Origin of the sequence: Shewanella waksmanii, from assembly GCF_043643685.1 — a bacterium.
GTDB classification, from domain to species: Bacteria; Pseudomonadota; Gammaproteobacteria; order Enterobacterales; family Shewanellaceae; genus Shewanella; species Shewanella waksmanii_A.
In genome coordinates this window covers 302,930-412,555 of the sequence record NZ_JBHZSN010000004.1, presented here as the reverse complement: position 1 = coordinate 412,555, position 109,626 = coordinate 302,930, and the positions used below count along the sequence as shown (strand labels likewise).

At 44.6% G+C, this 109,626-nt stretch carries 89 protein-coding genes, 1 tRNA gene and 1 pseudogene (1 of these 91 running past the window's edge); 52 read left to right on the top strand and 39 right to left on the bottom strand.

Annotated elements, in window-relative coordinates:
* Positions 1–86: 86 nt before the first annotated feature.
* A complete protein-coding gene (locus tag ACHUFW_RS08710; protein ID WP_394202248.1) occupies positions 87–1,406 on the bottom strand; it encodes a dicarboxylate/amino acid:cation symporter in 1,320 nt (439 codons plus the stop codon).
* 217 nt (positions 1,407–1,623) lie between these two features.
* Between ACHUFW_RS08710 and ACHUFW_RS08705 the strand changes: the two genes are divergently transcribed.
* A complete protein-coding gene (locus tag ACHUFW_RS08705; protein WP_394202246.1) occupies positions 1,624–4,098 on the top strand; it encodes an Ig-like domain-containing protein in 2,475 nt (824 codons plus the stop codon).
* Between the two features lie 442 nt (positions 4,099–4,540).
* Here ACHUFW_RS08705 and astB read toward each other — a convergent pair whose 3' ends face one another.
* Complete coding sequence (gene astB / locus ACHUFW_RS08700) at positions 4,541–5,878, bottom strand: N-succinylarginine dihydrolase (protein WP_394202244.1); 1,338 nt, start codon at positions 5,876–5,878, stop codon at positions 4,541–4,543.
* 352 nt (positions 5,879–6,230) lie between these two features.
* Here astB and topA point away from each other — a divergent pair, with 352 nt between their 5' ends.
* Positions 6,231–8,897: a type I DNA topoisomerase gene (gene topA / locus ACHUFW_RS08695; protein WP_394202243.1), complete on the top strand. Its 2,667-nt coding sequence runs from the start codon at positions 6,231–6,233 to the stop codon at positions 8,895–8,897.
* A gap of 468 nt (positions 8,898–9,365) precedes the next feature.
* Here the strand turns inward: topA and ACHUFW_RS08690 are convergent, their stop codons facing one another.
* Positions 9,366–10,145: a hypothetical protein gene (locus ACHUFW_RS08690; RefSeq protein ID WP_394202241.1), complete on the bottom strand. Its 780-nt coding sequence runs from the start codon at positions 10,143–10,145 to the stop codon at positions 9,366–9,368.
* A gap of 237 nt (positions 10,146–10,382) precedes the next feature.
* Between ACHUFW_RS08690 and cysB the strand changes: the two genes are divergently transcribed.
* Positions 10,383–11,357 carry an HTH-type transcriptional regulator CysB gene (cysB, locus tag ACHUFW_RS08685; RefSeq protein ID WP_394202239.1) on the top strand — a complete coding sequence of 325 codons (975 nt, stop codon included), beginning with the start codon at positions 10,383–10,385 and terminating at the stop codon, positions 11,355–11,357.
* A gap of 83 nt (positions 11,358–11,440) precedes the next feature.
* On the opposite strand, the gene ACHUFW_RS08680 is transcribed toward cysB, so the two are convergent.
* Positions 11,441–12,817, bottom strand: a complete 1,377-nt coding sequence (locus ACHUFW_RS08680) for an L-serine ammonia-lyase (RefSeq protein ID WP_394202237.1) — start codon at positions 12,815–12,817, stop codon at positions 11,441–11,443.
* A 337-nt stretch (positions 12,818–13,154) separates the two neighbouring features.
* Between ACHUFW_RS08680 and nagZ the strand changes: the two genes are divergently transcribed.
* The 3 genes from nagZ (at position 13,155) to ACHUFW_RS08665 (ending at position 15,477) form a co-directional block, all read left to right on the top strand.
* Entirely contained in the window at positions 13,155–14,171 is a 1,017-nt protein-coding gene (gene nagZ / locus ACHUFW_RS08675; RefSeq protein ID WP_394202235.1) for a beta-N-acetylhexosaminidase, read from the top strand.
* Positions 14,172–14,239: 68 nt separating this feature from the next.
* Positions 14,240–14,779, top strand: coding sequence for an alpha/beta hydrolase YcfP (ycfP, locus tag ACHUFW_RS08670; protein WP_394202233.1), 540 nt, complete (start codon positions 14,240–14,242; stop codon positions 14,777–14,779).
* Between the two features lie 428 nt (positions 14,780–15,207).
* On the top strand, positions 15,208–15,477 hold the full coding sequence (locus tag ACHUFW_RS08665) for an acylphosphatase (protein WP_394202231.1): 270 nt from the start codon (positions 15,208–15,210) through the stop codon (positions 15,475–15,477).
* On the opposite strand, the gene ACHUFW_RS08660 is transcribed toward ACHUFW_RS08665, so the two are convergent.
* From ACHUFW_RS08660 to ACHUFW_RS08650, 3 genes are all read right to left on the bottom strand, one after another.
* Complete coding sequence (locus ACHUFW_RS08660; RefSeq protein WP_394202229.1) at positions 15,474–16,457, bottom strand: peptidoglycan binding protein CsiV; 984 nt, start codon at positions 16,455–16,457, stop codon at positions 15,474–15,476. The genes ACHUFW_RS08665 and ACHUFW_RS08660 overlap by 4 nt on opposite strands.
* 1 nt (position 16,458) lies before the next feature.
* Positions 16,459–19,932 (bottom strand): transcription-repair coupling factor, encoded by a 3,474-nt coding sequence (gene mfd, locus ACHUFW_RS08655; protein ID WP_394202227.1) that lies wholly within the window; start codon positions 19,930–19,932, stop codon positions 16,459–16,461.
* Between the two features lie 230 nt (positions 19,933–20,162).
* Positions 20,163–20,726 carry a hypothetical protein gene (locus ACHUFW_RS08650; RefSeq protein ID WP_394202226.1) on the bottom strand — a complete coding sequence of 188 codons (564 nt, stop codon included), beginning with the start codon at positions 20,724–20,726 and terminating at the stop codon, positions 20,163–20,165.
* 97 nt (positions 20,727–20,823) lie between these two features.
* Between ACHUFW_RS08650 and ACHUFW_RS08645 the strand changes: the two genes are divergently transcribed.
* From ACHUFW_RS08645 to lolE, 3 genes are read left to right on the top strand one after another with little or no spacing between them, the layout of a single operon-like run.
* Positions 20,824–22,041 (top strand): lipoprotein-releasing ABC transporter permease subunit, encoded by a 1,218-nt coding sequence (locus ACHUFW_RS08645; RefSeq protein ID WP_394202225.1) that lies wholly within the window; start codon positions 20,824–20,826, stop codon positions 22,039–22,041.
* Positions 22,042–22,052: 11 nt separating this feature from the next.
* Positions 22,053–22,742 (top strand): lipoprotein-releasing ABC transporter ATP-binding protein LolD, encoded by a 690-nt coding sequence (lolD, locus tag ACHUFW_RS08640; RefSeq protein ID WP_394202223.1) that lies wholly within the window; start codon positions 22,053–22,055, stop codon positions 22,740–22,742.
* The gene (gene lolE / locus ACHUFW_RS08635; RefSeq protein WP_394202222.1) at positions 22,739–23,986 is read left to right on the top strand and encodes a lipoprotein-releasing ABC transporter permease subunit LolE; all 1,248 of its coding nucleotides are present in this window, start codon (positions 22,739–22,741) and stop codon (positions 23,984–23,986) included. Before lolD ends, lolE begins: the two co-directional genes overlap by 4 nt.
* Positions 23,987–23,992: 6 nt before the next feature.
* Here lolE and ACHUFW_RS08630 read toward each other — a convergent pair whose 3' ends face one another.
* Both ACHUFW_RS08630 and ACHUFW_RS08625 read right to left on the bottom strand, forming a co-directional pair.
* Positions 23,993–25,858, bottom strand: a complete 1,866-nt coding sequence (locus ACHUFW_RS08630; RefSeq protein ID WP_394202220.1) for a GGDEF domain-containing protein — start codon at positions 25,856–25,858, stop codon at positions 23,993–23,995.
* A 243-nt stretch (positions 25,859–26,101) separates the two neighbouring features.
* Positions 26,102–26,605 carry a DUF2062 domain-containing protein gene (locus tag ACHUFW_RS08625; RefSeq protein WP_394202219.1) on the bottom strand — a complete coding sequence of 168 codons (504 nt, stop codon included), beginning with the start codon at positions 26,603–26,605 and terminating at the stop codon, positions 26,102–26,104.
* Between ACHUFW_RS08625 and ACHUFW_RS08620 the strand changes: the two genes are divergently transcribed.
* From ACHUFW_RS08620 to ACHUFW_RS08600, 5 genes are all read left to right on the top strand, one after another.
* Entirely contained in the window at positions 26,577–29,006 is a 2,430-nt protein-coding gene (locus tag ACHUFW_RS08620; protein ID WP_394202217.1) for a DNA internalization-related competence protein ComEC/Rec2, read from the top strand. The genes ACHUFW_RS08625 and ACHUFW_RS08620 overlap by 29 nt on opposite strands.
* Positions 29,007–29,040: 34 nt before the next feature.
* Complete coding sequence (gene msbA / locus ACHUFW_RS08615) at positions 29,041–30,858, top strand: lipid A export permease/ATP-binding protein MsbA (protein WP_394202216.1); 1,818 nt, start codon at positions 29,041–29,043, stop codon at positions 30,856–30,858.
* Positions 30,858–31,883 carry a tetraacyldisaccharide 4'-kinase gene (gene lpxK / locus ACHUFW_RS08610; RefSeq protein ID WP_394202215.1) on the top strand — a complete coding sequence of 342 codons (1,026 nt, stop codon included), beginning with the start codon at positions 30,858–30,860 and terminating at the stop codon, positions 31,881–31,883. Before msbA ends, lpxK begins: the two co-directional genes overlap by 1 nt.
* Positions 31,870–32,049, top strand: a complete 180-nt coding sequence (locus ACHUFW_RS08605; RefSeq protein ID WP_394202214.1) for a Trm112 family protein — start codon at positions 31,870–31,872, stop codon at positions 32,047–32,049. The genes lpxK and ACHUFW_RS08605 overlap by 14 nt, the downstream gene beginning before the upstream one ends.
* 297 nt (positions 32,050–32,346) lie before the next feature.
* Entirely contained in the window at positions 32,347–33,060 is a 714-nt protein-coding gene (locus ACHUFW_RS08600; protein WP_394202212.1) for a BUD32 family EKC/KEOPS complex subunit, read from the top strand.
* Positions 33,061–33,163: 103 nt separating this feature from the next.
* Here the strand turns inward: ACHUFW_RS08600 and ACHUFW_RS08595 are convergent, their stop codons facing one another.
* The 5 genes from ACHUFW_RS08595 to ACHUFW_RS08575 all read right to left on the bottom strand — a co-directional run bounded on the left by ACHUFW_RS08595 (position 33,164) and on the right by ACHUFW_RS08575 (position 43,730).
* Positions 33,164–34,045: an MBL fold metallo-hydrolase gene (locus ACHUFW_RS08595; protein WP_394202210.1), complete on the bottom strand. Its 882-nt coding sequence runs from the start codon at positions 34,043–34,045 to the stop codon at positions 33,164–33,166.
* Between the two features lie 118 nt (positions 34,046–34,163).
* Positions 34,164–37,229, bottom strand: a complete 3,066-nt coding sequence (locus tag ACHUFW_RS08590; RefSeq protein ID WP_394202208.1) for an efflux RND transporter permease subunit — start codon at positions 37,227–37,229, stop codon at positions 34,164–34,166.
* Positions 37,226–40,477, bottom strand: coding sequence for an efflux RND transporter permease subunit (locus ACHUFW_RS08585; protein WP_394202206.1), 3,252 nt, complete (start codon positions 40,475–40,477; stop codon positions 37,226–37,228). The genes ACHUFW_RS08590 and ACHUFW_RS08585 overlap by 4 nt, the downstream gene beginning before the upstream one ends.
* Positions 40,478–40,490: 13 nt before the next feature.
* Positions 40,491–41,555, bottom strand: coding sequence for an efflux RND transporter periplasmic adaptor subunit (locus ACHUFW_RS08580; protein WP_394202204.1), 1,065 nt, complete (start codon positions 41,553–41,555; stop codon positions 40,491–40,493).
* Between the two features lie 888 nt (positions 41,556–42,443).
* Positions 42,444–43,730, bottom strand: coding sequence for a citrate synthase (locus ACHUFW_RS08575; RefSeq protein WP_394202202.1), 1,287 nt, complete (start codon positions 43,728–43,730; stop codon positions 42,444–42,446).
* 412 nt (positions 43,731–44,142) lie between these two features.
* Between ACHUFW_RS08575 and sdhC the strand changes: the two genes are divergently transcribed.
* From sdhC to sucD, 8 genes are all read left to right on the top strand, one after another.
* Positions 44,143–44,538, top strand: a complete 396-nt coding sequence (gene sdhC, locus ACHUFW_RS08570) for a succinate dehydrogenase cytochrome b556 subunit (protein ID WP_394202200.1) — start codon at positions 44,143–44,145, stop codon at positions 44,536–44,538.
* The gene (sdhD, locus tag ACHUFW_RS08565; protein WP_394202198.1) at positions 44,532–44,879 is read left to right on the top strand and encodes a succinate dehydrogenase, hydrophobic membrane anchor protein; all 348 of its coding nucleotides are present in this window, start codon (positions 44,532–44,534) and stop codon (positions 44,877–44,879) included. Before sdhC ends, sdhD begins: the two co-directional genes overlap by 7 nt.
* Positions 44,880–46,646 (top strand): succinate dehydrogenase flavoprotein subunit, encoded by a 1,767-nt coding sequence (gene sdhA, locus ACHUFW_RS08560; protein WP_394202196.1) that lies wholly within the window; start codon positions 44,880–44,882, stop codon positions 46,644–46,646. It begins immediately after the preceding gene.
* 10 nt (positions 46,647–46,656) lie between these two features.
* On the top strand, positions 46,657–47,364 hold the full coding sequence (locus ACHUFW_RS08555) for a succinate dehydrogenase iron-sulfur subunit (RefSeq protein WP_394202195.1): 708 nt from the start codon (positions 46,657–46,659) through the stop codon (positions 47,362–47,364).
* Positions 47,365–47,611: 247 nt separating this feature from the next.
* Positions 47,612–50,431, top strand: coding sequence for a 2-oxoglutarate dehydrogenase E1 component (gene sucA / locus ACHUFW_RS08550; protein WP_394202193.1), 2,820 nt, complete (start codon positions 47,612–47,614; stop codon positions 50,429–50,431).
* Between the two features lie 32 nt (positions 50,432–50,463).
* A complete protein-coding gene (gene odhB / locus ACHUFW_RS08545; protein WP_394202192.1) occupies positions 50,464–51,654 on the top strand; it encodes a 2-oxoglutarate dehydrogenase complex dihydrolipoyllysine-residue succinyltransferase in 1,191 nt (396 codons plus the stop codon).
* A gap of 101 nt (positions 51,655–51,755) precedes the next feature.
* Positions 51,756–52,922, top strand: a complete 1,167-nt coding sequence (gene sucC / locus ACHUFW_RS08540; RefSeq protein WP_394202190.1) for an ADP-forming succinate--CoA ligase subunit beta — start codon at positions 51,756–51,758, stop codon at positions 52,920–52,922.
* Positions 52,922–53,794 carry a succinate--CoA ligase subunit alpha gene (gene sucD, locus ACHUFW_RS08535; protein WP_394202188.1) on the top strand — a complete coding sequence of 291 codons (873 nt, stop codon included), beginning with the start codon at positions 52,922–52,924 and terminating at the stop codon, positions 53,792–53,794. The genes sucC and sucD overlap by 1 nt, the downstream gene beginning before the upstream one ends.
* Positions 53,795–53,849: 55 nt before the next feature.
* On the opposite strand, the gene ACHUFW_RS08530 is transcribed toward sucD, so the two are convergent.
* Positions 53,850–55,490, bottom strand: a complete 1,641-nt coding sequence (locus ACHUFW_RS08530) for an FMN-binding glutamate synthase family protein (protein ID WP_394202186.1) — start codon at positions 55,488–55,490, stop codon at positions 53,850–53,852.
* Between the two features lie 149 nt (positions 55,491–55,639).
* Here ACHUFW_RS08530 and ACHUFW_RS08525 point away from each other — a divergent pair, with 149 nt between their 5' ends.
* Positions 55,640–56,143, top strand: a complete 504-nt coding sequence (locus tag ACHUFW_RS08525) for a GNAT family N-acetyltransferase (protein ID WP_394202185.1) — start codon at positions 55,640–55,642, stop codon at positions 56,141–56,143.
* 95 nt (positions 56,144–56,238) lie between these two features.
* Here ACHUFW_RS08525 and fur read toward each other — a convergent pair whose 3' ends face one another.
* Positions 56,239–56,670: a ferric iron uptake transcriptional regulator gene (gene fur / locus ACHUFW_RS08520; protein ID WP_394202183.1), complete on the bottom strand. Its 432-nt coding sequence runs from the start codon at positions 56,668–56,670 to the stop codon at positions 56,239–56,241.
* Positions 56,671–56,958: 288 nt separating this feature from the next.
* Here fur and cobB point away from each other — a divergent pair, with 288 nt between their 5' ends.
* The 12 genes and pseudogenes from cobB to ACHUFW_RS08460 all read left to right on the top strand — a co-directional run bounded on the left by cobB (position 56,959) and on the right by ACHUFW_RS08460 (position 69,740).
* The gene (gene cobB / locus ACHUFW_RS08515) at positions 56,959–57,702 is read left to right on the top strand and encodes a Sir2 family NAD+-dependent deacetylase (RefSeq protein WP_394202181.1); all 744 of its coding nucleotides are present in this window, start codon (positions 56,959–56,961) and stop codon (positions 57,700–57,702) included.
* Positions 57,703–58,167, top strand: coding sequence for an ATP-binding protein (locus ACHUFW_RS08510; RefSeq protein ID WP_394202179.1), 465 nt, complete (start codon positions 57,703–57,705; stop codon positions 58,165–58,167).
* Between the two features lie 469 nt (positions 58,168–58,636).
* Positions 58,637–59,308 carry a Type 1 glutamine amidotransferase-like domain-containing protein gene (locus ACHUFW_RS08505; RefSeq protein WP_394202177.1) on the top strand — a complete coding sequence of 224 codons (672 nt, stop codon included), beginning with the start codon at positions 58,637–58,639 and terminating at the stop codon, positions 59,306–59,308.
* Positions 59,309–59,613: 305 nt separating this feature from the next.
* Positions 59,614–60,804 carry an acetyl-CoA C-acyltransferase gene (locus ACHUFW_RS08500; protein ID WP_394202175.1) on the top strand — a complete coding sequence of 397 codons (1,191 nt, stop codon included), beginning with the start codon at positions 59,614–59,616 and terminating at the stop codon, positions 60,802–60,804.
* A gap of 154 nt (positions 60,805–60,958) precedes the next feature.
* Positions 60,959–62,464 (top strand): CoA-acylating methylmalonate-semialdehyde dehydrogenase, encoded by a 1,506-nt coding sequence (locus ACHUFW_RS08495; RefSeq protein ID WP_394202173.1) that lies wholly within the window; start codon positions 60,959–60,961, stop codon positions 62,462–62,464.
* Positions 62,465–62,584: 120 nt separating this feature from the next.
* Complete coding sequence (locus ACHUFW_RS08490) at positions 62,585–63,742, top strand: acyl-CoA dehydrogenase family protein (protein ID WP_394202172.1); 1,158 nt, start codon at positions 62,585–62,587, stop codon at positions 63,740–63,742.
* 15 nt (positions 63,743–63,757) lie between these two features.
* Entirely contained in the window at positions 63,758–64,531 is a 774-nt protein-coding gene (locus tag ACHUFW_RS08485; RefSeq protein ID WP_394202170.1) for an enoyl-CoA hydratase, read from the top strand.
* A complete protein-coding gene (locus tag ACHUFW_RS08480) occupies positions 64,531–65,655 on the top strand; it encodes an enoyl-CoA hydratase/isomerase family protein (protein ID WP_394202168.1) in 1,125 nt (374 codons plus the stop codon). Before ACHUFW_RS08485 ends, ACHUFW_RS08480 begins: the two co-directional genes overlap by 1 nt.
* A gap of 34 nt (positions 65,656–65,689) precedes the next feature.
* A complete protein-coding gene (gene mmsB / locus ACHUFW_RS08475) occupies positions 65,690–66,589 on the top strand; it encodes a 3-hydroxyisobutyrate dehydrogenase (RefSeq protein WP_394202167.1) in 900 nt (299 codons plus the stop codon).
* Positions 66,590–66,593: 4 nt separating this feature from the next.
* A complete protein-coding gene (locus ACHUFW_RS08470; RefSeq protein ID WP_394202165.1) occupies positions 66,594–67,352 on the top strand; it encodes an SDR family oxidoreductase in 759 nt (252 codons plus the stop codon).
* Between the two features lie 144 nt (positions 67,353–67,496).
* Positions 67,497–67,730 carry a hypothetical protein gene (locus ACHUFW_RS08465; protein WP_394202163.1) on the top strand — a complete coding sequence of 78 codons (234 nt, stop codon included), beginning with the start codon at positions 67,497–67,499 and terminating at the stop codon, positions 67,728–67,730.
* Positions 67,727–69,740 (top strand): annotated as a pseudogene (locus ACHUFW_RS08460) (S9 family peptidase). Before ACHUFW_RS08465 ends, ACHUFW_RS08460 begins: the two are co-directional and overlap by 4 nt.
* An 85-nt stretch (positions 69,741–69,825) precedes the next feature.
* On the opposite strand, the gene cueR reads toward ACHUFW_RS08460, so the two are convergent.
* The gene (gene cueR / locus ACHUFW_RS08455; protein WP_394202161.1) at positions 69,826–70,224 is read right to left on the bottom strand and encodes a Cu(I)-responsive transcriptional regulator; all 399 of its coding nucleotides are present in this window, start codon (positions 70,222–70,224) and stop codon (positions 69,826–69,828) included.
* Between the two features lie 110 nt (positions 70,225–70,334).
* Here cueR and ACHUFW_RS08450 point away from each other — a divergent pair, with 110 nt between their 5' ends.
* The gene (locus tag ACHUFW_RS08450) at positions 70,335–72,566 is read left to right on the top strand and encodes a heavy metal translocating P-type ATPase (RefSeq protein ID WP_394202160.1); all 2,232 of its coding nucleotides are present in this window, start codon (positions 70,335–70,337) and stop codon (positions 72,564–72,566) included.
* A gap of 281 nt (positions 72,567–72,847) precedes the next feature.
* Complete coding sequence (locus tag ACHUFW_RS08445) at positions 72,848–74,443, top strand: ABC-F family ATPase (RefSeq protein WP_394202158.1); 1,596 nt, start codon at positions 72,848–72,850, stop codon at positions 74,441–74,443.
* Positions 74,444–74,604: 161 nt separating this feature from the next.
* Here the strand turns inward: ACHUFW_RS08445 and ACHUFW_RS08440 are convergent, their stop codons facing one another.
* A complete protein-coding gene (locus tag ACHUFW_RS08440; RefSeq protein ID WP_394202157.1) occupies positions 74,605–75,195 on the bottom strand; it encodes a carboxymuconolactone decarboxylase family protein in 591 nt (196 codons plus the stop codon).
* A gap of 110 nt (positions 75,196–75,305) precedes the next feature.
* Between ACHUFW_RS08440 and ACHUFW_RS08435 the strand changes: the two genes are divergently transcribed.
* Entirely contained in the window at positions 75,306–75,902 is a 597-nt protein-coding gene (locus tag ACHUFW_RS08435) for a MarR family winged helix-turn-helix transcriptional regulator (RefSeq protein ID WP_394202156.1), read from the top strand.
* Positions 75,903–75,905: 3 nt separating this feature from the next.
* Here the strand turns inward: ACHUFW_RS08435 and ACHUFW_RS08430 are convergent, their stop codons facing one another.
* The 9 genes from ACHUFW_RS08430 to ACHUFW_RS08390 all read right to left on the bottom strand — a co-directional run bounded on the left by ACHUFW_RS08430 (position 75,906) and on the right by ACHUFW_RS08390 (position 82,338).
* Entirely contained in the window at positions 75,906–76,523 is a 618-nt protein-coding gene (locus tag ACHUFW_RS08430; protein WP_394202154.1) for a YceI family protein, read from the bottom strand.
* Positions 76,524–76,607: 84 nt separating this feature from the next.
* The gene (locus ACHUFW_RS08425) at positions 76,608–77,822 is read right to left on the bottom strand and encodes a DUF418 domain-containing protein (protein ID WP_394202152.1); all 1,215 of its coding nucleotides are present in this window, start codon (positions 77,820–77,822) and stop codon (positions 76,608–76,610) included.
* 280 nt (positions 77,823–78,102) lie between these two features.
* A complete protein-coding gene (locus tag ACHUFW_RS08420) occupies positions 78,103–78,888 on the bottom strand; it encodes a substrate-binding periplasmic protein (protein ID WP_394202151.1) in 786 nt (261 codons plus the stop codon).
* 19 nt (positions 78,889–78,907) lie between these two features.
* The gene (locus ACHUFW_RS08415) at positions 78,908–79,336 is read right to left on the bottom strand and encodes a hypothetical protein (RefSeq protein ID WP_394202149.1); all 429 of its coding nucleotides are present in this window, start codon (positions 79,334–79,336) and stop codon (positions 78,908–78,910) included.
* A 42-nt stretch (positions 79,337–79,378) separates the two neighbouring features.
* Positions 79,379–79,546, bottom strand: a complete 168-nt coding sequence (locus ACHUFW_RS08410) for a hypothetical protein (RefSeq protein ID WP_394202147.1) — start codon at positions 79,544–79,546, stop codon at positions 79,379–79,381.
* Positions 79,547–79,703: 157 nt separating this feature from the next.
* Positions 79,704–80,003, bottom strand: coding sequence for a DUF3088 family protein (locus tag ACHUFW_RS08405; RefSeq protein WP_394202146.1), 300 nt, complete (start codon positions 80,001–80,003; stop codon positions 79,704–79,706).
* A 143-nt stretch (positions 80,004–80,146) separates the two neighbouring features.
* Positions 80,147–80,770: a hypothetical protein gene (locus tag ACHUFW_RS08400; protein WP_394202144.1), complete on the bottom strand. Its 624-nt coding sequence runs from the start codon at positions 80,768–80,770 to the stop codon at positions 80,147–80,149.
* Between the two features lie 18 nt (positions 80,771–80,788).
* Positions 80,789–81,736, bottom strand: a complete 948-nt coding sequence (locus ACHUFW_RS08395; protein WP_394202142.1) for an alpha/beta fold hydrolase — start codon at positions 81,734–81,736, stop codon at positions 80,789–80,791.
* A 59-nt stretch (positions 81,737–81,795) separates the two neighbouring features.
* Positions 81,796–82,338, bottom strand: a complete 543-nt coding sequence (locus ACHUFW_RS08390; RefSeq protein WP_394202141.1) for a hypothetical protein — start codon at positions 82,336–82,338, stop codon at positions 81,796–81,798.
* Positions 82,339–82,766: 428 nt separating this feature from the next.
* On the opposite strand from ACHUFW_RS08390, the gene ACHUFW_RS08385 reads away from it, so the two are divergent.
* Both ACHUFW_RS08385 and ykgO read left to right on the top strand, forming a co-directional pair.
* Positions 82,767–83,024, top strand: a complete 258-nt coding sequence (locus ACHUFW_RS08385) for a type B 50S ribosomal protein L31 (RefSeq protein ID WP_394202139.1) — start codon at positions 82,767–82,769, stop codon at positions 83,022–83,024.
* Positions 83,021–83,161: a type B 50S ribosomal protein L36 gene (gene ykgO / locus ACHUFW_RS08380; RefSeq protein ID WP_394202137.1), complete on the top strand. Its 141-nt coding sequence runs from the start codon at positions 83,021–83,023 to the stop codon at positions 83,159–83,161. The genes ACHUFW_RS08385 and ykgO overlap by 4 nt, the downstream gene beginning before the upstream one ends.
* Positions 83,162–83,353: 192 nt before the next feature.
* Here the strand turns inward: ykgO and ACHUFW_RS08375 are convergent, their stop codons facing one another.
* From ACHUFW_RS08375 to ACHUFW_RS08355, 5 genes are all read right to left on the bottom strand, one after another.
* Positions 83,354–83,740 carry a hypothetical protein gene (locus ACHUFW_RS08375; RefSeq protein ID WP_394202136.1) on the bottom strand — a complete coding sequence of 129 codons (387 nt, stop codon included), beginning with the start codon at positions 83,738–83,740 and terminating at the stop codon, positions 83,354–83,356.
* Positions 83,741–83,889: 149 nt separating this feature from the next.
* Positions 83,890–84,228: an outer membrane protein assembly factor BamB family protein gene (locus ACHUFW_RS08370; protein ID WP_394202134.1), complete on the bottom strand. Its 339-nt coding sequence runs from the start codon at positions 84,226–84,228 to the stop codon at positions 83,890–83,892.
* Positions 84,229–84,534: 306 nt separating this feature from the next.
* Positions 84,535–84,611: transfer RNA gene (locus ACHUFW_RS08365), tRNA-Pro, on the bottom strand.
* 145 nt (positions 84,612–84,756) lie between these two features.
* Positions 84,757–86,535 carry a DUF3413 domain-containing protein gene (locus ACHUFW_RS08360; RefSeq protein ID WP_394202133.1) on the bottom strand — a complete coding sequence of 593 codons (1,779 nt, stop codon included), beginning with the start codon at positions 86,533–86,535 and terminating at the stop codon, positions 84,757–84,759.
* Between the two features lie 119 nt (positions 86,536–86,654).
* Positions 86,655–86,870, bottom strand: a complete 216-nt coding sequence (locus tag ACHUFW_RS08355) for a YejL family protein (protein WP_394202132.1) — start codon at positions 86,868–86,870, stop codon at positions 86,655–86,657.
* Positions 86,871–87,123: 253 nt separating this feature from the next.
* On the opposite strand from ACHUFW_RS08355, the gene yejK reads away from it, so the two are divergent.
* The 3 genes from yejK (at position 87,124) to ACHUFW_RS08340 (ending at position 90,315) form a co-directional block, all read left to right on the top strand.
* On the top strand, positions 87,124–88,155 hold the full coding sequence (gene yejK, locus ACHUFW_RS08350; RefSeq protein WP_394202130.1) for a nucleoid-associated protein YejK: 1,032 nt from the start codon (positions 87,124–87,126) through the stop codon (positions 88,153–88,155).
* 330 nt (positions 88,156–88,485) lie between these two features.
* Positions 88,486–89,367 (top strand): 6-carboxytetrahydropterin synthase, encoded by an 882-nt coding sequence (locus tag ACHUFW_RS08345; protein ID WP_394202128.1) that lies wholly within the window; start codon positions 88,486–88,488, stop codon positions 89,365–89,367.
* A 129-nt stretch (positions 89,368–89,496) separates the two neighbouring features.
* Positions 89,497–90,315 (top strand): M23 family metallopeptidase, encoded by an 819-nt coding sequence (locus tag ACHUFW_RS08340; protein ID WP_394202274.1) that lies wholly within the window; start codon positions 89,497–89,499, stop codon positions 90,313–90,315.
* Positions 90,316–90,403: 88 nt separating this feature from the next.
* Here ACHUFW_RS08340 and ACHUFW_RS08335 read toward each other — a convergent pair whose 3' ends face one another.
* A complete protein-coding gene (locus ACHUFW_RS08335) occupies positions 90,404–91,780 on the bottom strand; it encodes a leucyl aminopeptidase family protein (RefSeq protein WP_394202127.1) in 1,377 nt (458 codons plus the stop codon).
* A 77-nt stretch (positions 91,781–91,857) separates the two neighbouring features.
* Positions 91,858–92,277, bottom strand: coding sequence for a hypothetical protein (locus ACHUFW_RS08330; RefSeq protein WP_394202125.1), 420 nt, complete (start codon positions 92,275–92,277; stop codon positions 91,858–91,860).
* A gap of 265 nt (positions 92,278–92,542) precedes the next feature.
* On the opposite strand from ACHUFW_RS08330, the gene ACHUFW_RS08325 reads away from it, so the two are divergent.
* The 6 genes from ACHUFW_RS08325 (at position 92,543) to ACHUFW_RS08300 (ending at position 100,310) form a co-directional block, all read left to right on the top strand.
* A complete protein-coding gene (locus tag ACHUFW_RS08325; protein WP_394202272.1) occupies positions 92,543–93,199 on the top strand; it encodes a GntR family transcriptional regulator in 657 nt (218 codons plus the stop codon).
* Positions 93,200–93,229: 30 nt separating this feature from the next.
* Positions 93,230–94,108, top strand: coding sequence for a methylisocitrate lyase (gene prpB / locus ACHUFW_RS08320; RefSeq protein WP_394202124.1), 879 nt, complete (start codon positions 93,230–93,232; stop codon positions 94,106–94,108).
* 154 nt (positions 94,109–94,262) lie between these two features.
* Positions 94,263–95,387: a bifunctional 2-methylcitrate synthase/citrate synthase gene (prpC, locus tag ACHUFW_RS08315; protein ID WP_394202122.1), complete on the top strand. Its 1,125-nt coding sequence runs from the start codon at positions 94,263–94,265 to the stop codon at positions 95,385–95,387.
* Positions 95,388–95,454: 67 nt separating this feature from the next.
* On the top strand, positions 95,455–98,058 hold the full coding sequence (gene acnD / locus ACHUFW_RS08310) for a Fe/S-dependent 2-methylisocitrate dehydratase AcnD (protein WP_394202121.1): 2,604 nt from the start codon (positions 95,455–95,457) through the stop codon (positions 98,056–98,058).
* Entirely contained in the window at positions 98,055–99,290 is a 1,236-nt protein-coding gene (gene prpF, locus ACHUFW_RS08305) for a 2-methylaconitate cis-trans isomerase PrpF (protein WP_394202119.1), read from the top strand. The genes acnD and prpF overlap by 4 nt, the downstream gene beginning before the upstream one ends.
* Positions 99,291–99,563: 273 nt before the next feature.
* Positions 99,564–100,310, top strand: coding sequence for an ABC transporter substrate-binding protein (locus ACHUFW_RS08300; protein WP_394202118.1), 747 nt, complete (start codon positions 99,564–99,566; stop codon positions 100,308–100,310).
* Here the strand turns inward: ACHUFW_RS08300 and ACHUFW_RS08295 are convergent.
* From ACHUFW_RS08295 to ACHUFW_RS08285, 3 genes are read right to left on the bottom strand one after another with little or no spacing between them, the layout of a single operon-like run.
* Positions 100,307–101,056: a ribonuclease H1 domain-containing protein gene (locus ACHUFW_RS08295; RefSeq protein ID WP_394202117.1), complete on the bottom strand. Its 750-nt coding sequence runs from the start codon at positions 101,054–101,056 to the stop codon at positions 100,307–100,309. The two genes, ACHUFW_RS08300 and ACHUFW_RS08295, sit on opposite strands and share 4 nt — an antisense overlap.
* Positions 101,057–101,106: 50 nt before the next feature.
* Positions 101,107–101,661 (bottom strand): DUF1415 domain-containing protein, encoded by a 555-nt coding sequence (locus tag ACHUFW_RS08290; protein ID WP_394202115.1) that lies wholly within the window; start codon positions 101,659–101,661, stop codon positions 101,107–101,109.
* A gap of 20 nt (positions 101,662–101,681) precedes the next feature.
* A complete protein-coding gene (locus ACHUFW_RS08285; RefSeq protein WP_394202113.1) occupies positions 101,682–102,278 on the bottom strand; it encodes a LysE family translocator in 597 nt (198 codons plus the stop codon).
* A 379-nt stretch (positions 102,279–102,657) separates the two neighbouring features.
* On the opposite strand from ACHUFW_RS08285, the gene ACHUFW_RS08280 reads away from it, so the two are divergent.
* Together ACHUFW_RS08280 and ACHUFW_RS08275 are read left to right on the top strand one after the other, a co-directional pair.
* A complete protein-coding gene (locus tag ACHUFW_RS08280) occupies positions 102,658–105,618 on the top strand; it encodes a M9 family metallopeptidase (protein WP_394202111.1) in 2,961 nt (986 codons plus the stop codon).
* Between the two features lie 157 nt (positions 105,619–105,775).
* The gene (locus ACHUFW_RS08275) at positions 105,776–106,339 is read left to right on the top strand and encodes a DUF4136 domain-containing protein (protein WP_394202109.1); all 564 of its coding nucleotides are present in this window, start codon (positions 105,776–105,778) and stop codon (positions 106,337–106,339) included.
* 87 nt (positions 106,340–106,426) lie between these two features.
* Here the strand turns inward: ACHUFW_RS08275 and ACHUFW_RS08270 are convergent, their stop codons facing one another.
* Together ACHUFW_RS08270 and ppsR are read right to left on the bottom strand one after the other, a co-directional pair.
* Positions 106,427–107,491, bottom strand: a complete 1,065-nt coding sequence (locus tag ACHUFW_RS08270) for a 3-deoxy-7-phosphoheptulonate synthase (protein ID WP_394202107.1) — start codon at positions 107,489–107,491, stop codon at positions 106,427–106,429.
* 165 nt (positions 107,492–107,656) lie between these two features.
* Complete coding sequence (ppsR, locus tag ACHUFW_RS08265; RefSeq protein ID WP_394202106.1) at positions 107,657–108,469, bottom strand: posphoenolpyruvate synthetase regulatory kinase/phosphorylase PpsR; 813 nt, start codon at positions 108,467–108,469, stop codon at positions 107,657–107,659.
* Between the two features lie 126 nt (positions 108,470–108,595).
* Between ppsR and ppsA the strand changes: the two genes are divergently transcribed.
* On the top strand, positions 108,596–109,626 hold the start of the coding sequence (gene ppsA, locus ACHUFW_RS08260; protein WP_394202105.1) for a phosphoenolpyruvate synthase. It continues 1,339 nt past the right edge of the window; 1,031 of the gene's 2,370 nt are visible here — the first part of the coding sequence; the start codon lies at positions 108,596–108,598; the stop codon falls past the right edge of the window.

The following is a 109,626-nucleotide window of genomic DNA, read 5'->3' as shown; positions in this document are numbered from 1 at the left end:
TAAAATACAAAACGCCCGATGAAGTTCATCGAGCGTTTTAAACTGAAAAAAGTGTCAACCTATTTCAGGACTAGTCATAGGGAAAACTAGCTTTTTAGCTCAGCGTTAACTTGCTCGGTGAAGCTACCTGCTGTTTTACCCGCTTGAGTATCATTGAAGGTCGTTTCATCAAATGCACCTTCTGACTTAGCGATAACGACAGTCGCAACTGAGTCGCCGGTGACGTTAACGGCAGTGCGAACCATATCAAGCAATCTATCAACACCCATAATAAGCGCAATACCTTCGACCGGCAGACCCACTTGGTTCAATACCATTGCTAGCATGATAAGACCAACACCTGGCACACCTGCGGTTCCGATAGAGGCAAGTGTGGCAGTGACAACAACCATAGCGTAATCAGTGATGGTTAAGTCGATGCCGAACACTTGAGCGATAAATACCGTCGCAACACCTTGCATAATAGCTGTACCATCCATATTGATGGTTGCACCAAGAGGCAGGGTAAATGAAGCCACTTTATTGTCGACACCTAAACGATGCTCAGCTGTTTCAATGGTAACTGGTAAAGTCGCGTTAGAACTTGCTGTACTGAATGCAAAAAGTTGTACATCACGCATTTTGCGAACAAAAGTGAATGGGTTCAAACCTGAGAATACTTTCAGCAGCGATGGATAAACCACAAAGGCATGAATGAGTAGTACGCCAAGAACCACTAGGAAGTACTTTAATACGCTACCAAAGGTTTCAACACCTAAGGTCAGGGCAAGTTTTGCCATCAGTGCGAAAATACCATACGGTGCTAAAGACATGACCAGTGTTACGACTCGCATAATCACTTCGTTCAAGTCGCTAAACAGTGCTGCAACGCGCTTACCACGTTCACCAATATGTGAAATTGCAAAACCAAATATCACGGCAAAGATGATGATTTGCAGCATGTTGCCTTCGGTCATCGCCTGAATTGGGTTGCGAGGAACTAAGTTAATCAGTACTTCAGCTAGGCCGGGGGCTTCTTTGGCGCTAAATTCGATTTGCTCTGATGCGAGAGAGGCGTTACCAGGATGGATGAGCAGAGCCACCAAAATGGCCATGGATAGCGCGATGGCGGTAGTGAATAAGTAAAAAAGAATGGTTTTACCACCAAGGCGCCCAAGTTTAGATGGATCGCTTAATGAGCACGTTCCGCATACTAGCGAGATAAATACCAAGGGGACGACCAACATTTGTAAGCTCGAGATAAATATCGAGCCAATAACATTGAATAACCCTTCGGTAATATACTCTTCAACGAACGTACTACCTGGAAAGAGGTTTCTCAGCAGTAGGCCAAAAATAATACCGGCTGCCATACCGATAAGTATTTTACCCGTGAGGCCGAGTTTTTTTGATTGAGTTAAAGCCATTTCGCTTCCTGTTTAATTATTATGCTTTCAATTTGCACTTTAAAGCCTAGCAAGAAAAGTTAGCAGAAGAAACGGGCAAATAGTTAAAGTTTTTGGTGATTTTGCCGAATTAAATGCAATGAGTTATGGAAAAGTTATAGGAAAATTGTGTAATGTTGACCTATAAGTAATAAGCAGATGTTATTAATTTATAATCTGAGTAACAGGGAGTCTGACAATGCAGTCAGCGTTTAAAGTTTTTGTCTCATATTTTTTATTATTTTTTATTGTTGCATGTAGTGGAGGGGGAGATATATCAGATTCTGGCGGAGGGGGAACCGACCCCGCGCCAGATCCGGGAGTTAATGCTTTAAGTGTCTCAATTTCTAGTCAGTTTATTGATGCAAGCCAAGCTGCGACGGTTTCGGCGACGGTGACAAACTCACAAACCGGTGCGGTTGCAGGCGAGCTAGTAACTTTTACTTTAAATGATCAAAGTCTAGGCTCATTTAGTCCAGGAATAGGTACTGCGCTGACAGATGCGAATGGCATAGCTACCATCCTCCTTGCTACCTCTAATGTTGCTGGAGCCGGTACGGTTGAGGCTAGTATCGATGATGGTGCTAGTGGTAAGGTAGGCTTTAACATGGCAGGTGATGGGGGCGAAGTCACAGATGGTGCCGTGGTTGTGGTTACTTTAACCGATGGCAATGGCCAACCGATAGACGCGATTACCTCGCTATCGCCCGGTAAGATATCAGCAACAGTCACCGGCGTTAATAAGCCTGTTATTGTCACTTTCTCCAGTACCATAGGAGATCTTCCGATTAAAACTGCGGTTACGAATAGTGAAGGGGTAGCCAGTGTTGATATTTATGCGGGAAGTACTTTAGGAGCTGGTGAGATTACCGCAGCGTTAGGTACCGGTGAAGAAGATAAAACTGTAGTAGTGATTGGCGCCACTAATGTCGTCATGGGCAGCGGTGACCCTTTTGTAGTGGGTCAAGCTTCAGTGAGCGTCAGCCAACTACCAGCTGGTGGTACGGCTTCAATTTCTGTTATCATTCAAGATGACCAAAATAACCTGTTTACTCAGCCAGTTGATGTTAACTTTACCTCAACCTGTTCATCAAAGAGTACGCCAGAAGCTGAGATTAGCTCTCCAGTGCCATCAGTGAATGGGGTCGCAACTACGACCTACCTAGCAAAAGGTTGCGTTGGTGATGACGCCATTAATGTGACCGCTAACGCAGGTGGACTCAATCTGTCTGCAACGGCTACCTTAAGGGTGCTACCTGCTGATGTAGGTTCGATTGTTTACGTTTCAGCAGAGCCGGAAAATATCAGTATTTTAGGTACAGGTGGTGATGAGTCTTCTGTTGTTAAATTTAGGGTGCTTGATACAAACAGTAATCCAGTAAGTAATCAGTCAGTTAGTTTTGCTCTTAATACTGTTGTAGGCGGCATTTCATTAGATCCAATGAGTGCGACAACAAATAGTGAAGGCATCGCACAAACGGTTATTCGCACCGGTACGGTGGCAACCTCTGTGCGGGTTACTGCTACCGTCGATGGTTCTGATCCGGTGATCTCTAGTCAGTCTAAACAGCTTGTAATTTCAACCGGTATCCCTGATCAAGATAGTTTTTCCCTATCAGCAGAGGTGTTAAATGCCGAGGGTTGGGACATTGATGGTACTGAAGTCAAAGTCACTGCACGTTTAGCCGATGCCTTTAACAACCCAGTGCCCGATGGCACTTCAGTCGCCTTTACTACCGAAGGTGGTTCCATAGGAGATGCCTGTCAAACGGTGAATGGTGCTTGTAGTGTGGTCTGGACAAGTCAAAACACTCGTCCAGACGGCGAAACCATACTCAATGGTGACGGCACGATGGCTAGTAACCCTAGCGCTGAACTTGCCTATGATGCCACCTTAGGTATATATGGTAATGTTTATGGGCAAAAATACGGTGGCCGTGCAACGATTACAGCAACAGCTATCGGGGAAGAGTCATTTCCAGATCATAATGGTAATGGCCGTTTTGATGTTGATGAGGTTAATGCTTTCCTCACCGAGTTGAATGTTAGCGGTAAGCCATTTGACCTTGATGATGCCTACAATGATTATAATGAGGACGGCCTGTTTAATCCGCAGCAGGAGGGTGGGCAAATCGGTGGTGAACTAGAGGAGTTGGTTGACTTTAATTCTAATCAGGTGTTTGACACCAAAGACGGCCTTTACAATGGTGTACTTTGTTCTGAGCCAGCTCATAGTGCCTGTGCTGATGGCGTGAGTGATTCTAAGTCACTGTATGTTAGAGGTAGTTTAGTATTGGTAATGTCGGGCAGTACCGCTTTTGCCACTGAACGTTATGATATTACTATTGTAGATAGCTATAGCGGTCCCGCTGGAAACCAAGATGGCAGTATCGATATCTTAGGTAAAGGTGCGGGCCAGTTATCTTTTGCAATATCAGATCTGCACAACCAGCAGATGCCTGCAGGTACAAAGGTGACTTTTGTGGCTACTGCGGGATCCGTTGTCAGTACTTCTGAGTATATCTGGCCAAGCAGCAACCGTAATAGTGGTAGGCAGTTTAGTGTAACCGTCAAAGGTGAGGATGAGCCTAATAGTGGGGTACTTCTTGTGAATGTTGAAACTCCTGGTGGTACGATTACACAAGTTTTAGCTATTCCCATTAATATCAATTAAGCTTGTCGGTTAAATCAAAAAGCTCCTAGTTTGGGGCTTTTTTATTGCTTAATTTAAAAGCAATATTATTGACGATATGGAACATTGATATTGAGCACAAGAGGGAGCATTTTGAAGTTACTAATTAAAGAAGCTTTTAAGATGATATGTATTTGCTAATGAGCTTAGTTATAAGTTTGCCTTATCGTTAGTTGTTGCTGAAATTTCATACTATGATCGATAGCCTATAAAGGCTGGCAAGTTTCACTATGTAACAATTCGAGACGACTGGTTGCAGTTAAGTGATGTTCGCTAGAGGTGAGTTTTGCTCTGGTTCATTTGACTAAATGTAAACGATAAAATTATCATATGTTACAGTTCGATATATTGGCTGGCTATACTCAGGGTGAATAAAAGCGTCACCAAGATTGTGACGCTTTTATGACTACTTAATAGCGAGCAGCTATTTTTGGAACTGGTAAACGCTGCCTAGTTTCATGATTTGGGTTAGTTCATCTAATGCGGTACGTGATTCAAATACTAATTGGGGATCGGCCAAGTCTGCAACCGATAGCTCGTCACGGTAGTGTTTATCTACCCACGCATTTAACTTGGCAAATAAATCATCATTCATAAGTGTATGTTGATTAACCGCTGCAACCTCTACTTCATTCATTGCCACTCGTAAACGCAGACAAGCTGGACCCCCCCCATTTTGCATGCTCTGTTTGACATCAAAATAGTGAACATGTTTGATTGGTGTGCCTAATGTGACCACTTCTTGCAAATAAGCATATACCGCTGGATTTTCTTGACAGTCTGTCGGGGCAATAATCGCCATTTCGCCATTGGGCAAGGTGACAACTTGGGTATTGAATAGATAGCTACGCACAGCATCATCGATTGATACTTTAGCTGTAGGCACTTCGATAAAGTGTAGGTCGTCGCCATTAAACTTTTGACGAATTTCATCAAGCTTTTGTTGTGTGTTAAGAAAGGCTTGTTCGTGGTAGAACAAGACGTTTTGGTTACCTACAGCAATGACATCGTTATGGAAAACACCTTGATCAATCACATCGGGATTTTGCTGCATAAATACACAACTATCGTCATCAAGTTGGTGCAGACGAGCAACCGCTTGCGAGGCTTCTAAGGTTTGTCTTGCCGGGAACTTGGCCGGCTTTGGCGCACTAGGGTTAGTAACACTTTGGCCATAAACGAATAGCTCTACACCAGATTGGCCGTATTGTGGGCAAAGACGCGTATGGTTAGCAGCACCTTCATCACCAAAGCTTGGATGCTCAGGCAGATGAGTATGGTGATTAAAGTAGCGGGTGTTGGCAAATGTCGCCGCTAAAATATTTCCTGTAGTCACCGGCTCGATACTGCGGTGCAATTTATCGACTAAGTTAGCCGGTGTGAAATGAATCTTGCCATCTTGAGTATCAGAGCTAGGTGACACAGTGGCTGCATTAGCTGTCCACATACTCGATGCACTGCAGCATGCTCTAAGCAACGCAGGGGCCTGCTCAGCCGCTTTTTGTAAGACTTGTGCATCTGTGCCAGAAAAGCCTATTCTACGCAGTGTGTGTAGGTCTGGGCGCTCTTGTGGTGCCAGCATCCCTTGAACTAGACCAAGATCAGCGAGTGCTTTGGCTTTTTTCAGTCCTTGCTTAGCTGCAGATTTTGGACTTGAGGTGGCAGCAGCATTATTTAACGAGGCAACATTACCAAATGACAAGCCGGCATAATTGTGGGTTGGACCAACAAGTCCGTCAAAATTCGCTTCAAAATGCTTCATGACTATTCCTTTAAGTAGGGGAAGGCGCAAACGAGTTTTTTAATGCTTTGTGTGTTTCTGTTTGCGATATTTGCGCTCAGTATACTTGAGCGCGCACGGTTAACAAGGTAGGGAAAAAAGCATGTTTTTGTGATTTTTGCATCGAAATGCATAACTATTACTTGCTAGATGGCGAATAATGAAATATTAGTTTTTAATTACGCAATATTATTTTTCACATTTTTTTCAAAAATGGTTAAAAAGTGGCTCACTAAAGCAAATAAAGTAGGGATTAGCTTGAAAGTCTCGAGACAACCCTCTATATATGGAGCCAATTTACAGATTTTTGAGACTTTTTGGCGCAGAACACTATATGGGTAAATCGCTAGTTATTGTCGAATCACCGGCCAAAGCCAAGACTATTAATAAATATCTCGGCAAAGATTATATCGTTAAATCAAGTGTAGGGCATATTCGTGACCTACCCACATCATCGAGCAGCGAAGCGAAAGTGGCGAGTAAAACGCCTGCTGAGGTGCGCAAGATGTCGCCTGAAGAAAAAGCGGCATATAAAAGTGCAAAAGCCAAACAAGCGTTAGTTGCGCGAATGGGTGTCGACCCCGAAAAAGGGTGGAAAGCGAAATACCAAACTTTACCCGGCAAAGAAAAAGTCGTTAAAGAATTACAAACGCTCGCCGCATCTGCAGACCATATCTTTCTCGCAACCGATTTGGATAGAGAGGGAGAGGCTATTGCGTGGCACCTTCAGGAAGTGATTGGCGGTGATGCGTCTCGCTATCAGCGTGTGGTGTTTAACGAGATCACTAAAAGTGCCATTCAAGACGCGTTTAGTCATCCCGCTGCACTAGATACCAATATGGTAAATGCTCAGCAAGCACGACGATTCTTAGATAGAGTCGTTGGTTTTATGGTGTCACCTTTACTTTGGAAAAAAGTCGCAAGGGGATTATCAGCTGGTCGCGTGCAGTCTGTGGCAACTCGCCTAGTTGTAGAACGTGAAGGTGAAATCAAGGCGTTTGTTCCTGAAGAGTTTTGGGATATCCATGCGGATTTAAATACCCTTAGCAATGACGGTATTAACATGGAAGTGACCAAGTTTAAAGGTGAAGCCTTTAAACCGATTAATGAGTCACAAGCCCAGGCCGCAGTCGCACAGTTACAACAAGCAAGCTACGTGGTAGCTGCTCGTGAAGATCGCGCAACATCAAGTAAACCTTCAGCGCCTTATATCACGTCTACCTTGCAACAGGCGGCGAGTACTCGCTTAGGTTTTGGTGTTAAAAAGACCATGATGATGGCGCAGCGTCTTTATGAAGCTGGTCACATCACCTATATGCGTACTGATTCGACCAATCTTAGCCAAGAAGCACTCGACAGTGTGCGTGACATGATTGGTAAAGAATTTGGTGATAAATATCTGCCAGAGAGCCCAAATCGCTATGGTAGCAAAGAAGGCGCGCAAGAGGCTCACGAAGCGATTCGTCCTTCTGATGTAAAAGTGCAAGCGGCAACCTTAAAAGACATGGAACGTGATGCACAGCGTTTATATGAGCTTATTTGGCGTCAGTTCGTTGCGTGTCAAATGACACCAGCTAAGTATGATGCGACTCGTTTAACCGTGCATGCTGGTGATTATGAGCTAAAAGCCACCGGACGTACGCTTAAGTTTGATGGTTGGACTCGTGTACAAACGGCAATCAAAAAGAAAACAGACGAAGAAAGCACTCTGCCTTATGTTGCGCAAGGTGATAGCTTACAGCTTGATAAATTGATGCCAAAACAACATTTTACTAAGCCACCTGCAAGATTTAGTGAAGCGTCGTTAGTGAAAGAGCTTGAAAAGCGTGGTATCGGGCGTCCGTCTACCTATGCCACGATTATTTCGACCATTCAAGATCGTGGTTATGTAAAAGTTGAAAATCGCCGTTTCTATGCTGAAAAAATGGGTGAAATTGTCAGCGAAAGTTTGGTCGGTAGCTTTGAAGACTTGATGAGCTACGATTTTACTGCCGAGATGGAGCAAACGCTAGATGATGTTGCTCAGGGTAAATTGCAGTGGAAGAAGGTGCTTGATGGCTTCTATGGCGATCTGACTCAGCAGCTTGAAAAAGCTGAGTTACCACCAGAAGAGGGCGGAATGCGTCCCAATGAAATGGTGCTAACGGATATTAAATGTCCAACCTGTGGTCGCCCAATGGGGATACGTACCGGTACGACAGGGGTGTTCCTTGGTTGTTCAGGTTATGCGCTGCCACCCAAAGAGCGCTGTAAGACCACAATGAACCTGACACCCGGTGAAGAAGCGATCAGCGAAAACAGTGAAGATGCTGAAACCGATGCACTACGTGCGAAACACCGTTGTGGTATCTGTGGCACAGCGATGGACAGCTACCTGATTGATGAAGCCCGTAAACTGCATGTTTGTGGTAATAATCCAGTATGCCCAGGTTATGAAGTAGAAGCGGGTCAGTTCAAAATTAAAGGTTATGAAGGTCCCATTATCGAGTGTGATCGCTGCGGTAATGACATGGAACTTAAAAATGGCCGTTTTGGCAAGTATTTTGGTTGTACTAACAGCGAGTGTAAAAACACCCGTAAGTTGCTTAAAAATGGTGAAGCTGCGCCACCAAAAGAAGACCCAATTCATTTGCCAGATCTAAAGTGCACGAAATCTGATGGTTATTTTGTGTTAAGAGATGGCGCTGCGGGTATCTTTATGGCCGCGAGTACTTTCCCTAAATCCCGTGAAACCCGGGCACCTTTAGTGGAAGAGTTGGTTAAATACCGCGATCTTTTATGGCCTAAATATCAGTATTTAGCTGATGCACCTGTTACTGATGATCAAGGCAATAAGGCATCAGTGCGCTTTAGCCGTAAAACTAAAGAGCAATACGTAGCGACGGATATCGACGGTAAAGCGACTGGCTGGACCGCCAAGTTTATCGATGGCAAATGGGTTGCCGAAGCTAAGGCAAAAGCAAAACCGAAAGCCAAAGCTAAAACCAAAGCCAAGAAATAGTCGTTAAGTCATCAAATAAAGCCCTGATTGTTGATCAGGGCTTTTTTATTGGCTTATTGTAATCACTTATTGTTGGCGACATACTGCGCTCAATTGCCTAAGTTATTGATAGCTTATGTTGTTGGAAGAGTATGTTATTGAAAGCTTGGGCTACTGTAAGTTTAGGTTTTTGAACGTCAGCAGCGTGATGATAAATCATTTAAACAATGCTTTATAAAGTCAATGTTAATGTCGTTATAGCTGGCTTGTTTTCGGGGGGAGAGTACGCCTTGTACATCATCTACAACATGCAGCCAATAGACTTTATTAAAGGTGACAGGCTAGAGAGCGAGTTATTGCCGTGCTCGATAAAAGAGAGCCCTTAATGCGCAAGGATTAAGGGCGGTTTATGTTGATCTAATTGGTGAATGCTGTACTTCGCCTAAGTAAATGCAAGGTGCAAAACTTAGTGTGGCAGCAGAGCCGTAATCACCATTTCTTTTTCGGTTGGAACAACACGTCAATATCATCCTCGTCACCCTGCTTCGGCTGAGGGGCGTGAGGTGCATTCTGTTTTTGTGCTCCCATAATCTCATCTAGCATGTTTTTTGCTTCTTCTACTTTCTTAGCAATAAAGGGATCGTTAGGAGTTTGTGCTTTAATGGCGTGTAAAGTGGCTAAGGCTTTGGTGACCATCTGTTTTGACGAGCCATATTGTTTCATAAAGCAGGCTGTACGGGCACGAGATAGCATTGAATCAACATTGATGCGTAGCTGTAAACTATCAATTCGATTTTCTTCTTGAGCAAACACGGCAGGTTCTACTTTGCCTTTGTTGTGCTCTGCTCGTAATATCGCTTTTAGCTTTTTCAGCACTTGTACTAAGACTAGAATTTGTTTGTCGTTATCTGGCAACCTAAAGCTTTCAATCGGTGGAGCAGCTTTGGGGGTTTGTTGTAGATTGTCTATTTGCCCCTGAAGATCTATTAGGCGGCGCTCATAGTCTGCAGTTTGATTGGGTGACAACGAGGCAGCAATTTTGAGTGCATCTTTAACACGGCGGTAAAGGACCATGATGGTCTGCGGCGAGCAAGGAAACATGCCCGTGTTAGAGAGCACATTTTCTGTTTCATCAATAATTGCGCGCTGTCTTGCCAACTCTGTTCTGCGCTCAGCCTCTGCACGCTCTTTTTGTTGTTGGATGACATTGATACCAATCACAAGTAAAAGTAACGCACCGATTAGAATAAGAACTAAGGTGAATATCATAGGTCTACCGTTTTTTATGCAATTCTGTTAATGCTACTATAAATCAACACACTAGCATAGTTATCATAGCCTAGCTTTGTGGCTTGTGTCGTGTGAAATCTCATTCGTCTATGCTATATTCCAGATTGATTTAATTTTCTGGTTATACTATAACTAATAATTATACTTAATTGAGGCTTCTGGTGATGGTGAGTAGTACCACACGAGGAGTATTTAGGTGAGGCGAAAGGATCAAAAATGAAACTGCAGCAACTTAGATATATTGCCGAAGTGGTGAACCATAACTTGAATGTTTCTGCCACAGCAGAGAATCTATACACATCTCAGCCAGGTATCAGTAAGCAGGTCAGAATGCTTGAAGATGAGTTGGGGATTCAGATATTCGGTCGTAGCGGTAAGCATCTCACCCATGTTACTCCAGCTGGGCAACAAGTGATTAGCATTGCTAATGATATTTTAGGAAAAGTTGAGAGCATCAAGAAAGTTGCTGAGGAATATACTAAGCCTGATCAAGGCGAGTTGAACATTGCCACTACTGATACTCAGGCTCGCTATGCTCTGCCTAATATTATCCGTAGCTTCATTGATCGCTATCCCAAAGTTAATTTGCATATGCACCAAGGTACACCGTCTCAGATCAGTGAGCTAGCGGCCAGGGGAGACGCCGATTTTGCTATCGCTACGGAAGGCATGCATTTATATTCTGATTTGATCATGCTGCCTTGCTATCACTGGAATCGATCAATTGTCGTCACGAAAGACCATCCGTTAGCTGGACGCAGTAATATCAGCATCGAAGATTTGGGTCGCTTCCCCTTAGTGACTTATGTGTTTGGCTTTGACCGTGAGTCTGAGATTGAAAAGTCTTTTAAAGCAGCAGGAATAGACCCGAGAGTTGTGTTCACTGCAACGAGCGCCGATGTGCTGAAAACTTACGTACGTTTGGGCTTAGGTGTCGGTGTTATTGCATCAATGGCCATCGATCCTGTGATAGATAGAGATTTAGTTGCGATAGATGCAAGTCATTTGTTTGGGTATAGCACAACCAAGATCGGTTTCAGAAAAGGTAATTTTTTACGCACCTATATGTATGACTTTATTGAACATTTCGCACCTCACTTAACGAGAGATGTGGTAGAAAAAGCGGTGGCATTAAGGGATGCGCAGCTTATTGAGAATATGTTCAAAGACATTAAACTTCCAATTCGCTAATACACCTAAAAATAAAAAAACCAATAAGTTAATCCTTATTGGTTTTTTGTATTTGCGAAATAGAACTCACGCATTTAGGCCGATTAACACTCTACAATGTTAACGGCGAGGCCACCTTTAGCGGTTTCTTTATACTTGCTACGCATATCTTTACCGGTATCCATCATAGTTTTAATGACTTTATCTAGTGATACCTTATGATTGCCGTCACCTCTGAGTGCCATGCGTGATGCATTGATTGCTTTAACTGCGCCCATTGCATTTCGTTCAATACAGGGAACTTGTACTAAACCACCCACAGGGTCGCAGGTGAGGCCTAAATTATGTTCCATGCCGATTTCTGCTGCATTCTCAACATGTTCAACGGTGCCGCCCATAATCTCTGTTAGTGCCGCAGCAGCCATAGAGCAGGCTACGCCGACTTCACCTTGGCAGCCAACTTCAGCACCGGAAATAGAGGCGTTCTTCTTGTATAAAATACCAATGGCAGCAGCGGTTAATAAGTAGCGACAACAGATGTCGATATCAACTTCTTGTACAAACATGTCATAGTAACAAAGCACAGCAGGTATAATACCTGCAGCACCATTTGTCGGTGCGGTGACAACCCGATCACCAGCGGCATTTTGCTCATTAACAGAAAGGGCAAATAGATCGACCCAATCCATCGCTGTTAGCGGATCGACACTGTGTTTACCTTCGGCTTTAAGTCTACGGTACATCGCTGGGGCACGGCGACGTAATTTCAATCCACCAGGTAAAATACCTTCTTTTTGGTATCCTCGTTCAACACAATTTTTCATCGTTTGCCAGATGTGCCATAGCTGCTGTTTAACTTGATCTTCATTAGCAATGCTAAGCTCATTTTCCATCATCAATGCTGAAATACTAAAACCGTTTTCGGTACAGCAATCTAATAGCTCTTTAGCGCTATTGAAGTCGTGGGGAGCGGATTTTATTGGCGCTGCGGGTGATGCATCTTGCTGGGTAATTTCATCTTCATCCAAAATAAAGCCACCGCCAACAGAGTAATAGGTACGCTGATAGATGCACTCTCCCTTACTATAGGCATACAGTGTCATGGCATTTGCGTGTGCGGGTAGACTTTTGCGCCTATGATAGGTAATACCGTTTTCTCGACTAAATATGACCGTTTTATCACCGGGCATGGTGAGTGTTTGTTGTTGTTCGACGTGTTGAAGTATTTGGTCGATATTATCTGTGTTAACCGTTTCTGGCGCTTCGCCCATAAGCCCAAGAATAACGGCTTTACCGGTCCCATGGCCTTTACCTGTTTGGCCTAACGAACCAAATAGTTCTGAACGTAGCTCATCGGTTGCGTCAAAGTGGCCATGTTCTGAGAGGTCATTAATGAAAATATTGCCAGCTTTCATGGGGCCAACGGTATGGGAGCTTGATGGCCCAATACCAATTTTGAACATGTCAAATACACTAATCATGATAAAACCCTGCTTGTTCTTTTGTTATATTTGTCGAGCTGCTTCAATTTTAGGCCAACACGCGAATTAATGTTTACTGATCGCTGTATTATCGTGCCGTTATGTTAGTCTTGTTGTCATTGAACCGCAGCTATTGTTCAGTATCCCATAGTTTATGCTGATAGATGGCATTAGATTTTTTCAGCTAAGTGTTAATCATAAGTTTTATTTATGCTTAATTAGGGTGTGCTGCAAGTGGTTTTTATTTAAGTGTCTGTTTAAAAGAGATATTGATGAGTTTTAAGATGGTGCCACAATTTTAGCATCATTAAATAGGTTAGCTTTATTTGGGGGTTGTGTGAGTTTTTTAATGATGGATTTACTGGGGACTTCAGCCTCAGAACAAGAGCTTGAGCAATTACAACATCCTATGGTTGGTGGGCTGATTTTATTTAGCCGTAACTATGAGAATAGACGCCAACTTTGTCAGCTGATCGCTTCGGTACGACAAGTTGCACCCAATATTCTTATAGCGATTGATCATGAAGGTGGCCGCGTGCAGCGATTTCGTGATGAATTTACCCATATTCCCGCTATGGCGGCGATTTTACCCGCCGCAAATGGCGATATCAGCAAAGCCAAGGCCTGGTGTGTTGAGCTGGGCTATTTAATGGCAGTGGAACTGCTTAGCTGCGATATCGATCTTAGTTTTGCACCGGTTTTGGATGTCAACGGTATCAGTGAGGTGATCGGTTCTCGTGCTTTTAGTGATGATCCTAACCTTGTTGCTCAATTGGCTGAGTCATTCATTGAAGGTATGAATCAAGCGGGTATGTCAGCAGTTGGCAAACATTTTCCAGGACACGGCAGCGTGCAAGCCGATTCTCATATTGCTAAGCCTGTCGATACGCGAACTCAGGAGCAAATTGAACGTTTAGATATGCAGCCATTTATTAAGCTTATGGCGAAGGATAAGCTACAGGGAGTCATGCCTGCACATGTGATTTATGAGCAAGTCGACCCGAATCCTGCAGGATTTTCGCAATACTGGTTACAGCAGGTGTTAAGGCAACAACTTGACTTTAACGGGGTCATTTTTTCAGATGATCTCGGCATGAAAGGCGCTGGCGTGGTAGGTGGTTACTTAGCGCGCGCTAAAGCTGCATTAACCGCAGGTTGTGACATGATTTTGTTGTGTAACGATAGCAAAGGAGTTGCCGAGGTATTGTCGCAGTTATCTTGGCCAGTTAAATCAGACAATGTTGCTGCTAAATTATGTGCAGATAAACAGCAGGTGGCTATCGCTTTAGCGGATGAACAACGTTGGTTATCTGCAAAAGCACTTGCAGAATCGATACAAGCCGTTAAATTGTGATCTCAGTGGGTATAACTTTAGCGAAAGCTTAGCTACAGTTAATTTAGTTTCATTATCAAAGGACTCCGATGATTCTTTATTTACATGGCTTCGATGCCACCAGTCCAGGTAATCATGACAAAATGCGTCAACTGCAATTTGTTGATGATGACGTTAGGTTAGTGAGTTACAGCACCTTGCATCCACGCCATGATATGCAGTACTTGCTCAATGAAGTCAGTAAGCAGTTAAAGTTGACTGATGATGACAACCCGATCATTGTCGGTGTTGGCTTAGGAGGATATTGGGCTGAGCGTATTGGCTTTTTGCATCAGTTAAAGACGGTTATCGTCAACCCTAACTTAAATCCACAGGATAATATGCAGGGTAAGATTGATCGGCCTGAAGAGTATGCTGATATCGCCAATAAATGTGTGAGTCAGTTTAGACAAAAGAACCAGCATAAGGTGTTATGTATTTTGGCGAGAAATGATGAGGTTCATGATAATCATCAAGTCGCTGAATTGTTAGCGCCTTATTACGAGGTTGTTTGGGATGAAGACCAAGATCATAAGTTTGCGTCCCTAGCGCAGCATCTCCCTCAAATCAAATCTTTCAAAAACGCGTAAGCTCGTCATTAGGTTGGAGCATTTAAGTCATTGTATTAAATGCTCTATCTTTAAGTTTCTGCCCCTCTTCAACTAGATTTATCTGCTATATAACTCTTATTTGGTAGTGATCAGGATCACGTAAGAAGATAAATTTAGGATTTATATCTAAATGCTATTTAATTGTTGCGATTTCCAGTGTAAAGTAGCGCCGTTAATTTATCATTGATACAACATGATACAATTAATCCAGATTATCGATTTTTCCAGTTTGCGTATGTCGCCCGATGCAGCTAGCACGTTTTGGTTAGCTGTTTTTTTTTGCTCTAACAAAGCCGCATTTACACCCTAGTCGCTTTTATTTAGTTTATAAGTTGCTGGTTGTTACTGATTGCTGCTATTTTGAACAGGTTAGCGGGCATTATTGACCCATTTTAAGGAACACGGGCATGCAAAGATTACGAGTGACGGTAGCTGGTAAAGTGCAAGGAGTGTTTTTCCGGCGTTACACATTTGATAAAGCCGTTGGTCTAGGTTTGACAGGATATGTGAGTAACCTAGATAGCGGAGATGTTGAAGTGTTAGTGCAAGGTGGAGAAGGGCCAACGCAAGCGATGGTTGATTGGCTATATCAAGGCTCGCCTATGTCACGGGTTGATGCGGTGTATATTGAAGAAGATGAGGCAGAAGATATCTACCTCGACTTCAATATTATTTAAATCTGCGGAATAACGCGCTCACCATCAACAACTTCAAGTTCATCAGGCTGCACCATTTTACGAATTTGTAAAACAAGACCCATGTTTGGGTGATCGAAATAGTGGATCTGCTCACTACGTAGTCGTCGATTTTGTTTCATTGGCAAGGCATAAAGGTAAGGCGTAGGAGCCAGTTCCTCGGTGGCTACTGTCTCTGTTGCCACTGTTGCCACTGTTGCATCTGAAGTATCTATGGTTGGATTAGCCGCTTTCAAGCCTTCTTGACGTAAGCCTAGTTGCATTTCAACAAACAGGTAATGGTCAAGATAGATATTCATCAAGCCATCTAATTGCCAAACGGGTTCAGTTTTTGGCTCATCAAATTGTGAGATTAAAAAATCAAAGCTTGGGATCCCTAACGCACTGCTGCTAACGACTGGGTAACCATTGGCTTCAAATGAATCTGAAAAGTCTTTGCCGGCATAGAGGCGAATAGGCTTGGTTTGATGACGAGGTAACATTGATTGTTGCCACGTCATATGCAGTAAGCTTTGGTTACCGGGTTCGCGGGACAATTTAGTGACAATATCTGCAAATTGACTTTGTTGCTCTGACAATAGAATACTGGTTTCACCTGCGGTCGCATATTGTAAACCATGACTAGCAACCGTTGGACCCACATGAGTTGGATGAGTCAAGGTTGTGGTGGTTAGCTGGCTGTTACACTCATCGGGCTTATTTAGCCAATCTTGTGCCGTGCAACCTGATAGCCCGGCACTTGCAGCGGAGATATCGGTATACACTTCAGGTGTGATCATATCGATAGCACCGCGGGTTGAAACCAAAGACACCTCTTCAGGTGCTTGTTCATTACTGTGACTTTGCCGCTCAAACAGGTAGATCTCAACCTCAAACCAGCGCTCTTGCTGCGCACTGACATGTAAGCTCATCAGTAACGTAAGCGTTGCACATAATTTGGCGAAAAAATAAGGTTTTAACACATTACTCTCCAATGCGGTTCTGTGACAGTTGCGATAATAAGAGTTTGATTAATTCTAATCTATCTTTAGCTGTTTCTGCAGGCATAATAAATCTTAACTTACTTGGTCCATCCATACGATAGTTTTGTGGTTGGCTCTGCAATAAGTTAATGATAAATACTGGATCGACTTTATGATTGTCATTGAATTCAATGCTACCACCTTTTGCATGCATTTCGATTTTGCTTACGCCCAATGCCGTAGCCTGATGTTTAAAAAGTGACAATTCAAGCAGGTTCTTAGTGGCGTCAGGCAATAAACCAAAGCGATCGATTAATTCGACTTTGAGTTCATCTAAGGCGTTTTCTGTGTCGCAATTTGCGATACGTTTATACAAAGATAAGCGCATGTTGACATCACTGACATAGTCCTCTGGCAGCAAGGCGGGAATGCGCAGCTCAATTTCACATTGGCCTCTGAGCATATGTTCAAGTGAAGGCTCTTTACCTTCTTTGAGTGATTTTACCGCGTCCTCGAGCATTTCCATGTACAAGCTAAAGCCGACTTTTGAAATGTGACCACTTTGTTCATCACCAAGTAGCTCACCAGCGCCGCGAATCTCGAGATCTTGGGTAGCCAACATAAAGCCCGCACCTAAATCTTCTAAAGCGCCAATGGCTTCCAGACGCTTTCTGGCATCTTTGGTCATCCGTTTGGGATGAGGAGTCATCAAATAAGCATAGGCTTGGTGGTGAGAACGTCCGACACGGCCGCGCAATTGGTGCAGCTGTGCTAGGCCAAAGTGATCAGCCCGTTCTATGACAATTGTATTGGCAGTGGGCACGTCAATACCAGTTTCGATAATCGTGGTACAGACTAAGACATTGTACTTTTGATGGTAAAAATCTGACATGACCTTTTCAAGATCACGTTCTCGCATTTGCCCATGAGCAGTAACCACCCGCGCTTCTGGCAGTAGGGCTTCTATCTCTCTGGCTCGACGTTCAATCGACTCTACATTGTTGTGTAAAAAATAAACTTGGCCGCCACGGAGGATCTCCCTCAGCAGTGCCTCTCTTACCGTCGCATCGTCATATTCTCGTACAAAGGTTTTCACCGCTAAGCGTTTAGCCGGCGGGGTGGCGATGATAGATAAGTCGCGCATACCTGACATGGCCATATTTAATGTACGTGGGATTGGCGTGGCTGTTAGCGTAAGAATATCGACATTGGCACGTAGTGATTTAATCTTTTCTTTTTGTCTAACACCGAAGCGATGTTCTTCATCAATGATTAACAAGCCTAGGTTTTCAAATTTGGCATCCGATTGCAGTAATTTATGGGTACCGACAACGATATCAACTTTTCCCTGTTCCAATTGTTGCATTACCGCCGATTGCTCTTTTGCGGTTTTAAAGCGCGACATGACCTCGATTTTGATTGGCCAGTCTGCAAATCGGTCACTGAAATTCTCATAATGTTGCTGGGCAAGCAGGGTAGTTGGCACCAAAATCGCGACTTGTTTGCCGTCGTTGACAGCCACAAAAGCTGCACGCATTGCGACTTCCGTTTTACCAAAGCCAACATCACCACAAACTAATCTATCCATGGCGATTGGGGAGCACATGTCGGTAAGGACGGCATCAATGGCCGTTTCTTGGTCCACAGTTTCTTCAAACGGAAAGCTATTAGCAAACTGGGCATATTCAGTTTGCTCTAATCGACAAGCTTCGCCTGGACGTGCTTGTCGTCTGGCGTACACATCCAACAGCTCGGCGGCAACGTCACGAATCTTTTCAACGGCTTTACGTTTGGCTTTTGCCCAGCTTTCATTACCCAGTTTATTGAGTTTCGCTTCTTCATCAGGGCCGACACTGTAGCGACTGATTAAATGAAGCGATGCAACCGGTACATACAGTTTGTCGCCGCCTGAATACTCCAGCTTGAGATATTCAGCAACGACTCCCCCTGTATCTAATGTCTCTAAACCTTGATAACAGCCAACACCGTGGTCAAGGTGGACGATAGGTTGACCCACTTTCAGCTCAGCGAGATCTTTAACCAGTGCGTCACTGCTGATTTGGCGCTGCTTCTCTCGTCGCCGGGTTTGAGAGATACGTTGGCCAAACAGCTCTGTTTCACAAATTAAAGAGATATGCTTTTTCGCATTAACCGCGATAATCGCCCCCTGTGAAAGAGGGGATACGATTAAGCCAAACTGAGATTTTGCAGCAATGTAATCGTCAAAATGCTCATACAAGGTCGGTTTTATGCCAATATTGGCAAGCAAATCTAATAGCGCTTCTCGGCGACCTTCAGACTCGGCACTAAAGAGGATATGTGTCGCATCGGCAGCATAGTCTTGCAGCGCCACTAAAGGCTGCTTTAATTTGTGATTTGAACCTATATCCGGTAACGCTGAGACATTAGCTAAGCGCGAGGTGCCTTGAAAGTCATGTCCTTTGAACAAGGTTCTTGGCAAGCTTTTAAATTGCTCAAATATTTGTTCAGTGAGTAAATACAACGATTGTGGGGCGAGCAAGGGTCGTAATGGGTCAACGCGACGATTTTCGTAGCGTTGATGCACCTCTTTCAAATGTTGTTTACTTGCTTGTTCAATATCGCCGATGGTAACCAGTTGTGTTGACTCAGGTAAATAGTCAAATAAGGTCGCGGTTTCATCAAAAAATAGCGGCAAGTAGTTTTCGATCCCTGCAGGAAGAATATGCCTGCTGACCATTTGATAGACAGATTCAGGCTCTTTGGCAACGATTTCAAATTGACGTCGATATCGCTGTCTAAATCCTTCAATTGCCGGATCATCAGTCGGAAACTCTTTGGCTGGTAATAGCCTGATACTGCTAATTGTTCCTTGTGAGCGCTGCGTTTCAGGATCGAACAGCCTAATAGATTCGACTTCATCATCAAATAGTTCGATACGATAAGGTTGATCAGAGCCCATCGGAAAGATGTCGATAATTGAGCCGCGTACAGCAAACTCACCATGTTCGTAGACTTGCTCGACTTTATGGTAACCAGTGTCAACCAGCTGCTGCCTGACTTGCTCTAGCTGGTAGGTATCTCCTTGCTTTAGCAGCAGGACATTAGCGGTTAGAAAAGACTGTGGTGGCAAACGCACCATTAACGTGGCTACCGGTACAATCAGCACACAATGGCTTTGCAACGGGATTTGCGACAAGGTTTCTAATCGCTGCGACACCAAATCTTGGTGCGGAGAGAAACTGTCATAGGGCAGGGTTTCTCTGTCCGGAAACAGCAGTACTGCAATTTCGCTGCCTTTTAGCAAGTAACTCAGCTCGGTTTCAAGTTGTAATGCACTGGGCGTGTCGTGGGTGACAACTAAGGTCACACCGAGGTGGTTTTTAGCCACATTGGCCAAGGTGATTGCTTGGCTAGCCCCTTGAAGCTGACTGAGAGTCAGCGCAGTTTTGGCGCTTTTCACTGCTGGAGGAGTCAGTACTGAGAACGGTTTCATGGAGACGGACACACTGCCTGAGAATGAATAATGTGCCCGATATTGTAGTGACTTGTGAAAGCTAGTGCTAGTCGTTATAAGGGTATGATGATGTTTCGGGTTGAATTTTAACGCTTTATGGGGGAAATTCGTACACGCTAGCGGCGCTGAGTTGTCGAGAGCGTATATGAAAGCTGTTAACGCACTATAAATGAACTACAAATTTCATGCTTAGTTAACAGCTCATAATGTTATTGATTGCGCTGCTTGCGTTGCCGTAACTGTTTTTGCTGCACACTTAAACTGGCTTTGACAAGCTGCTCGACATCACTGTCGATGATCTGGCTATAGGACAGGTCAATTTGGTAGCGACCATCTTCAAGGGAGATGACAGTATCGACTTGGGCGAAGCACAAAATAGAAATCAGCTCGTTACGAATATGTAAGCTTACTTTGTAGTGCTGCTTATTAAGCGGCTGATCGCAAATGAGCCTAAAACCACTGCCACCAAAGCTGACACCTTGATAACGAGTGCCTTGTTGCTGTTGTTGCTCAATGACATACTGCAAAACTAAGTCAATTTTCTTTGACTGCAGTTTCATGTAATCCACAACAGATTTGGCTTCGTCATCTAGATTCCGAAGCTGCACCATACAGCTTGCTTCAAGGGATTTAACTTGGCTGATTAGCTGCAGCCCAACAGGCAGCATGGCCATTAGCTCGCTTTCTGTTGCCAGCGGTTGGTCTTCCGGCCAAGCTTCTAAGTACGCATTAAAAGTATGATCAACATTAAAATAGGCGTTAGTGTCGCTCAAAAGGGATTGCCTCTTGTATTCTTATAGCTATTACCCCTATTATCGTGCGCATCTTAATGATTTATCAAGGCTCGATTTAACGAGCCGATGGCAATACATGAATTTATCCCTTTCTGCTTATATAGGTTTTCGCTATTGGCGGGCGCGTAAAGCGAATGCGTTTGCTTCGTTTATTACGTTTTTTTCTGTGTCTGGTATTTTGCTTGGTGTCGCGGCATTGATCATTGTCAGTTCAGTGATGAATGGTTTAGAAGGTCAACTTAAAAAGCGTATTTTAGGTGCGGTGCCCCAGTTGACGGTGAGCACAGAGCAGCCATTAATAGATTGGCAACAACAAAGTGCTACGTCACTAAAGCTCAATGATGTCACTTATGTTACGCCGAGTATTGGCACCCAGGCAATGTTACAAGCCCCTAAAAGTATTAGCGCTGCGCAAATATATGGCATTTATCCCGAATATGAGCCAACTGATAGTCAATCACGTAACGATTTTTCCAGCCTGATCTCAGGTCAATACAACATCATATTGGGGTATGAACTCGCACGTCGATTGGATTTATCCCCGGGTGATAAAGTGCGGGTGTTGAGTGGCGATGGCGTTGTTTATACTCCCTTAGGGCCCGTTCCTAGCCAGCGCAAGTTTACCGTTAGTGGGATTTTTGAAACTGGCTCACAAGTTGACGCTGGTTTGGCCTATGTACATTTCGAAGATGCCCAGCGCCTGATGCGTCAGCAACGTGGTGAAATCCAGCATTTACGTTATTACCTAACGGATCCATTTAAAGCCGCAGCGTTAAAACCGGCCATTGAAGCAAGTTTCCTAAGCCAAGACATTAGTGTTAGCGTCAGTGACTGGCGTGACAGCTATGGGCATTTGTTTGCTGCAGTGAAGATGGAAAAGAACATGATGTCATTAATGTTAAGTCTGATTATCGCAGTGGCAGCATTTAACATTGTATCCGCTTTAGTGATGATGGTCACTGACAAGACTACCGATGTCGCGGTGTTCAAAACTCAAGGGTTAACAACGGGCACTGTGATGGGTATCTTTATGATTCAGGGCTCACTTAATGCGGTCATTGGTTTATTGACAGGGCTGATTATCGGCGTTTTTGTTACCTTAAATTTAAATAGCATATTGGCTATTTTAGGAGTGTCAGTATTAGGTGCTGGTACCAGTTTGCCGGTGGAAATTAGCATGAATCAACTAAGTGGCATTGTCGTGGGAACCTTAGTGATTACTTTTTTAGCCACGGTATATCCTGCGTTACGCGCAGCCAATGTTCAGCCTGCAACTGCCTTGAGATACGAATAGTGAATAATCAAATGACACCACAGCCGCTCTTACAAGTCCAAAACGTCAGTAAACACTTTAAAGAAGGCAGTATAGATACCCAAGTGTTGCACGATGTGAATCTGCAGGTCAAAGCCGGAGAGCTTGTTGCTATTATTGGCTCATCTGGCTCTGGTAAAAGTACCTTACTGCATATTATGGGGACTCTCGATAAGCCAAGCCGTGGCAGTGTGACCATGCTTGGGCAGGATCTCTATCAGCTTTCTGCTGCCAAGCAAGCGCGAGTGCGCAATCAAGATTTAGGTTTTATTTATCAGTTTCATCACTTGCTGCCAGAGTTTACCGCGCTAGAAAATGTGGCAATGCCGGGTTTGATTGAAGGCCGACCACGCTCAGAAGTGGAGCAACAAGCGAAAGAGTTACTCACTCGAGTGGGCTTAGCACACCGTTTATCCCATACTCCTGCGGAAATGTCAGGGGGGGAACGTCAGCGTACTGCCATCGCTCGTGCATTAATAAATCAGCCTAAATTAGTGTTGGCCGATGAGCCTACAGGAAACTTAGATGCCGCCAGTGGTGATGCGGTTTATGACTTAATTCGTGAATTAGGTGAGCAACTGGGAACCGCATTCATTATTGTCACCCATGATCCTCAACTTGCTCAAAGGATGGATCGCCAATTAACCATGAAAGATGGTGTTCTGCAAGAGGGTGAAGCATGAAGTCGCTGTTATCGCTATGGGTAGGCTGGCGTTTCTACCGAGCAAGGCAGTCAAATCGTTTTATTAGTTTTATCTCTTTTGCCTCCACAGCAGGCATTGCATTAGGGGTAGCGGTGCTTATCGTTGTACTTTCGGCGATGAATGGCTTTGAAGATGAGCTTGAGCATCGATTATTAGGTGTGGTGTCCCATGGAGAGCTAACCGGAGTCAATGACCCATTGCAAAATTGGCAACAGGTTGCAAATGATGCCAACCTGATTGCAGGCATTGATGCCAGTGCGCCGTTTGTGCGCATTCAAGGTTTAATTCAAAAACCGGGGGGCTTTCAGGGCTTGTCTGTTGTTGGTGTATTGCCAGAATTCGAATCGCAAGTATCAAATATTGCTGACTTTATGTCTGCCTCAGCTTGGCAAAGCCTATCCCAAGACAGTAACAATATTGTGTTAGGTAAAGGGCTTGCAGAGTCGTTATCGTTAAAAGTGGGTGATACATTAAGTCTGTATATGCCTGAAATGGGCGCAAATACTAGCCGTTTAGGGTCGGCTAAAAGCCATCGCTTTATTGTCTCAGGTTTGTTTCAAATTGGTGGTGAGCTTGATATGGCCACAGCCTATATTCCGATGCAATATGGTGCCAGTATTTTGGGGTTAGGCGATGGTGTATCAGGGCTGCGCATTAAGGTGGCTGATTTATTTCAAGCGCCGCAATTAATTCGAGATTTAGGCTATAGCCAACATCAGTATGTTTATTTGAGTGATTGGACCCGCACCCAGGGGCATTTATATCAAGATATTCAACTTGTCCGCACCATCATGTATTTAGTGTTGGCATTAGTGATCGCAGTTGCCTGTTTTAATATTGTTTCTACCCTTGTGATGGCCGTTAGGGATAAGCAGTCTGAAATTGCCATATTGCTGACCATGGGAATGGGGCGAATTTCTGTTATGGGGATCTTTATTGTCCAAGGTGCATTAAATGGCCTGTTAGGCTGTGTACTCGGCAGTGGGTTTGGTGTGTTAATTGCCAGTAATTTGAGTGCGATAGCACTGTTTATTGAACAATTATTTTCGATAAAGCTACTGTCTACAGATGTGTATTTTATTGATTTCTTGCCATCAAAACTCATGGTGCAAGATGTTGTATTAGTGATAAGCCTTGCCTTTATGATGAGCTTAATCGCCACGCTCTATCCAGCGTGGAAGGCCAGTCAAACACCGCCTGCACGGGCGCTTGCCGGCCGCTAATGCCAGTTACTGGCTGACAACAACACAGTTACGGCCTTTGTGTTTGGCCTGGTATAACGCGTTGTCAGCCTGATTAATCATTAGAGGTAAGCTGTTGTTTGCTTCGGTTAAGTCCGCAATACCTATGCTCACGGTTACCTCAATACTGTGCTGTTTAAGTTGCACAGGATGGTTAGCGATGTCGAGTCGTAGCTTGTCGGCAAGCTGTTTTGCCTGCTGAAGTTCAGTGTTCGGTGCAATGATTAGAAACTCTTCGCCGCCAATTCTGCCTACGAGATGATATTTACTCTCCGAAAATACCTGTTTGGCTCGGCGTGCCACTGATTTAATGACTTTATCGCCAACATCATGGCCGTAGGTATCATTGATTCGTTTAAAATGGTCAATATCGAAAATAAGCAATGACAGTGCACGTTGCTTTTTTTGCGCCCGCAACAGTGCTTTTTCACCCATTTCCATGGTAAAGCGTCGGTTAGCAATCCCGGTCAGATAATCTGTTTGTGCACTGCGTTTAAAGACGCGTCGAGATTGAAAAAGAAAAACTGTAAGTGCGATGAGCACTAAGGTGATTAAGCCAAATAACGCGCTTGTTAGTTGTGAGATATGTTGTTTATCTTTTTCTGTATTGAGCTTTAGCTGGTTGATAGACAGTTTATTTTCTAACAGCAAATTCTCAAATTCTGCCAACTGTGCGGCATGATCTAACGCGCTATAAATCACTTTGTTGTCGATACGTGATGCAAACTTTTTCTGCTCTTGATCGCGCAGTTGGAAGAGCTGTTCAATGGCTTGTTGAGCCTGCCCATCATTTAAGGCTACGATGCTGCTGGCAATGAGTTTATGTTGCTCGACTCGGCCACTAAAGCTGGGATCAGATAAATAGATTTGCGCCATTTTGGCCCCATTGACGCTATCGCCATTGCGAACATAGGCAATGGCGAGTGTAATGTAGCTTGCTGCAATAAAAAAGCGCTCTTGGGTAGCATCTTGTTTAGCAATCGCTTGTTCAAGATAGCCGATTGCAAGCTGAAAATCGTGTTGGGCGAGGGCGTTTCTCCCCGCGTTAAACAGCGCGAAAAACTCAAAATCGGCAAATTGCGGCGACTGCTCGGCCATTTGAAAAAGCTGCTCAACGTGGCGATCTGCATTCTGCCAATGACTTAATTCGATGGCTTCACCTACCAAGGAATGCAACATGTTAAACATGTCTTGCTTATCATCAACTTCTTGCCATAAATCGAAGGCTTTGTGCAAATTATCATAGGCGCGGCTATGCAGACCATTTCGACGATATAACAGCCCTGTAGCATTAAAAATCATCGCCTGTCTATTTGGGGTTAACTGACTGGCTTTGGCTAATTTCATGGCGCGCTCTAAGCGGGCGATGCCCAATGAAAAGTCACCGAAACGGTCAAAACAAAAGGCGGTTTGAGTCAGGGTTTGAGCAAGTAAGTCAGCGTTATCTAACAGCTCTGCATAATCAAGTGCTTGTTCTCTGTCAGGGCAGTATTGCTTGGGGTCGTTGGTGAGCTGGTAAGTTGCGTATGAACGTCCAGAGTGGCTCTTGACCAACCTTTCTGAAACAGGAAATGCTGCAAGTAAAGCAATGGCTTGGTCATAGTACTCAATTGCAGCTTGCATTTGGTTACTTTGATCAAGTTCATAAGCAAGTAAATAGTAGTAATGCCCTTGCTCAAGGGCTGGCCAAGATTGAACGGTGGATTGTGTTTGGTATAACAGCGCTATTTTGTCTTTGCTGTCTAAAATGCTTAGTTGCTGCTCAAGGTTTGCAAGATTTTGTTGAGAAGCCATGGTCATGAAACTGACCTGTGGCACTAAAAATAGTATGGAAATAAAAATCTTCTTCAACAAAATGATTCCTTACTTCAATTGCTTAACCGATTGTCCGAGGATTAGTGGTTAAGTGTTATTGATACTTCTGTAACCATATTGTTGTTAACGATAGCGTAGTTGTGCAGCGTCGGTATCACATCCTTGATGCAATAAAGTTGTATTAGAACAGGGCTGGTAGTGAAATTATTTTATTAGTTTAGTAAAAATAGCGTTTTATCCTGATATTAAGTAGGTGTAGCCAAATACCAGGTTGAATTGCACTTATTTTCTTGCTCGCCATTTAAATAAAATCGAGTACTTCCACATATTATGGATAGTGAAATAGCCGATGATGGCAAATACGATACCTAGGACCATACAGCCGAGCAGAAAAGGGGGACCAATTGTCGATATAGAGGCTTCAATCCAACGCCAACTGGCTTCAAAGGCAAATTCTTGTGGCGGGTGATTAAGTAACTTTGCCCCAAGCATATAGGCTGCATAGAACATGAATGGCATGGTAATGGGGTTTGTTATCCAAACTAGGGCGACTGCGACGGGTAAATTACAGTTAAATATGATCGCCAAAGCGGCTGACAGCACCATTTGAAATGGCATTGGGATCCAAGCGACAAATAAGCCAATAGCAAACGCTTTAGGGGCAGAACGGCGATTTAGCGACCACAGGTTAGGGTTATGCAGCAACTTGCCAAACATTTTGAGATGTTTATGGTTTTGTAAGCTCTCAGGCTTTGGCATGTATTTTTCGATGAACTTTTTTGGCATAGCGTCGGATTACAGTCTTAACTTATCTGTTATGAATCGATTTATGTTCGGCTATGTAATAGCCAGCCTTTCTTCACTTTTATGGCCAAATTTATTATCTAATTCTTGGGCATTGATAACTCTGCTACTTGCTGCCGCTTGTGTCAGGTTAGCGCCGTTACTTTCAGGTTGCCTCTTTTCTTTAGCTTGGATAAGTATTTTTTTTAATCAACTAATGACTATTCCTACGCCAACATCTGCTCATGAGATAGGCGTGAGGGCGGAAATCATATCACTAGTTAATCAAAACAGCGACTGGATTAGTATGGATATTCGCCTGTTGGATGCAAAATATTTGCAACATCCTTCACAAAACATGCGTGTAAGCTGGCAGCGTCCACCTGAGGTTAATGTGGGTGAGCAGTGGTGGTTTGCGCTTAAACCTAAATCGATTACGTCAGTCATGAATCAAGGTGGGTTTAATGGGCAACGGTACTTCTTAAATCGTCATATTGTAGCCAAAGGCAGGGTGATATCCGCGAAGAAGCATCAACCTGCAAGTGGATTACGGCAGCAAGTGTTAGCTTACGCGCAAACCGTAGTTTCGCCCTTGGCGCAAGGCGATTTAATGATGGCATTGCAATTTGGTGACAAATCGCTCGTCAATGACGAGCGCTGGCAGGCGCTGCGCAATACAGGTACCGGCCATTTGGTGTCCATTTCAGGTTTGCACCTTACCGTTGTTGCGTTTTGGAGTTTTACCCTATGTTTTGCATTGTTAAAAAGCGCTAAACCTAGCCAAGGTCTGAGAAACTGGTACATCGCTACGGTACTGATGTTGTGTTGTACCGCAGGCTATGCTGCGTTGTCCGGTTTTGCGTTGCCAACGGTGCGCGCGCTAATTATGCTGGTCTGTATTGTGGTATTGATGATTGCAAAGCGGCACAGCCAACCCTTTGAGCGATTGTTGTGGGCGCTATTTTTAGTGCTGCTATTTGATCCGGCCAGTGTCTTAGGAGCCGGGTTCTGGCTTTCTTTTGCGGCCATAACCATTATTTTCTCATCAGGGTATTTACTGCCAACCCAAACCACAGACTCGCCAATTTCAGCTGCAAACCGTGGCCAAGGCAAAGTATCTGGAATATCACGTTTGGGAAAAATAGGCCAAGCTGCAAAGAATCTGTGGGCGATTCAGTGGCGCTTAACTTTGATGATGACTGCGTTGCAAGGCGTGCTGTTTGCTGGGATAGCGCCTTACAGTTTATTAAGTAATTTTGTGCTTGTTCCCTATTTTAGTTTGATTATTATCCCAGCTTGTTTCCTATTGTTATTGCTAACATTATTGGCTTATACGTTAATGTCGTTAGCCGGCGTTAGTGCGATACAGTCACTGGTTAATGGGTTTGCTAGGCTGGTGGATCTTTCACTATCGCCGGTCGCTGCCTATTACGATTTAGTGTCTGGCTTTCCGCAAGTTTGGTGGAGCCTATCTCAGCAAATCAGTGCGGCACTGATATTTACCTTGATAGGTATCATCATTTTCGTGGTGGCAAGAGCCTGGCAATGGCGATTGACTGCGCTAGCATTGCAACTTCCATTAATGTTAGCAAGCGTAAATAATGTTATTGCTATCCCAAAGGTGCATTGGCAAGTTCATATGGTCGATGTTGGTCAAGGTTTAAGTATCGTGGTGCAAGTTGATAAGCGAGCGATTGTTTATGATACAGGCGCGGCATTTGGCACGTTTAGCTATGCCAAGCGAGCGCTGCTGCCATTTTTATCTGCTCGAGGCATTACCAAGGTTGATTACTTGATTATCAGCCATGATGATAACGATCATGCTGGCGGCTTGGCCGAGTTAACTCAAGCATTTCCCCATTTACAATTAATAAGCGATAGCCATTCACAACATGATTCATCAGTACTTGATTGCCGGCCGGGTAAAATACAGTGGCAGCAATTGTCTATTGAATTTCTGTTACCGCAGCAAATGAAATCGGGTAATAACGGCTCTTGTGTGGTGTTAATCAGTGATGCTCAGCAGTCGATTTTGTTAACCGGTGATATTGAAGCTAGCAGTGAGAAGCGCTTTGTTGCGCTTTATCCCGAATTAACAGCCGATGTTATGGTGGTTCCTCACCATGGTAGCTTAACCTCGTCCAGCACTGAGTTTGTACAAAGTGTTTCGCCTAAATTGGCCTTAGTGCCAGCAGGCTATCAAAATCGCTATAAACTGCCAAAGTTTGACGTGATACAAAGATACATTGACACCGAGGCTGAAGTGCTCGTCGCGGGAATAGAAGGCCAAGTGAGCGTGAATTTTAATCACTCAGGGATTGATGTGAAGACATATCGGTCAGATTTTGCACCATTTTGGTATAACAACTTGTTAGGGTTTGGTGAGATGGACAATAGCGAGTAGAATGTCTGCTTTGTTCTTAATCATAGATTATTAAATGACGACATCCTCAAAAAGTGAAGTTCGCGTCGTATTTCTGCGACTGTTAACTTATTTAGTCCCTTTAAAAGGGGTGCTATTTCTGTCGGTATTTGGATTAGTCTTGTACGGACTGGTCGATGCAACATTTATTTACTCGATAAAACCATTTATTGATCAGGGTTTTGCTAGCAATATCCCCGATTCCGCAACGGGTGTTGTAGCGGGGGTAGACCTTGGCATGGGCGCCGGTTTTAATTCTGACAATGACGTGCTGCGCATGGCGCCATTTGTTGTCGTTGGCTTATTCACTTTACGTGGTCTTGCCAATTTCTTATCGACCTACGGGATATCCTATATCAGTGCCAGAATGATCATGGATATGCGTCAACAAGTGTTTGAACACTATTTACGTTTACCTGTGAGCTACATTGATTCAGAGAGCAGCGGTAATTTAATCTCTCGGGTCACCTATGATACTGAGCAAATCGCTCGAGCATCTGGTAGTGCGCTTATTACCATAGTACGAGATGGCATTACGGTTATCGGTATGCTTGGGGTGATGTTCTATAACTCGTGGAAATTATCACTGTGTATTCTGATTGTGGGCCCATTAATCGGCCTAGTGATAGCGGTTGTTAGTAGAAAGTTTCGTAAAGTATCCAAGCAAATCCAAGCGGCGATGGGCGGTGTGACGTCAGTGACAGAGCAGATGATCAAAGGCCATAAAAATGTCTTGGTTTTTGGTGGTCAAGAAACCGAATCTAAGCGATTTCTTAAGGTCAATGATGATAACCGCTCGCGGACAATGAAATTGGCCTTAGCACAATCAATCAGTCAGCCGTTGGTGATGGTGATTGGTTCGTTTGCGTTAGCCTTTGTTCTCTATGCTTCTAGCCTTGATAGTATGAAAGCAGATTTAACCGCGGGGACTTTTGCTACGATACTAGCGGCAATGCTGGCGATGTTACAGCCAATTAAAAGTCTGACCCGCGTTAATGCAGAGTTTCAGCGAGGCATTGCAGCATGTACCACGATTTTTGAGTTGTTAGATACACCTGCTGAAACCGATAACGGTAGCTATGAGACAGATCGCGTCAAAGGCAACTTACAGTTTAAGCAAGTTGATTTTCGTTATGACAACCAAGAAGGGTTAGCTTTAGATGGGGTTGATTTTAGTGTCAAGCCAGGCGAAACCTTAGCTTTGGTAGGGCGTTCAGGCTCAGGAAAGTCAACCATCGCAAGCCTAGTGACGCGTTTTTACTCTAATCTTGAATCCGGTGATATTACCCTTGATGACGTCAGTTTACGAGACTATAAACTTGCCTCGTTACGCAGTCAGGTTGCTTTGGTATCACAACAAGTGACCTTAATTAACGACACCATCGCCGCCAATATCGCTTATGCATATCCAGGTGAAGTCAGTGAAGCACAAATTGTTGAAGCGGCTCAGTTGGCCAACGCCATGGAGTTTATTGAACAGTTACCTGAAGGGCTACAGACCCAAGTGGGAGAAAATGGCGTAATGCTTTCAGGTGGTCAGCGTCAACGAATTGCGATAGCGCGTGCCATATTACGTGATGCACCGCTGCTGATCCTTGATGAGGCAACATCTGCGTTGGATACTGAATCAGAAAAAGCGATTCAAGGTGGGTTAGATAATCTACGTCAAAATCGTACCTCGATTGTCATCGCACATCGATTATCGACTATTGAAAATGCCGATCAAATTTTGGTGGTTGACCAAGGTAAAATCATTGAGCGTGGCACCCATGACAGTTTGCTGGCTAAACAGGGCGTTTACTATAATCTTTATCAAATGCAGTTTGGTAGCTAATGCAGGCCTTCGTTAACCAATTATGGTATGGCAAGCGAACACCGCTAATGTGGCTATTGTGGTCACTGCTTTTACCTTTGTCTGCTGTATTTGCGTTGGTAACGACAGTTCGTCGAAGTTTATTCTCATTGGGGATAAAAAAAGCAACACAGATTGATGTGCCAGTGATTATTGTGGGTAATATTACCGTCGGCGGCAGTGGTAAATCGCCAACCGTGATTTATCTGATTGAATTGCTAAGGCAGCACGGCCTGCGTCCCGGTGTTGTTAGCCGAGGCTACGGGGTTAAGTTTGATGGCGTACGTCATGTAAGCCGCGAATCTACAGCCAAGCAGGTAGGTGATGAGCCGTTAATGATTGTGAGTCGTACCGAGGTACCTATGGTCATTGGTGCTAGTCGAGTTGATGCTGCACAAGCCTTAGTGGCCAATCATGATGTTGATATTATTATCAGTGATGACGGCTTACAGCATTATCACTTAGCAAGAGATATTGAGCTTATCCTTATTGATGGTCAACGCCAGTTAGGTAACCGCTGTTTGTTGCCCGCAGGCCCGTTAAGGGAAGGGGCTTGGCGCTTGCATCAGGTTGATTTTGTGATAAACAATGGCGGTGTTAATGGTTTGGGCGAAACCATGGAGTTAGTCATCGACTCGCTCAAACCTGTTGCTGCTAAAAATACTGGCGCAGCACCTGCCAAAGATGCAAACTGGTGCGCGATAGCCGCTATCGGAAACCCGCAGCGATTTTTTAATACACTAAAAAACAACGGCTTTAATCTTGTGGCTTGTCATGGTTTTGATGATCATATGATGTTGAGCGCTGAGGATATCGAAGCTATTTCCGCAGATGGCGCGGTGGTGATGACTGAAAAAGATGCGGTTAAATGTCGCGAATTTGCAAAAGATAACTGGTGGTATTTGCCGGTAAATGCCAAGCTATCCACTGAATTTGAAATAAACTTGATGGCGAAAGTTCACCGTCAAATAGAGCAGAAAAAAGGAAACCCGAATGGCGTTCGATAAAAAATTGCTGGATATTATTGCCTGCCCAGTATGTAAGGGTAAGCTAGAATATAATAAAGATAAACAACAGCTTATTTGTAAGGTTGATCGTTTGGTTTATGCCATTAATGATGGGATCCCTGTACTATTAGAAAATAAAGCTGAGCCATTAGAGCAAGAATCTTAATCGCATTACTTGCCATAATCAGCTTTAGTTTTACTTGATTAGAACGCCGGTAAATGTCAGTTTTACCGGCGTTTTTTATGGTCCGATATAGGACAAAGCGGTTAAGGTCGTTGGCTTCAGACTTGAAGCTGCAGTTTTGTTAACTGCGCCAATTTACCCAAATCACATAGAACACCTATGCTCATAGGGCTAAACTGGCTTATTGCCGCACTGCAGCTCCAATTCTCTTGGGTATATGATTGCATTTGCTTGGGTAAATGCGCATAATTCAGCGCGATTTTATCAGGGAGTATATGAGTGAGTAATCAAGCTTTAGCCGATGTGATTAAGCAACAATTAGTCGACCACGCATCAGAACGCATCGTCAGTTTTGAGCATGAAGGTAGACGATATTGGCTGAAACAAGCTGAAAAACTCACCGGTGCAATGCGACTATTGAAACAGCCGGCGGATATTGCCATACAAACTGAAATAGCGACTTTGCAGTCCCTCGCTGCAAAAGGGGCCGCGGTGCCTGAACTAGTCAGTTATGGAAGTGATTACTTGGTGGTTGCTGATGTCGGTCGAACGGTCACACAATGGGCTTATGATGCCACCACTCCCAAAGAAAAGCTTCGTCAAGTCGTTGTCGATTCTGCCCGTGCTTTGGCTGATTTACATCAGCTGGGATTAGCCCATGGCCGCCCAGCCTTAAGGGATATTAGCTGGCAAGATGGTGTGGTTGCATTTATTGATTTTGAAGCTAATCAAAGCCAGCAACATATGCACGACCAGCAAGTCCGTGATTTGCTCGTTTATATTCACAGCCTTTACCGCTACCTTTATGAACATCAAGATATTGTTGACGAAGCGATTCGCACTTACCGACAAACTCATGGTGAAGCTGTTTGGCAGGCTGCAAAAGCTAAGATGAAAAGCTGGCAATGGGCCAACTTAATTGTGGCACCACTTAGAAAGATCGGTGGCAAAGATTTACGCCCCATCTACTGGCTATTGAAACATTTCAAATAGCCAGCAGTGACAGGCGGTAAATTACTTGTTACTGATTAAATGATGTTGGCTATGGGCCACCATCCGAACAAAATAAACCGTGAATAGTCAACATGCCCCAGAATTAGGATTTTGTCGCCAAGCCTTTATGCAGGGTCGCAATCCAACGTTCTTCAGAAATGAATCGCCACCCCCAATCTTGCCACTTTTCGGGCATACCTTGTTGCTGCAATGCTTCAAGTGAGGCGCCATTAGCCAAATTGCTTTCCATCCAGTTAATTGATGCATCCAACATATGCTTAAACCGGATAAGATCGTCTCGGGTGGCTAAGCTGCCATGGCCCGGAATGACAATGGTATCAGCATTGATTTTACGAATGACTTTAGCTACCGCATCACGGTAGCCCTTTACCGACCCTCCGGCATCTAAATCTATGTAGGGAAAACGGTCTTTAAAGAACAGATCGCCCATATGAACAATGCTTTTATCTTGCCACAACACGATGCTGTCGCCATCGGTGTGCGCGGCACCAGTGTGCAATAGTGTTAGTACGTCACCATTAGCGTGTATTGAGGTGTCAGTGGAGTAGGTAATCGTTGGTAAGCCAGCAGCCTTATATGAATCATCATCGCTTAAACGTTTTAATACATTATGATGGGCAAAAATGGTCCCGGTTTGACCAAACACATTATTGCCGCCAGTATGATCGCCATGATAATGAGTATTAATAATGTATCGAGGTAATCCTGGTTGGATATTGGCTAATGCTTGAGAGATTTTTCCGGCAAGTGGCGCAAATTGATTATCAATAATGATGATGCCATCAGCGCCTACAGATACACCAATATTGCCACCGGCTCCTGCAAACATATAGGCACTATCAGAGAGCTTAGTTGGCTTGATTTCCACGTTAGCGTATTTGTCATCATTGGCGTAACCATTAAAACACAGGGTCGCAAAACTAAATGTTGCTGCTAAGCAAATCTTTGTTTTTATGCTCATCATTGGATATTTTCCGTTAACAATTTCCTAACGGCTAAGTTAACTGGATTTTGATTTGGCTGCAAATGGTTATAAAAAAGGCGACATGTTGTCGCCTTTTTCTATTGCGCTTAATAGTACATTAATGATGTACCCAAGGTAGTAGTCGTCTTGATGTTGCGTCTGCCTGTGATAACGCCATACCCGCACGGTGACGCATGCGATATAAACCTTGGTAACATAATGGCACCAAATATAAGCTGGTTAAGGTAGAAAACGTTAGCCCGCCAATAATTGCGATGGCCATTGGCGAGTACGGTGGTCCTCCGCCGCCGATTTGGGTATCGCCCATAGCTAAAGGTACCAAGCCAAGTACTGTAGTGCCAACGGTCATCAATACCGGACGTAGTCGGGTGATACATACCTGATGAATCGCTTCGGTCAAATCGGCCAAAGCCGGCGTTTTTTGGTTTATTTGGTCAACCAACACAATACCGTTGTTCACCACAATACCCATTAGAATCAAAATCCCTATCATCGCCATCACAGACATCGGGGTACCGGTAAATAACAGCGCCCAAAATACCCCTGTGATAGAGAACAGAATTGAAGTAATGATGGCGGTTGGCAGTAGTAGTGACTCGAAAAGCGCGGCCATGACAATATATATCATGGCGATAGCCAATAACATATTGGTGACCATGATGGCTTGATCTTCGTCTTGACGTTGGAAGCCCCCACGCAATGAATACGCATATCCTGGTGGGAAATCGATTGCATCCATCACTAAGTTTATCTGTTTCTGCGCTTCTTCGGTGGTGATATCGTCAAGGTTTGCACCGATAGACAGCGCGGTTTGACGGTCATAGTGACGTATGGTGTCAAACCGAGGCTGAATAGTCACACTGGCCAAACTCTCTAGGGTGTATACACGATTATCGATCCTCACTATTGGCAGTTGTTTTAGACGCTCAAGAGAATCACGCCATTGACGATCGTAAGCCAGCTCTATGCGTAACTCGCCACTTGGGTCGTGCCTAAATGAGCGCAGTTGCGAGCCTCGAAGCGCCATTGAGATGGCTGAAGCAACTTCGTTGAGTTTTAAATCAAGTCGTGCAGCCATTTGACGATCAATTTGGATCACCACTTCTTGTTGCGCGCCATTGAGTTCAGAGCGAACATCAGCTAGGCCCTCAATACTGCTTAGTAGCGGTAATACTTGTTCGCTTAGTGTGATCAATTCTGCCGTTGAGCGACCAGTTAAGGTGATGCGAATACCACTATTTTCACTACCCCAGCCAAATTGCGGTTTGGCGATGGCAAATTTGGGGAAACCTTCTCTTATCGTCCTTTTGAGCTCATTGATATCAACATCGATGTCTTCTTTCAAAATCAAAGTTGACTGGCCTCTGTCGGGGGAGTAGAAGCTGTATACCGACTCGATATGAAATGCCTCTTTATTGGCATACAAGTAATCTTCCATTCGATTAATCATTGCTTCGGTAACGTCTAAGCTATGACGTCCTTCAACTTGATAATTGATAAATAACCGGTTATTGCTCGCCCCATCTTGTTGGTCTTGTTGCACCAAGCTTAACGGTAATGCGGTAGAAACTAGCATAAGAATGGCAATAACACCTGATACTTTCGGGTGGGTTAATACCCAATTGAGTGAGCGATGGTAATAGCTTTGCAGTTTACCTGTGTGGTTTTTATCATCGAGTTGAAAGTCCATACGGCTGAGCAGCAGTGGGATCAATGTTTTGGCAACAAGCAATGACGCTGCCAGTGAAATACAAATTGAAATCGCCACATGCTCTAGGAAGATGGTCATCTCAACTTTGACGCCAAAAATGTTGGGTAAAAAGACAATCGCGGTGGTTAAGGTACCGGCTAATACAGCTAATGCGACCTTGTTGACGCCCTTTAATACGGCGCTTTGGTTATCATTAACGCTGAGTTTGCCAGAGCCTTGTTGCTGCTTTTGCTGTAATACACTTTCGCAGACCACTACCGCATTATCAATGAGCATACCTACCGCCAATAGCAGTCCCATCATTGATAGGATGTTTAAGCTATAACCCAGCAAGTACATCGCAGCTAATGTCATCCCAATGGCAATCGGCACTGAAGAAACTACCACTAAGGTCATCTTCAAATTGCGAATAAACAGGTATAGCACCGCCACAGAGAGTAATGCACCAATGAGCCCAGCAGTTAACAGGTCGCTCAGTGATGATTTAACGCCGTAAGCTTGATCTTCCATGACATACAATTTAATGCCATTAAACTGTTTATCTTCCTTTGCAGCCTCAATGACTTTTAGCACTCGCGCTGATACATCAACAAGGTTAGCACCAGACTCTTTAAATACGTCCAAACCAACCGCATAGTTTTGATCAAGATGACGTCCTTCGAACCGCTCGGGTAGGGCGAAATTAATCTCGGCAATATCGCCCAGGCGAATACCCGGTGCTAACACCACTTGGCGAATATGATCTAAATCGAGAAATTCACCTTTAGGCGAAACTTGCAATACTTGATTCGCAGAGCGCAACGAGCCTGCGCTGATGACAAAGTTTTCCTGGCCAAGACGTTGTTGTAGTGTTTGCACGCTAATGCCGCTTGCACTGAGTTTATCGGCATTTATTCGGATCTCAATCTGCTTTTGTTCAACGCCATAAAGCGCGACTTGAGAAACCCCTTCTACGCGCTCTAACGGTTGTTTAAGCTGCTTATCGAGTAAGTCAAAGGCACCAGACAATTCGCGCTCGCTGGAGATACGAATGGTGAGTACTGGCATATCAGCGGTTGAGAATTGACGAATGAATACACGCTCAACATCTTTAGGTAAAAGATGACGAACGGCATCAATTTTCTCCCGCGCCTCTAAACTTTTGGTCGCAACGTTTTCCCCCCATTTCATCCGCAGCTCTATTTCAGCGCCATTTTGCGAAGAGCGGCTGCGAAGTTCATCAATACCGCCCATGGTCGCCAAAGATTCTTCCAATATATTGGTGATATCGCGCTCAACCTCAGCTGGTGTCGAACCTGAATAGGGCACTTCAATAAAGACTTGCGGGATATCAATGCCCGGGAACATTTCTAGCGGCAGCAGTCGACTTGAGGCCATACCAAACAGCAGTATGGCGACAAAAAACATACTTGTGGTGACCGGACGCTTTAAAGCTAGCTGAGTAATATTCATGCTAGGGCCTCCTTGTCAGTTTTGGCATCCGTTGTGACATCAAATTGCTTACGATCGAATAGCGCGTACAGCACGGGAATGACCACTAATGTCAGTAAGGTGGCTAATGACAAGCCGAAGATCACTGTAATTGCCATTGGAGCACGTACTTCACTACCGTCTCCAAGACCCAGTGCCATAGGTGCAAGACCTAACGCCGTTGTCATGGTAGTCATGATAATGGGGCGTAAGCGAGATTTTGCCGCGGTTTCCACCGCTTCGAGTTTGTCGAGGCCTTGTTGGCGCAGCTGATTAATGCGATCTACCAACACAATGGCGTTGTTGACCACAATACCGGCTAGCATAATCAAGCCGATAAACACCACGACGCTAAGGTGTGTTTGGGTGATGTAAAGGCCAATCATACTGCCACCAACCGCCATAGGGACAGCAATAAGAATTAGCAGAGGGTGAAGTAGTGACTCAAATTGACTTGCCATGACTAGGTAGACTAAGAAGACAGCAAGTACCAGCGCAATCTGTAGTGATTGGAAAGAGTGCTCCATCTCTTCATTTTGACCACCGAAACGCACCTGGATTGAGCTCGGAATCGCTTGGCCATTGAGGATATTGCGGGCTTCTTTAACGGCTTCGTTTAAATCACCATATGCAAGATTTGCAGAGACAATTGCGACTCGTTGCTGGCTAATACGGTTAATGGCAGAAGGCCCAAGATCTAAGCTTACATCGGCAACAGCGCTCAACGGAATAGGTTGTTGGCTATTCGGGTTGATGATCATTGAGTCGATATCGCTAATTTGATCGCGCTCTTGAACTTCACTGCGTACCAAAATATCGACTTTGCGATCTCGTACTGTATATTGACTGGCTATGGTACCACCGACACGCTGTGCAATACGGTTTGCAACGGTTGGCGCGTCCATACCTAGTGCTGCTAATCTGGCGTGATCAAACTTGATACTGAGTTCTGGCTGGCCATCACGCAAACTGGTGTTAATATCGGCAAAACGGTCGGAGTCTGATAACGCATTAACTAAATCATCAGCGGTTTGCTTCAGAAGCGGTAAATCATAACCTGCCACTTCAATTTCAAGCGGTGTTTTAAAGCTAAATAATTCAGGGTGCTGAATTTTCGCTTCGAGTTCGGGAATTCGCATTGCTGTGTTACGTAACACTTCAGTGACCGCATCAAACGCTTGATGGTCGGCTAGTACAACTTGCAAACGTCCCCAGTTTTCGCCGCCGCGGGAGGTGTCTGAAGTCATCAACCCACCGCTACCAGCTTGGCTATATGCATGTTTAACATCTTCGCGGTCTTTAATCGATAATGCTAAACGCTGCAAAACACGGTCGGTTTGGGTGACTTGGGTTCCAGGTGGCAATAACACTTCCATGTAAAACTCACCTTGGTTCATTGGCGGAATAAGCTCCATGCCAAGACGTGGGATCAAACTGCCAGCACCGGCAGTGATCATCAATGCAACGGTAACAGTGACTATTTTGTGCTTTAACGCATAGGACAATAGTCGGTGATATAGACGCTCCAATAAGCGGTAACTCCAGTTAAAACCTGAAGATATTGGGCGCATGATCAAACCCACAGCCCAAGATGTTGCTCGGGTAAGCATCAACCCTGCAGTTAACAAAAGTGATGGAAGGTAGCTAAATAGCAGCACAAATGGAAACGAAAACACAGTGGCACTGTAGTGTTTAAGTTTGGCCATTTTACCCACTGGCTTGGCTTTTGCCTCAGCTTTTATCAATTGTGGCAGTGCTTTAAATCCTTCTCTGGATGCCAGCATCGGAATCGTTGTTAATGCAACAAATAAAGAAGCGAGCAGGGCAAAAGTGACCGTCAGTGCTTGATCGGAAAATAGCGCGCCAGCGACACCATCAACAAATACCAGTGGTACGAATACCGCTAAGGTGGTGAGGGTTGATGCGAAAATAGCGCCAGCGACTTCCTTAGTGCCAGTTACCGCAGCTTCAAGCTTATTCATCCCGGCTTTTTTACAGCGATCGATGTTTTCTAATACCACAATGGCGTTATCGACCAACAAGCCAACGGCGAGGGCGATTCCCCCAAGCGACATGATATTGAGGCTGATGCCAGCAAAATACATCATATTGAAGGTGGCAATAACCGAAAATGGAATCGAGATAGAGATAATCAGGGTTGGAATGATGTCTCGTAAAAATAGGTAGATAACCAACATGGCCAGTAAACTACCGATTAATGCCGCGGTGGTGACTTCTTTTACCGCGCTTTCAATAAATTCTGACTGGTCATAAATGACTTCTAATTGCGCTTTTTCATTTTTTGCGTTTAACGCGTTGAGCTCAGCAGTGACTTTTCTCGCAACTGCGACAGTATTGGCATCACCTTCTTTATAGATGGCGAGTTCAATAGACTCTTGAGAACCAATCCGAGTAATATCATTACGCTCTTTATGGGCGTCAGTGATACTGGCAACTTCAAATAGGCGCACTAAGGTTTGCTCGTCGCGATAGATAATAATTTGTCCAAGTTCTTCTAAAGAGTTGAACTGGTTAAGGGTGCGCACTAGATATTCTCTATCACCTTGAACCACTTTACCCGCGGATAAGTTGATGTTTTCTTCTGCAATACGGTTGCGAATGTTATCTGCATTTAAGTTAAGCTGGCTGAGCTTGTTCTGGTTCAGTTGGATATGTACTTCTTGTTCAAGTCCGCCTGACAATCGCACGGCGGCGACGCCAGAGAGAGACTCAAGATTACGCTTTAACTCTTCTTCAGCATAAGTACGCATCTGCTTAAGTTCTGCACTTGAAGCGTCGGGTACTGACAGGGCTAACCTGACAATAGGATCAAGATTTGGGTTGAACCTAAGCAGCAATGGTTTTTTCACATCAAGGGGAAGCTCAATGGTGTCAAGCTTTTCGCGTACATCAAGACTTGCCATATCCATTTCTGTGCCCCATTCAAACTCAAGGACCACATCGGACATACCTGAACGTGAAATAGAACTGATTTTTCGTAAGCCTTTGACAATACCTACAGCTTCTTCAATGGGTTTCGACACAAGCTGCTCAACTTCTACCGGCGCCGCGCCGATGTATTGAGTTCGGATAGTAATCGTCGGGTAGCTAAGGTCTGGTAGCAGTTTAACGGCTAAGCGACTAAAGCCCACCATACCGAATAAAATGATGGCCAACATAAACATCCAAACCGAGATTGGACGCTTGACTGAAGTGTTAATAATTGACATCGGCAACTCCCTGCTACTGTTTAGCTGTAGCGATTTGGCTTGCGCCAATCACCTCAACTAACGATTGATCCTTAAGGTTTTGCTGGCCTCTAATGACAATTTGCTCTCCAGCATCGATGCCTGAAACAACCTCCACCGTATCGGCTTCGCGATATCCTAAAGTCACTTCACGGCGTGAGGCATTTTCACCTTCTATGACATACAAGGCATATTGATTGTCTTGGTTAATGACGGCATTGTAAGGAACAGTGATCACATCATTGTGGGTGTCGTAACGTAGCTCGACACGAGTGAACATACCAGCCTTGAGCTTGGCATTTTCGTTAGGGACCGATAGCGTCACTTTAAATGTGCCGCTTTGGGCATCAACTACTGGACTGACTCGCAACACTTTGGCGTTAACGACCTGATCAGTATGCTTATTGGCAAACAGTTGCGCATCTTGTCCCAGGCGTAAACTGGATAGCTGCGCTTCAGGAAGGTGAACGATACCGTATAACTCATCTTGATTGACTACATAAAATAGTTGTTCAAACTCTTTCGCCATGTTACCGGCTTTAACAAAACGAGTTGCGACTACGCCATCGATAGGCGATCGGACCATGCTTTCTTCAACATGCAGTGCGGCAAGATCGCGTTTAGCGATAGCGGCTTGCAAGTTATACTCTAGCTTTGCCATGCTATCGGCGCTGATGAACTCCTTGTTGCTCATTTTTTTCAAGCGATTTAATTCTTGTTCGATAATCTCGACTTCCGCTTGTGAACGAGCCAGATCATAGCGCTGACGTTTAGCATCAATGACAGCCAATAATTGGCCTTTTTGAACACGATCACCTTCTTCTACATTTAATGTTTCTATTAGGCCGGCGATACGGGTAACCACATGGGCTTCTTGCGGTGCTTCTAACGTTGCGGTGGTGCTGTAAAATGAAGAAACATCACCTTGAATGACGGTAGTGGTTTCAACTGGTATAGCGTATTTTTCTTCTTCTTTTACTTGTTCCTCATTACCACAAGCTGAAAGTACAGAAACAAGAAGTAGGGGAAGGGCGATTTTAAATTTTGCAGCAGTATCCATGTGATCATACCTTTTAATATTTAGTCCTGTGCCCTTAATAAGCATGATGTGTGCCAATTATTAATTTTTATTTTTAACAATAGCTTATGAGTGTTTTTGGCATTTGTGCTGGTGGTGGGTTTAACTAAATGTAGTGAAAATGATCACATAGTGTGGATTTTAACGAATGGGTTTGTAAAAGCTTGGCTGCATAAATTTGCAATAAATATTTCTACTTTTTTGTCCAGCATAATGTTTGGTAAAACAGCGAAAACTGAGTGAAATGACAGCAAACAAAGCATCTGCTGGGCGTACTACAAAATTCGATTCGGTCAAATACCTTAACGAGCGGATGATTGAATATAGGTTATCGATATTATTATTCATCCGGTTTGGTGACCAAAAAGGTCAAAATTTCAGTTAAGATTTTGCTAATGGTAAAGATGTTTTACCTCTGCATCGTCAGTGTCGTTTTCAGTTGAAAGCTCGATAAGCTTGTTTGAATTTGTACATTTATTGGTAGGAAAAAGCGTTGAAATACAGTACTGGAAATTAGCTGTTTAATCGGTTTTTAAGGTTTATTGGCGTTAAGCTGAAACTGCTATTTCATAAACCGCTATATCCGCTATATCCGCTATATCCGCTATATCCGCTATATCCGCTATATCCGCTATATCCGCTATAAACGCTACAGTAGTAACAGCCGTTTACATGGAAGGGGTGAGTATGGTTAAAGCGAGCATCAGCTAACTTGTTATTTGCAGGATGAAAGCGCTTGTATAAGGCGTAAACAGCTAGTATCAGGCATGGTTAACAATTTGATGGCGAGAGAGGGTCTCAGTTAAAAAGAGGGTAGAGGCAAATAAAAAAGGCACCCTAAGGTGCCTTTTAGTGAGATAACGCAGTTGCTTATCGCTTATCTAACGGTACGAAAGAGCGGTCATCTGAACCGGTATAAAGCTGACGTGGACGGCTGATCTTGTGACCAGGTTGGTCAAGCATCTCTTTCCAGTGAGCAATCCAACCAACTGTACGTGCTAGTGCAAACAGTACGGTGAACATGCTTGTTGGAATGCCAATCGCTTTCATGATGATACCTGAGTAGAAGTCTACGTTTGGATACAACTTCTTAGACACAAAGTACTCATCTTCAAGCGCGATACGCTCAAGTTCCATAGCGACATCTAATAGTGGATCGTTCACTTTAAGTTCACCAAGTACTTCATGACATGTTTCACGCATCACTTTAGCGCGAGGGTCGAAGTTCTTGTAAACACGGTGACCGAAGCCCATCAGACGGAATGGATCTTCTTTGTCTTTAGCACGAGCAATAAACTCAGGAATACGGTCTACGCTACCGATTTCTTCTAGCATGTTTAAGCAAGCTTCGTTAGCACCGCCGTGAGCAGGGCCCCATAGAGAAGCAATACCAGCAGCAATACACGCAAACGGATTTGCGCCAGAAGAGCCTGATAGACGAACCGTTGACGTTGATGCATTTTGTTCATGATCAGCATGTAGAATAAAGATGCGATCCATGGCGCGTTCAACGATTGGGTTAACCTTATATTCTTCACATGGCACAGCAAACATCATGCTTAGGAAGTTGCCCGCGTAGCTTAGGTCGTTACGTGGGTAGATAAATGGCTGACCGATTGAGTACTTGTAGCACATTGCCGCGATAGTCGGCATTTTAGACACTAAGCGGAAAGCAGCAATTTCGCGGTGGCGTTCATCATTGACGTCTAGTGAGTCCTGATAAAACGCAGAAAGTGCACCAGTTACACCACAAAGCATTGCCATTGGGTGAGCATCACGACGGAAACCTTTGAAGAAGGTTGCCAACTGCTCGTTCACCATAGTGTGGGTTTTTACGGTGTGAACAAATTCATCGTACTGAGCTTTGTTTGGTAACTCTCCATAAAGTAATAGATAACATAGATCTAAATAATCTGATTCAACAGCAAGTTCACCGATAGGGTAACCGCGGTGGGTAAGAATACCTTGAGCGCCATCAATGTATGTGATTGCAGATTCGCAAGAAGCTGTCGCTAAAAATCCTGGGTCAAAGGTAAAGTGACCTTTGCTACCGAGTTTGCTGATGTCAATGACATCAAATCCTGCCGTTCCCTTTTTGATAGGCAGTTCAATCGAGTCGTTCCCTGGCAGTTCCAATTTGGCTATATTATCAGCCATACCCCGTTCTCCTTACTTCATTCTTATGTGAGTGCGGCTTATCAATCGCCCATACTTTACAGTGAATCTAGATCACATTTCAATTTAAATAACCGTTTAAATTCCTTAGACCATGGTCTTAAATTGAGCAAACCCCTTGTCAGAACAGCGTGTTGGCAGATTTTTTTACCAAAAAAACAAAATTTGCATAATGTGACGTTTGTATTTGACATTTGCCGGGCGTATACTTGCATCGGCTCTTAGGAGCTACAAACATTTCAATTCAGTTACCACTTTTTTACATGCTGAATTAGTGCTTTCTTAATTGATTAACTGTTTGTTTAAACTTTTCTTTTGTGGCGAGTTTGTATATTAGCCAAACTGATGTGCAAATTTTGAGCAATAGAGGTTCAAATAACAAAAATAATGCTCAATGGAGCAGAGTGAGCAGAACGTGAAAAAGCAAAGACCTGTCCATTTAGATCTGCAGACCATTCGCTTTCCAGCGACTGCGATTGCGTCAATTCTTCACCGTATCTCCGGTGTCATCATGCTGTTTGCCGTCGGCATTCTTATCTGGTTGCTCAGTGAGTCACTAGCATCCGCCGAGAGTTTCGCAGGCATTCAATCCCTATTTGATAATGTCATCGTTAAGTTCATTGTCTGGGCAATTCTTACCGCACTTGGTTACCACCTTGTGGTTGGCCTACGCCATCTTGTGATGGATGCTGGCTACTGGGAAGAACTTGAGTCAGGAAATGCGTCAGCGAAGGTCGCCTTTGTTATTGCGGCAGCACTATCTATCATTGCGGGGGTTTGGGTATGGTAACAAATGCAGCCAGTCTTGGACGCAGTGGTGTTCATGATTTTATTCTTATACGCGCTAGTGCTGTAATCTTAACCCTATACACTATTTTCTTAGTGGGTTTTATCGCAACTAGTTCTCCTCTCACCTATGACGTATGGCACGGTCTATTCAGTACGCTGCCTATGAAAGTGTTTACACTACTCGCACTAGTTTCAATTCTAGTTCACGCTTGGATTGGTATATGGCAAGTGCTAACTGATTACGTTAAGCCGCTAGCCTTACGTGGTGTACTCCAGTTTGTTTTCGTCGTTACCGCTTTTGCCTATCTAGCAGCGGGCATTACAATTGTGTGGGGTGTCTAAGTGAGTATTCCAGTACGCGAGTTTGATGCTGTAGTTATTGGTGCTGGTGGCGCTGGTATGCGTGCCGCATTACAGATTTCAAAAGAAGGTAAAAGCTGTGCGCTTTTATCAAAAGTTTTCCCAACACGTTCGCACACAGTATCTGCGCAGGGCGGTATTACCGTTGCGCTAGGTAATGCGCACGAAGATCATTGGGAACAACACATGTACGATACCGTAAAAGGTTCTGATTTTATCGGTGACCAAGAAGCGATTGAGTTCATGTGTAAAACGGGTCCAGAAGCGATTATTGAGCTTGAGCAGATGGGACTGCCTTTTTCACGTTTTGAAAATGGTAAGATTTATCAACGTCCTTTCGGTGGCCAATCAAAGAATTTTGGTGGTGAGCAAGCAGCGCGTACCGCTGCGGCAGCGGACCGTACCGGTCACGCATTGTTACACTGCCTATACCAACAAAACGTTAAGCACAAAACTGAGGTTTTCTCTGAGTGGTATGCGTTAGATTTGGTTAAAAACGAAGACGGTGCCATTGTCGGTTGTACAGCAATCGAAATTGAGACCGGCGAAATTGTTTATTTTAAAGCCAAAGCAACCATTCTTGCGACTGGTGGTGCAGGGCGTATCTATGCCTCTACGACCAATGCGCATATTAACACCGGTGATGGTGTTGGTATGGCGATGCGCGCAGGCGTGCAAATGCAAGATATGGAAATGTGGCAGTTCCACCCAACTGGTATTGCCGGTGCAGGTGTTCTGGTGACTGAAGGTTGTCGTGGTGAGGGTGGATACCTTCTTAATAAAGACGGCGAGCGCTTCATGGAGCGTTATGCACCTAATGCTAAAGACTTAGCATCTCGTGACGTTGTTGCACGTTCTATGATGACCGAAATCCGTGAAGGTCGCGGTTTAGATGGTCCACTTGGTCCTCATTGTCTACTTAAGCTTGACCATCTAGGTAAAGAAACATTGGAAGCGCGTCTTCCTGGTGTTTGTGAGTTATCACGTACTTTCGCACATATCGACCCAGCTGATGGCCCGATCCCTGTACTACCAACGTGTCATTACATGATGGGTGGTCTACCTGCTAAAGTGAGCGGACAGGTTGTACGTCAAAACAGCAACGGCGAAGATGAAGATGTTGTTGGTTTATTCGCGGTTGGTGAGATTGCTTGTGTATCAGTACACGGCGCTAACCGCTTAGGCGGAAACTCGTTACTAGATTTGGTGGTATTTGGTCGTGCAGCAGGTCAGCATTTAGGCAAAGCGCTTGATGAAACTGCAACGCCAAAAGATGCTACTGACGCAGACATTGCAAAATCTCTTGAGCGCCTAAACCGTTGGGAAGGCAATAAAGAGGGTGAAGACCCAGCTCAAATTCGTAAAGATTTACAATTATGTATGCAACTAAACTTCTCTGTATTCCGTAGTGGTGATGCGATGGCTGAAGGCTTGAAAGAGCTAAAAGCGATTCGTGAACGTCTGCATAAAGCGAAGTTGTCTGATAACTCAAGTGAGTTCAACACCCAACGTATTGAGTGTCTTGAGCTTGATAACTTGATGGCGACGGCAATTGCAACCGCTTACGCAGCTAATTTCCGTACAGAAAGTCGTGGCGCGCATTCTCGTGAAGACTATCTCGAGCGTGATGATGATAACTGGCTATGTCATAGCTTGTTTGACCCTGAAACCGAGCAAATGTCACGTCGCGCGGTGAACATGGAGCCTAAGCTTCGTGAAGCATTCCCGCCGAAGAAGCGTACCTACTAAGGAATTTGAGATGAATTTGAAGATAGCTGTTTATCGCTATAATCCTGATGTAGACACAAAGCCTTACATGAAGGATTATACATTGGAAGTTGCAGAAGGTACCGATATGATGGTGCTGGATGTACTGATGATGTTGAAAGAACAAGATCCAACGTTAGCGTTTCGTCGTTCATGCCGTGAAGGTGTGTGTGGTAGTGATGGCGTTAACATGAATGGTAAGAATGGCTTGGCATGTATCACGCCTATTTCTACCTTCAAGGGTAAGAAGCTTGAAATTCGCCCGCTACCTGGCATGCCAGTTGTGCGTGATTTGATTGTCGACTTGACCCAGTTCTACAAACAGTATGAAAAAATTAAGCCGTATTTGATTAATGATGACAAAGCGCCAGCGCGTGAGCATCTGCAATCACCTGAAGAGCGTGCCCACTTAGACGGTTTGTATGAGTGTATTATGTGTGCATGTTGTTCAACAGCTTGTCCTTCATTCTGGTGGAACCCAGATAAGTTCATCGGACCAAGTGGCCTGTTACATGCGTATCGATTCTTAATCGATAGCCGTGATACCGCGACTGAAGAGCGTTTATCTGAGCTAGACGATGCCTACAGCGTATTCCGTTGTCACGGCATTATGAACTGTGTGGATGTATGTCCTAAGGGTCTTAATCCAACTAAAGCAATTGGACACATTAAGTCTATGTTGCTTAAGAGAGCAGTATAAATGCAGCAACCCGGGCTAATTTTAATAATCATATAGCTCGTGCTGAGTCACTTCTCTATAAATAGGGAAGTGGCTCTTTTGTGTAATGGAACTACAATAATGCCGTAACTCTGGATTGAAGAGTGCCATATTGACCACAATTGGCCTCTATCGGGCGGCAAATATTTTGCAATATTAGGGCTCAGCCCAACTATTGCATTTTGAAGACTTTGGCTAAACACGTGTATAAAGTTTGAAAGGAATAGAAATGCACCAAGGCATCATGAAAGCCTGGCTCGAATCGTCTCACTTAAGTGGCGCGAACTCGACCTATGTAGAAGAGATGTATGAAGCCTATCAAGAGGACCCTCAGTCAGTTTCACAAGACTGGCAGACGGTATTTGATAACCTCCCTTATGCTAACGGTGCATCTAAAGAAGTACCAGAAGCTGCCCACTCCAAAGTACGAGACTATTTTCGTAGTCTAGCACTCGAAGGCCGTCAAAAGGGTTCTGCCCGCGTGACGGATCCTGAGGTTGATGCTAAACAAGTTAAAGTCCTACAGATGATTAACGCCCACCGTTTCCGTGGTCACCAGAATGCTAATCTGGACCCACTAGGTTTGTGGAACCGTGAGCCAGTATCTGAATTGGACCCAGCCTTCCACGGGTTAACTGACGAAGATATGGAGCGTGAATTCAATACAGGTTCGTTTGCTCATGGTGGTGACACTATGCAGCTACGTGATCTGGTTAAAGCATTGAAGGCCACCTATTGTGGTGCCATCGGTGCAGAATACATGCATATCACCGATACCGAAGAGAAACGTTGGATTCAACAACGTTTGGAGCCGTCCTTAGGTAGAGCTAATTACGATAAATCAGTTAAAACGCGGATTTTGGAAGGACTTAATGCTGCCGAAGGTATGGAAAAATACCTAGGTGCTAAGTTCCCTGGTGCTAAACGTTTCTCACTTGAAGGTGGTGATGCGTTAGTGCCGATGATGCGTGAAATTATCTATCGCGGTGGTCAAGCCGGTACCAAAGAAATGGTTGTTGGTATGGCGCACCGTGGTCGTCTAAACCTATTGATTAATATCTTAGGTAAGAAACCTCAAGAGCTGTTTGATGAATTTGCTGGTAAGCACAATGACGCACTTGGCTCAGGTGATGTGAAGTATCACCAAGGTTTTTCTTCAGATTTTGAAACACCAGGTGGCAATGTTCATTTAGCCTTGGCGTTTAACCCGTCGCATCTTGAAATTGTTAACCCAGTTGTGATGGGCTCTGTACGTGCTCGCCTAGATCGCCGCGGTTGTGATACTGGGTTGCAAGTGATGCCGATTACCATTCATGGTGATAGCGCTATTACTGGTCAAGGTATTGTGCAAGAGACGTTTAACATGTCTCAAACCCGTGCATTTAAAGTCGGTGGTAGCATCCGCATTGTGGTGAATAACCAAGTTGGTTTTACCACTAACCTAACCGAAGATGTGCGCTCAACTGAGTACTGTACTGATATTGCCAAAATGGTACAGGCACCGATTTTCCATGTGAATGCCGACGACCCAGAAGCGGTTGCTTTTGTCGCGCAATTAGCTGTTGATTATCGAAATGAGTTTAAACGTGATGTGGTCATTGATCTTGTTTGTTATCGCCGCCATGGTCATAACGAAGCCGATGAGCCTAGTGCAACTCAGCCATTAATGTATGCCAAGATTAAAAAGCACCCGACGCCGCGTAAGATCTACGCTGATCGCTTGATTGAAGAGTCAACGTTAGCGGCAGATGAAGTCACTTCGATGATTAACGATTATCGTGACGCGCTTGATCATGGTGATTGTGTGGTTAAAGAGTGGCGCCCAATGACGCTGCACTCGGTTGACTGGTCACCGTATATCAACAAAGACTGGGATGATGCTTTTGATGCAACTTTGCCAATGGCTAAGTTAAAAGATCTGGCTCATAAAATTAGTGATGTGCCGGAAGGGCACAAGCTACAGTCTCGTGTTGCAAAGATTTATAAAGATCGCGTGTTAATGGCTAACGGTGAGAAGCTACTCGATTGGGGCTTTGCAGAAACCTTAGCGTATGCTTCTATCTTGGAAGATAAACGCCGCGTGCGTATTACAGGTCAAGATTCTGGCCGTGGTACCTTCTTCCACCGCCATGCGGTATTGCATAATCAAAATGATGCTACGGCTTATTTGCCATTACGTCATATTGCCGATGAGCAAGGTCCAATTGATATTTCTGACTCAGTCTTGTCTGAAGCATCAGTGTTAGCCTTTGAATATGGCTATGCAACAGCAGAGCCTAGCGGCCTAACGATTTGGGAAGCACAATTTGGTGATTTCGCTAACTGTGCCCAAGTGGTTATTGACCAATTCCTTTCTAGTGGTGAGCAAAAGTGGGGCCGTTTATGTGGCCTAACCATGCTGTTACCCCATGGCTATGAAGGTCAAGGTCCTGAGCATTCAAGTGCGCGATTGGAACGTTTCCTACAACTATGTGCTAACCACAACATGCAAGTTTGTGTGCCATCAACGCCAGCACAGGTTTATCACATGTTGCGTCGTCAGGTTGTGCGTCCAATGCGTCGTCCATTAGTGGTTATGTCGCCAAAATCACTGCTACGTCATCCACTTGCGGTATCTAGCATGGAAGAACTAGCTGAAGGCACCTTCCAAAATGTGATTGCCGAAACTGATGATATCGATGCTAGCAAAGTGGATCGTGTGGTGTTCTGTAGCGGTAAAGTTTACTTTGAACTGCTTGAGAAACGTCGCAAAGAGAAAGCTGACAACATTGCATTGGTTCGTGTTGAGCAACTTTATCCATTCCCACATGAGGATATGGAAAAAGTCTTAGCTGACTATCAACATGTTAAAGATTTCGTTTGGTGTCAAGAAGAGCCGCAGAACCAAGGTGCTTGGTACTGTAGCCAACACCACTTCTGGACTGCGATTCCAAATGGCGCAACCCTGACCTATGCCGGACGTGAAGCATCAGCTGCGCCTGCGTGTGGATACCCAGCGTTGCACGCCAAGCAGCAAGAAGCATTGATTAATAGCGCATTAAAACTGTAGTAATAGACAATTTATAAAAAGGATAGTGATCCATGAGTATCGAAATTAAGGTACCCGTACTGCCAGAATCAGTTGCAGATGCAACTATTGCCACATGGCACGTTCAAGCTGGCGAACAAGTTTCTCGTGATCAAAACCTAGTTGATATCGAAACAGATAAAGTGGTTTTAGAAGTTGTTGCACCAGAAGATGGTTCAATTACTGAATTCCTAGCGGAAGAAGGTGACACCGTATTGGCTGAAGCTGTTATCGCTAAATTTGTTGCTGGTGCAGTTGCCGGCCAAGAAGTGACAAAAGCTGAAGCTGAAGCTGCGACACCAGCAGCAGAATCTGCGGATGAGTCAAATGACGCACTAAGCCCATCTGTACGTCGTTTAATCGCTGAGCATAACGTTGATGCTAGCCAAATTAAAGGCACAGGTGTTGGCGGCCGTATTACTAAAGAAGACGTTGAAGCCTTCGTAAAAGCAGCACCTGCTGCGGCACCTGCCGCTGCGCCAGCTGCCGTTGAGCCATTAGCAGAGCGTAGTCAGAAGCGTGTACCGATGACGCGTCTTCGTAAAACGATTGCTAACCGTTTGCTAGAAGCGAAAAACTCGACAGCAATGTTGACGACGTTTAACGAAGTGAACATGAAGCCGATCATGGACATTCGTAAGCAGTACCAAGAAGTATTTGAAAAGCGTCATGGTATTCGTCTTGGCTTTATGTCTTTTTACGTCAAAGCCGTGACCGAAGCACTTAAGCGCTACCCAGAAGTGAATGCTTCAATCGATGGCGATGATATCGTTTATCACAACTACTTTGATGTCAGCATCGCGGTTTCTACTCCTCGTGGTCTTGTCACGCCAGTATTACGTGATACTGACACCATGAGCCTTGCCGATATCGAGCGTAATGTACGTGAGTTGGCCCTAAAAGGCCGTGACGGCAAGTTAACTGTAGATGACATGACTGGCGGTAACTTCACCGTGACAAACGGCGGTGTATTTGGCTCATTGATGTCAACACCTATTTTGAATCTGCCACAAAGTGCCATTTTAGGCATGCACGCGATTAAAGATCGCCCAATGGCAGTGAACGGTCAGGTTGAAATCCTACCGATGATGTACCTAGCACTCTCTTATGACCACCGTATTATCGATGGTCGTGAGTCTGTTGGCTTCTTGGTTGCTATTAAAGACTTCCTCGAAGACCCAACTCGTCTACTACTTGACCTGTAAGACGATGTTGTTTCGATGCTCATCATTAGGTGAGCATCACCCCTCGCTACTAACTCAATAGAGTTGGTTGGATTTGATAAGAAGTATACGGATAGATCATCATGAATTTGCATGAGTATCAGGCAAAAGCCCTATTTGCCGAATATGGTTTACCAGTGTCAGAAGGTTTTGCATGTGATACAGCACAAGAAGCTGTTGAAGCGGCAGGCCGTATTGGCGGAGATATGTGGGTTGTTAAGTGTCAAGTACACGCTGGCGGCCGTGGTAAAGCTGGTGGCGTTAAAGTTACCGGTGATAAAGAAGAGATCAGAGCCTTTGCAGAAAACTGGTTAGGCAAAAATCTTGTAACCTATCAAACAGACGAAAAAGGTCAGCCAGTAGCTAAAATTTTAGTAGAAAGCTGCACCGACATCGCCAATGAACTCTATCTTGGTGCGGTTGTTGACCGTGCTACTCGTCGTGTTGTGTTTATGGCATCGACTGAAGGTGGTGTTGAAATTGAAACTGTGGCTGAAGAAACACCAGAGTTGATCCACAAAGCTATCATCGATCCATTAGCGGGTCCACAGCCTTACCAAGCGCGTGACCTAGGCTTTAAGTTGGGTCTGAACGCAACTCAAATGAAGCAGTTCACTAAAGTATTCATGGGCTTAGCTACCATGTTTAACGACCATGATTTCGCTTTGCTTGAAATCAACCCATTAGTGATCACTGATGAAGGTAACATTCACTGTCTTGACGGTAAAATTGGTATCGATGGCAACGCGTTGTTCCGTCAACCAAAAATCCGCGACATGCACGATCCATCACAAGATGATGCACGTGAAGCGCACGCTGCAAAATTTGAGCTTAACTATGTTGCACTAGATGGCAACGTGGGTTGCATGGTAAACGGTGCAGGCCTAGCAATGGGCACCATGGATATCGTTAACCTACACGGTGGTAAGCCTGCTAACTTCCTAGACGTTGGTGGCGGTGCGACCAAAGAGCGTGTAGCTGAAGCATTTAAGATCATTCTATCTGACGATAACGTTAAAGCGGTTCTAGTGAACATCTTTGGTGGTATTGTTCGTTGTGACATGATCGCAGAAGGTATCATTGGCGCAGTTAAAGAAGTGGGTGTTGAAGTCCCAGTTGTTGTGCGTCTAGAAGGTACTAACGCTGATTTAGGTCGTGAAGTGCTAGCTAACTCTGACTTAGATATTATCGCTGCTACAAGTCTAACTGACGCGGCCGAGCAAGTAGTTAAAGCTGCGGAGGGCAAATAATGTCTGTATTAATTAACAAAGACACCAAAGTTATCTGCCAAGGTTTCACTGGCGGTCAAGGTACATTCCACTCAGAGCAAGCCATTGCCTATGGTACGCAAATGGTTGGTGGTGTATCACCAGGTAAAGGCGGTCAAACGCACTTAGGTCTTCCTGTGTTTAACACAGTAAAAGACGCAGTCGCTGAAACAGGTGCAACTGCCTCTGTTATCTATGTACCTGCACCTTTCTGTAAAGACGCTATCTTGGAAGCTATTGACGGTGGCATCGAGCTAATCGTATGTATTACCGAAGGTATTCCTACTCTAGATATGCTTCAGGTTAAAGTTAAGCTTGAAGAAACTGGCGTACGCATGATTGGTCCAAACTGCCCAGGTGTTATCACTCCGGGTGAATGTAAGATTGGTATTATGCCAGGTCACATTCACAAGCCAGGTAAAGTTGGTATTGTTTCACGCTCTGGTACGTTAACGTACGAAGCGGTTAAGCAAACCACTGATGAAGGCTTCGGTCAGTCTACTTGTGTTGGTATTGGTGGTGACCCAATCCCAGGCACTAACTTCATCGACGTATTGGAAATGTTCCAAAACGATCCACAAACAGAAGCGATCGTCATGATCGGTGAAATTGGTGGTACTGCTGAAGAAGAAGCGGCTGAGTACATCAAAGCAAACGTGACTAAACCTGTTGTGTCATACATTGCAGGTGTTACTGCACCTGCTGGTAAGCGTATGGGTCACGCTGGTGCAATTATCGCAGGCGGTAAAGGTACTGCTGAAGATAAGTTTGCAGCACTAGAAGCGGCAGGCGTGAGCACTGTTCGCTCACTTGCTGATATCGGCAAAGCACTGCGTACTAAAACTGGCTGGTAATTAGCGAGTTAATTAAAAAAGGCGCTCTTATGGCGCCTTTTTTATGGGCGGTTATCTAATGTTGTTTGAATTCAGCTGGCGATAACACATAGGTGTCTTCACAGTAATATTGCTCTGCACTGCAACTGTTCCACCATGTTGACCAGGCCTGATCTGGGATATTACCTTCTAGTAAAGCATTAGGTTTAAGCGGTTCTATTAAGCTTGTTGAAGAAATAAGCAGTCCGTAAGGCGAGCGACGTTTGATCATTTGTGCGGTTAGTTTGGCGGGATCATCTAGCCCCATACTACCGACAAGCTCATAAAAGCTTTTGAGGGTATTACTATGGAAGTTTTTAACTCTCATGCCCTTATCCTCAACATTCACAGCTTTGGAGCGGGCGGGATCTTGAGTAGCAATGCCAGTGGGGCATAAATTGGTGTTGCAGTGGCGCGACTGAATGCAGCCTAACGCTAGCATCATGGTTCTTGCTGCATTGACAATGTCAGCGCCAGCGGCAATTTTGGTTAAAATATCAAAGCTAGATGCGGTTTTACCTGAAGCAATAATACGAATCTTATCCCTAAGCCCGGTTCCAACTAGCACGTTATGCACAAAATATACCCCCTCTAAGCAGACCATCCCCAAGCGATTACTAAACTCAACGGGTGCCGCACCAGTTCCACCTTCAGCACCATCTACGGTGATGAAGTCTGGATAGATATCGGTTTCGAGCATGGCTTTGCAGATTGCCATAAACTCAGCAGGGTTACCTACGCAGAGTTTAAAGCCAATGGGTTTGCCTTGACTGAGTTGACGTAAGGTGGCGACAAAGTTAAGCAGGTCTTTAGGAGAAGTACATTGTGGATTGACTGCTGGTGATACACAGTCTCGTTCTGTTGAAATATGGCGAATAGCGGCAATTTCTTCGGTAATCTTTGCTTTAGGTAATACCCCTCCGTGACCTGGCTTGGCGCCTTGGCTTAATTTTATTTCTATCATTTTGATTTCTGGGCGGTTAGCCATTGCACTAAATCGTTCACGATGGAAGTTACCATCATCATCACGACAGCCAAAGAGGCCGGAGCCTATCTGCCAAACAATATCTCCACCATGTTTTAAATGGTATGGACTCGCACTACCTTCACCTGTGTTGTGATAACAACCTGCAAGCTTAGCGCCTAAATTGAGTGCTTCAATGGCATTAGCGCTTAGCGAGCCGTAACTCATTGCTGAGATGTTTAAATAAGAAGCGGAATAAGGCTGCTGACATTTCGCGCCGCCTATGGTGACACGTTTTGCCTCGGGGCTGATCTCTTTTGGCGCTAAGGAATGCCAAAGACTTAAGTAATTTTCTTCTAATAAATCGCGCTGGGTACCAAAGGCGATAGTATCACGGACATTTTTAGCGCGTTGGTAAACCAACGAGCGCTGTTCACGGTTAAATGGCCGCTCTTCGGTATCATTGGCAATAAAGTATTGCTGGATTTCTACTCGATAGGATTCTAAAAAATAGCGAATGTAGGCGACCACGGGATAGAGTCGATTGAGAGTGTGAGGGCTATGTTTGATATCATAGTAACCCACAACAGAATAGGCCACGGTAAAGCACAATATGATGGCGCTGAGTGTGCCTCCTATCGAAGTGTACCAAAACAGGGCTATTGCGTTGCCGAGCGTCGCAATGAGCCAAAATACCTTTTGCATGATCGTCATAAAACCTCCGTGTGTGCCGTGCAAAGAACGTAAGGGCTTGTTGATTATATGGTGATTGTTTACTTTGTCGTTAGTTGTTTGAAAATAATTGCAAACTATATGTAATTCACTCACAGTAGTTGCGGATGTGATGAAAAGGGGAGGGGACAATGCAAATCGCAGAAACACAGAGATTGATTATTCGTCAGTTTACTGAGGATGATATTCCCGCTCTTTATGATATGAACCGCGACCCTAAAATACTCACTTATATACCGACGCCAGCGATGACCGACATACGTCAAGCTCGGGTGTTGTTTAATGAAGTGATTTTGCCGGAGTATGCATCAAGAGGCTATGCACGATGGGCGGTCGAGCATAAGGCGGATAAACGCGTGATTGGGTTTTGTGGTCCTAGATTCATTGAGGAGTTTAATGAAGTTGAGCTAGGGTATCGCTATTTTCCTAAATATTGGGGACAAGGAATTGGCGTTGAGGCTGCTAATGCGGCGTTAGATCAGTTTCATCGCTTCGGTATTGGCGAAACCATCGCGTTAATCATTAAGGGCAATGATGCTTCTGAGAAGGTGGCACAAAAGGTCGGTATGGGTTTTAGAGAAATGTCGACGTTTATGGGCCACGATGTCAAAGTGTATTTTAAGCAGTTAACTTGAGTTGTTGGGTTCAGCGGTTATCGTCAGCAGCTAACGTAAAAACATTAACACATAAAAAAACCAGCTAAGTGCTGGTTTTTTTAATGTGTTATTGCTTATGCATCACCATGGTCGCACTCATCATTGGTGCAAACGCCGTATAAATAGAGGCTGTGGTTAGTTAGTTTGATATTGTGCTTCATCGCGATTTCATCTTGACGAGATTCAATGACGTCATCTGAAAACTCAATCACTTTACCGCATGACAAGCAGACAAGGTGATCGTGATGATGGTTTGTTGCTAATTCAAATACCGCTTTACCGCTTTCAAAGTGGTGGCGGGTCACAATGCCGGCATCATCAAATTGGTTAAGCACGCGATAAACCGTAGCTAAACCAATCTCTTCGCCAATATCCAATAATTTCTTATAAAGATCTTCAGCGCTGATGTGTTGGTTTTCAGGTCCTTGCATCAGTTCTAGGATCTTGACTCGTGGTAGGGTAACTTTTAGTCCCGCTTTTTTTAGCGCTTGATTTCCATCTGTCATTGCGAATCTCTTGATTGCAGAACCATTAGCACAGCCAATTAAGGTTCATGGTGTGAATATTGTAACCCATTATAGGGGCACAAATTAAAAACTTAAACCTTTGATCTGCCTTTATAGATGCTTCGCAAATAATTTAGTCAATTAGTGGGATAAATATGCGATAAAAGCTGCAATTTAAGCATACATTTTGTAGTGTTATTTATACTAACGCCCAATAGCAGTAAAAAATGTGATAGGGCATGCTCTACATTGTGAGTAAATATAACAATAACCAACAAAGGAAAGCTGATGTATCGACAAATCGTAGTGCTTACCGGGGCCGGCATTTCGGCAGAGTCTGGTTTACGAACTTTTCGCGACCAAGATGGGTTGTGGGAAGAGCATTTAATTGAAGACGTTGCGACCCCTGAAGGTTATGCGCGCGATCCACAATTGGTCGAACGCTTTTATAATGAACGTTGGCGTCAGCTACACAATGGTGATGTTGAGCCTAATCTTGCTCACGTTGCTCTAGCGAAACTTGAGCAAGAATTTGAAGGTGAACTGCTGATTGTAACGCAAAATATTGATGATTTGCATGAGCGAGCAGGTTCGCGCAGATTGTTACATATGCACGGAGAGCTATCAAAAGGTCGCTGCCCGCGCTCACGGCAGACTTTCCTACTACGGGATCCCCTAGGCGAACATCATACTTGTACCTGTTGTATACCCGCGCAGCGACTACGGCCCCATGTAGTTTGGTTTGGTGAGATGCCAATTGGCTTAGACAGAGTACAACATGCCCTTGATACCTGTGATCTGTTTATTGCCATTGGCACTTCAGGCAGTGTTTATCCTGCTGCGGGCTTTGTTGATACTGCTAATCATCATGGCGCACAAACTGTTGAGGTGAATATTGTGCCACCTGACAATGACAGCCAATTTCAATATCACCTGCAAGGTAAAGCCAGTAGCCTAGTCCCTTATTTGGTGGATCGAATTTTAAATGATGAAGTGATTAGCGATCAGTATGACACTGAGATGACGGCCTAAATGGATGAGGAAGCGTTACCACCACGGTTAGCGATAATCATGCGTGGTCTACCTGGTAGCGGAAAAAGTCATTGGGTAGAATCGTTTATTAATCGCCAGTCACTTGAGTTGGCGATGACCATTCGTCAACATGGTTACTTTTCAACTGACCGTTTTTTCTATCACCAAGGCCAGTATCGATTCCAGGCGCATAAATTAGCTGAATATCATCAGCGTAACCTCACAGGTTTTATTCAAGCCCTAACTGCTGAACAACCTGTGGTGATCTGTGACAACACTAACCTCGCTAAGTGGGAATATATGGCCTATGAGGCTGCTGCAAAGGCGTTAGGTTATCAGGTTCGTATCGTGCTTATTGGTCAACCAATGTCGCTGCAGCATCAACAGTGCTGTGCAAAACGCAATCAACATCAAGTGCCCCTCAATCAGATTAAAAAAATGGCGCAACATTTCGAAGACGACTAAAAACGATTTTAAAATGACTAGGGCGTGTTGACCTTTCGAGCTGATTTTTGCAGCAGTTTGTGGGATCTTTATACAAGGCAGAGGCTTTGATATGTAGTTGCACTACTTGATAAGCCAATAACGCAGTAGAAAGGAACCACAAACGCTGCCCGAAGGGTTCGGCTACAAGCGTTTTACTCTTTGTTGAGAGGTATTTTGCTTAGCATGCTAGGCAAAATACCTCTCGCCGCGATAAAAACGCTTGTATCTCGAACAAAATTTAACCGCGAAAGGTCAAGACGCCCTTAATAGCCAAACTTGGTTTACTGATTTATTGGATGTAATTAGCATTGGCTTAAGAGGAAGGGATTTTGGTCACGTATGCATCTCACTGATTCGATGCAATCAATGTATGTAACTAGCACTTATAATCAGTGCATATCACCAAAGTCATAAAGCAAGCAAATGGAAACCAAATGGAAGCAATGGTATGCAAGCAAACCACAAATTAGGCCAAATCATTTTGTTGAGTGCATTAGACAGCCCCAATGTTGCTATCGCATTACAACAACACCTGCGTTTTTCAACTACCGCGCCCAAAGTTGGCTATCTTGCATCTGGCCATGATGCCGAGCGGCAATATTTCAAAGCCACCAGGGGAATATACCAGTCATTTGGCGCACAAATGCAGCACTATTGCGAGTTGACCCAAGACTATAGCGACCAAGCATTTGACCAGTTACTTGAATGTGATGCGATTCATTTGGCCGGCGGGGATACGTTTGCTTTCCTGCAAGGGATTATCGATCGTAACGTTGCACCCAAGTTAGTTGAGTATTATTTGCAAGGTGGCTGTTTAATCGGATTAAGTGCAGGAGCGATGCTACTGACTGACTCGATTGCCACTGCGCCATTGTGTGGCGATAACAATACCGTGGGCGTCACTGACTTAACCGCGCTGGAGTTATATCCTAACCTCTATGTTCCTCACGTTACAGAGCCATCGGCTTTAGTCCCTGTGTTAACCCAGTGGGTTAATCAGCAGCATCCTGTAATAGCAGATATGACGGTGGTGCTTGCTAGTGACAATGATGTGATTGTTTACAGTCACGGACAACAACAAATCTATGGCCAACCGTTATTTTGGTCGGCGACTAATTAAGTTAATGCTGTTATTTACAATCAAAAATGCAATGATTTTATTGCATTAAATGCCGCTTACCGCCGGCGGACAAGGGATAGTTTAGCTTTGGTGCTGAGTAAATTTTGTTGGGTGACGACTTCCGAGGTCTGCGGTTTCTTCAAGGTGTAAATCCAAAATGACAATCCATTGTTGATTATCTAGCAATAATTATAAATCAATACTTGCTTTACGTTCGCGTAAACGTCAGAGTGCTATTATTTGATGCAGATCACATCTTAGGTGTGCTGCGTAATGAACATATTTCTGTCACTTTGGAGTGGATCATGACAAGCGAAAATCAACAACAAGATATTGTAATAGTAGCGGCGAAACGTACACCTATGGGTGGGTTTCAAGGCGCATTGTCAACTGTTGCCTCCCCCGTACTCGCCTCAACTGCGGTTAAAGCGGTGATGAGCGAGACTGGCATTAACGGTGCAGAAGTTGATGAACTCTTAATGGGTTGCGTATTGCCAGCGGGTTTAGGCCAAGCACCTGCTCGTCAAGCTGCATTGGGTGCAGATATGCCTTTATCTGTTGGCGCGACCACAGTTAACAAGGTCTGTGGCTCGGGCATGAAAACTGTCATGTTAGCCCACGATTTAATTAAAGCCGATAGCGCCAAAATCGTCTTAGCAGGTGGTATGGAAAATATGAGTCAGGCACCGTATTTACTTGATAAGGCCCGTGGCGGGATGCGCATGGGGCATGGAAAAGTGCTCGACCATATGTTCCTTGATGGCTTAGAAGATGCCTATACAGGCGGCGCGATGGGGACGTTTGCGCAAAAAACGGCTGACGATTATAAGCTGACACGCGAGCAAATGGACCAATTTGCCTTAAACTCACTGCAAAAAGCCAATGCGGCTATAGAAACGGGCGCATTTAATGCTGAAATCGCCCCGGTGACCGTCAGTTCTCGTCGTGGTGATACTGTCGTTGATACCGACGAGCAACCAGGTAATGCTCGCCCTGATAAGATCCCAAGTTTGCGCCCAGCTTTTGCCAAAGATGGCACGATTACAGCGGCTAACTCTAGCTCGATTTCAGATGGTGCAGCAGTGTTGATGCTAATGCGTCGTGATGAAGCTCAAAAGCGCGGTTTAACAGTATTAGCAACGATTAAAGGCCACGCTACCCATGCGCAAGAGCCATCGATGTTTACCACAGCACCTGTGGGTGCAATGAGTAAGTTATTAGATAAGGTAGGCTGGCAAAAGCAAGATGTCGACCTATTTGAAATTAACGAAGCGTTTGCCATGGTGACGATGTTAGCTATCTCTGAGCTGCAACTTGATGAGGCTAAAGTCAATATTTATGGTGGCGCTTGTGCATTGGGTCACCCCATCGGTTGTTCAGGTGCGCGCGTATTAGTAACACTGATCCATGCGCTCAAAGCCAAAGGATTAACCCGTGGTGTCGCTTCACTGTGTATTGGTGGCGGTGAAGCAACTGCGATGGCGATTGAAGTCTAAAAAATGATAAGCCTGCAGTTAGCTGCGGGCTTTTTTATTGTGTATTTAATCTAAGACACAACAGCAACTTGCCGCACTACTTTAATAAAATCAATAAAGCGGCATCAACAAGCACTGAAGCTCAAAAGCGTAGCTTTAGGTAGAAGGACGCAACATGACGACTCAAGTTAAACATTACATTGATGGCGAATTTGTCACAGGTAACGGCAGTAATCTGATCACTGTGACCAATCCAGCAAACAATCAAGCGATAGCACAAATCAATGCTGCAACGGTTACCGAGGTTGAGCAAGCGATTGCCAGTGCCAAAACAGCATTTGCCTCTTGGAAGGAAGTGGCTGTTTCTGAACGTGCTCGTGTGATGTTTCGTTATCAACATTTACTTAAAGCGCACCATGATGAATTAGCAACCATTTTAGCTAAGGAAACCGGTAAAACCTTTGAAGATGCAAAAGGTGATGTGTGGCGTGGTATCGAAGTTGCTGAACATGCTTGTAATATTGCGACCTTGTTAATGGGAGAGACTGTCGAGAACGTGGCGCGTGGCATTGACACCTACAGCTACACTCAACCATTAGGAGTTTGCGCAGGTATTACGCCATTTAACTTCCCAGCGATGATCCCATTATGGATGTTCCCGTTGGCTATCGCTTGCGGTAATACTTTTGTTCTTAAACCTTCTGAGCAAGATCCCATGACGCCACAGCGTCTAGTAGAGCTGTTTGAAGAAGCGGGTGCGCCCAAAGGTGTGCTGCAGCTGGTTCATGGTGATAAAGAAGCGGTAAACACCTTATTGTCTCATCAAGACATTAAAGCTATCTCATTCGTGGGCTCTGTGGGTGTGGGTCAATACATCTATAAAACCGCGACCGATAACCTTAAGCGCTGCCAAGCATTTGCTGGGGCTAAGAATCACTGCGTTATTATGCCAGATGCTGATAAACAGCAAGTGATCAACAATTTAGTGGGTGCGTCAGTGGGAGCTGCAGGTCAGCGTTGTATGGCATTGTCTGTCGCGGTATTTGTCGGTGAAGCCAAAGCGTGGATCCCAGAGTTAAAAGAGGCCTTGGCGAAAGTAAAACCGGGTTTGTGGGATGATCCGCAAGCGGGATATGGTCCACTTATTAGTCCAGCGGCAAAAGCGCGAGTATTGGCCTTAATTGAAGAAGGTAAACAACAAGGCGCAAGCTGCCTGCTTGATGGTTCTGATTTTACCGTGCCAGGTCACGAAGCGGGTAATTGGGTTGGCCCAACCATGTTTAGCGGTGTCACCACCGATATGAGCATCTACCAAGAAGAAATTTTTGGCCCAGTGTTGTGCGCGATGGAAACTGACACCTTAGAGCAAGCTATCGAGATTGTTAATGCCAGTCCTTATGGTAATGGTACCTCTATCTTCACCGCCAGCGGCGCTGCAGCGCGCAAATATCAACATGAAATCGAAGTTGGCCAAGTGGGGATTAACGTTCCAATTCCAGTGCCATTGCCGTTTTTCTCATTCACTGGCTGGAAAGGCAGTTTTTATGGCGATCAGCATGCTTACGGTAAGCAGGCTGTACGTTTTTACACTGAAACTAAGACGATTACTTCTCGCTGGTTTGAGTCCCAAATCGGTGACGCTGAGCAGGCGGCGCCTAATATGACCATTGCCCTAAAGTAACGAGTTATCGCCACAATGAGGGCAGAGCAACTCTGCCCGTTATATTAAGTTCAACGACAAGCACCACTAAATAAATCAAAACCTAACAAGGTTAATAAAGGTGCATGAGGAGTTCGCAATATGGATTTCAATCTAAATGAAGATCAGCGTCAGTTTGCTGAGCTAGCAGCCCAATTTGCTGCAGAAGAGTTAGCGCCATTTGCTGCGCAGTGGGATGAGCAACATCACTTTCCTAAAGATGTGATTCAAAAAGCCGGTGAATTGGGGTTCTGCTCCCTGTATTCGCCAGAATCAGAAGGTGGCATGGGCTTATCGCGCCTAGATGCGTCGATTATTTTCGAGCAGTTGTCAAAAGGGTGCACGGCGACAACTGCGATGTTAACCATTCATAACATGGCAACTTGGATGGTCACCAGTTTTGGTAGCGACACATTGCGTGGTCAATGGTCGGAAGATTTAACCAGCGGCGCCAAGTTAGCCTCATATTGTCTAACCGAAGCTGGAGCCGGCAGTGATGCAGCGTCGCTAAAGACTAAAGCGGTACGTGACGGTGATGATTACCTTATTTCCGGTGCAAAAATGTTTATTTCCGGCGCCGGAGATACCGAATTATTAGTGGTGATGTGCCGTACAGGTGAAGCCGGACCAAAAGGGATTTCTGCGATCGCTGTTCCTGCCGATAGCGCTGGGATCAGCTACGGTAAAGCAGAAGATAAGATGGGCTGGAATGCACAACCTACAAGAGAGATCACTTTTGACAATGTTCGTGTGCCAGCAAGCTATTTACTGGGTAAAGAAGGTCAAGGTTTTACCTTTGCCATGAAAGGCCTCGACGGTGGTCGGATTAATATCGCAACCTGCTCGATTGGTACGGCGCAAGCTGCACTAGAACGCGCAACTCAATACATGAATGAGCGTAAACAGTTTGGCAAGCCCATTGCCGCATTTCAGGCATTGCAATTCAAGTTAGCCGATATGGCTACCGAGCTGGTTGCGGCAAGGCAAATGGTACGTTTGGCGGCATTTAAATTAGATACCCAAGATCCAGAAGCAACCGCCTACTGCGCCATGGCAAAACGATTTGCGACCGATGTTGGTTTTAGCGTCTGTGATAACGCGCTGCAATTACATGGCGGCTATGGTTATATCCGTGAGTATCCATTAGAGCGCCACTTTAGAGATGTCCGAGTACACCAAATCCTCGAGGGCACCAATGAAATCATGCGCTTGATTATTGCCCGTCGACTACTTGATGAAACCGCGAGCCAAATTCTTTAACAGGGAGCTGTCACAATGAATGGATTACAAGAGCAACGTCATGGTCACACTGTGGTACTGACCATGAGTAACCCTCCGGCCAACACCTGGACGGCTGATTCACTGCAAGCACTAAAGCAACGTGTTGCTGAGTTGAACGATGATGCTGAGGTTTATGCGCTAGTGATTACGGGTGAAGGTGACAAGTTCTTTTCAGCTGGCGCGGATTTAAAGCTATTTGCTGATGGCGATAAAGGTAATGCCGCTTCAATGGCTAAGCACTTTGGTGAAGCATTTGAAACCCTATCTGCTTTTGGCGGTGTGTCAATCGCGGCAATTAATGGATATGCCATGGGCGGCGGATTAGAAGTCGCGTTAGCCTGTGACATTCGTTTATGTGAACAACAGGCCGTGATGGCGCTACCTGAGGCCACTGTCGGACTGCTGCCGTGTGCAGGCGGAACCCAAAACCTGACCGCGTTGGTTGGCGAAGGTTGGGCAAAGCGGATGATTTTATGTGGTGAACGCATCAAGTCTGAACGTGCAGCACAAATAGGCTTGGTTGAAGAAGTTGTTGCCACTGGCACTGTGCTTGACAGTGCTATTGCGTTAGCAGAAAAAGTCGCCAATCAAAGTCCTTCTAGTGTTAGGGTATGTAAACAGCTTATTCAAGCTGGTCGTCAAATGCCGCGGCAGCAAGCGTTACCATTGGAGCGTGAGTTGTTTGTCGGTCTATTTGATACCCAAGACCAAAAAGAAGGCGTTAACGCCTTCTTAGAGAAGCGCCAAGCCAAATGGAAGAACTGCTAATGAAACCTATAACCAATGATGTCGTGTTTCAAACCTTAGGAACCATTTCCGGTAAACAGATTGGGGTGGTGACGCTAAACGTCGAAAAAGCACTGAATGCGCTTAATCTAGATATGGTGCAAGCCATGCTGGCACAGCTGCGACGTTGGCAAGATGACGATACTATCGCCATGGTGGTGATGGAAGGTGCGGGCGATAAAGCATTTTGTGCCGGTGGTGATGTGCGAGCACTGCATCAAGCGGCGATAGATTATCCGGGCGAAATTAGCCAAGCAGCATTAACCTTTTTCGAGCAAGAATACCGCTTAGACTACCTACTGCACACTTATAACAAGCCGGTATTAGTCTGGGCTGATGGTATTGTGATGGGCGGTGGTGTTGGCTTAATGGCCGGCGCAAGTCACCGGGTGGTGACAGAGCATTCACGGGTGGCCATGCCGGAAGTGACCATTGGCTTGTATCCTGATGTGGGTGGCAGCTATTTCCTTAACACTATGCCAGGCAAGGTTGGGCTGTTTTTAGGCTTAACCGCCTACAACATGACCGGCAGTGATGCCCATTATGTTGGCTTAGGTAATCATTATTTAAACCGTGAAGATAAGCATGCGTTACTTGAAGCATTAAGCAGTATTGATTGGTCAAGCGATGACAGTGAAAACCATGGTAAACTTGATAAGTTACTTGCTGCGATGAGTGAGCGCTGCCAAACCCCTATGGCGGAAAGTGTACTTGCTCTACATCAACAAGAAATTGATGCGTTAATGGCAGGCTCGATTGCGGATATTGCATCGCGTTTGAATGACTTGACCACCGAAGAGAAATGGTTGTCCCGAGCGGTAGCAACTTTTCAAGCAGGCAGCCCAATCAGCCATGCATTAATTTTTGCTCAAGCTAATTTTGAAGATTTGAGCCTAGCTCAAGCGTTTCAATTTGAATTAGGTCTTAGTGTGCAATGTTGTGCCATTGGTGACTTTGCGGAAGGTGTTAGAGCCTTATTGATTGATAAAGATCGAAATCCACAATGGTTATTCCCGCATGTTGAGCGTATTGCGCCAAACGTATTGAGCCAGCTTTTGGCTTCACCCTGGGATGAACAAAGCCACCCATTAGCTGATCTCGCTTAACGCGATCAGTCGAGCCAAGATAGGAGAAACTAAAATGACAACTGTTGCTTTTATTGGATTAGGTAACATGGGTGGGCCAATGGCGGTCAATCTGCTTAAAGCAGGCAAAACCGTTAAGGTGTTTGACCTGGTTCCTGAAGCGATGAACCAGCTTGCAGAGCAAGGGGCACTAACGGCTAGCAGCGCTTGTGGGGCTGCAGCCGGGGCCGATGTGGTGGTGACCATGTTACCAGCCGGTCAGCATGTACGTAGTTTGTACATTGGTGATAGTGGTAACAAAGGCCTGATTGATGTGGTGGCCGATGATACCTTGTTGATTGATTGCTCAACCATTGATGCTGATAGTGCAAAAACGGTTGCCGCAGCAGCGGCCACTCGCAATATCGAATTTATTGATGCGCCGGTTTCTGGCGGCACTGCAGGAGCAGCGGCGGGGACGTTAACCTTTATTTGTGGCGGCACAGATAGCGCTTATGCTAAAGCGCAACCGATTTTGGCCGACATGGGCGCAAATATATTCCACGCTGGTGGCCCAGGTGCCGGACAGGTTGCAAAAATCTGTAATAACATGTTGTTATCGGTATTGATGGTAGCGACCAGTGAATCACTGCAGATGGGGATTGACCATGGGTTAGACCCCAAAGTGTTATCTGAAATTATGCAAGTGAGTAGTGGTGGCAATTGGACGCTAAATAAATATAATCCTTGTCCGAATGTAATGGATAATGTGCCATCTTCAAATGACTATCAGGGCGGATTTATGGTGGATCTGATGGTTAAAGATTTAGGATTATCTCAAGAGGCGGCATTACAATCGCACTCCAGTACGCCAATGGGCGCGTTGGCGCGGAGTCTCTATGTCAATCACGCTCGCCAAGGTAATGGCAAGCGGGATTTTTCGAGTATTTTTGAACAGTTTAATAAAAAAGGCTAAGCAGATGGATGTAAAAGATAAAGTCGTAGTCATCACGGGCGGTGCTGGTGGTCTTGGATTTGCAATGGCAAGAGAGTTTGCTGCACAAGGTGCTAAGCTTGCGTTAATTGATGTTGACCAAGAAAAATTAGAACGTGCTTGTGCTGATATTGGCGACTCGACCGAAGTTCAGGGTTATGCCTTTGATATTACTGATGAAGAAGATGTTGTTGCAGGCTTTAAATTCATTTTAGAAGATTTTGGTCAAGTCAACGTTTTAGTCAACAATGCCGGCATTTTATATGATGGTATGTTGGTAAAAGCCAAAGAAGGTAAGGTCACCGACCGCATGTCGTTTGAGCAGTTCCAAGCGGTGATTAATGTTAATTTAACGGGATCGTTCCTGTGTGGTCGTGAAGCTGCAGCGGCGATGATCGAATCTCAGCAAGCCGGTGTAATTGTTAATATTTCAAGCTTAGCGAAGGCCGGTAATATTGGCCAAACCAACTACTCAGCTTCTAAAGCGGGTGTTGCTGCTATGTCAGTGGGTTGGGCAAAAGAGCTGGCACGTTACAACATTCGTAGTGCTGCTGTTGCGCCTGGTGTGATTGAAACTGAAATGACTGCAGCGATGAAACCAGAAGCACTTGAGCGATTAGAAAAGATGGTGCCAGTTGGACGTTTAGGTCAAGCGGAAGAAATTGCCTCAACAGTGCGTTTTATTGTTGAGAATGATTATGTTAATGGTCGAGTGTTTGAAATTGACGGCGGTATCCGTATTTAATTTTATTTCACTTGATGATGAAAGCGGGCATTAGCCCGCTTTTTTATTTGTCAAAATAACCATTGGCGTAGCACTATTTAACAAATGCCAATAAATAAGTGATAATTATCACAATAAGTTAATTTTATTTGGGTGAGGATATCAATGGCGTGGTTTGATCGCATAACCAAAACAATGATGTTGGTTGTGGGGGTTATGGGATTAGTGGTGATTTACGGCGGCTTTTTTTTCTTGTTATTTAGCGGCCGCAATGTGGCAGTTATTCATTGGCTGTTTTTGCTCAGCCCATGGATATGCATCTATTTTGGCTTAACCGCGCAGCAACAGCTTGGGGTCCGAGCTTGGTTCGCACGTAAATGGTCTAGGTTAACTCGATGAACATCATCTTTCGGCTAAGCTTGGTTGTGCTGGCGTTGTCGCTATTTACTGCCTGCGAGCCTAAATCAGTCCAGTACGATATTGATGCCCAAAGCGGTCTTAAAATTGCGCCCTATGGCAGTTGGCAATCGCCCATAAAAGCCAGTGACGTTTTCGACTTAGCTGATGAATTTGGTGAATTACAAGGGATTGATGATGCCGTGTACTTTATCCAGTCTGATGCGCGTGCCGGTGGTGGTTATGGTATTTACCGACTCGGTGAAGATGGCATAACCAATGTAGTAGCAGCAGAGTTTAACGTGCGCTCGACCGTGCATGAGTATGGTGGCTCGCCATTTATCGGCATTGGTCGTACCCTATTTGCTGCTAAGTCCGATGATCAGCGTCTTTACCGAATAGCCCCTAATCAACCACCTTTTCCCTTAACCCCGCTAGGAACTCGCCACGCAGATTGTGTGGGTGTCGATAAAGGCACACAACTTATCTGTATTCGTGAAGATCACCGCAAAGCCGGTGAGGTCATCGCTAGCATTGAAGCGATAAATCTCAATTTTGCTGATGAAGGCAACACGTTAGTCAGTGGTAGCGATTTTTACTCATCGTTAAGAATTTCCCCCGACGGCACTAAGCTGGTGTGGTTGAGCTGGCAGCAGCCGAACATGCCTTGGGATAACACCAGTTTATGGATGGCAGATATTGACTCTAAAGGCGGTTTAGGCAATATCCGCCAGTTGCTGAAACAACATAAAGGCGCAATATCCCAACCGATGTTCAGTCCACAAAATGAACTCTACTTTGTGGCGGACTTTGACAATTGGTGGAATATCTATCATTTAAGCCAAGAGGGTGAACTCAAACAAGTCATCGATATGGATGCTGAGTTTGCTGTGCCAGATTGGAAATTTGGTAACCATAACTATGCCTTTGAAACTGAAAATACCATCATTGCCAGTTATGTGGCCCAGGGCCGAGCGGAACTTATCAGAATTTTTCTCGATACTGGGCTTACCGAAGCGATAGCCGTTGATTTTGGCGAGATATCTCAAGTCGTAAGGGTGGCGAATCAAGTGGTCTTTGTTGGCCACAAGATGACGCCAGAGCAGGGTATTTATAGGGTAAATGGTCGTGGCATAGAACTGGTTTATACCCCACAGTTACCTGTTGTTGACCCTAGGTTTGTATCGCGAGCTCAACACGTTGATTTTAAAACAGGTAACGGCAAAACCGCGTTTGGCTATTTTTATCCACCATTGAACCCTAACTTTAACCGCCCCAAATGACAGCAGGCCGCCGCTGTTGGTGCTGTTACATGATGGTCCAACCAAGCGTGCGAGTTTGCGCTTTCGTCGAGATATTCAGTTTTGGACGAGTCGTGGGTTTGCGGTGATGGATTTGAATTATCGCGGCAGCTCTGGTTTCGGGCGTAGCTATCGTCATAGTTTGTATGGGCATTGGGGCATTGCTGATGTGGAAGATACGGTGCGAGCCGCGGGTCATTTGGTCAACAAGGGTTGGGTTGATGGCACTCAATTGGCGATTCGTGGTACCGGGGCAGGTGGCTATACGGTGTTATCAGCATTGGCTTTTTACAATACCTTCAAAGCTGGGGTAACCTATTCGGCTATCAGTGATTTGGAAGCACTTAAGCAATACAGCTCCAAGTTTGGCAAAGGGTATTTGACCCAGTTGATTGGTGAAGAAGACGGGGCAAACTATCGTGAACGCTCACCTTGGTCACATATCATGCAAATGGAAGAGGCGTTACTGCAGATACAAGGTAGCAATGATCCACTTGCACCTGCTGTGCGCGGGGATGCCATTTTTCAATCATTAAAAGCCCGCGGCGTGCCAACAGCTTTAGTGACCTATCAAAATGAAGGTCACGGGATTAAGTTAACCAAACATAAAATAGAAGCGCTGCGTGCAGAGCTGTCGTTTTATGGGCAAATATTCGATTTTCCGGTTGCCGAACCTGGCATTGAATTGAAAATTGATAATTTGGATAACTAACACCACCTAGATAACAAAATAGCTAAGCGCACTACGCCAATGACTCACTGAAGATACCGATTGTCGCTAGTATAGGGCACGCTCTTTAAGACTTGGCACGATCAAGCTTTAGGCCATCAAGTATTGCGCAGTTGGGCTGTTCACCGCCTTCGCAGTCATCGATCAATTGTGTTAGTTGGCTGCGTAAATCTTTAAGTTGGCTAATACGTTGGTTGATATCGTCGAGATGATGAATAGCCAGCGCTTTGACATCAGCGGCTTTGCGGTGGTCATTGTTTTGTAACTCGAGCAAAGCTTTGCAATCTTCCAATGCAAAACCCAGTGCGCGGCTTTGTTGAATAAACTTGAGTGCGTTAATGGCTTGCTGATTATACTCACGATAACCATTGTCACCACGTTGGCCCACCACAAGGCCAATGTCATGGTAATAGCGTATGGTTTTGACTGACAGCCCCACCTGTTTTGCCACTTCTCCAATCTTCATCGCAACTCCCGTTAAGCTGATTAAATATTTTTGCAAATTTGGCTTTGACTCTCCCCTTATGGGAGACATTACTCTTAGTTGTATCGAGACACAAATTAGGATGTAGGCTAATGTCAAATCTAATTTTATATGTACCTAAAATGAGTTGCGCTAGTTGCGTAGCCAAAATTGAAACCGCGTTTACTCAGGCAAGTACCGAGCGGCGAGCCATACAAGCCACGGTTAACTTAGCTGACAAACAGGTTGTTGTCTCAGGTGATATTTCAGCATCTGAAGCGATAGCATTGATCCGTAATGTCGGCTATGACAGTGAACAAGTGATTGATGCAAGCGTTGCTATGGCGCAAAAAAATCGTGATGAAGATAAAGAGTATAGGCTCAGGCTAAAACAGGCGGTTGCTGGATTAAGCTTAGGTATACCTATGATGCTGTGGGGTTTGTTAGGGGGGGCGATGACCGTTACCAACCAACAACAGCAAATTGCGTGGGGAATAGTTGGGGTTGTGACTTTGATGGTGATGATGTTAACCGGACGCCATTTTTATCAAGGGATGTGGCGAGCAATTCAAGCTAAAACCGCCAATATGGATACGCTCATCGTACTGGGCACCAGTGCCGCATGGCTTTATTCGATAATGGTTGTGGCCGCACCGACTTGGTTTCCTATTGATACTCGCCATGTTTATTTTGAAGCTAGCGTCATGATTGTTGGGTTAATTAACCTTGGGCATGCGTTAGAGTTGCGGGCTCGCGGTAAGACGAGTCAGGCGGTACAAGGTTTGTTAGGGCTACAGGTGACAACAGCCAATAGAGTGACCTCAAATGGTGATGAGCAGGTTCCCATTGCGCAGCTACAAGTGGGCGATGTTTTACGCTTAAAGCCTGGCGAGCGCGTCGCTTTAGATGGTGTGGTGCTATCGGGAGATAGCTTGATTAACGAGTCAATGTTAACCGGTGAGCCCAACGCGGTCCCTAAGGTAGAGGGGGATAGCGTCAATGCTGGCACAGTTAATGGTAATGGCGTGCTGACTTACCGCGTTAGCGCACGGGCACAAGACACTAAGTTAGCAAAAATCATCCAGTTAGTGCAGCAGGCACAAACGTCAAAAATGCCGATTGGCCGCTTAACGGACAAAATTTCAGCTTATTTTGTACCGGCAGTGGTGGTGATAGCCATAGTTGCGTCAGTGCTTTGGTATTTAACCGGGCCTGCACCAGCTTTATCCCATGCGTTGGTGGTGTTAACCAGTGTGTTGATTATTGCTTGCCCCTGTGCGCTGGGTCTCGCAACGCCTTTATCGATTATGGTGTCAGTGGGACGAGCGGCGCAAATGGGAGTGCTAGTGCGTAATGGTGAAGCACTGCAAACGGCGAGTAAAGTCACCACTGTAGTATTAGATAAAACCGGCACGTTGACATTAGGTCAGCCTAAAGTTGTTGAAATGCTATTGCTACAAGAACTCGATAAACCGAGCCTGATAAGTGATATCGCAAGCTTAGAGCAACATTCACAGCATCCGTTGGCTGATGCGATAATTGAACATGCAACTTCGCAAAATCTGCCATTAAGTGAGCCGAAAAATGTTGTCAACATCCTTGGAAAAGGCATTACAGGTAGGGTGAATGGTAAGCAATATAGTGTCGGTAATGTCGCGTTAATGCAGGATATCGGCATTAAAGATTTGACCAGAGTGCACCAGCAAGCTGAGCAATTTGCCACCCTAGGTCAAACGCCGGTTTTTGTTGCAATCGAGCAGCAGTTAACCGCGATTATTGCCATTGCCGACCCAGTAAAGCCTGATGCTCAACTTGCAGTGCAGAAGATGCATCAAGCTGGGCTCAAGGTGATATTGCTCAGTGGTGATAATCAGCAAACTGCTGATGCGGTGGCAAAACAGTTAGGTATTGATAGCGTGTTTGCTGAAGTGTTGCCAGAAGACAAGCAAAATAAAGTGAAACTGCTACAACAGCAAGGTGAGATTGTCGCCATGGTCGGTGATGGCATTAATGACGCGCCTGCGTTGATGAGTGCTGATGTGGGAATGGCGATGGGCAGTGGCACGGACGTTGCGATAGAAAGCGCCGACTTTACCTTGCTCTCAAGCCGATTAATGGTGATAGCCGATACACTGCTATTAGCTAAAGCCAGTATGCGTAATATTAAGCAGAACTTGTTTGGTGCCTTTGTCTACAATACCTTAGGGATCCCTGTTGCGGCAGGATTATTGTTTCCGTTTACAGGCATGCTATTAAGCCCGGTTGTTGCAGGTGCTGCGATGGCGCTGTCTTCGCTAACCGTGGTGACTAATGCCAATCGCTTAAGAAGCGTAAAATTGAGTTAGTTTGCAAAAGGGCGAGCGGTTTCGATTGTCGTTCGCCTTGCGACCATAATGGTGAAATTGCGCGGTACATGCTGGATTAATTGTCGGTTAAAGCGGCGATTGTTAGTTGATAAAATAACCTAAAATGCTATAGTGGCGCGCTTATTTTTGCGGGATTGTTGCCTTAGGGCAACAGCCACCGGCTAGTCGTAGGGTGTTAAGGCGATATTTAACGACCATACGCTAGTTTTTGTTTTATTAATGATTAACTTAATCATATAACTAAGAGCGAAATTGTCACATTGATTACTACAGCTAACATTACCATGCAGTTCGGCTCAAAGCCGCTGTTCGAAAACATATCAGTTAAATTTGGTGGCGGTAACCGTTATGGTTTAATTGGCGCAAATGGCTGCGGTAAGTCAACGTTTATGAAGATATTGGGCGGCGAGTTAGAGCCCACATCAGGCAATGTATCTTTAGATGTCAATGAGCGCTTAGGTAAGTTGAGTCAGAACCAGTTTGGTTATGAAGAGTTCAATGTGGTTGATACTGTCATCATGGGCCACACCGAGCTTTGGAAGGTTAAGCAAGAACGTGATCGTATTTATTCGCTTCCTGAGATGAGTGAAGAAGACGGCATTAAGGTTGCTGAACTTGAGATGGAATTTGCCGAGATGGACGGTTATACCGCTGAATCTCGCGCCGGTGAGCTGTTATTAGGGGTAGGGATCCCACTTGAGCAGCACTTTGGCTTAATGAGCGAAATTGCACCGGGTTTCAAACTACGTGTGTTGTTGGCGCAAGCCCTATTTAGCGATCCAGACGTATTGTTACTTGATGAGCCTACCAACAACTTGGATATTGATACCATCCGTTGGTTACAAGAGATGTTGAATCAACGTAGCAGTACCATGATCATCATTTCGCACGACAGATACTTCTTAAACTCTGTGTGTACTCATATGGCCGACCTCGATTACGGTGAGCTGCGTGTTTATCCAGGTAATTACGATGAGTATATGACCGCTGCAAGTCAGGCACGCGAGCGTTTATTATCGGATAATGCTAAGAAAAAAGCGCAGATTGCTGAGCTACAAGGCTTCGTTGCTCGTTTCTCTGCTAACGCATCTAAAGCGAAGCAAGCGACCTCGCGTGCTAAGCAAATTGAAAAGATTAAGCTAGATGAAGTGAAAGCTTCTAGCCGTGTTAATCCGTTTATTCGTTTCGAGCAAGAGAAAAAGCTATTCCGTAACGCCTTAGTCGTTGAAGAGCTAGCGAAAGGTTTTGATGAAGGGCCTTTGTTTAAAGATTTCAGCATGATTGCTGAAGTGGGTGAGCGCATTGCCGTATTAGGTGAAAATGGTGTGGGTAAAACCACCATGCTGCGTACGCTAATTCACGATTTAGCCCAAGACAGCGGCACCATTCAGTGGTCTGAAAACTCAACCATAGGTTATTACGCACAAGATCATGAAGCTGATTTTGCCAATGACATGACGTTATTTGAGTGGATGAGTCAATGGCGTAAACCTGAAGATGATGATCAATCTGTTCGTGGTTATTTAGGTCGCATGCTGTTTAGCTCAGATGATATTAAAAAGTCAGTAAAAGTCTTGTCTGGTGGTGAAAAGGGCCGCATGCTGTTTGGTAAGTTGATTATGCAAAAGCCAAACATTTTGGTGATGGATGAACCGACTAACCACTTAGATATGGAGTCGATTGAGTCGTTAAACAATGCGCTTGAGATGTATGAAGGCACCTTGATTTTTGTCAGCCACGACCGTGCATTTGTATCATCACTGGCTAACCGCATTATCGAAATTTCAGATAAGGGTGTTAACGACTTTAAGGGAACTTATGAAGAGTTCCTTAAGAGTAAAGGTGTTGAAGAATAACCCCGAAGTTAAGTTGTTTTGAAGCCAAGCTATTTCGAAACTAAGCTATTTCGAAAATAAGTTGCTTGGAAACTAAGCCGTTTTAAGTGTAAATGCATTAATAAAAAACCGAACCTAAATATTGATTTAGTGTTCGGTTTTTTTATGTCTATAGCTTTGTATTACTGGTGTTTGCTGACCTGCCAGCCGTTATGACCGAGGTACTGCTCACCCGCATCAATGGCGCCGCCCTCAAGCGTAGTTGCCATGGAATCATTCCAGCGGTTGAGATAGCCAAACAGTGAAATCACTCCAAGTATTTCTACAATTTCACCATCATCCCAATATTCATTCATTGCTTGGCTAATCGAATCGTCGACGGCATTTGGTACGCTTGATGCCGCTAAAGCAAACTCAAACGCGGCTTTTTCAGCTTGGGTGTAAAGATCGCTTTGTCTAAATTGCCAAATATTTTTTAAACGTCCATCACTGCCGCCATAGCGCTGTGCTGCCAAAATCGTATGGGCTTCGCAGTAACGGCAACCAGTATTTGCACTGGTGATGTAGCCAATTAAGCGTTTTAGCTCTGATGTGACCCTGCCATGATTTTCCATCACCGCTTTATTTAAATTAATAAACGAGCGCGCAATGGCAGGGCGTATTTGCATTGTCAGTACACTGTTGGGGCAGAAACCTAAAGTTTCATTGAAAAATTTCGCCAGTTCAGCGACTTCTGCATTTGCATCTTGAGTTAGGGGTTTAACTAGCGCCATAATATTCCTCGATGTTTGGTTAAGTTATGTTGCATATGCAACATAACTTAACCAATGTTTGTATGCTTGTCTATTTAATCAACGAAAAAACCGCGGCAAAAGGAATAGGTATGACCAGTAACCAGCGTCTAGAGGCATTTAATTTAGCAGAGCAGCAAGACGGTGCACTCGATCTTTATCAACATATTCCCTATCGCGTGGCCGTAACCAGTAACCTGTTAGCCATTGACCGTGATGCCAAAATCGCTCAGCTTACCGAGCTGCATACTCGAGAAATTCGAGTGCTACTAAATGTAGGAAGTTATGGCCCTGTGAATGCGGCAGACATCGCCTATCAATCGCGCCTTGATCCTTACTCAGTCAACCGAGCGATTAATAGTTTGTTGAAAACTGGCTACCTAGAAACCTTACCCAGTGCAGATAAACAGCGCAGTAAACCGGTGCAAATTACTGCTGAGGGTTTAGTGATTTACCACAAAGTCGCCCGTCATATGCAGCAACGACAAGCACAGCTAATGCAGGGCATTTCAGAACAAGAGCAAGCACAACTGTTGAGCTTATTAGAAAAGTTAGAGTTAAATGCCGAATCAATGTTAGCCAGTCACGTTCAGCAAGCTGAGCAGCAGGGTCTTAGCGTAACCCGAGATCAAAAAGAGTTATTACGTTGGCAGCAAAGAACTCAGAAAATGATAGCGACGGGTGAATAAGTGCTATTGGGCTTGTTTTAGAAACTCTGCGTAGATCTCAATAGTCACTTCATCACCCACCATGGGGACGTAGCTCCCCATAGCAAAATCTGAACGTTTAATGGTACCGACCGCACTGAAACCTAAGGTGTATTTACCGGTCATCCAATTGTCAGCGCCACCATGAAATGTCGCCATAAAACTCACTGGTTGACTGATCCCACGAAAGGTTAATAACCCATTGAAAGCAAATTGGCTGTCATTAATGGGCGTTACGGTGTCACTGACAAACACCGCTTGAGGATATTGCGCAACATCAAACCAATTACTCCCTGCTAACGTCTGCTCAAGCTGCGCATTATTAATGTCAATGGAGCTCATATCGACCACCGCTGATAGTTTAGCCTGCTGCATGTTTTGCGGTGAGAAATCGAGGCTAGCATCAAATTGGTTGAAGCGACCGACGTAGGTTGATAGTCCGAGATGTTGAATTTTAAACATCAGCCGACCATGGTTAGGGTCAAGTTGATATTGACCCGTTGCTAACTTTGTCAGACTTGGCTGAACCGAAGGCGTTAACCAACTCATACAGCCACTGAGTAATAACAGTATTGCTAGGGCTGTAAGTTTTGATATCTGCATGAAAAGGCCTTTAGTGATCTCATGTTGTTATTGCTACCAGCATAGCGAGTTTCGAGCTGATTTTTAATCATTTTTACCAGCTAGCTAGATAGTTTGATTCGATGGTTTCGATTTTAAAATAGCTTGATTCTTGGCACTTAGTTTTCGCCAAATGGCTTCAAGTGGCCCTTGGTTAACGTGTTTCAGGTAAAAATGTGCTATGGCTATTTGCACTACAGTGAACATCATGGCCACCAATAGGTATTGCCAACGGTCAAAATTCAATTGCCACTGCGGGAAAAGGTGGCGTAGCAAAATCACACCGACGACAGATTGCAATATGTATAGACTCAGCGATAACCTGCCGACCTGTTGTAACCAAACGAGCCCTTGTTGGCGATATTGGCCTAACTTAACGATGATATGTAGATAGATCATTGCCATAGGAATGGCGCCAAGCATCATGAAAATGGTCGATAACTCTTGTAGCACCACCGATGAGCTAAAGCCGAGCAATGTATCGGCGCCGCTCATAAGTAGCGCCATTGCCAACATCAACAATAACTGTCGGCGAGTGAAACCTTGGCTAAAATATTGCTGTTTAAATAGGGCGATGCCGATAAGCATGAGGGCGCTGTTGTACCACAATAAAGTCAGCGGAATAACCAATGCCATATAAGCAATCATGATAGCTTGGGACTGGAGTTGGCCAAGATATGGGCCGGTCCAAATTTTCAGTTCTTGCTCAAATAATGCTGAGCCGCGATAGTAAGGATCCGATTCTAACGTCAGTGATACAAGGGCGATGACCGTCAAGGCAATGGTAATAAATAGCGCTGCTTTAGTGAGTAGTTTTTTGTATGGATAGTCGACGTAGCATAAAGCCAAAAAGCCGCATAGGCCGTAAGTAAACAAAATATCGCCTGAAAACAGCAGTACACCATGAACAAGGCCAAAAACCATGAGCCATTTCAGCCGGCTTTTTACGGTGGCGATGTTGAGTTGGCCAGTAGAGACTTTTTGACACTGTAGATAAAGGCCAACGCCAAAGAGCATACTAAATAGCGTAATAAATCGACCTTCGACGAAAATATTACTCAGTACTTCAATGATTATGTCAGATGCTATTTGTGGCTTATGGGGCGCATAGCCGTAAAATACGTTGCCCATAAAGTAGATATTGATAAACAATATACCTAGTAGTGCAAACCCGCGAATAGCATCGAGGTTGCTTAAGCGTGCGGTGGCGTGGTGATTATTTTGAACCGTACTATCTTGGTGCTTATCACTTTGGCTTGTTTTACTTAACAAAGTCGTCATTAACTCAGTTTTCCTTAACAGTCTTCGTTAACACTGTCGCTGTTAACAAAAGCTTCCCTTACAATAGTTGTTCTTAACTTAGGCTATCTTAAACAACAATTGCACTTTAAAACCATAATAAAATATCTTTTAATTCAGCGATATATTATACGTATTTTGAATGGATTTTGGCTAGCTTAGCTTTGTAGGGTAATGAGTTGGTATCAAGTGTTAGCTGATTTGCCATGACGAAATTGTTTTTTTGCTCGACAAAATGATTATCGTCAATTGGCCACACGCTTTAGGGGTGGACGTTCATCACCTCAAGCTCAGCATCGCGCCAACTGGATAATTGATATTGGGCCATGATTTCATCAATGGTGCCATCAAGATGAAATCTCGCCATTTGTTGATCAAAATAGCTCATCACTTTGGCGTTTTTTGACAAGCGTGCTTTATTGGTAAAAGCCATATAGATTTTAGCACTGCTGACACAGCCAGCGACGCGGTAATTATCGGCTACATTTTGCTCGCGCAATTCGAACATGGTGGTATTGTAGGTGAATAAAAATGTGTCCATTCGCTGTTTATCTAGCTTGGCAGCGCTTTGTATCACGTACTTATCAAAATAGGGCCGATACTGAAACTGTTCGGGGTTATTGGTGACATATTCGTTAAGTTCTTCAATGGAGGTATTAGTAGCAATACCGATTTGCAGGCCCTTTAAAGACGCGGTGCCATTATAGTGCCAGCGAGAGGTGTGGCGGGTAAAAAAACACATGCGTTGCTCGCCCACTTCTTCAACTGGGTAATTCAAAGCGGGTGCTTCGGCTTTGGCTGGCGAGAGCAGGGCATCCACTTTGCCGGACTCAGTTAAGAATATGGCCCGACTCCACGGGTAATAGTTTATGTCAAGCTCATAGGGGCTTTGCTCAAATACACGTTTTACAATGTCGATAACAAAGCCTTGATTCTGCTTTTCGGGACAGATTTGCGGACACCAATCTATTGCAGCAATAGAGATCGTTTCGCTATGTGCCGGGCTAGCACTGAGTAGCAATAATGAGAGCAGTAGTTTACCCTTCATGTTTGTCACCTTTTGCGCGTTAACGCTGTGTCGGCAGCACTATCGCTAGCGCCATTAACCTATTGAGTACATAAATAAAGGTAGATGCAGCGCGAAGCAAATACCAGTTACCGCGATGATATATTGTTGAGTTGTTGAACGCTACCAATGCTGATTCAAAATCCTTTTTTACTAGGGCTTGAAAGCCGGCTTGTTCAAATTTTATTGCGGTTTGATATTGGTTAAGTTCTTTGCCGATATTGTTGTTATATTGATTGGCGGCAGCAATGATGGTTTTGGTTTCATTGGGTAACTGATTATCTGCCGCAGATTGAAGTTTTTGTTTTAGATGTTGATTGACTATTTGCTCTATTGCCAATTTTAGTGATTCATCTTGAAGAACACTGGCCAATATTTGCTGTGTTGCCAGTGAGATATAAGCATCATCGGAAAATATTTTCGGCAACATGGTGTGGGCTAATTCGAGTTGCTTTATATGGTTCTTTTTATTTTATAATTGTAGGTTAAATAGCGCATCAAGTAATACAACGAGTATGGGTGCGAGTAAGTATTGAAAGAAAAACTGTGGTTTATTTTGTTTTTCGACTTCGAGTGTTAACACTCTATCAGCTAGCGATGACGTTTTCTCATGTGGCTGTGAATAATCCTTTTTGCTCATGATTTTCTCACAAATATTTTTATTTTGCGTTGTAAATTAAAGCGGCTATTTAAAATTAAAACAATTATATTTTTAAAATAGATGATTGCTTTTGAGGGGATTACGCCCCTTAATACATGAATTAATACTAAAGGGCATATTTTATTATGTTGTTATGTTAAGGATGTGCAGCTGCGCCACCATATTCACTCGCAAGATAGTTGATAATGGCAACAGGGTCGGTGATAAATTCCTGCTTAGTTAGAATTAATACCGGCAACCATTGGTTTTGTTCTCCTAAAATATCGACAACATCTTGCCTAGGTTTTTCAAAGCTGATCCTCTGAATATCAACATGTTGCTGCCAATGTGGGTTGAATAACAAGGCCCCTTCTATCATGGCACAATGGGAGCATATCCATGTTGTGTCGGGTCCATCTTCAAATGGCATCGATAAGATAAATAATTTTGGTTTCATTTTTCACCAGTTATATAGAGTTGAGTAACAATAAAATATTCTCAGTGTTTATAGCGGTTATTAGCTATATTATGCGTTTTTGGTGTTAGTTTTGTCTGAAAAAAGTACATCTTTAATGCTAAACCATAAGTAGACGATAAATATTAAAAAAGTAGGTTTTGCATATTCACTATACCAGCAACCTGTTTATAAAGTGGTTGGCCCTGTTTGTCGCACTCTTCAATAAATGCATGATACATTCGGCTATTAGATAAGATTAAGGTGATTTGTTCTAGCTCAAAATGATGATCACCTTTTAGTCGCCATTCTCGCTCATGAGTCCAGTCAATAATATTATTTGGGTTGGATAGATCTAAGTTAACAATGCGCCACCATTCTGATTCAGCCAGATAGGCTTTAGCATCCACGGTCTTATCATAAATAACTGGTCTGCCGCCTTGGCAGTAAATATCGGTTTTAGCAAACATAAAACCACATGAACTGTACCGCCTTTTTGCCTTAGGGTTTACTTCGCGGTATTTTTGCTCAAACCACACATTCTGGCAGATGGCGTTAAGTGGCGTGTCTTGAAAGCATACGGCAGAATCATTACCTACGATAAACCCTCCGGTTGTGGTACTGCCGATGAGCTTTTTCTCAGACAGAATTTTGTATATTAACTTAACCATGGCGTTGTCATCTTCTGCTCGGGTTAAGTGGACTAGTCCTGTCGTTAAATCAGTACGTTGTGAATAGCGTTTTCGCCAATGTTTAGTGGTATATGACATGATATTCCCTATCAAGATTTATTGTGCTGCAGTAAATGACAAATAGGCTCTGGCAGATTGAGCTGGCATTTCCATCATAGGTAGGTGACCCGCATCCTTGATGATCTGTATTTGAGCTTGAGGCATGGCTTGATGCAGTGCTTTCGCGCCTGAAACGTGTAGTATTTTATCTTCAGTGCCCCAGGAGATCAGTACTGAACTTTGATAACCTAGGAGGGTTTGGTTTAGAGGCAGATCTGGATGTATTTGATGGTGTTTAATGCGATGAATTTGCTGATATATTTTGTTGTTAAGCGGAATTGCTGCAATCGCTTTTGTCGCTAGATGATCGATAATTGGCTGGGGAATAAACGGGGGAGTAACAAACAGTGACTCGAACAGCTGGTTAAACTCCTGTTGGGTTCTTGGCAATATGGTTGGCTGTTGACCTTGTTCTATAGCAAGCTCCATGTCACTTTTTTGTGTACCGGTGACGCCAAAAGGGCTAATGAGCCAGAGCGATTTGACCTGTTGAGGATATTGCGCTGCAAAATTACCAGCGATGTAGCCGCCCATTGAGCTGCCCGCAAAATGGGCATTATCAATATTTAGTGCGACTAGTATTCCTTTGACTCTTTCGATTTGTGATGTGACATCATAATTCAGTGTTGGTGAGCGAGTGCTGTCACCAAACCCTGGTATGTCTACCGCAATAACATCATAATAATCAGTGAGGTAGTAGGAGACCTTATTCCAATTATCCTTATCTGCACCAAAGCCGTGGAGCAAAATTAACGGCTCGCCGGAACCCCCTCGCAAGTAGGCGATGTCTAATTCATCAAGCTTGAGTTTGTGTTTGCTCATCCCGGCAATATGACGATCGATTGCGATTAAGTACTTAGCTAAAAACGCATTAGGCAAAGTCAAATACAGCGTTGTTAATAGTAATACGATAACAGTGACTGCAACACCGAGTTTAGTTTTCATGGTTAACTCCCTTTAATGCTTCCATGTGTTGATGCTTCGTCGTTGTTTGTCGCTAATAGCTAGGAAATAGGGGGATTTTGTTCAGGGCGACGAAATTCCTGTAATTCCCAAAGTGCCAAACTGTTAGGGGCTGCAATAATTTTCAATTGTGAAATGGCATTAATGTAATCTTGCGCAGAATCGTTGCTAATCCAATAGTAATCTAGGTTTGCTAGATCTCGAATAATACCGTCTATTGGGCAGTGTGGCGGCTCAGCAATCAGCTCTGCACACCAAAGATATTTTAAGTATAAATTGATAAGCTTTTGGGCTACGCCAAATCTAAATCGGCCTTGGTGTAACCATGCTTGATGTGATTGGGATATTTGATTCGCTAAATGTGAAATAACAGCAATATGATCGGCCTCAGATTGGCCACCTTTAACATATAAAGCCTGTAGTTCTACAAGTTGCTGGCGAATGGCTCGCCTAACCATAGAGCTTTGCTTTGTGGTTATGCCTTGGGCGTAAACCGGATGCAGGCTTGTTCTTGTTGCCAATGAGGCATTTAAGGTAAGAATCCCGAGCTCGTATTGCAGAAAATCCTTTTTCTCTTCAACCATTAATCTGTTTCACAAACCTGTTCAGAGTTTCCAAAGCGATAATTTAACATTATTTTATCATTTTTCAATCGTGGCAGTGTTTATCTCTTGTTTTTAAACTGAGTTTTTAAAAAGCTTTTGATTAAGCGCGTAAATTGAGCGCTTAAAAATAGGTTTACATGAGATTGATCGCGCCAATTGCTTTACCAAGGTAATAACGCAACCAAACAGGTTAGTCGCTGTAAACTACCTTAGTAGGCCGAGCGGGAACAAACTCTAGTAAAAAAGACGCTAGTCTTCATAGCTTATACCTTTAGCTTGTCACTACTGCATAGAAAAGCGGTAAACAACTTCAGTATCTCCATCTATTATAAATGAGAACTATTTCTATTTACTGTAAGAGACTAAAGATGTATTGTTATGTTGTATCGTAACAACACGGGAAGGCTATGAAAGCAAATATTCATCCGGATTATCAACAGGTGGTATTTCACGATACCGCTGCCGACAGTTATTTTGTGGTGGGTTCAACCATCAAAACGGATCGCACAATTGAGTACCAGGGGAAAACTTATCCCTATGTCACAATTGATGTATCGAGTGTTTCGCATCCTTTTTACACCGGAGAGCAACGCGTTGCCCAAAAAGATGGCCGAGTGTCGAAATTCAAAGATCGCTTTGGTCATATTGGGAGTAAATCGTCGTGAAAGTATTAAGTTCACTAAAAAGCGCTAAGTCTCGTCATCCCGATTGCCAGATCGTCAAGCGGCGGGGTAGAACCTATGTTATTTGTAAGTCCAACCCTAGGTTTAAAGCGGTGCAGGGCAAGCGAAAACAGCCTTGAGCAAACGCGAAGCAGATAAAATCTACCCCTCATAACTGCGCGGTATTAACTTAGCAGTATTAAATTAGCAGTATTAAATTAGCAGTATTAACTTAGCTACCTATCAACTTAGCTAACAATCGCTATAGAACTGAGTGAAACAGCTTGTTTGCATTGCATTCTTGAAGTTGATTAACTGTATATAAGTCAACTTCAAGGATGAAATTGGCAATTAGCTTGCTGAGTGAGTATTTGTTTTTTTGCGGCGTTAGCCAAAGCCTTTGACTTAAAGCTGGCTAAACGAAAACGGCCAGATAACGGCGCGCGTATGGTCGCCGCAGGAAAGCCGATAGATGCGCCAGTGGTATCCACAATTGCTAATTGATGGCCGATATGTTGCTCGGTGACGTGATAAAAGTGGTTGGACTCTTTGTCGGTCAGTTCAATATCAAGTGTCCATTGACCACTAACGTGGGATTCGTTCACGCTGATTTGTTTGATACAACTTGCTGATATTCGAAACTCTAGTAGCTTTGGTGCTTCTATAGCCATAGGCGCGAAACTGGCAACCCATAAAGCTAGCAGTGATAGACGCATCATAGTGCTATTTTCACCCTCTCATCATCACCTTCATTTGAAGGTTTGCATTTTACCATGTTGCGGTGGAACTGACATAAGATTGCGACGCTGCGGCTTAAAGTGGGCAACCGCTCAGGTTTAATCTTGCGTATACCCAAGCGGTAATCAGGCTAGCTGTTTGATGTTGTGGCCGCTGATGTGGCGACGGTTGTGGCTGCCAGTGCTTGCTGAGTGGCAACTTGTTCTGCAATAAGCGCAGAGTTTTGATGCTGGCTGGCGATGATACAGGTGCCGTACCCAAGTCCTTTTAATGTGTTTTCCCAAATGATGGAGCCATCAGTTGCATTTAAGCTAAATAGGTGGCCGCCGGCATAGGCGAAAACGTGTTCATTTTCACAATAGACGTTGGTAACCGTAGAGGTTTTGAGCTTAGTTTTCCAAAGCTCCTCACCGGTTGTTTTGCTTAAACTGACAACGTGACTACTAATCCCTAGAAAGAGTTTATCCATTATGTATTCCATTAACTGTTGTAGGTACATGCCCAAAGCTATTAATAACTTAATTGTTTAAAGTTAGGGCTTAGGTTATTGAATAGTTAACCATAACTTAATCTATTTCGTTAATATATGCCATAAGGCAGGAAGTCGTACGTGGCCTAGTGGGCTAAATGCATTGGCTGGATGGTGACTCATACTGAGCTAATTTTATTCAATCAGATAATGTTGAATTCGCTGTGAGTTACGGATAGTTGTCGGATAATAAAGTCGATTTAACAACAAAAAAGCCAGCTAATAAGCTGGCTTTTTTGAAGAATGTGGTCGGTATGAGAGGATTCGAACCTCCGACCCCTGACACCCCATGACAGTGCGCTACCGGGCTGCGCTACATACCGAATTTTTATCGCATCCATTTGGTTTTACATTGGGGTCCAAACAGATGAGGCAGCACTTTAGCAAGACCTGCTCTGTTGCGCAAGTGCTTGGGCTACCACAGTTAACTGACTGGCTAGTTTGTAATCGTCAAGCTGCGATACCGACCTAGTTATTGTACAGGCGTCGGCCTTCACGCATGACCTGTATCAACTCAGGTGCGCCGATTTTCTTCTTAAGCCGTTTGTCATAATCACGGTTATAGATACGGTATTTACCATGTCTGTCGATCACCGTGATTTCATTTTGCTGGTAGATGGCAAACATGCGGTTGTTGCCAACGTAGGTCCACGTTTCGCTATTAGGGCTCAAGATACTGCGTCCTGCACTGTACTCTTTAGCGGGGTTGGTGCAGTTCATTAACTGGGTCATCACCGCAGGTACAATGCCATAGTGGCTGGTACGGTAGTCGACATCTTTGGCTTTCTCATAGCCTGGCCAGCTAATAATCAGTGGCACTTGCACATTCTGTGGCGAGTAGTTAGAGCTTGATTCTGCATGATTACTGCTAAACAGCTTGCCGTTGACACCGGTAATAATCACTAAGGTGTCAGCGGGTACCTTGGCAAGAATCGATTTTATTTGCCCGTCGATAAAATTGAGTGATTGACGATACTGATTAAACAGGACTTTCTCAGCCGGGCGCAATGGCTTGTTAGGCCGTACAGTTTCGATTCCAAGAAATCCAACCGGGGTATCAAAGTTCTCTGGTGACTTTAGATTAACCAGTGCAAACCACGGTTGATTTTGCTGTTGTTGCCACTTGATAAAGCGCTTAGTTGAGATGATGTCGGTTTCAGCCATGCTTTCGTTATCTGGGCTGATAATGGCATCAAAATCATTAAATATTGCAGCAGGACGAGGATCGGCCTCAGGACCAAATAGCCCAAGCTGATAGCCTTGTTGTTTAAGCTGTTGAGTAAATAATGGTGAGGTGTAATTTAAATCTTCAGCATTAATGTAACTGCCTTGCAGGGCATATAACAGCGAGAACATGCCGCTGTCGAAGGTGTTGCCACCACTTAAGTGTTCATTGAATCGTTGGTTTTGTTGACCATACTGATATAAAAACGGCATGGTGTGCTCATCGAGCATATCCGCCCTAAAGCTCTCAACAGTAATGAACAACATATTAGGCTGCTCAGTTATGCGGCATTGCAGTGGGCTTTTTGGGTAGCTCAATGTCGGTTGCGGCAATACTGAGTTATTGCTGGCGATACGCTCAACACCTTGGCTTTCCATAAAGGTTTTTGCCGTTGCTGGGTATGACAGCGGATAGGTGTCGTCAAATCGCGTGATTTCATAGACTTCGGCGGCATCAGCCCAGATGTGAATTAAATGACTGCTCACAAAGCAGATGCCGACAAAGGCGACCACTTTATTGCCACAGTTAATTTTCTGGATCTTATCGATGCGTTTCCAAAGGAAGTTTGCCGCAGTGAGCTCCAGTATTAAAATACCAATAGGGGTAACGATATAGGAGGTGCCTTGCAACAGGGCGTTAAGATCTTCCCAGGCGATATCGAAAACAAATGGACTTAAGTGCAGACCATAATCATCGTATATCACGGTGTCATACAGCAAGATGCACAAGCTTAAAGTTGCCACCACCGCCGCGTAGCCGCGCAGAATTTTAGAATAGGGTAGCAACAAGGTCACTGGGAACACCATGACCAAATAAACAATGAAGGCTAAGAAACTAAAGTGACCTATGGTGCTGAGGGTTAAATAGCCCCAACCAATCCAAGAGTCCGGTGTGCCTACGCTATCAAGAAAACGCACCCCGACGATCATCGCTAAAAAACCATTGAACAGGGCGAACCAGTGCCCCCAACTCACTAAGCGTGATACGCGATCACGTCCTAACTCTTTTTTCCGCTCAATCATAGGGTTCCGCTAATCTTGATAGTTCTTATGCGTATTATTGTCTACTGTACGCGAGTAATAGATGACTGGCAAAGTTTGCAAGTTGTCTTTACCGTGTTTGTCTTTACCGAGTTGGGTAATTAGCCTTTTACTGATTGCGCTAATGCTTTGGCAAATTGCTCTGCTACAGCTTGTCGTGCTTCAGCAGGGACTTTGCGTTCTAGAAGATCGGTGACACAATTACCCAACACCATCAGGCTTAAATCTGTTGGTGCGTCATGTTTTGCTAAAACAGCAAGCAGTTCTGCGATGATAGTTTCAACTTGGGTATTAGAATATTTTGATTGAATTGCCATAATTTTAAACAGTGTTCACTGGTAATACGAAATAACTGGCTATGATAGCGTATTTTAGGCCGCGGTGCCGTATGTTTTTATCTGCAACTCGCGCAAATTCAGCGAGTAATACCAAGATAGATTTATCACTTAGGTCTGGTATGATGTCGAGCTTAGATAAATTTGCCAGCCGTTGGTTTTTGTTTAGGCAAATGTAACCATTATGGTGATTATTTTCTGCGGAAAATAGCCACAATTATTTAAGTCGAGGCTTATGAGTATTAACGTTGAACAAGCAATTATTCATGCTATCTCTCAAGATGGTGAAGGCCAGCTAAGTTGCCGATTGCGCCCACAACCTTTGCTAAACAGTCAAGCAGTCGAAACCATGCTAGACGAGCTGCATCAAACTTATACGACTAAAGCAGGTAAAGGTTTTGGTCATTTTGGTACTCATGGTGATGACGGTGAGGCGAACCCGAAGTTTAAAGACGCACTTACCGAGTATCGTAATGGTGAATTAGGCTTTGTTGAGTTTTCTAGTATTGCTGGTAAGTTGCTGCAAGAAGAGCTCGCCAAGTATGATTTTAGTCAAGGCGGCTTTCTGTTGTTGTCCTGTTATACCTACATGACCAGTGATTATCTGTTTGTCTCGCTGCTTAACGCTAAATCATCGATGACCGTATTGGATGATATGGAGCTGTCGCAAAACACCCATTTAGATCTAAACAATGTGCAATTAGCTGCCCGGATTGATCTAACAGAGTGGCAGGCTGAGCCTGACTCGAAAAAGTATATCTCCTTTGTTCGTGGCAGAGCGGGTCGCAAAGTGGCGGATTTCTTCCTTGATTTTATGGGGTGTGTTGAGGGTGTGAACACCAAAGTTCAAAACAAGCAGTTGATGAACGCGGTTGAAGACTTTGTAGCCAGCAGTGAGTTGACTAAGGATGAGCGTCAGCAGGCGCGCGAAAAGGTGTTCGAGTATTGCACCGAGCGTGTTGAGGTGGGAGCAGACATTGAGCTTAAAGATTTAGCCGATGAACTTGCAGACTCAGGTATGGACTCCTTTTACGATTTCGCCCAAGGCGGCGATTATGAATTAGAGGATGAATTTCCTGGTGATAAGCCCACCTTGAGACAGTTGAAGAAGTTTTCGGGTACTGGTGGTGGCGTGACCTTGAGCTTTGATGGTGCTCATTTGGGTGAGCGGGTTATTTACGATCCGATTTCAGATTCTATCTTGATTAAGGGTGTACCCGCTAACTTGAAAGATCAGCTAGATCGTCGTCTAAAGGGCGGTCATTAGGCTGAGTGAAAGGCTTGCTTGACAGTGACTGCATGACAGATATACCCATTAAAAAGGCGCTCAAAAGAGCGCCTTTTTTATTTGGTTGGTATAAGCCACTCGCCGTTTGGTAAGCAGTAATTTGCTGGGATTAACATCATGATGGGGATTATCTTGCGTCAGTAGTTAATCTTTGGCATTTTCATAGGTATAATTCGCCTCTGCTTTGCATTCATTGTTCATCATGTCAGCATCACAGCATGAATGATGGCATTGCATTAGCGTAGAGCCCTTGGCATGTTGCTTATGGGCGGTATTTAAGGTGGACTGTTTTTCTGCCTAGGAGAAAAGATGCAACTGTTTGTTAGAGATTTAACTGTCATTGATTTTTCTTACCTTTGCCCAATTAGAGGTATGGTGGGAGAAAGTTGGATTGTCGATGTGTTACTGGATGGTGGCCTAGACGATCAAAATATGGTGTTAGACTTTTCGAAAGTAAAACGCACCATTAAAGACACCATTGACGATGTTGCAGACCATCGTCTGCTAATCCCCACTGCGTGTGCTGAAGTTAGATGGCAGCAGCAAGGGGATAGAGTATGGATGGATTTCAATAGCCTTAAAGGCAGTATCCATTTGGCATGCCCGTCTCAAGCGTTCGCTTTGATCCCCACCGAGATCATCGATTTTGATAGCGTCAATGCGTTTTTGCAAAAAGCATTAAAAGAAGTGTTACCTGATAATGTTGACGGCATCGCATTAACTTTGCGCAATGAGATTCATGATGCGCCGTTTTACCACTATTCCCATGGGTTGAAGAAACACAATGGTAATTGTCAGCGCATCGCGCATGGCCATCGCAGCCCAATTAATATTTTTGAAAATGGTATTCCTGCGCCCAAGCTTGATGAGCAATGGGCCAAGCGTTGGCAGGATATTTATTTAGGTACCGATGAAGATGTGGTTGCTGTGAGCGAAATGAGTTTATCGGCACAAAGTGTGGCTACCGATGATACCCATTATGGCTTCAGTTATATTGCGCCACAAGGTGAGTTTCAGCTAGCGATGCCTAAGAAACGCTGTGAAATCATCCCCCATGACACCACCGTTGAGTTGCTTGCTGACTTTATTGCTAGCACCTTGGCAGCCCAAACGCCGCAAAGTGAATTTAAAGTGATTGCCTATGAAGGGATTGGTAAAGGTGCTATTGCGGTAAAAGGGCAACAAGGTTAACACAGTGCAGTTTGGCTCAGTACCAGTGGGTTTACAGGTTTGATTTGGCTTAATTGAAGTGAGTTTTCATCATAAGGAATGGTTTTGAATCAATCGAGAGTTTATCGTCAGCGTAGTGCAGTACAAGCGATGTTGGTCAGTGGGTTAATGCTGCTTGGATTGAGTTTACCCACTCAGGCTCAAGTGCAGTTGCATGGCAAGATGGAGCAGGGCGCGTTGATTCGCGGTGAAACCCTTCCTGGCACCCAAGTAAGACTTAACGATGTTGATATTGACGTGACGCCAGATGGCAAATTTGTTTTCGGTTTTGAACGTCAGGCAAAGTTATCGCAACAACTGAGTTTAGTTTACCCTGATGGATTGACTCAGATTAAGCCGTTAACCATCAGCGAGAAGCAATACAAAATCGATCGCGTTAATGGCATTGCCAAGAAAATCATGAAGCCAGATCCTAAAGCCCAGGCGCGCGCAGCCAAAGACAGCAAACAAGTTAAAGCAGCGCGCAATACCTTTTCAGCGCAACAAGCGTTTAGCCAAGACTTTATCTGGCCCCTAACCGGCCGCATTTCAGGTGTTTATGGCAGCCAACGTGTATATAACGGTAAACCTGGCAATCCGCATTATGGTGTGGATGTGGCTGCTAAAACGGGCACTGTGGTGGTTGCGCCGCAAGATGGGGTGATCACATTGGCCGTTGCCGACATGTTCTATTCCGGCGGCACGATTATTTTGGATCATGGCTATGGGGTCAGTTCGAGCTTTTTGCACTTAAGCAAGCTTTATGTCGAACCAGGACAAGTGATAAAGCAAGGTGAACCAATTGCCGAGGTTGGTGCAACAGGGCGAGCCACCGGTCCTCATTTAGATTGGCGCATCAATTGGTATCAAATGCGACTCGATCCGGTCACTGTGGTGCCCGATATGGCTAGCGTGTTGAAAAAACAGTGATGATTCTCCACTGAAAACAGCGATATTGTTTAAATAAAGCATATAAAAACGCAGGTCATTACCTGCGTTTTTTGTGGGTGAGATTCACCTATTGGCCGAAACGATTTTGTAAGTAATCAAATACCGCCCGAATACCAAATGCTTCACCACCGATTGGGCGTCCAGGTAGTTGACGGTTATTCCAAGCCATTACGTCAAAGTGACTCCAGCTAATGTCATCATCAACAAAGGCTTCTAAATATAGCGCTGCAGTGATCGCGCCGCCAAAAGGTGTCTTGGCACAGTTGGCGATATCAGCAATATCACTGCCGGTGAGTTCTAGATAGGGCTTATGTAACGGCATACGCCAAATCGGATCTTGTACCGCTAGACCTGATTCTGTCATCGCCGCGGCAACAGCGTCATCATTGCTGAAAAAGCCCGGTAACTCAGTACCCAGTGCAATACGCATTGCGCCGGTTAAGGTTGCAAAGTCAATCATCAGCTCTGGTTTATCATTGTTGGCTTCTGCCAAGGCGTCACATAACACCAGGCGACCTTCGGCGTCGGTATTATCAATTTCAACCGTCAGGCCTTTACGGGTTTTAATCACATCTCCTGGGCGAAACGCATTGTCCGATACCGCATTTTCCACCGCCGGTACCAACACGCGTAAGCGAATGGGTAGGTTTGATGCCATGATTTGATGAGCAAGACCGATAACATGGGCTGCGCCACCCATATCTTTCTTCATCAATCGCATACCCGCACCAGGTTTAAGATCAAGACCGCCAGAATCAAAACAAACGCCTTTACCCACTAGGGTTACTTTAGGGGCATTTTCATCACCCCAAGTTAAGTCAATTAATCTTGGTTGGTTGGCGCTTGCACGGCCAACCATATGAATGGTTGGATAATTTTGCTCAAGTAACTCATCACCAATAATTTGATTGATATTTGCGCCAAACTCTTCAGCTAACGCAGTCATGGTTTCACCTAAGTGTTGCGGCATCATATCGGCAGCAGGGGTATTGACTAAATCGCGCACTAAGCTAACTGAACGTACCAGTTTCTGGCATTCATCAACCAGTTGGGCATTGTCGATGGTTAACACTGGGTACTGTTTGTCATTTTGTTTATATCGATCAAATTTGTATGCGCCTAATCCCCAGCTAAATGCTGCCACTTTTGACAGTGTCGTATCGGCGGCTAAGTGGTAATGCCCAGCCGGTAATTGATTGACTAAATCACCACACAACCAGTATGACTCGATATCATTGCTGACTAAAATGACCTGATCTAATGCACCTTCAGTATTGGGAATGATACTGTGGCCCTTGCCATTAAAATTAGTGGTAGTTAGCCAGTTTTTGACTTGTTGTGGCTGCTTGTCTAGCCAAGTTGGATATTGGTCGCTGCTAATAATATGTAGAGGAGTACCATCTTTGCTATGTACAATTAGCTGAGTTGTTTTAGAGCTTGTCATTGCGCGCTTCACTTATAGGTCATACAAAAGTTAACGGCTAGATTAGCAGGGTATTTGGTAGGGGGTAAAGCCAGCGACTATTTACTGATGCCTTTTTCACCAGCTTGTTTTAGTTTCTGTTTATGACGATTAAGTTCTGCTTTGCGCTGGGCTAAATTATTAAATGAGCTGGGTAAAATATCGACTTTAACCAGTTTACCTAGCTTGACCACCACAGGAATAGTGATGGGAGCAAATGGCAGTACGGCAAACACACCGAGTCCTAAGCCCTTGATCAGATCGGCTAATTGTTTATTAGCTTCTGCCAACTCTTCTTTGCTTGCACTATTACGGGTATAGCGCTTGTAGATCACCAACATGTCTTTGGTTTCTTGAGTCTCTTGCGACAGGGCATCTTTTAGTACCAACATATCTCGCTTGAGTCGCAACCAAAATCGACGATGGCCAATCCGTAACACCCGCACAGGGGCTCTGTGGATATGACGATAGATTTTCATGGCGCGGATTGTCGCACAGCTTTAGGGGTAACTCCTACCTTTAGTTCTACTATTTGCCCTTGTTATGCGACTAATGTCTATAAGCGTATAAATTGTGCGCAATTTTTTTGCAAGAACCCGCGCACATCCGGTTTTGCAGCTAGTTGAGTGGCGACTAATTCAGTGAGATGTTGATTTTGTCGACAATCTGTTGGGTTTTAGCTTGACCTTACGCATATATTTGCCTACATTGTCGACAATTCGTTATTTTTGTGAGCTAGGTCAAATGAGTTTCTTTTCTGAGCAACCGGTAACTGCGGCGGATAAAACCTTCATACAATTGCGTCAAGACATTGTTGAGGGGGTGATTGTTGCCGGGACTAAGCTTAGTGAAGCTGAATTGTCGACAAAGTATCAAGTGAGTCGTGCCATCATTCGTGAAGCAATAAACCGCCTAGAGTCTTGTCGAATTGTTGAGCGTAAGGCGAATGTCGGGGCTCGTGTTGCATCTTTAACTGCAGCAGGACTGGTTGAGCTTTATCAAGTGCGCGAAGCGCTAGAAGGTATGGCGGCGCGGCTGGCGGCCAAAAACATGTCTGATGAAGAGATTGCCGATCTTAATGGGTTATTGAATAACCACTTCGATAAAGTCAAAACCGGGGAATCCTATTATCAAGAGGCTGGTGATGTCGACTTTCACTACCGGATCATCATTGGCAGCAAGAATCACCACCTAATCAATATGTTGACTAATGGTATCTATCACTTGGTGCGGATGTATCGGGTGCAACTAGGCATGGCTGGTCCGCGAGTGACAACAGCCTTTGATGAGCACCGAAATATTGTCAATGCCATCAGCAATCGTGATGAAGAATTAGCTGAAATGCTAATGCGACGCCACATCATGTATTCCAAAAATAATATAGAAGCAAAATTAACCTAAATTGTTAGCCAATTATAAGAGAGCAACACCATGAGCGCAGGAAAAAAGTTTCGTCAAGCATTAGCGGACAACCAACCATTACAGATAGTCGGTACCATTAACGCTTATTCAGCGATGATGGCTAAGCAGATCGGCCATCAAGCCATTTATTTGTCAGGTGGTGGCGTTGCCAATGCCTCTTATGGTTTACCGGATTTAGGCATGACTTCACTCAATGACGTCATTGTTGATGTGCAGCGTATTACCGCAGCATGTGACTTGCCGCTGATGGTTGACATTGATACTGGCTGGGGCGGCGCTTTTAATATTGCCAAAACCATTCGTGATATGGAAAAGGCCGGCGCTGCGGCAGTGCACATGGAAGATCAGGTTGCGCAGAAACGTTGTGGTCATCGACCAAATAAAGAGATTGTCTCCTGTGAAGAGATGGTTGATCGCATTAAAGCTGCGGTAGATGCGCGAACAGATCCTGACTTTTTCATCATGGCCCGTACCGATGCATTTGCTCAAGAAGGGTTAGAAGCGGCCATTGAAAGAGCTAAAGCCTATGTGGCCGCTGGTGCCGACGGTATATTTGCAGAAGCAGTGAAAACAGAAGAACACTATCGCGCGTTTAGCGAAGCCTTAGATGTACCTATCTTGGCCAATATCACCGAGTTCGGTCAAACGGAGTTGTGGAATAAGCAACAACTTGGTGAGTGGGGATGCGCCATGGTGTTGTATCCACTGAGTGCCTTTAGAGCGATGAATAAAGCTGCTGAGTTGGTATACAGCAGCATATTAAATGATGGCGATCAAAAGGCGGTGGTTGACACCATGCAAACTCGCATGGAGTTATACGATTACCTAGGTTATCACGCTTACGAGCAAAAGCTTGATGCGCTATTTAGCGAAGGTAAAAACAAATAAGTTTTTAGCGTTATAGAACAAGCCCTACGGTGGTGTGTCAACTGCATACCACCGTTAATAAATGCAAAAAGCAACACAATAAGATAACCCAAATCAAACGTTCGTCAGGAAGACAGCGTGGTTTAGCGGTTACAAATCGATTGAGGAGAGCGTCATGGTTGATAAGAAGTTAGGTGGAGCAGGTCTACGTGGTCAAAGTGCAGGTGAAACCGCATTATGTACTGTGGGTAAATCAGGTAGTGGATTAACTTACTGCGGGTATGATGTATCAGATCTTGCAGACAATGCGACCTTTGAAGAGGTTGCTTATCTGCTATTTAACGGTGAACTACCCACCGTCGATCAGCTGGCGACATACAAGGCAGAGCTGAAAACCATGCGCGACTTGCCTCAGGCATTAAAAGAAGTGTTGCAGCGTATTCCGCAAGATGCTCACCCTATGGATGTCATGCGTACCGGTTGCTCATTTTTAGGTAATCTAGAGCCCGAAAATGACTTTAGCGAACAAAGCCGTGCAGCCAACCGCTTACTAGCCGCGTTTCCGGCTATTATGTGTTACTGGTATCGCTATTCGCACGATGGTGTAGAGATAGACTGTAACAGTGAAGAAGACTCGATTGGCGGCCACTTTTTACGTTTGCTAAATGGCACGACACCGTCTGAACAACATCGCCGCGTCATGGACGTGTCGCTTATTCTGTATGCAGAGCATGAGTTTAACGCCTCGACCTTTACCGCCCGTGTTTGTGCATCGACATTGTCAGATATGTTCTCTTGTATTACTGGCGCAATTGGTACGCTGCGTGGTCCACTTCATGGCGGTGCAAATGAAGCGGCAATGGATATGATCCAAAAGTTCACATCACCTGAAGATGCCAAAACGCAAATGGCCGGTATGCTTGAGCGTAAAGAGAAGATCATGGGCTTTGGTCATGCAATTTATCGTACTTCTGATCCACGTAACGTGATCATTAAAGCTTGGTCGGAAAAACTGGCCCATGAGTTTGGTGATACCAGCTTGTATGACATTTCCGTCGCCTGTGAAGAGTACATGTGGGACACCAAGAAACTGTTCTGTAATGCTGATTTCTTCCATGCGTCGGCCTATCATTTTATGGGCATACCCACTAAGTTGTTTACCCCTATTTTTGTTTGTTCTCGATTAACTGGTTGGGCTGCTCATGTGATGGAGCAACGCAGCAACAACCGTATTATTCGTCCAAGTGCTGACTACATCGGCAGTGAGCCACGTAAAGTCACCCCCATAGCTGAACGCTAACAAACCTTTGCGGTGCCACAGACTTAATTGCTGTGGCATCGGTATTCATTTTTTTGGGGAACTGCATATGAACAGCCAATATAGAAAGCCGTTAGCGGATACCGGGTTAGATTACTTTGACACCCAAGCTGCGGTAGATGCGATTAAACCAGGCGCTTACGCGTCCTTGCCTTATACATCTCGTGTGCTCGCTGAGAACTTAGTGCGACGTTGTGAGCCTGAGAAACTCACTGCGTCGCTACAACAAATCATTGAACGCAAACGCGACCTCGACTTCCCATGGTTTCCCGCTCGTGTCGTATGTCACGATATTTTAGGGCAAACCGCGCTGGTGGACTTGGCGGGCTTACGTGATGCCATTGCCGCAAAAGGTGGTGATCCTTCAAAGGTCAACCCGGTTGTGCCGACCCAGTTAATTGTGGATCACTCTTTAGCCGTTGAGCATGCGGGGTTTGAACCCGATGCATTTGAAAAGAATCGTGCTATTGAAGACCGTCGTAATGAAGACCGTTTTCATTTTATTAATTGGACCAAAACTGCATTTGAGAATATTGATGTGATCCCGCCTGGTAATGGCATTATGCATCAAATTAATCTCGAGAAGATGTCCCCTGTGGTTCATGCCCGTGATGGTGTTGCTTTCCCTGATACGCTAGTGGGTACCGATAGCCATACCCCCCATGTAGATGCCCTTGGTGTTATTGCCATTGGGGTTGGCGGTCTTGAAGCAGAAAGTGTGATGCTAGGTCGCGCCTCTTATATGCGTTTGCCAGACATTATTGGTGTTGAGTTAGTGGGTGAGCGCCAAAGTGGTATCACGGCAACGGACATCGTATTGGCCATTACCGAGTTTTTACGAGAGCAGCGTGTTGTTTCCTCCTACCTGGAGTTTTTTGGCGATGGTGCAAGAGCATTGACCCTAGGAGACAGAGCCACTATCTCGAATATGACGCCGGAATTTGGCGCCACTGCTGCGATGTTCTATATCGATGAAAAAACCATAGATTACTTAACCTTAACTGGCCGTGATGATGAGCAAGTTAAACTAGTTGAAACCTATGCCAAACAAACCGGTTTGTGGGCGGATGCATTAGATACTGCGCAATATGAGCGGGTACTGCAGTTTGATTTGTCCAGTGTCGGGCGTAATATTGCGGGTCCATCTAATCCTCATAAACGGGTTGCAACAACGGATCTTGCAGCACAAGGCATTAGTGGCGAAGTTGAAAACGAACCTGGGTTAATGCCTGATGGCGCGTGTATTATCGCCGCGATAACCAGCTGTACTAACACCAGTAATCCGCGCAACGTGATTGCTGCAGGCTTATTAGCGCGTAATGCCAATGCCAAAGGTCTGAGTCGTAAACCTTGGGTAAAAACATCACTTGCGCCGGGCTCTAAAGCAGTACAACTTTATTTAGAAGAAGCGAAGCTGCTTCCTGAACTGGAACAGCTTGGTTTTGGTATTGTCGCCTTTGCTTGCACCACCTGTAACGGCATGAGTGGCGCGCTCGACCCGGTGATTCAGCAAGAAGTGATCGATCGGGATCTATACGCTACTGCTGTACTATCTGGAAACCGAAACTTTGACGGCCGTATTCATCCATACGCCAAGCAAGCATTTTTGGCTTCGCCGCCGTTAGTGGTTGCCTATGCGATTGCCGGAACAGTCCGATTTGATATCGAAAAAGACGTGTTAGGTTATGACAATGAGGGACAAGCGGTAACCTTAAAAGATATCTGGCCATCGGATGAAGAAATTGACGCGGTGATTGCAGCCAGTGTTAAACCTGAGCATTTCCGCCAAGTTTATCAACCTATGTTTGACATAAAAGTCGACTATGGCAATGCTGAACACCAAACTAAACCTTTGTATGACTGGCGCCCACAGAGTACCTATATTCGTCGACCTCCATATTGGGAAGGTGCCCTAGCAGGCGAAAGAACCATGAAAGGTATGCGTCCTTTAGCGGTATTGGGTGACAACATTACCACTGACCATTTATCACCGTCTAATGCGATTATGTTAGACAGCGCCGCGGGTGCATACCTGCACAAAATGGGGCTGCCAGAAGCTGACTTTAACTCCTATGCCACCCACCGCGGCGATCACCTCACAGCACAACGAGCGACATTTGCTAATCCGAAACTGTTCAATGAAATGGTGAAAGAAAACGGCCAAGTGAAGCAAGGGTCTTTAGCGAGAATAGAACCTGAAGGCCAAGTGTCACGCATGTGGGAGGCGATTGAAACCTACATGGAACGTAAACAACCGCTAATCATCATTGCTGGTGCTGATTATGGTCAAGGCTCGAGTCGAGACTGGGCAGCAAAAGGCGTGCGTTTAGCGGGGGTTGAGGTCATTGTCGCAGAAGGGTTTGAGCGTATTCATCGAACCAACCTAGTGGGAATGGGGGTATTGCCACTTGAATTTACCAACGGTGACAATCGCCATACCTATCAAATTGATGGTAGCGAGACTTATGATGTTGTTGGTGAGCGAACTCCGGGTGCAGAGCTCACTTTAATCATGACAAGGCGTAACGGTGAGCAAGTCAACATTGCGGTTAAGTGTCGACTTGATACCCAAGAAGAGTTATCGATTTATGAAGCGGGCGGTGTACTGCAGCGATTTGCTAAAGACTTTCTCGAAAAAGGGGACAGTGAATGAGCATAACCAGTTTCGCGCCGCAAATTCGTGTGCCAGCAACTTACATGCGTGGCGGTACCAGTAAAGGGGTATTTTTCTCTTTATCTGATTTACCACCAGCAGCACAGGTTGCAGGAGCCGCAAGAGATGAGCTATTACTTCGGGTCATTGGTAGTCCAGATCCCTATGGCAAACATACCGATGGCATGGGCGGGGCGACCTCAAGTACCAGTAAAACGGTGATTGTCTCTGCAAGTAGCCGCGATGATCATGACGTGGATTATCTATTTGGCCAAGTGGCGATTGATAAAGCGTTTGTCGATTGGAGTGGCAATTGTGGTAATTTATCTGCCGCCGTTGGCGCGTTTGCGGTGCATGCTGGTTTAATCAGTGCCGACAAAATGATTGAGAACGGTGTATTGTCTGTGCGCATTTGGCAGGCCAATATCAATAAAACCATCATCGCCCATGTGCCAATCACTGCTGGCCAAGTGCAAGAAACTGGCGATTTTGAACTTGATGGTGTGACCTTTGCGGCGGCAGAAATCGGTGTTGATTTTAATGAACCCGCTGCTATGCCTAAAGCTGGAGAGATGAGTCAGTTGTTCCCGACAGGAAAGGTGGTTGATACGCTTCGCTTGCCCGATGATGTGTTTAATGGCGCTGAGATCAGGGCCACTATGATTGATGCGGGTATCCCGACTATTTTTGTTAATGCTGATGATATTGGTTATCGCGGTGACGAGCTGCAAGATGAAATCAACAATGATGTCGATGCATTAGCCATGTTTGAGGCACTTCGAGCTATTGGCGCAGTGCGTATGGGGCTGATTAATGATGTTAGTGAGGCAGCAGGTCGCCAACATACGCCCAAAATCGCCTTTGTCTCGCCGTCGTCGACTTATCTTGCATCAAGCGGTAAACAGGTGGCTGCCGATGATATTGATTTTAATGTCCGGGCATTGTCAATGGGTAAGTTACACCATGCCATGATGGGAACCGCGGCGGTAGCCATTGGTACCGCAGCCGCGATACCGGGAACCTTGGTCAATTTAGCAGCCAGTGCTAATTTTGCCTTGAGTCAGTCGCCATTGCCGCTAGACAGTGTTAATTTTGGCCATCCTTCTGGCACCTTAAAAGTGGGCGCAAAGGCACAGTTGTCTGCACAAGGGTGGGTGGTGACTCAAGCATCGATGAGCCGCAGTGCTCGAATACTCATGGAAGGTTGGGTCAGAGTGCCATACAGGCATTAGCTTATAGTTATTATGTCAAGCGCCTATTATCCTAGATAGTAGGCGCTTTTTTATGTGCTTGGGAAACGATGTTTTTAATGATAAATCAACGGTCTAATATTATCAGGTATTCGTTAGGTAAGCCTATCAATTGTCTTTCATCAGTTCATCTAAACGGGTCAAGATTATCTTGTTCAATTAAGCTGCCGAACTTGCTTAGTTGAGAATCAGCGTTAACTTTAAATAGTGGCAGATTTGGAGTTGCTTTTGAGGTATTGGCTAATAGTGTTGTTAATGTGGTGCATAGCTGGGCAGGGACAGGCGTCTGATGCTCAAAGACAAGTTGTGCCACTTTATACCTACCATTATATGCCGCCTTATGTGGTCGACTCGCAAAAGCAAATTGGCTTATTCTATGAAGTGGCGCGCTTCTTTAATCAACAACAGCAAGAGTATGATTTTCAAGTCTCTTATATTCCACGTAAACGGTTAAATTACCAATTGGAACAACATGAGTTTGATGGTTTGGTGATTGGCGTGAATCCAGTGTGGTTTCAAGACCGTGAAAAAAAGAAATATTTGTGGACTGCTGCGTTTATGCTAGACCAAGATGAGTTTCTTTCCCACCGAAGTAAGCCATTTGAATACCAAGGTAAAGCGTCGTTAGTCGATAAACAAATCGGCGGGATCAGTGGTTTTCGATATCACACGGTAGATAACTTGGTTGCGCAGGGGCTAGCAACACGAATTGATACCTCTAATGAATCACGGCTATTAAAAATGTTGCTTAAAAAGCGCTTTGATTGCGCCATCGTGTCTCGAGCCACCACTATTTATTATCAAACCTTATTGAAAACCAATCAGGAGTTGTATTTCTCTTCTAAACCACATGACATATATACCCGCCATTTTCTGGCGCCTATAGAGGCGCCGCACTTACATCAAGTGGTGGAAACCTTGATTTCTCAGTTGGTGGCTATGAAAAACTGGCAACAATTGATGCATCAATATCAGACAACACTACAAGTAGAAAACCCTTAGCCAGTGCGTAAGCTAAGAATATCGTCAATATCATAGGGTGCAGGAAACTGGCTAAAGTCACTATTTTTTTGATCAATGGCGTAAATAGACATGCGATCGGCCAGTTCATTACCTTCAATACCTATGTGAGCGGCAACATGACTGATTTTTAATGGCGTTTTAAGTTGATCATATAGCTGATGGGCAGATTGGATAATCGGTAAATTTTTTATATCTCCGGCTGTTTTGCGTTTCCAGCCTTTTGCTTTCCAACCATATGCCCAGTTGGTGACGCAATTTAATGCATATTGAGAATCACTGTGAATATGCACTTGTTTACCCAATTGAATGTACTTTTCTGCCAGCAGTAATGCCTGATAAAGTGCATTTAATTCGGCGCTATTATTCGTGCCATCTGGATGATAAAGGCCAAACCAGAGTTGCTCAAGCTGGCCTTGTTGGTACAGGGCGAGTCCAGAGCCAGCTTCGCCAGGATTAGGCTCACAGCCGCCATCAGTATAGATATCGATATCAGCGTTTGGCGCGGCGGACTTACTGGGGTTTTGCGTGGTTGCTGTTGTAGTTTGTTTGGCTTTACTACTGGTTGGTGTCGGCTGTTGCGCAAATGCAGCTTCGGCTTCCGCTAATGTTTTAAATGACTTGTATTTAGCGCCTGCAAATCCGTCTACTTGTGCTTTTGCCGTTGGCCAGTCAGTGAAAATGCCAGTTTTTCTTCCTGCCCAGATAACGTAGTATTTTTTAGCCATATTGATTCCGTAAAAAGATAAAATTAAGCCGCCAAAGATGAAGCGAGTCGCTATTTGCTATTGCTGCAACTTGATAATAATTTGACAAAAAAGTCACTGCCTTTTTTGTTGGCAAAGGCGATATTGCGCTCAGGAATAGACTCTGGGTCATCATAATCTGCAAGGGCTTTTTCCATGCTCGCTTCACGAATGATGTGAAGGGTTGGAAAAGGTGAGCGGTTGGTAAAATTGGCCGGACTATCTTGGGGCTCGCCATCAAAACAGTAGTCGGGATGGAAACTGGCCAGTTGATATATGCCTTCGTAACCTTGTTCAATCAATAAATCATTAGCGATATCCACTAAATCAAGATAGCTGTAAAAACCTTCAAACCCACGAGGTAAAATAAATAGTGTCGTTTCTATTTGTGGACTTTCATCAAGGGTCTCGCAGGCTTTGATGAGTGACATCAACACGGTAGATAGTTCAGTGTCCTCAACAGTTTGGTAGTGAATGGTATTGTTGAGTACTTCTTGGCGTGCAAACGGGCAAATATTGTATTTCATGATCACGCGCTCAACCCAGTTTTTGGTTTGCTGCGCGGGCGTTAACGTCTCAGCACTCATAGTGTTATTTTTAATTGGGATTATTGGGGAGCCATCATAGGTATGATGGAGGCAACAAGCAAGAGTGCCATTGAGATATTGAATATCCGTTGCTGGCGTTGATTTTTAAGTAACTTCTTTAAGCCAATCCCAAACCCAAGCCAAACCAATGCGCAGGGCAGGGCAACAGCGAGAAAAATACTGGCAATGCTGATCACTTGTGGCACTAAAGGTTGCTCAATAGAAGTAAATGTTGCCACTGCGCCAATGGCCATGATCCAACCTTTCGGGTTCACCCACTGAAATGCAGCAGCTTGTATAAAGGTTAATGGTTTAGCTTTCACTACACCATCCATTTTGCTACTGCTGTTAGCAATGAGCCAAGCAAGGTACAGCAAGTAGCAGATACCAATATATTTAATCACGGTATGTAGCACAGGATATTGGCTAAACAGCCCAGATAGTCCTAGTCCAATGGCCAAAACCATAAGTGGAAACCCAATGCAGATCCCAGTTAAATGAGGCAGTGAGCGTTGGATGCCAAAATTAACCCCAGAGGTCATTAACATAATGTTGTTGGGACCCGGGGTGATGCCCGATGAAAATGCAAACAGGGCAACAGCGACAATAAACTCCATACTCATGACTCGAAAATAGTAAAACAACGGCTTATCTTGGCGAAGTTCAACGTGTTAAGCCAGTGATTTTTCCTTATTGCCATCGTTGACAAGTTTTTCAATCACTGATTTTTGTTAGTTAAGCCACTGATCTTAGTCAGCTATCAATCGCATTTATTCATTCCTTTGCTACTAAAGCAAAAAAATCTCGACTTACCAATGTTGCATATTGCATACAATATTTGTTATAAATAATTTTGTAACAAAAATTTAACTTTTTGTTCTCAAAAAATAACAAATGCAGCTTGAGATATTTCCGTAGAGAAATCGCCAAGTATCTGAACTGAGTAACATTGCCGCAGGGCGTTTGCCCTGCTGACTTTTTGATTGGAGAATCAGCATGAAAAAATCACCTCAACAGCAGTTTAGTGCGCGCGGGAAATTTCGCGCCTCGCTGCTAGCGCTAGCCTGCTCAGCAGCACTGGTGCCAGCGTCAAATCTATCTGCAAACAGTTTACAACACGGCAAGGATGCGGTGACTCCAGTTACACAAACACAAACACAAAAAAACAATCCATCGATTGTAGACCGTAAGCCTGGTCAGTCTGCATCAATGGCTACCGCCCAGCGCCACCTTTCTAGTATTAAGCAGGATAAAAATAATCAAATAAAAGGGCCACAAGGGCTACAAGGAAATATGGGACCGCAGGCGGAAGCGGATCCATGTAATGGCTATGAGCAGTTTAATAACCTTAGTGGCGCTGCGCTGTATGACTTTGTCCGCAGTGCAGATTTTGCGTGTATATCGGAGCTTTATTCAAAAAATGACGCTACGGCTGTTGCCGCTTATCAAGCGCAAAATGTCATTGACGTTGCCAACTTTGCCAAAGCGCAGGCTGCGACTTATGACAGTAGCACTGGCAGTGAAATGTTAAACCTTATCTATTTCTTGCGTGGTGCTTTTTATATTGAGTACTACAACAATGGGTTAACTTACAGTCATAATCAGCCTGCAAATGCCTTGCGAGACTTGCTGATAGCTTATACGGCTAATCCAGTTTTTAACGCCACTACAGATATGCAAGGTAACACTTTACAAGAGTTTTTCATTGCATGGGATAGCGCCGACAGCATTTACGAATCCGTAGCGTCTATCACTAAATACCTTGATGGTTTTACTCCCGAGCACCTTGCAGTACCTGCTCACCGAACCGCAATGACCAAGGCGTTAACAACATTGTATTATGGCAAGTGGGATAACCAATATACCCAAGCTGCCATGGAGTTTGGCGATTTACGTGCTGCACTGCTTAAAGTTGCAACGTCTGATTACATTATTAACTCTGCCTATAGCTGGGAATCTTCTGACGCTTTCCATGAGTTTGGTCGCTTCTATGTCTATCAAGCTGATTGGAACCTACCTTTGAGCTTAAAAACTGAGCTTAATACTGGTACTGAAACTTATATGAATAAGTTTGAGCGACTATCTAAAGAATGGGCTGATGCTGCCGGTTATCTTGATTACTATAACCCTGGCCAATGTGAGCAATTTGGTATCTGTAACTGGGAGCAAGAGTTAGAAGATACAGTGCTTTCAATTCACTATAGTTGTAGCAGTACCATCAATATTCGTGCTCAGCAGATGACGAATGCCGAGCTACAACAGTCTTGCGATTTAATGGGTGAAGAAGAGATCTTGTTCCATGATGTGTTGGCAACAGGTTATCAGCCCGTCGCCGATGACAATAACACTAACCTTGAAGTGAATATTTTCGATAGTTATGACGACTATGATCAGTATGCTGGCACTATCTTTGGCATCAGTACTGACAATGGTGGCATGTACTTAGAAGGTACTCCTTCTCAAGTGGGTAACCAAGCGCGCTTTATTGCCCACGAAGCGACATGGACAGACGAAATACTCGTTTGGAATCTGCGCCACGAATATGTCCATTATCTTGACGGTCGTTTTAACCTGTATGGCGCGTTTAACTATTTTGACATCGATACGGGCAAATCGGTTTGGTGGTCAGAAGGTTTGGCTGAATATATTTCGCAACAAAACCGAAATGATGATGCGATCGCACTTGCACGCACCCAGGAGTTTAGCTTAAGTGAAATTCTGTCCAATACTTATAACAGTGGTACTGACCGAGTTTACCGTTGGGGTTATCTGGCCGTTCGCTTTATGTTTGAAGAGCAGCGCGGCGATGTGGAAGAGCTACTTGTGCTGGCAAGAGCAGGTGATGCAGCAGGTTGGTTAGCGTATATCAACAACAATATTGGTACTCAATATGATACGCAGTGGAACAACTGGCTATTGACCGTAAGTAGTAATGACACACCGTTAAGTGGTGGTGGCTCGACCCCGGTCGACAGTGATGGCGATGGTGTGATTGATAGTGAAGATGCTTTCCCACTAGATCCTACTGAAACGAAAGATTCTGACGGTGATGGGGTAGGTGATAACGCCGATGCGTTCCCAAATGATGCCACAGAGACCGCGGATAGCGACGGTGATGGTTATGGTGATAATTCCGATGCCTTCCCAAGCGATCCTAACGAGTGGGCTGATGAAAATGGTAACGGAATTGGTGACAACGCTGATGCTGATAATGGCGGTGGCGCACCCATAGGGCACTGCGGGGCGACCACAACCACCGACGGTAACATTAATCAAGATGAAGCCGCTTGTGTCGCAGGTACGGGGACGAATTATTTCTATACCTATGTAGATAGCGATAATACTCAGCTATACATCTCAACAGCCGGTGGTAATGGCGATGTTGATATTTACTTTAACCAAGATACATGGGCAAGTGCTAGTAACTACACCGCGCAGTCAGCATCGAGTGGAAATGATGAGTTGATCAGCGTTGTGGCTAACCGTGGTTGGGTATATGTGTCAACGGTGGCTAGTGCTGCTTTTGATGGGGTGAGTTTAACCATTAGCCAATCAGCACCGAGTGATGGTGGTAACAATGGTGGTGATAACGGTGGAGATACCGGGGGGACTGTAGTGGCAGATGCGTGTGCTACATCAGCGCCTTATAGTTATGGTGGGCTGACCTTTGGTGAAGCTGTTTGTATCGCCGATGACCATTCAGCCTACTACTTCTATGTGCCTGCAGCGACAGCGAGCATTCAAATCGATACCGATCATGGTAGTGGTAATGTCAATGTTTATGCCAATGGTTCAACATGGGCAAGTGCGTCGGCCTTTGATGCTAAATCTGAGAACAGTGGTAATCGCGAATCAATTACGGTCAATTCGCCTGCAGAAGGCTGGTACTATGTCAGTGCCGATGGTGCACCAAATAGCCAAGGAGCAAGCTTAGTGGTCAACATGACAGCGCAATAAATGTAATTTTTAAGCGCGATTGTTAAGTAAAAGCATCGGCCTTTGGTCGGTGCTTTTTTGTTTTGATTACAAATGAGTCAGCTTAGGTTAACCTAGCTATTGTTAGATTAAGTTCATCCAGTTAGGGATATCATCAAATAAAGGAAACGATGAGTTTATGATGAAGAGATATTTAGCAGCGGCTGCGCTGATGATGACAGTGGGCTGTGCTAGCCAAGACACAGTAGATAATCCATTGTCTCGCACCACCATGGTGACCAGTGGTGATCTCAGTATGGTATCACATCAGAAAAATACTTATGCGTGGCATCCATCGGTTGATAATGTTGTTGCCGATGACCGCATTGATCAAGCCGCCGTAAAAGCCCATGTGCAGCAAGCGATTGATCAAGTCATGACTGAAAAAGGCTACCAGCGAGTAGGCTTGTCTTCTTCGCCTGCGATGTTAATTGGTTATGGTCTTGCATTGGAAGCAGAGATGAGTGATGCCGAGATCATGAAAAGGGCGGGCTTAGTGCCAGGGTTGTCGACCAAAAATGTCGATCATGACAAGTATGAGAAAGGTTCGGTATTGATAGCGGTATTTAATCCCAATCAAATTCAACCAGTTTGGCGAGTATTAGCGCAAGGTTTTACAGACTTTGAACAAAGCGCAAAGCAACGTCAATCGCGATTTGATATCTTGCTCGATAAAATGATGAAAGCGATCCCTAAAGCTTAAAGCTGATCAGCATATCAAGCTATGCAATATATGAAACTATAAAAAAGGCCAGTATTTTGATACTGGCCTTTTAGTTAAACATTGAGTTTATTTACTGAGTTTATCCATGCGGATGCGTGATGATTTTGCTAAGTCACGGATAAGCTGCTCAGAGTCTTGCCAGTGCAGGCAAGCGTCGGTAATACTCTTGCCGTAACAAAGAGGCTCACCAGCGACAACTTTTTGATTACCTTCTTCAATGAAACTTTCTGCCATGATCCCGGCAATAGCTGTGGAGCCAGATTCGATTTGCTGCATCACATCTTTGGCAACATTGAGTTGTTGCTTGTGTTGTTTTTGGCTATTGCCATGGCTGAAGTCAACCACCATGCGGTGTGATACACCTACTTGCTTAAGTTTGTCGGCAGCAGCCTGCACATCAGCTTCATGGTAATTAGGCTGTTTGCCCCCACGTAAAATAATGTGGCCATAAGGGTTACCGCTTGTACGATATACCGCCATGGCACCGTCTTTATCAGGGGAGTAGAAAATATGTGGCTCTTTGGCTGCGCGAACTGCATCCACAGCAATATTGATATTGCCGTCGGTACCGTTTTTAAATCCAACTGGGCATGACAGTGCCGATGCCATTTCGCGGTGAATTTGGCTTTCAGTGGTACGCGCACCCACGGCGCCCCAAGTAATAAGATCAGCGATGTATTGGCCGTTAACCATATCGAGGAACTCTGTCGCAATAGGTAGTTTTAGCTCTGTGATTTGTTGCAGTAATTCACGCGCTAAACGTAAGCCTTTATTCGCGTTAAAGCTGCCATCGAGATCGGGATCAGAGATAAGGCCTTTCCAACCTACTGTGGTGCGCGGTTTTTCAAAATAGACCCGCATTAAGATGCATAGGTCATCTTTAAGTTCAGTATGTAGCTTAGCTAAGCGTTTAGCGTAATCGATGGCACCCACAGTGTCATGGATCGAGCATGGGCCGATAATAACCAGTAAGCGCTTGTCTTCACCGGTTAAAATTGCTTCTACTTCACGACGTTGCTGGACTAGATAATCAGCAGCTTCTTGGGTGAGTGGATATTCAGCAGCCAACTTTGCAGGTGAAATTGCTTTGCAAAGCAGGGTGGTACGGAGTTCGTCTGTTTTAATGGTCATTCATTCTACCGAGCAATCGTGTAGGCATTTCGCCGTCTTACCTCGGATTATAACCAATAGCACGCGTGAGCACAGTGCTTAAACCAGCTAATTTGCTGTAAAATTTAAGCAACTGTGCAGTAAATTGTACAAAATCGTCAAAAATTACTCAGTTTTCCGCCCAAGTTAGAACATATGACGTTCTAAACCGGTGACGTCAAGTATCTTAGTTGCTATCTCTTCTACTGAATGATTGGTGGTGTTCACATAAGGAATACGCTCACGTTTGTACATCATTTCGACTTCTTTGACTTCGATACGGCATTGACGCAATGAGGAGTATCGGCTGTTCTCCATTCGGCTTTGACGGATTTCATGCAGACGAACAGGATCAATTGTTAGACCAAATAGTTTGCTCTTATTCCTTTTCAGTGCTTCCGGTAATTTTAGGTTATCCATGTCATCTTCGATGAAAGGATAGTTGGCTGCTTTTATACCAAACTGCATTGAAAGGTAGAGGCTGCTTGGGGTTTTGCCACAACGAGAAACACCAAGCAAGACTAAATCTGCTTTATCTATGTGCTTTAATGTTTGGCCATCGTCGTTATCCATCGCAAAGTTAATCGCATCGATTCGCGCTTCATAACTGTCATTGGCTTTGCCGTGGGTCCGATGAAGCACTGGAGCAGCTTTTACACCCAGCTGTTTTTCTAGTGGCGCGACAAAAGTGTTCAAAAAATCGTGATCTAAGCCTTCACTACTATAAATAATGTCTCGGATCTCTGGTTTTACGATGGAATGGAAAACTAATGGGCGTTCGCCTGTTGTAATAAAACTATCATTTATTTGCGCCTTTACTTGCTCAGCTCGTTGGGTTGTTTCAACGAACGGAATTGTAAGTGATTCAAATTCAACTGGAAACTGTGAGAGAACTGCATGGCCAAACACTTCCGCTGTGATCGCGGTCCCATCTGAGATATAAAAGACTTTACGTAACATTTTGACCTCTTGTAGTAATAAAATTACAAATAAAATTATAGATTTACGCTCGATGCGATGGAGTGTAAAATGCCGCTGCCCTCATGTGAAGGGGCCACACTGAAATAAACTTGCGGAGATAGAACTGTGCAGCAATATGTACTCTGGTATCAAGAATTAGGCATGGGAGACGTCAACAAGGTGGGCGGTAAGAATGCCTCTCTTGGGGAGATGATCAGCAATCTAGCTAATGCAGGTGTTCAAGTACCTGGTGGCTTTGCGACCACCTCTTTTGCGTTCAACGAATTTCTTGAACAAAGCGGACTGAACCAGAAGATATACGATATTCTAGAATCTCTAGATGTAGATGACGTGAACGCACTCGCTACAGCCGGTGCACAGATTAGACAGTGGGTGATTGACACCCCGTTCCACCCTGAATTTGAGCAGGTTGTACGTGAGTCGTATGACAAGCTTTCCTCTGAAACAAATGACGCTTCTTTTGCTGTTCGCTCTTCAGCAACTGCAGAAGATATGCCTGATGCTTCATTTGCTGGTCAACAAGAAACATTCTTGAATGTGAAAGGTTATGACTCAGTCCTTGTTGCTATCAAGCACGTTTTTGCTTCGCTATTTAACGACCGTGCTATCTCTTACCGTGTACACCAAGGTTACGACCATAAAGGCGTAGCGCTTTCTGCTGGTGTGCAGCGCATGGTGCGTTCTGATACTGCTGCTTCTGGTGTTATGTTCACCATGGACACAGAATCAGGTAACAATGACGTGGTATTTATTACTTCATCATTCGGTCTAGGTGAAATGGTTGTACAAGGCGCCGTTAACCCAGATGAGTTCTATGTGCATAAGCCTAGCTTAACCGCCGGTCATAAAGCGGTTGTCCGCCGTAATATCGGTAGCAAGCTTATCCAGATGGTTTACTCGGATGATACTAGCCACGGTAAACAAGTTAAGATTGAAGATGTGCCGGCTGATAACCGTCGTCAATTCTCAATCAATGATGCTGAAGTACAAGAACTTGCTAAGCAAGCGATGATCATCGAAAAACATTACGGTCGTCCAATGGACATCGAATGGGCTAAAGATGGTAACGACGGCAAGTTGTATATTGTTCAAGCGCGTCCAGAGACAGTTCGCTCTCGTGAAGATGTGCAATTGAT

Coding starts and splice junctions, on each gene's coding strand:
- ACHUFW_RS08590 (WP_394202208.1), bottom strand. CDS start 37,229: ATGAATATTACTCAGCTAGCTTTAAAGCGTCCGGTCACCACAAGTATG.
- sdhC (WP_394202200.1), top strand. CDS start 44,143: ATGGAGCAGAGTGAGCAGAACGTGAAAAAGCAAAGACCTGTCCATTTA.
- ACHUFW_RS08275 (WP_394202109.1), top strand. CDS start 105,776: ATGATGAAGAGATATTTAGCAGCGGCTGCGCTGATGATGACAGTGGGC.
- ACHUFW_RS08595 (WP_394202210.1), bottom strand. CDS start 34,045: ATGATGAGCATAAAAACAAAGATTTGCTTAGCAGCAACATTTAGTTTT.
- ACHUFW_RS08400 (WP_394202144.1), bottom strand. CDS start 80,770: ATGTCATATACCACTAAACATTGGCGAAAACGCTATTCACAACGTACT.
- acnD (WP_394202121.1), top strand. CDS start 95,455: ATGAACAGCCAATATAGAAAGCCGTTAGCGGATACCGGGTTAGATTAC.
- ACHUFW_RS08510 (WP_394202179.1), top strand. CDS start 57,703: ATGGATGAGGAAGCGTTACCACCACGGTTAGCGATAATCATGCGTGGT.
- ACHUFW_RS08485 (WP_394202170.1), top strand. CDS start 63,758: ATGAATGGATTACAAGAGCAACGTCATGGTCACACTGTGGTACTGACC.
- ACHUFW_RS08340 (WP_394202274.1), top strand. CDS start 89,497: ATGTTGGTCAGTGGGTTAATGCTGCTTGGATTGAGTTTACCCACTCAG.
- ACHUFW_RS08575 (WP_394202202.1), bottom strand. CDS start 43,730: ATGGCTGATAATATAGCCAAATTGGAACTGCCAGGGAACGACTCGATT.
- ACHUFW_RS08645 (WP_394202225.1), top strand. CDS start 20,824: ATGAATTTATCCCTTTCTGCTTATATAGGTTTTCGCTATTGGCGGGCG.
- ACHUFW_RS08505 (WP_394202177.1), top strand. CDS start 58,637: ATGCAAGCAAACCACAAATTAGGCCAAATCATTTTGTTGAGTGCATTA.
- ACHUFW_RS08330 (WP_394202125.1), bottom strand. CDS start 92,277: ATGAAAATCTATCGTCATATCCACAGAGCCCCTGTGCGGGTGTTACGG.
- ACHUFW_RS08605 (WP_394202214.1), top strand. CDS start 31,870: ATGGCGTTCGATAAAAAATTGCTGGATATTATTGCCTGCCCAGTATGT.
- sucA (WP_394202193.1), top strand. CDS start 47,612: ATGCACCAAGGCATCATGAAAGCCTGGCTCGAATCGTCTCACTTAAGT.
- astB (WP_394202244.1), bottom strand. CDS start 5,878: ATGAAGCATTTTGAAGCGAATTTTGACGGACTTGTTGGTCCAACCCAC.
- ACHUFW_RS08345 (WP_394202128.1), top strand. CDS start 88,486: ATGCAACTGTTTGTTAGAGATTTAACTGTCATTGATTTTTCTTACCTT.
- ACHUFW_RS08465 (WP_394202163.1), top strand. CDS start 67,497: ATGGCGTGGTTTGATCGCATAACCAAAACAATGATGTTGGTTGTGGGG.
- ACHUFW_RS08405 (WP_394202146.1), bottom strand. CDS start 80,003: ATGAAACCAAAATTATTTATCTTATCGATGCCATTTGAAGATGGACCC.
- cueR (WP_394202161.1), bottom strand. CDS start 70,224: ATGAAGATTGGAGAAGTGGCAAAACAGGTGGGGCTGTCAGTCAAAACC.
- ACHUFW_RS08480 (WP_394202168.1), top strand. CDS start 64,531: ATGAAACCTATAACCAATGATGTCGTGTTTCAAACCTTAGGAACCATT.
- prpB (WP_394202124.1), top strand. CDS start 93,230: ATGAGCGCAGGAAAAAAGTTTCGTCAAGCATTAGCGGACAACCAACCA.
- ACHUFW_RS08525 (WP_394202185.1), top strand. CDS start 55,640: ATGCAAATCGCAGAAACACAGAGATTGATTATTCGTCAGTTTACTGAG.
- ACHUFW_RS08270 (WP_394202107.1), bottom strand. CDS start 107,491: ATGACCATTAAAACAGACGAACTCCGTACCACCCTGCTTTGCAAAGCA.
- odhB (WP_394202192.1), top strand. CDS start 50,464: ATGAGTATCGAAATTAAGGTACCCGTACTGCCAGAATCAGTTGCAGAT.
- ACHUFW_RS08430 (WP_394202154.1), bottom strand. CDS start 76,523: ATGCAGATATCAAAACTTACAGCCCTAGCAATACTGTTATTACTCAGT.
- topA (WP_394202243.1), top strand. CDS start 6,231: ATGGGTAAATCGCTAGTTATTGTCGAATCACCGGCCAAAGCCAAGACT.
- yejK (WP_394202130.1), top strand. CDS start 87,124: ATGAGTATTAACGTTGAACAAGCAATTATTCATGCTATCTCTCAAGAT.
- ACHUFW_RS08335 (WP_394202127.1), bottom strand. CDS start 91,780: ATGACAAGCTCTAAAACAACTCAGCTAATTGTACATAGCAAAGATGGT.
- ACHUFW_RS08375 (WP_394202136.1), bottom strand. CDS start 83,740: ATGATGCGTCTATCACTGCTAGCTTTATGGGTTGCCAGTTTCGCGCCT.
- sucD (WP_394202188.1), top strand. CDS start 52,922: ATGTCTGTATTAATTAACAAAGACACCAAAGTTATCTGCCAAGGTTTC.
- ACHUFW_RS08500 (WP_394202175.1), top strand. CDS start 59,614: ATGACAAGCGAAAATCAACAACAAGATATTGTAATAGTAGCGGCGAAA.
- ycfP (WP_394202233.1), top strand. CDS start 14,240: ATGATTCTTTATTTACATGGCTTCGATGCCACCAGTCCAGGTAATCAT.
- ACHUFW_RS08620 (WP_394202217.1), top strand. CDS start 26,577: ATGTATTTTTCGATGAACTTTTTTGGCATAGCGTCGGATTACAGTCTT.
- cobB (WP_394202181.1), top strand. CDS start 56,959: ATGTATCGACAAATCGTAGTGCTTACCGGGGCCGGCATTTCGGCAGAG.
- ACHUFW_RS08440 (WP_394202157.1), bottom strand. CDS start 75,195: ATGGCGCTAGTTAAACCCCTAACTCAAGATGCAAATGCAGAAGTCGCT.
- ACHUFW_RS08580 (WP_394202204.1), bottom strand. CDS start 41,555: ATGGATACTGCTGCAAAATTTAAAATCGCCCTTCCCCTACTTCTTGTT.
- ACHUFW_RS08410 (WP_394202147.1), bottom strand. CDS start 79,546: ATGAGCAAAAAGGATTATTCACAGCCACATGAGAAAACGTCATCGCTA.
- ACHUFW_RS08280 (WP_394202111.1), top strand. CDS start 102,658: ATGAAAAAATCACCTCAACAGCAGTTTAGTGCGCGCGGGAAATTTCGC.
- ACHUFW_RS08665 (WP_394202231.1), top strand. CDS start 15,208: ATGCAAAGATTACGAGTGACGGTAGCTGGTAAAGTGCAAGGAGTGTTT.
- fur (WP_394202183.1), bottom strand. CDS start 56,670: ATGACAGATGGAAATCAAGCGCTAAAAAAAGCGGGACTAAAAGTTACC.
- ACHUFW_RS08495 (WP_394202173.1), top strand. CDS start 60,959: ATGACGACTCAAGTTAAACATTACATTGATGGCGAATTTGTCACAGGT.
- msbA (WP_394202216.1), top strand. CDS start 29,041: ATGACGACATCCTCAAAAAGTGAAGTTCGCGTCGTATTTCTGCGACTG.
- ACHUFW_RS08370 (WP_394202134.1), bottom strand. CDS start 84,228: ATGGATAAACTCTTTCTAGGGATTAGTAGTCACGTTGTCAGTTTAAGC.
- ACHUFW_RS08360 (WP_394202133.1), bottom strand. CDS start 86,535: ATGATTGAGCGGAAAAAAGAGTTAGGACGTGATCGCGTATCACGCTTA.
- ACHUFW_RS08555 (WP_394202195.1), top strand. CDS start 46,657: ATGAATTTGAAGATAGCTGTTTATCGCTATAATCCTGATGTAGACACA.
- ACHUFW_RS08530 (WP_394202186.1), bottom strand. CDS start 55,490: ATGACGATCATGCAAAAGGTATTTTGGCTCATTGCGACGCTCGGCAAC.
- ACHUFW_RS08285 (WP_394202113.1), bottom strand. CDS start 102,278: ATGGAGTTTATTGTCGCTGTTGCCCTGTTTGCATTTTCATCGGGCATC.
- ACHUFW_RS08290 (WP_394202115.1), bottom strand. CDS start 101,661: ATGAGTGCTGAGACGTTAACGCCCGCGCAGCAAACCAAAAACTGGGTT.
- sucC (WP_394202190.1), top strand. CDS start 51,756: ATGAATTTGCATGAGTATCAGGCAAAAGCCCTATTTGCCGAATATGGT.
- ACHUFW_RS08425 (WP_394202152.1), bottom strand. CDS start 77,822: ATGACGACTTTGTTAAGTAAAACAAGCCAAAGTGATAAGCACCAAGAT.
- ACHUFW_RS08490 (WP_394202172.1), top strand. CDS start 62,585: ATGGATTTCAATCTAAATGAAGATCAGCGTCAGTTTGCTGAGCTAGCA.
- mfd (WP_394202227.1), bottom strand. CDS start 19,932: ATGAAACCGTTCTCAGTACTGACTCCTCCAGCAGTGAAAAGCGCCAAA.
- ACHUFW_RS08680 (WP_394202237.1), bottom strand. CDS start 12,817: ATGATTAGTGTATTTGACATGTTCAAAATTGGTATTGGGCCATCAAGC.
- ACHUFW_RS08300 (WP_394202118.1), top strand. CDS start 99,564: ATGTGGTGCATAGCTGGGCAGGGACAGGCGTCTGATGCTCAAAGACAA.
- ACHUFW_RS08415 (WP_394202149.1), bottom strand. CDS start 79,336: ATGTTGCCGAAAATATTTTCCGATGATGCTTATATCTCACTGGCAACA.
- ACHUFW_RS08295 (WP_394202117.1), bottom strand. CDS start 101,056: ATGGCTAAAAAATACTACGTTATCTGGGCAGGAAGAAAAACTGGCATT.
- lpxK (WP_394202215.1), top strand. CDS start 30,858: ATGCAGGCCTTCGTTAACCAATTATGGTATGGCAAGCGAACACCGCTA.
- ACHUFW_RS08470 (WP_394202165.1), top strand. CDS start 66,594: ATGGATGTAAAAGATAAAGTCGTAGTCATCACGGGCGGTGCTGGTGGT.
- ACHUFW_RS08450 (WP_394202160.1), top strand. CDS start 70,335: ATGTCAAATCTAATTTTATATGTACCTAAAATGAGTTGCGCTAGTTGC.
- ACHUFW_RS08390 (WP_394202141.1), bottom strand. CDS start 82,338: ATGGTTGAAGAGAAAAAGGATTTTCTGCAATACGAGCTCGGGATTCTT.
- ACHUFW_RS08705 (WP_394202246.1), top strand. CDS start 1,624: ATGCAGTCAGCGTTTAAAGTTTTTGTCTCATATTTTTTATTATTTTTT.
- ACHUFW_RS08585 (WP_394202206.1), bottom strand. CDS start 40,477: ATGTCAATTATTAACACTTCAGTCAAGCGTCCAATCTCGGTTTGGATG.
- lolE (WP_394202222.1), top strand. CDS start 22,739: ATGAAGTCGCTGTTATCGCTATGGGTAGGCTGGCGTTTCTACCGAGCA.
- mmsB (WP_394202167.1), top strand. CDS start 65,690: ATGACAACTGTTGCTTTTATTGGATTAGGTAACATGGGTGGGCCAATG.
- ACHUFW_RS08435 (WP_394202156.1), top strand. CDS start 75,306: ATGACCAGTAACCAGCGTCTAGAGGCATTTAATTTAGCAGAGCAGCAA.
- ppsR (WP_394202106.1), bottom strand. CDS start 108,469: ATGTTACGTAAAGTCTTTTATATCTCAGATGGGACCGCGATCACAGCG.
- ACHUFW_RS08385 (WP_394202139.1), top strand. CDS start 82,767: ATGAAAGCAAATATTCATCCGGATTATCAACAGGTGGTATTTCACGAT.
- prpF (WP_394202119.1), top strand. CDS start 98,055: ATGAGCATAACCAGTTTCGCGCCGCAAATTCGTGTGCCAGCAACTTAC.
- sdhD (WP_394202198.1), top strand. CDS start 44,532: ATGGTAACAAATGCAGCCAGTCTTGGACGCAGTGGTGTTCATGATTTT.
- ACHUFW_RS08420 (WP_394202151.1), bottom strand. CDS start 78,888: ATGAAGGGTAAACTACTGCTCTCATTATTGCTACTCAGTGCTAGCCCG.
- ACHUFW_RS08625 (WP_394202219.1), bottom strand. CDS start 26,605: ATGCCAAAAAAGTTCATCGAAAAATACATGCCAAAGCCTGAGAGCTTA.
- ACHUFW_RS08690 (WP_394202241.1), bottom strand. CDS start 10,145: ATGATATTCACCTTAGTTCTTATTCTAATCGGTGCGTTACTTTTACTT.
- lolD (WP_394202223.1), top strand. CDS start 22,053: ATGACACCACAGCCGCTCTTACAAGTCCAAAACGTCAGTAAACACTTT.
- cysB (WP_394202239.1), top strand. CDS start 10,383: ATGAAACTGCAGCAACTTAGATATATTGCCGAAGTGGTGAACCATAAC.
- prpC (WP_394202122.1), top strand. CDS start 94,263: ATGGTTGATAAGAAGTTAGGTGGAGCAGGTCTACGTGGTCAAAGTGCA.
- ACHUFW_RS08710 (WP_394202248.1), bottom strand. CDS start 1,406: ATGGCTTTAACTCAATCAAAAAAACTCGGCCTCACGGGTAAAATACTT.
- ACHUFW_RS08355 (WP_394202132.1), bottom strand. CDS start 86,870: ATGGCAATTCAATCAAAATATTCTAATACCCAAGTTGAAACTATCATC.
- ACHUFW_RS08395 (WP_394202142.1), bottom strand. CDS start 81,736: ATGAAAACTAAACTCGGTGTTGCAGTCACTGTTATCGTATTACTATTA.
- ACHUFW_RS08325 (WP_394202272.1), top strand. CDS start 92,543: ATGAGTTTCTTTTCTGAGCAACCGGTAACTGCGGCGGATAAAACCTTC.